This window comes from Paenibacillus gansuensis (assembly GCF_042684925.1).
Lineage (GTDB): Bacteria > Bacillota > Bacilli > Paenibacillales > DY6 > Paenibacillus_N > Paenibacillus_N gansuensis.
In genome coordinates, this window is record NZ_JBHUME010000014.1 from 1 (window position 1) to 114,450 (window position 114,450).

The 114,450-nt window shown below is 47.5% G+C and carries 112 protein-coding genes, 2 pseudogenes and 1 riboswitch (2 of these 115 cut by a window edge); of the genes and pseudogenes, 78 read left to right on the forward strand and 36 right to left on the reverse strand.

The window, feature by feature from the left end; translation table 11 throughout:
• Positions 1-147: 147 nt before the first annotated feature.
• A complete protein-coding gene (locus ACFSUF_RS20325) occupies positions 148-1,056 on the reverse strand; it encodes an aldo/keto reductase (protein ID WP_377606003.1) in 909 nt (302 codons plus the stop codon).
• Positions 1,057-1,175: 119 nt separating this feature from the next.
• Between ACFSUF_RS20325 and ACFSUF_RS20330 the strand changes: the two genes are divergently transcribed.
• The 3 genes from ACFSUF_RS20330 to glsA all read left to right on the forward strand — a co-directional run bounded on the left by ACFSUF_RS20330 (position 1,176) and on the right by glsA (position 3,575).
• Positions 1,176-2,093, forward strand: a complete 918-nt coding sequence (locus ACFSUF_RS20330; protein ID WP_377606005.1) for a hypothetical protein — start codon at positions 1,176-1,178, stop codon at positions 2,091-2,093.
• 86 nt (positions 2,094-2,179) lie between these two features.
• On the forward strand, positions 2,180-2,515 hold the full coding sequence (locus tag ACFSUF_RS20335) for a hypothetical protein (protein WP_377606007.1): 336 nt from the start codon (positions 2,180-2,182) through the stop codon (positions 2,513-2,515).
• A gap of 121 nt (positions 2,516-2,636) precedes the next feature.
• A complete protein-coding gene (gene glsA, locus ACFSUF_RS20340; RefSeq protein WP_377606249.1) occupies positions 2,637-3,575 on the forward strand; it encodes a glutaminase A in 939 nt (312 codons plus the stop codon).
• Between the two features lie 171 nt (positions 3,576-3,746).
• On the opposite strand, the gene ACFSUF_RS20345 is transcribed toward glsA, so the two are convergent.
• Positions 3,747-5,156 (reverse strand): hypothetical protein, encoded by a 1,410-nt coding sequence (locus ACFSUF_RS20345; RefSeq protein ID WP_377606009.1) that lies wholly within the window; start codon positions 5,154-5,156, stop codon positions 3,747-3,749.
• Positions 5,157-5,335: 179 nt separating this feature from the next.
• Here ACFSUF_RS20345 and ACFSUF_RS20350 point away from each other — a divergent pair, with 179 nt between their 5' ends.
• A complete protein-coding gene (locus ACFSUF_RS20350; RefSeq protein WP_377606011.1) occupies positions 5,336-5,971 on the forward strand; it encodes a CBO0543 family protein in 636 nt (211 codons plus the stop codon).
• A gap of 43 nt (positions 5,972-6,014) precedes the next feature.
• Here ACFSUF_RS20350 and ACFSUF_RS20355 read toward each other — a convergent pair whose 3' ends face one another.
• A complete protein-coding gene (locus ACFSUF_RS20355; RefSeq protein WP_377606013.1) occupies positions 6,015-6,476 on the reverse strand; it encodes a hypothetical protein in 462 nt (153 codons plus the stop codon).
• Positions 6,477-6,646: 170 nt separating this feature from the next.
• Positions 6,647-6,788, forward strand: a riboswitch (cyclic di-AMP (ydaO/yuaA leader).
• A gap of 100 nt (positions 6,789-6,888) precedes the next feature.
• Here ACFSUF_RS20355 and ACFSUF_RS20360 point away from each other — a divergent pair.
• Genes ACFSUF_RS20360 through ACFSUF_RS20370 form a run of 3 tightly spaced genes read left to right on the forward strand, consistent with a single transcriptional unit; the run spans position 6,889 to position 8,782 of the window.
• Positions 6,889-8,004 carry a KamA family radical SAM protein gene (locus tag ACFSUF_RS20360; RefSeq protein ID WP_377606015.1) on the forward strand — a complete coding sequence of 372 codons (1,116 nt, stop codon included), beginning with the start codon at positions 6,889-6,891 and terminating at the stop codon, positions 8,002-8,004.
• 19 nt (positions 8,005-8,023) lie between these two features.
• Positions 8,024-8,500: a translation initiation factor IF-3 gene (infC, locus tag ACFSUF_RS20365; protein WP_377606017.1), complete on the forward strand. Its 477-nt coding sequence runs from the start codon at positions 8,024-8,026 to the stop codon at positions 8,498-8,500.
• Positions 8,501-8,545: 45 nt separating this feature from the next.
• Positions 8,546-8,782 carry a DUF6953 family protein gene (locus ACFSUF_RS20370; RefSeq protein ID WP_377606018.1) on the forward strand — a complete coding sequence of 79 codons (237 nt, stop codon included), beginning with the start codon at positions 8,546-8,548 and terminating at the stop codon, positions 8,780-8,782.
• A 55-nt stretch (positions 8,783-8,837) separates the two neighbouring features.
• On the opposite strand, the gene ACFSUF_RS20375 is transcribed toward ACFSUF_RS20370, so the two are convergent.
• A complete protein-coding gene (locus tag ACFSUF_RS20375) occupies positions 8,838-9,551 on the reverse strand; it encodes a GDSL-type esterase/lipase family protein (protein ID WP_377606020.1) in 714 nt (237 codons plus the stop codon).
• A gap of 104 nt (positions 9,552-9,655) precedes the next feature.
• Here ACFSUF_RS20375 and ACFSUF_RS20380 point away from each other — a divergent pair, with 104 nt between their 5' ends.
• From ACFSUF_RS20380 to ACFSUF_RS20390, 3 genes are all read left to right on the forward strand, one after another.
• Positions 9,656-10,465 (forward strand): PPK2 family polyphosphate kinase, encoded by an 810-nt coding sequence (locus tag ACFSUF_RS20380; protein ID WP_377606022.1) that lies wholly within the window; start codon positions 9,656-9,658, stop codon positions 10,463-10,465.
• An 83-nt stretch (positions 10,466-10,548) separates the two neighbouring features.
• On the forward strand, positions 10,549-10,770 hold the full coding sequence (locus ACFSUF_RS20385) for a hypothetical protein (protein ID WP_377606024.1): 222 nt from the start codon (positions 10,549-10,551) through the stop codon (positions 10,768-10,770).
• A gap of 5 nt (positions 10,771-10,775) precedes the next feature.
• Positions 10,776-11,099, forward strand: coding sequence for a hypothetical protein (locus ACFSUF_RS20390; RefSeq protein ID WP_377606025.1), 324 nt, complete (start codon positions 10,776-10,778; stop codon positions 11,097-11,099).
• An 87-nt stretch (positions 11,100-11,186) separates the two neighbouring features.
• Here the strand turns inward: ACFSUF_RS20390 and ACFSUF_RS20395 are convergent, their stop codons facing one another.
• On the reverse strand, positions 11,187-11,402 hold the full coding sequence (locus ACFSUF_RS20395; RefSeq protein ID WP_377606027.1) for a hypothetical protein: 216 nt from the start codon (positions 11,400-11,402) through the stop codon (positions 11,187-11,189).
• A gap of 51 nt (positions 11,403-11,453) precedes the next feature.
• Here ACFSUF_RS20395 and ACFSUF_RS20400 point away from each other — a divergent pair, with 51 nt between their 5' ends.
• Both ACFSUF_RS20400 and ACFSUF_RS20405 read left to right on the forward strand, forming a co-directional pair.
• Complete coding sequence (locus tag ACFSUF_RS20400; RefSeq protein ID WP_377606029.1) at positions 11,454-12,104, forward strand: hypothetical protein; 651 nt, start codon at positions 11,454-11,456, stop codon at positions 12,102-12,104.
• A gap of 158 nt (positions 12,105-12,262) precedes the next feature.
• Positions 12,263-12,898 (forward strand): VanW family protein, encoded by a 636-nt coding sequence (locus ACFSUF_RS20405; protein WP_377606031.1) that lies wholly within the window; start codon positions 12,263-12,265, stop codon positions 12,896-12,898.
• A gap of 162 nt (positions 12,899-13,060) precedes the next feature.
• On the opposite strand, the gene ACFSUF_RS20410 is transcribed toward ACFSUF_RS20405, so the two are convergent.
• Positions 13,061-13,666 carry a hypothetical protein gene (locus ACFSUF_RS20410; RefSeq protein ID WP_377606032.1) on the reverse strand — a complete coding sequence of 202 codons (606 nt, stop codon included), beginning with the start codon at positions 13,664-13,666 and terminating at the stop codon, positions 13,061-13,063.
• 28 nt (positions 13,667-13,694) lie between these two features.
• A complete protein-coding gene (locus ACFSUF_RS20415) occupies positions 13,695-14,012 on the reverse strand; it encodes an alcohol dehydrogenase catalytic domain-containing protein (protein WP_377606034.1) in 318 nt (105 codons plus the stop codon).
• Positions 14,013-14,099: 87 nt separating this feature from the next.
• On the opposite strand from ACFSUF_RS20415, the gene ACFSUF_RS20420 reads away from it, so the two are divergent.
• From ACFSUF_RS20420 to cobA, 5 genes are all read left to right on the forward strand, one after another.
• The gene (locus ACFSUF_RS20420) at positions 14,100-15,050 is read left to right on the forward strand and encodes a carbohydrate kinase family protein (protein ID WP_377606036.1); all 951 of its coding nucleotides are present in this window, start codon (positions 14,100-14,102) and stop codon (positions 15,048-15,050) included.
• A 211-nt stretch (positions 15,051-15,261) separates the two neighbouring features.
• Complete coding sequence (locus tag ACFSUF_RS20425; protein ID WP_377606038.1) at positions 15,262-16,179, forward strand: cation diffusion facilitator family transporter; 918 nt, start codon at positions 15,262-15,264, stop codon at positions 16,177-16,179.
• 246 nt (positions 16,180-16,425) lie between these two features.
• Positions 16,426-18,876 carry a nitrite reductase large subunit NirB gene (gene nirB, locus ACFSUF_RS20430; protein ID WP_377606041.1) on the forward strand — a complete coding sequence of 817 codons (2,451 nt, stop codon included), beginning with the start codon at positions 16,426-16,428 and terminating at the stop codon, positions 18,874-18,876.
• Positions 18,873-19,199: a nitrite reductase small subunit NirD gene (gene nirD, locus ACFSUF_RS20435; RefSeq protein WP_377606043.1), complete on the forward strand. Its 327-nt coding sequence runs from the start codon at positions 18,873-18,875 to the stop codon at positions 19,197-19,199. Before nirB ends, nirD begins: the two co-directional genes overlap by 4 nt.
• Positions 19,196-19,966 carry a uroporphyrinogen-III C-methyltransferase gene (cobA, locus tag ACFSUF_RS20440; RefSeq protein WP_377606045.1) on the forward strand — a complete coding sequence of 257 codons (771 nt, stop codon included), beginning with the start codon at positions 19,196-19,198 and terminating at the stop codon, positions 19,964-19,966. The genes nirD and cobA overlap by 4 nt, the downstream gene beginning before the upstream one ends.
• A gap of 67 nt (positions 19,967-20,033) precedes the next feature.
• Here cobA and ACFSUF_RS20445 read toward each other — a convergent pair whose 3' ends face one another.
• On the reverse strand, positions 20,034-21,254 hold the full coding sequence (locus ACFSUF_RS20445) for a nitrate/nitrite transporter (RefSeq protein ID WP_377606047.1): 1,221 nt from the start codon (positions 21,252-21,254) through the stop codon (positions 20,034-20,036).
• Between the two features lie 417 nt (positions 21,255-21,671).
• Between ACFSUF_RS20445 and ACFSUF_RS20450 the strand changes: the two genes are divergently transcribed.
• From ACFSUF_RS20450 to ACFSUF_RS20480, 7 genes are all read left to right on the forward strand, one after another.
• A complete protein-coding gene (locus tag ACFSUF_RS20450) occupies positions 21,672-22,988 on the forward strand; it encodes a molybdopterin molybdotransferase MoeA (protein WP_377606049.1) in 1,317 nt (438 codons plus the stop codon).
• Positions 22,970-25,006, forward strand: a complete 2,037-nt coding sequence (locus tag ACFSUF_RS20455) for an FAD-dependent oxidoreductase (protein WP_377606051.1) — start codon at positions 22,970-22,972, stop codon at positions 25,004-25,006. The genes ACFSUF_RS20450 and ACFSUF_RS20455 overlap by 19 nt, the downstream gene beginning before the upstream one ends.
• Complete coding sequence (gene nasC, locus ACFSUF_RS20460; RefSeq protein ID WP_377606053.1) at positions 25,003-27,123, forward strand: assimilatory nitrate reductase catalytic subunit NasC; 2,121 nt, start codon at positions 25,003-25,005, stop codon at positions 27,121-27,123. The genes ACFSUF_RS20455 and nasC overlap by 4 nt, the downstream gene beginning before the upstream one ends.
• A 29-nt stretch (positions 27,124-27,152) precedes the next feature.
• A complete protein-coding gene (gene mobA / locus ACFSUF_RS20465; RefSeq protein ID WP_377606055.1) occupies positions 27,153-27,794 on the forward strand; it encodes a molybdenum cofactor guanylyltransferase in 642 nt (213 codons plus the stop codon).
• Between the two features lie 2 nt (positions 27,795-27,796).
• Positions 27,797-28,339 (forward strand): molybdopterin-guanine dinucleotide biosynthesis protein B, encoded by a 543-nt coding sequence (gene mobB / locus ACFSUF_RS20470; RefSeq protein WP_377606057.1) that lies wholly within the window; start codon positions 27,797-27,799, stop codon positions 28,337-28,339.
• Positions 28,340-28,514: 175 nt separating this feature from the next.
• A complete protein-coding gene (locus ACFSUF_RS20475) occupies positions 28,515-29,291 on the forward strand; it encodes a sugar phosphate isomerase/epimerase family protein (RefSeq protein ID WP_377606059.1) in 777 nt (258 codons plus the stop codon).
• Positions 29,288-30,010 carry a class I SAM-dependent methyltransferase gene (locus tag ACFSUF_RS20480; protein ID WP_377606061.1) on the forward strand — a complete coding sequence of 241 codons (723 nt, stop codon included), beginning with the start codon at positions 29,288-29,290 and terminating at the stop codon, positions 30,008-30,010. Before ACFSUF_RS20475 ends, ACFSUF_RS20480 begins: the two co-directional genes overlap by 4 nt.
• 40 nt (positions 30,011-30,050) lie before the next feature.
• Here ACFSUF_RS20480 and ACFSUF_RS20485 read toward each other — a convergent pair whose 3' ends face one another.
• From ACFSUF_RS20485 to ACFSUF_RS20505, 5 genes are read right to left on the reverse strand one after another with little or no spacing between them, the layout of a single operon-like run.
• Positions 30,051-30,233, reverse strand: a complete 183-nt coding sequence (locus tag ACFSUF_RS20485; RefSeq protein ID WP_377606063.1) for a hypothetical protein — start codon at positions 30,231-30,233, stop codon at positions 30,051-30,053.
• Positions 30,234-30,242: 9 nt separating this feature from the next.
• Positions 30,243-30,764, reverse strand: a complete 522-nt coding sequence (locus ACFSUF_RS20490) for a hypothetical protein (protein WP_377606065.1) — start codon at positions 30,762-30,764, stop codon at positions 30,243-30,245.
• A gap of 13 nt (positions 30,765-30,777) precedes the next feature.
• Entirely contained in the window at positions 30,778-31,143 is a 366-nt protein-coding gene (locus ACFSUF_RS20495) for a hypothetical protein (protein WP_377606067.1), read from the reverse strand.
• Entirely contained in the window at positions 31,140-32,531 is a 1,392-nt protein-coding gene (locus tag ACFSUF_RS20500; protein WP_377606069.1) for an Ig-like domain-containing protein, read from the reverse strand. The genes ACFSUF_RS20495 and ACFSUF_RS20500 overlap by 4 nt, the downstream gene beginning before the upstream one ends.
• Before the next feature lie 35 nt (positions 32,532-32,566).
• Positions 32,567-32,794, reverse strand: a complete 228-nt coding sequence (locus ACFSUF_RS20505) for a hypothetical protein (RefSeq protein WP_377606071.1) — start codon at positions 32,792-32,794, stop codon at positions 32,567-32,569.
• Positions 32,795-33,145: 351 nt separating this feature from the next.
• On the opposite strand from ACFSUF_RS20505, the gene ACFSUF_RS20510 reads away from it, so the two are divergent.
• The 5 genes from ACFSUF_RS20510 (at position 33,146) to ACFSUF_RS20530 (ending at position 40,963) form a co-directional block, all read left to right on the forward strand.
• Positions 33,146-33,472, forward strand: a complete 327-nt coding sequence (locus ACFSUF_RS20510) for an ArsR/SmtB family transcription factor (protein ID WP_377606073.1) — start codon at positions 33,146-33,148, stop codon at positions 33,470-33,472.
• 20 nt (positions 33,473-33,492) lie between these two features.
• Positions 33,493-35,619: a heavy metal translocating P-type ATPase gene (locus ACFSUF_RS20515; protein ID WP_377606075.1), complete on the forward strand. Its 2,127-nt coding sequence runs from the start codon at positions 33,493-33,495 to the stop codon at positions 35,617-35,619.
• A 120-nt stretch (positions 35,620-35,739) separates the two neighbouring features.
• Positions 35,740-37,503: a sensor histidine kinase gene (locus ACFSUF_RS20520; protein ID WP_377606077.1), complete on the forward strand. Its 1,764-nt coding sequence runs from the start codon at positions 35,740-35,742 to the stop codon at positions 37,501-37,503.
• Positions 37,503-39,140, forward strand: a complete 1,638-nt coding sequence (locus ACFSUF_RS20525) for a response regulator (RefSeq protein ID WP_377606079.1) — start codon at positions 37,503-37,505, stop codon at positions 39,138-39,140. The genes ACFSUF_RS20520 and ACFSUF_RS20525 overlap by 1 nt, the downstream gene beginning before the upstream one ends.
• A 104-nt stretch (positions 39,141-39,244) precedes the next feature.
• The gene (locus tag ACFSUF_RS20530; protein WP_377606080.1) at positions 39,245-40,963 is read left to right on the forward strand and encodes an extracellular solute-binding protein; all 1,719 of its coding nucleotides are present in this window, start codon (positions 39,245-39,247) and stop codon (positions 40,961-40,963) included.
• Between the two features lie 97 nt (positions 40,964-41,060).
• Here ACFSUF_RS20530 and ACFSUF_RS20535 read toward each other — a convergent pair whose 3' ends face one another.
• Positions 41,061-41,939, reverse strand: a complete 879-nt coding sequence (locus tag ACFSUF_RS20535) for a carbohydrate ABC transporter permease (protein WP_377606082.1) — start codon at positions 41,937-41,939, stop codon at positions 41,061-41,063.
• An 18-nt stretch (positions 41,940-41,957) separates the two neighbouring features.
• The gene (locus ACFSUF_RS20540) at positions 41,958-42,866 is read right to left on the reverse strand and encodes an ABC transporter permease (RefSeq protein ID WP_377606084.1); all 909 of its coding nucleotides are present in this window, start codon (positions 42,864-42,866) and stop codon (positions 41,958-41,960) included.
• A 145-nt stretch (positions 42,867-43,011) separates the two neighbouring features.
• Between ACFSUF_RS20540 and ACFSUF_RS20545 the strand changes: the two genes are divergently transcribed.
• The 3 genes from ACFSUF_RS20545 (at position 43,012) to ACFSUF_RS20555 (ending at position 46,044) form a co-directional block, all read left to right on the forward strand.
• Positions 43,012-43,512: a TVP38/TMEM64 family protein gene (locus tag ACFSUF_RS20545; RefSeq protein WP_377606085.1), complete on the forward strand. Its 501-nt coding sequence runs from the start codon at positions 43,012-43,014 to the stop codon at positions 43,510-43,512.
• Between the two features lie 72 nt (positions 43,513-43,584).
• Positions 43,585-44,415 carry a DUF2935 domain-containing protein gene (locus ACFSUF_RS20550; RefSeq protein WP_377606251.1) on the forward strand — a complete coding sequence of 277 codons (831 nt, stop codon included), beginning with the start codon at positions 43,585-43,587 and terminating at the stop codon, positions 44,413-44,415.
• Between the two features lie 159 nt (positions 44,416-44,574).
• Positions 44,575-46,044 carry a protein adenylyltransferase SelO gene (locus ACFSUF_RS20555; RefSeq protein WP_377606087.1) on the forward strand — a complete coding sequence of 490 codons (1,470 nt, stop codon included), beginning with the start codon at positions 44,575-44,577 and terminating at the stop codon, positions 46,042-46,044.
• Here ACFSUF_RS20555 and ACFSUF_RS20560 read toward each other — a convergent pair.
• Positions 46,020-46,901 carry an AraC family transcriptional regulator gene (locus ACFSUF_RS20560; protein ID WP_377606089.1) on the reverse strand — a complete coding sequence of 294 codons (882 nt, stop codon included), beginning with the start codon at positions 46,899-46,901 and terminating at the stop codon, positions 46,020-46,022. The two genes, ACFSUF_RS20555 and ACFSUF_RS20560, sit on opposite strands and share 25 nt — an antisense overlap.
• Before the next feature lie 135 nt (positions 46,902-47,036).
• On the opposite strand from ACFSUF_RS20560, the gene ACFSUF_RS20565 reads away from it, so the two are divergent.
• The gene (locus ACFSUF_RS20565) at positions 47,037-48,083 is read left to right on the forward strand and encodes an SGNH/GDSL hydrolase family protein (protein WP_377606091.1); all 1,047 of its coding nucleotides are present in this window, start codon (positions 47,037-47,039) and stop codon (positions 48,081-48,083) included.
• 43 nt (positions 48,084-48,126) lie between these two features.
• Here ACFSUF_RS20565 and ACFSUF_RS20570 read toward each other — a convergent pair whose 3' ends face one another.
• Positions 48,127-49,260, reverse strand: a complete 1,134-nt coding sequence (locus tag ACFSUF_RS20570) for a CapA family protein (protein ID WP_377606092.1) — start codon at positions 49,258-49,260, stop codon at positions 48,127-48,129.
• 247 nt (positions 49,261-49,507) lie between these two features.
• Here ACFSUF_RS20570 and ACFSUF_RS20575 point away from each other — a divergent pair, with 247 nt between their 5' ends.
• From ACFSUF_RS20575 to ACFSUF_RS20585, 3 genes are all read left to right on the forward strand, one after another.
• A complete protein-coding gene (locus tag ACFSUF_RS20575; protein ID WP_377606094.1) occupies positions 49,508-50,557 on the forward strand; it encodes a Gfo/Idh/MocA family protein in 1,050 nt (349 codons plus the stop codon).
• 8 nt (positions 50,558-50,565) lie between these two features.
• The gene (locus ACFSUF_RS20580) at positions 50,566-51,330 is read left to right on the forward strand and encodes a sugar phosphate isomerase/epimerase family protein (RefSeq protein ID WP_377606096.1); all 765 of its coding nucleotides are present in this window, start codon (positions 50,566-50,568) and stop codon (positions 51,328-51,330) included.
• Positions 51,331-51,403: 73 nt separating this feature from the next.
• Entirely contained in the window at positions 51,404-52,153 is a 750-nt protein-coding gene (locus ACFSUF_RS20585) for an ankyrin repeat domain-containing protein (RefSeq protein WP_377606098.1), read from the forward strand.
• On the opposite strand, the gene ACFSUF_RS20590 is transcribed toward ACFSUF_RS20585, so the two are convergent.
• Genes ACFSUF_RS20590 through ACFSUF_RS20600 form a run of 3 tightly spaced genes read right to left on the reverse strand, consistent with a single transcriptional unit; the run spans position 52,150 to position 55,927 of the window.
• Complete coding sequence (locus tag ACFSUF_RS20590; RefSeq protein ID WP_377606100.1) at positions 52,150-53,256, reverse strand: GerAB/ArcD/ProY family transporter; 1,107 nt, start codon at positions 53,254-53,256, stop codon at positions 52,150-52,152. The two genes, ACFSUF_RS20585 and ACFSUF_RS20590, sit on opposite strands and share 4 nt — an antisense overlap.
• 33 nt (positions 53,257-53,289) lie before the next feature.
• Complete coding sequence (locus ACFSUF_RS20595; protein ID WP_377606102.1) at positions 53,290-54,390, reverse strand: Ger(x)C family spore germination protein; 1,101 nt, start codon at positions 54,388-54,390, stop codon at positions 53,290-53,292.
• A 1-nt stretch (position 54,391) separates the two neighbouring features.
• Positions 54,392-55,927 carry a spore germination protein gene (locus ACFSUF_RS20600; RefSeq protein WP_377606104.1) on the reverse strand — a complete coding sequence of 512 codons (1,536 nt, stop codon included), beginning with the start codon at positions 55,925-55,927 and terminating at the stop codon, positions 54,392-54,394.
• Between the two features lie 185 nt (positions 55,928-56,112).
• On the opposite strand from ACFSUF_RS20600, the gene ACFSUF_RS20605 reads away from it, so the two are divergent.
• Together ACFSUF_RS20605 and ACFSUF_RS20610 are read left to right on the forward strand one after the other, a co-directional pair.
• Entirely contained in the window at positions 56,113-57,546 is a 1,434-nt protein-coding gene (locus tag ACFSUF_RS20605; RefSeq protein WP_377606106.1) for an aldehyde dehydrogenase family protein, read from the forward strand.
• 63 nt (positions 57,547-57,609) lie between these two features.
• Positions 57,610-58,797: an MFS transporter gene (locus ACFSUF_RS20610; RefSeq protein ID WP_377606108.1), complete on the forward strand. Its 1,188-nt coding sequence runs from the start codon at positions 57,610-57,612 to the stop codon at positions 58,795-58,797.
• A gap of 75 nt (positions 58,798-58,872) precedes the next feature.
• On the opposite strand, the gene ACFSUF_RS20615 is transcribed toward ACFSUF_RS20610, so the two are convergent.
• Positions 58,873-59,271: a MerR family transcriptional regulator gene (locus ACFSUF_RS20615; RefSeq protein ID WP_377606110.1), complete on the reverse strand. Its 399-nt coding sequence runs from the start codon at positions 59,269-59,271 to the stop codon at positions 58,873-58,875.
• 350 nt (positions 59,272-59,621) lie between these two features.
• On the opposite strand from ACFSUF_RS20615, the gene ACFSUF_RS20620 reads away from it, so the two are divergent.
• Genes ACFSUF_RS20620 through ACFSUF_RS20630 form a run of 3 tightly spaced genes read left to right on the forward strand, consistent with a single transcriptional unit; the run spans position 59,622 to position 62,641 of the window.
• On the forward strand, positions 59,622-61,199 hold the full coding sequence (locus ACFSUF_RS20620; protein ID WP_377606254.1) for a spore germination protein: 1,578 nt from the start codon (positions 59,622-59,624) through the stop codon (positions 61,197-61,199).
• Between the two features lie 33 nt (positions 61,200-61,232).
• On the forward strand, positions 61,233-62,414 hold the full coding sequence (locus ACFSUF_RS20625) for a Ger(x)C family spore germination protein (RefSeq protein WP_377606112.1): 1,182 nt from the start codon (positions 61,233-61,235) through the stop codon (positions 62,412-62,414).
• Positions 62,411-62,641: a hypothetical protein gene (locus tag ACFSUF_RS20630; RefSeq protein WP_377606114.1), complete on the forward strand. Its 231-nt coding sequence runs from the start codon at positions 62,411-62,413 to the stop codon at positions 62,639-62,641. The genes ACFSUF_RS20625 and ACFSUF_RS20630 overlap by 4 nt, the downstream gene beginning before the upstream one ends.
• On the opposite strand, the gene ACFSUF_RS20635 is transcribed toward ACFSUF_RS20630, so the two are convergent.
• Positions 62,630-63,757 carry a GerAB/ArcD/ProY family transporter gene (locus ACFSUF_RS20635; protein WP_377606116.1) on the reverse strand — a complete coding sequence of 376 codons (1,128 nt, stop codon included), beginning with the start codon at positions 63,755-63,757 and terminating at the stop codon, positions 62,630-62,632. The genes ACFSUF_RS20630 and ACFSUF_RS20635 overlap by 12 nt on opposite strands.
• Before the next feature lie 595 nt (positions 63,758-64,352).
• Here ACFSUF_RS20635 and ACFSUF_RS20640 point away from each other — a divergent pair.
• Positions 64,353-65,585, forward strand: a complete 1,233-nt coding sequence (locus ACFSUF_RS20640; protein WP_377606118.1) for a hypothetical protein — start codon at positions 64,353-64,355, stop codon at positions 65,583-65,585.
• A 130-nt stretch (positions 65,586-65,715) separates the two neighbouring features.
• Here the strand turns inward: ACFSUF_RS20640 and ACFSUF_RS20645 are convergent, their stop codons facing one another.
• Together ACFSUF_RS20645 and ACFSUF_RS20650 are read right to left on the reverse strand one after the other, a co-directional pair.
• Positions 65,716-65,970 (reverse strand): GerAB/ArcD/ProY family transporter, encoded by a 255-nt coding sequence (locus ACFSUF_RS20645; RefSeq protein WP_377606256.1) that lies wholly within the window; start codon positions 65,968-65,970, stop codon positions 65,716-65,718.
• A 165-nt stretch (positions 65,971-66,135) separates the two neighbouring features.
• Positions 66,136-67,179: an alpha/beta hydrolase gene (locus ACFSUF_RS20650; RefSeq protein ID WP_377606120.1), complete on the reverse strand. Its 1,044-nt coding sequence runs from the start codon at positions 67,177-67,179 to the stop codon at positions 66,136-66,138.
• Between the two features lie 190 nt (positions 67,180-67,369).
• On the opposite strand from ACFSUF_RS20650, the gene ACFSUF_RS20655 reads away from it, so the two are divergent.
• The 3 genes from ACFSUF_RS20655 to ACFSUF_RS20665 all read left to right on the forward strand — a co-directional run bounded on the left by ACFSUF_RS20655 (position 67,370) and on the right by ACFSUF_RS20665 (position 69,743).
• The gene (locus ACFSUF_RS20655) at positions 67,370-68,041 is read left to right on the forward strand and encodes a Crp/Fnr family transcriptional regulator (RefSeq protein WP_377606122.1); all 672 of its coding nucleotides are present in this window, start codon (positions 67,370-67,372) and stop codon (positions 68,039-68,041) included.
• A 262-nt stretch (positions 68,042-68,303) separates the two neighbouring features.
• On the forward strand, positions 68,304-69,437 hold the full coding sequence (locus ACFSUF_RS20660; protein ID WP_377606125.1) for a YbfB/YjiJ family MFS transporter: 1,134 nt from the start codon (positions 68,304-68,306) through the stop codon (positions 69,435-69,437).
• Between the two features lie 114 nt (positions 69,438-69,551).
• Complete coding sequence (locus ACFSUF_RS20665; protein ID WP_377606258.1) at positions 69,552-69,743, forward strand: NIPSNAP family protein; 192 nt, start codon at positions 69,552-69,554, stop codon at positions 69,741-69,743.
• Here ACFSUF_RS20665 and ACFSUF_RS20670 read toward each other — a convergent pair.
• Positions 69,695-70,600 carry a LysR substrate-binding domain-containing protein gene (locus tag ACFSUF_RS20670; protein ID WP_377606127.1) on the reverse strand — a complete coding sequence of 302 codons (906 nt, stop codon included), beginning with the start codon at positions 70,598-70,600 and terminating at the stop codon, positions 69,695-69,697. The two genes, ACFSUF_RS20665 and ACFSUF_RS20670, sit on opposite strands and share 49 nt — an antisense overlap.
• A gap of 228 nt (positions 70,601-70,828) precedes the next feature.
• On the opposite strand from ACFSUF_RS20670, the gene ACFSUF_RS20675 reads away from it, so the two are divergent.
• From ACFSUF_RS20675 to ACFSUF_RS20700, 6 genes are all read left to right on the forward strand, one after another.
• Positions 70,829-71,593 carry an SDR family NAD(P)-dependent oxidoreductase gene (locus ACFSUF_RS20675; protein ID WP_377606130.1) on the forward strand — a complete coding sequence of 255 codons (765 nt, stop codon included), beginning with the start codon at positions 70,829-70,831 and terminating at the stop codon, positions 71,591-71,593.
• A gap of 647 nt (positions 71,594-72,240) precedes the next feature.
• A complete protein-coding gene (locus ACFSUF_RS20680; RefSeq protein WP_377606133.1) occupies positions 72,241-73,014 on the forward strand; it encodes an SDR family NAD(P)-dependent oxidoreductase in 774 nt (257 codons plus the stop codon).
• A gap of 77 nt (positions 73,015-73,091) precedes the next feature.
• Positions 73,092-73,913: an enoyl-CoA hydratase/isomerase family protein gene (locus tag ACFSUF_RS20685; protein WP_377606136.1), complete on the forward strand. Its 822-nt coding sequence runs from the start codon at positions 73,092-73,094 to the stop codon at positions 73,911-73,913.
• A 195-nt stretch (positions 73,914-74,108) separates the two neighbouring features.
• Complete coding sequence (locus ACFSUF_RS20690; protein ID WP_377606138.1) at positions 74,109-74,567, forward strand: GerAB/ArcD/ProY family transporter; 459 nt, start codon at positions 74,109-74,111, stop codon at positions 74,565-74,567.
• Positions 74,567-74,776, forward strand: a complete 210-nt coding sequence (locus ACFSUF_RS20695; protein ID WP_377606140.1) for a GerAB/ArcD/ProY family transporter — start codon at positions 74,567-74,569, stop codon at positions 74,774-74,776. The genes ACFSUF_RS20690 and ACFSUF_RS20695 overlap by 1 nt, the downstream gene beginning before the upstream one ends.
• A complete protein-coding gene (locus ACFSUF_RS20700; RefSeq protein WP_377606264.1) occupies positions 74,698-74,877 on the forward strand; it encodes a hypothetical protein in 180 nt (59 codons plus the stop codon). Before ACFSUF_RS20695 ends, ACFSUF_RS20700 begins: the two co-directional genes overlap by 79 nt.
• Before the next feature lie 224 nt (positions 74,878-75,101).
• Here the strand turns inward: ACFSUF_RS20700 and ACFSUF_RS20705 are convergent, their stop codons facing one another.
• The gene (locus ACFSUF_RS20705; RefSeq protein WP_377606260.1) at positions 75,102-75,314 is read right to left on the reverse strand and encodes an SDR family oxidoreductase; all 213 of its coding nucleotides are present in this window, start codon (positions 75,312-75,314) and stop codon (positions 75,102-75,104) included.
• A gap of 141 nt (positions 75,315-75,455) precedes the next feature.
• Here ACFSUF_RS20705 and ACFSUF_RS20710 point away from each other — a divergent pair, with 141 nt between their 5' ends.
• The 3 genes from ACFSUF_RS20710 to ACFSUF_RS20720 all read left to right on the forward strand — a co-directional run bounded on the left by ACFSUF_RS20710 (position 75,456) and on the right by ACFSUF_RS20720 (position 78,082).
• Positions 75,456-75,815: a winged helix-turn-helix transcriptional regulator gene (locus ACFSUF_RS20710; protein ID WP_377606142.1), complete on the forward strand. Its 360-nt coding sequence runs from the start codon at positions 75,456-75,458 to the stop codon at positions 75,813-75,815.
• A gap of 222 nt (positions 75,816-76,037) precedes the next feature.
• Positions 76,038-76,712 (forward strand): FMN-dependent NADH-azoreductase, encoded by a 675-nt coding sequence (locus tag ACFSUF_RS20715; RefSeq protein ID WP_377606144.1) that lies wholly within the window; start codon positions 76,038-76,040, stop codon positions 76,710-76,712.
• A 281-nt stretch (positions 76,713-76,993) separates the two neighbouring features.
• Positions 76,994-78,082, forward strand: a complete 1,089-nt coding sequence (locus ACFSUF_RS20720; RefSeq protein WP_377606146.1) for a PdaC/SigV domain-containing protein — start codon at positions 76,994-76,996, stop codon at positions 78,080-78,082.
• A gap of 58 nt (positions 78,083-78,140) precedes the next feature.
• Here ACFSUF_RS20720 and ACFSUF_RS20725 read toward each other — a convergent pair whose 3' ends face one another.
• The 4 genes from ACFSUF_RS20725 to ACFSUF_RS20740 all read right to left on the reverse strand — a co-directional run bounded on the left by ACFSUF_RS20725 (position 78,141) and on the right by ACFSUF_RS20740 (position 81,865).
• Positions 78,141-79,223, reverse strand: coding sequence for a lactonase family protein (locus tag ACFSUF_RS20725; RefSeq protein WP_377606148.1), 1,083 nt, complete (start codon positions 79,221-79,223; stop codon positions 78,141-78,143).
• A 193-nt stretch (positions 79,224-79,416) separates the two neighbouring features.
• Positions 79,417-80,388, reverse strand: coding sequence for a stalk domain-containing protein (locus tag ACFSUF_RS20730; RefSeq protein WP_377606150.1), 972 nt, complete (start codon positions 80,386-80,388; stop codon positions 79,417-79,419).
• Positions 80,389-80,478: 90 nt separating this feature from the next.
• Positions 80,479-81,357, reverse strand: coding sequence for an RsiV family protein (locus ACFSUF_RS20735; RefSeq protein ID WP_377606152.1), 879 nt, complete (start codon positions 81,355-81,357; stop codon positions 80,479-80,481).
• Complete coding sequence (locus ACFSUF_RS20740) at positions 81,350-81,865, reverse strand: RNA polymerase sigma factor (RefSeq protein WP_377606155.1); 516 nt, start codon at positions 81,863-81,865, stop codon at positions 81,350-81,352. The genes ACFSUF_RS20735 and ACFSUF_RS20740 overlap by 8 nt, the downstream gene beginning before the upstream one ends.
• 156 nt (positions 81,866-82,021) lie before the next feature.
• On the opposite strand from ACFSUF_RS20740, the pseudogene ACFSUF_RS20745 reads away from it, so the two are divergent.
• The 6 genes and pseudogenes from ACFSUF_RS20745 to ACFSUF_RS20770 all read left to right on the forward strand — a co-directional run.
• Positions 82,022-82,405: pseudogene (locus ACFSUF_RS20745) on the forward strand (cyclase family protein); the annotation flags it as partial.
• 280 nt (positions 82,406-82,685) lie between these two features.
• The gene (locus ACFSUF_RS20750; protein ID WP_377606157.1) at positions 82,686-83,504 is read left to right on the forward strand and encodes a GNAT family N-acetyltransferase; all 819 of its coding nucleotides are present in this window, start codon (positions 82,686-82,688) and stop codon (positions 83,502-83,504) included.
• A 193-nt stretch (positions 83,505-83,697) separates the two neighbouring features.
• Positions 83,698-84,465, forward strand: a complete 768-nt coding sequence (locus tag ACFSUF_RS20755; protein WP_377606262.1) for an N-acetyltransferase — start codon at positions 83,698-83,700, stop codon at positions 84,463-84,465.
• Complete coding sequence (locus ACFSUF_RS20760; protein ID WP_377606159.1) at positions 84,462-85,598, forward strand: DegT/DnrJ/EryC1/StrS family aminotransferase; 1,137 nt, start codon at positions 84,462-84,464, stop codon at positions 85,596-85,598. Before ACFSUF_RS20755 ends, ACFSUF_RS20760 begins: the two co-directional genes overlap by 4 nt.
• Positions 85,595-86,821, forward strand: coding sequence for a glycosyltransferase (locus ACFSUF_RS20765; RefSeq protein ID WP_377606161.1), 1,227 nt, complete (start codon positions 85,595-85,597; stop codon positions 86,819-86,821). Before ACFSUF_RS20760 ends, ACFSUF_RS20765 begins: the two co-directional genes overlap by 4 nt.
• A 90-nt stretch (positions 86,822-86,911) precedes the next feature.
• Positions 86,912-87,376, forward strand: a complete 465-nt coding sequence (locus ACFSUF_RS20770) for a hypothetical protein (RefSeq protein WP_377606163.1) — start codon at positions 86,912-86,914, stop codon at positions 87,374-87,376.
• A gap of 49 nt (positions 87,377-87,425) precedes the next feature.
• Here the strand turns inward: ACFSUF_RS20770 and wecB are convergent, their stop codons facing one another.
• Complete coding sequence (gene wecB / locus ACFSUF_RS20775; protein ID WP_377606165.1) at positions 87,426-88,496, reverse strand: non-hydrolyzing UDP-N-acetylglucosamine 2-epimerase; 1,071 nt, start codon at positions 88,494-88,496, stop codon at positions 87,426-87,428.
• Between the two features lie 171 nt (positions 88,497-88,667).
• Here wecB and ACFSUF_RS20780 point away from each other — a divergent pair, with 171 nt between their 5' ends.
• From ACFSUF_RS20780 to ACFSUF_RS20790, 3 genes are read left to right on the forward strand one after another with little or no spacing between them, the layout of a single operon-like run.
• The gene (locus tag ACFSUF_RS20780) at positions 88,668-90,506 is read left to right on the forward strand and encodes a polysaccharide biosynthesis protein (RefSeq protein WP_377606167.1); all 1,839 of its coding nucleotides are present in this window, start codon (positions 88,668-88,670) and stop codon (positions 90,504-90,506) included.
• Positions 90,507-90,510: 4 nt separating this feature from the next.
• Entirely contained in the window at positions 90,511-91,656 is a 1,146-nt protein-coding gene (locus ACFSUF_RS20785) for a DegT/DnrJ/EryC1/StrS family aminotransferase (RefSeq protein WP_377606169.1), read from the forward strand.
• Between the two features lie 30 nt (positions 91,657-91,686).
• Entirely contained in the window at positions 91,687-92,466 is a 780-nt protein-coding gene (locus ACFSUF_RS20790) for a GNAT family N-acetyltransferase (RefSeq protein WP_377606171.1), read from the forward strand.
• 35 nt (positions 92,467-92,501) lie between these two features.
• Here the strand turns inward: ACFSUF_RS20790 and ACFSUF_RS20795 are convergent, their stop codons facing one another.
• From ACFSUF_RS20795 to ACFSUF_RS20805, 3 genes are read right to left on the reverse strand one after another with little or no spacing between them, the layout of a single operon-like run.
• Positions 92,502-93,455, reverse strand: coding sequence for a D-glucuronyl C5-epimerase family protein (locus ACFSUF_RS20795; protein ID WP_377606173.1), 954 nt, complete (start codon positions 93,453-93,455; stop codon positions 92,502-92,504).
• A complete protein-coding gene (locus tag ACFSUF_RS20800) occupies positions 93,455-94,672 on the reverse strand; it encodes a glycosyltransferase (protein ID WP_377606175.1) in 1,218 nt (405 codons plus the stop codon). The genes ACFSUF_RS20795 and ACFSUF_RS20800 overlap by 1 nt, the downstream gene beginning before the upstream one ends.
• A gap of 60 nt (positions 94,673-94,732) precedes the next feature.
• Positions 94,733-96,121 carry a glycosyltransferase family 4 protein gene (locus tag ACFSUF_RS20805; protein WP_377606177.1) on the reverse strand — a complete coding sequence of 463 codons (1,389 nt, stop codon included), beginning with the start codon at positions 96,119-96,121 and terminating at the stop codon, positions 94,733-94,735.
• A 187-nt stretch (positions 96,122-96,308) separates the two neighbouring features.
• On the opposite strand from ACFSUF_RS20805, the gene ACFSUF_RS20810 reads away from it, so the two are divergent.
• The 3 genes from ACFSUF_RS20810 to ACFSUF_RS20820 are packed head-to-tail and all read left to right on the forward strand — an operon-like array spanning position 96,309 to position 99,595.
• Positions 96,309-97,322 (forward strand): glycosyltransferase family 4 protein, encoded by a 1,014-nt coding sequence (locus ACFSUF_RS20810; RefSeq protein ID WP_377606179.1) that lies wholly within the window; start codon positions 96,309-96,311, stop codon positions 97,320-97,322.
• A gap of 24 nt (positions 97,323-97,346) precedes the next feature.
• The gene (locus ACFSUF_RS20815; protein ID WP_377606181.1) at positions 97,347-98,294 is read left to right on the forward strand and encodes a Gfo/Idh/MocA family oxidoreductase; all 948 of its coding nucleotides are present in this window, start codon (positions 97,347-97,349) and stop codon (positions 98,292-98,294) included.
• A 20-nt stretch (positions 98,295-98,314) separates the two neighbouring features.
• Complete coding sequence (locus tag ACFSUF_RS20820; protein ID WP_377606183.1) at positions 98,315-99,595, forward strand: nucleotide sugar dehydrogenase; 1,281 nt, start codon at positions 98,315-98,317, stop codon at positions 99,593-99,595.
• Between the two features lie 54 nt (positions 99,596-99,649).
• Here the strand turns inward: ACFSUF_RS20820 and ACFSUF_RS20825 are convergent, their stop codons facing one another.
• A complete protein-coding gene (locus ACFSUF_RS20825; RefSeq protein WP_377606185.1) occupies positions 99,650-100,681 on the reverse strand; it encodes an alpha/beta fold hydrolase in 1,032 nt (343 codons plus the stop codon).
• A 434-nt stretch (positions 100,682-101,115) separates the two neighbouring features.
• On the opposite strand from ACFSUF_RS20825, the gene ACFSUF_RS20830 reads away from it, so the two are divergent.
• From ACFSUF_RS20830 to ACFSUF_RS20840, 3 genes are all read left to right on the forward strand, one after another.
• The gene (locus ACFSUF_RS20830; protein WP_377606187.1) at positions 101,116-101,610 is read left to right on the forward strand and encodes a hypothetical protein; all 495 of its coding nucleotides are present in this window, start codon (positions 101,116-101,118) and stop codon (positions 101,608-101,610) included.
• A gap of 164 nt (positions 101,611-101,774) precedes the next feature.
• A complete protein-coding gene (locus ACFSUF_RS20835) occupies positions 101,775-102,197 on the forward strand; it encodes a VOC family protein (RefSeq protein WP_377606189.1) in 423 nt (140 codons plus the stop codon).
• A 278-nt stretch (positions 102,198-102,475) separates the two neighbouring features.
• On the forward strand, positions 102,476-102,946 hold the full coding sequence (locus tag ACFSUF_RS20840; protein WP_377606191.1) for a pentapeptide repeat-containing protein: 471 nt from the start codon (positions 102,476-102,478) through the stop codon (positions 102,944-102,946).
• Positions 102,947-103,371: 425 nt separating this feature from the next.
• Here ACFSUF_RS20840 and ACFSUF_RS20845 read toward each other — a convergent pair whose 3' ends face one another.
• Positions 103,372-105,732, reverse strand: coding sequence for a glycoside hydrolase family 9 protein (locus ACFSUF_RS20845; RefSeq protein ID WP_377606194.1), 2,361 nt, complete (start codon positions 105,730-105,732; stop codon positions 103,372-103,374).
• Between the two features lie 414 nt (positions 105,733-106,146).
• Between ACFSUF_RS20845 and ACFSUF_RS20850 the strand changes: the two genes are divergently transcribed.
• Complete coding sequence (locus tag ACFSUF_RS20850) at positions 106,147-107,058, forward strand: pentapeptide repeat-containing protein (RefSeq protein WP_377606196.1); 912 nt, start codon at positions 106,147-106,149, stop codon at positions 107,056-107,058.
• A 408-nt stretch (positions 107,059-107,466) separates the two neighbouring features.
• Positions 107,467-107,619 (forward strand): annotated as a pseudogene (locus tag ACFSUF_RS20855) (S-layer homology domain-containing protein); the annotation flags it as partial.
• Between the two features lie 18 nt (positions 107,620-107,637).
• The gene (locus tag ACFSUF_RS20860; RefSeq protein ID WP_377606265.1) at positions 107,638-108,558 is read left to right on the forward strand and encodes a hypothetical protein; all 921 of its coding nucleotides are present in this window, start codon (positions 107,638-107,640) and stop codon (positions 108,556-108,558) included.
• A 292-nt stretch (positions 108,559-108,850) separates the two neighbouring features.
• Entirely contained in the window at positions 108,851-109,021 is a 171-nt protein-coding gene (locus ACFSUF_RS20865; protein WP_377606198.1) for a hypothetical protein, read from the forward strand.
• A gap of 447 nt (positions 109,022-109,468) precedes the next feature.
• Positions 109,469-110,812: an ABC transporter substrate-binding protein gene (locus ACFSUF_RS20870; protein WP_377606200.1), complete on the forward strand. Its 1,344-nt coding sequence runs from the start codon at positions 109,469-109,471 to the stop codon at positions 110,810-110,812.
• Positions 110,813-110,904: 92 nt separating this feature from the next.
• A complete protein-coding gene (locus ACFSUF_RS20875) occupies positions 110,905-111,846 on the forward strand; it encodes a carbohydrate ABC transporter permease (RefSeq protein WP_377606202.1) in 942 nt (313 codons plus the stop codon).
• Positions 111,843-112,673 (forward strand): carbohydrate ABC transporter permease, encoded by an 831-nt coding sequence (locus tag ACFSUF_RS20880; RefSeq protein WP_377606205.1) that lies wholly within the window; start codon positions 111,843-111,845, stop codon positions 112,671-112,673. Before ACFSUF_RS20875 ends, ACFSUF_RS20880 begins: the two co-directional genes overlap by 4 nt.
• Positions 112,674-112,715: 42 nt before the next feature.
• Positions 112,716-114,450, forward strand: partial view of a cache domain-containing sensor histidine kinase gene (locus ACFSUF_RS20885; RefSeq protein ID WP_377606207.1) — the 5' portion only. Its footprint extends 2 nt past the window's final position; 1,735 of the gene's 1,737 nt are visible here — the first part of the coding sequence; it begins with the start codon at positions 112,716-112,718; the stop codon is cut by the window's right edge — 1 of its three bases falls inside, at position 114,450.
• Positions 114,449-114,450, forward strand: partial view of a response regulator gene (locus ACFSUF_RS20890; protein WP_377606209.1) — a 2-nt sliver only. 1,489 nt of this gene lie beyond the right edge of the window; just 2 of its 1,491 coding nucleotides fall inside the window; its start codon straddles the right edge of the window (only 2 of its three bases are visible, at positions 114,449-114,450); the stop codon falls past the right edge of the window. The genes ACFSUF_RS20885 and ACFSUF_RS20890 overlap by 4 nt, the downstream gene beginning before the upstream one ends.

The following is a 114,450-nucleotide window of genomic DNA, read 5'->3' on the forward strand; positions in this document are numbered from 1 at the left end:
GGTACTTGGACCGCAGGGTCCTGGGAGAGTAGGACGTTGCCAAGCACGAGGAAGAGACCTTAGATTCTAAGGTCTCTTTTTGCGTTAGTACCGACTCAGCGCAGCATATACCACTGTGCACGAACTCACTTGAACTCATCACAGTCACTATCTATGCAGCGTATATCGGTTGGGTTTGCTCCAACTCCGAATGATTTCAAGTTCCTGAGCAGTAAGAGTCTCGGCTTCGGCAGCAGCAGCATTTCTAACGACCTGTTCCAACTTGCTTGCTCCGGGGATGATTGCGGCTACCGACGGATGACCTAATGGATAACGGAGGGCTGTATGTGTCAAAGTACGGGAGCAGTCCAGACCATTCGTCAGCTTCTCCTGGATCAAGGCTAACTCCGCCGGACTGTAATCTAAATAAGGCCGTTCCGCTTTAGCACAGCTATCCTCTGTCAATATGCCGCCGGCAAGCGGTCCTCTGGCAATCAGACTGATCTGGTGCTCCCCAAGGAGCGGAAGTACACTTTCCTCCGGCCGCCGGTCAAGAATACTGTATTGGCTCATGACGCTTACAATTGACGAGCGTTTCGTATATTCCCGGATTACATTCGGACGAATGGAGGAAATGCCGTAATATCGGATCACGCCTTCCTGTTTCAATTCCTCGAACGCCTCAATCGTTTCATCAATAGGATCCTCGATGGTTCCTCCATGCAGCTGATATAAGTCTATATAATCCGTCTTCAACCTTGCCAGGCTTTCTTTAACAGCCGTCTTTATGTACTTTTTCGAAGGGTCCCACTGCCAGCCTTCTTTGCCGGGAATACGGCGGTTTCCAACTTTTGTGGCTAAGATTACATCCTGCCTTTTATGGCGGATCGCTTCCCCGACAATTTCTTCGTTCCGGCCGGAGTCATATAAATCTGCTGTATCCAAAAAATTGACACCGAGTTCTAACGCCTTATGGATAATGGAGGATGCTTTTTCCTGATCGGTTCCTAACGACATGCAGCCTAACCCGATTTCACTTATCAATAAATCCGATGTGCCTAAGCGGTTTTTTTTCATCATTTTCCCTCCAAACAAACGCTAATCCTAGTATAACCAATTCCCCAGTGCCTTGAGATGACTTGCCCGCCGTTTTTCTATAAAATGAGAGTAAGAATGAGAAATTAGGGAGGGCTTAAATGAACAGTTTACGAACCCCATTCGAAGCGATAGTACAGGTGGACGCCATCGCAAAGCACAATGCTTTTAGCCTTAATGAGATTGTAGAGGCCGCCCGAACAGAACAATTGCCACCTGCAAAAGAGGATCAGAATCAAACCCTGCTGCTAATCATCGATCCCCAATACGATTTTATGGAAACAGGAGCACTACCCGTACCCGGATCCATTGGAGACGTGGAACGCTTAACCCGGTTTCTCTACCGCAATCTTCACAAAGTGACTCAAGTAGCTCTTACTAAAGATGTACATACGTTGGTTCAGATTTTTCATCCGGCATGGTGGAAAGACGCTCAAGGGAAAAGCCCCGAGCCTGTAACTACAGTAATTCATTTGGACGATGTGCGTCAAGGAAAATGGATTCCTCAATTTGAGCAAGAACAAAGTATAAGGTACTTGGAGACATTAGAGAAATATGGCAAGAAGGAACTTCGAATTTGGCCATATCACTGCATTGAGGGAACCAGGGGAGCGGAACTTGAACAACAGCTGATGAATCTCGTTATGTTCCATGCTGCAGCCAGAGGGACAAACCCGGTAATTCTTGAAAAAGGCAAGGAAGCCGCAAGTGAAATGTATGGAGCTTTTTATCAGGAGGACGGAACGGTACATGACAAGAATCAAATCTTTTTGGAGCAATTGGCCATGTATGACAAGATCTATATTGCCGGCGAGGCGAAATCCCATTGTGTGTTGGAGTCTGTAGAGCAAATTGTACGCCACTATGCAAATGACCGAAGTGTAACGGAGAAACTTTATGTTCTCGACGATTGCATGAGTCCGATTCCAGGCAGCGAGCAGGCTGTGGAAACTGCTCTCCAACAGCTTTCACAAAGCTATGGGATTCATATCATAGACTCAACAGATATCCATCTATAGAAAGATTCAATGAATGCTTCTGACTAAAAATAGATAAATGCGGTTATATTATGGCATGTCTATTATTAGCAGGGGAGGAAATGGATATGAACGAAGCATGGGAACCTGTTGTTGCCTGGTTCGACGGAAACGTGAATCGTCAGATTACGATCCGGAAAGAAGAAGATGGTGATATCGATGAAGTCCAGCTTTATTTGGATCGTATACAGCAGGTTCATGCCGATACAATCGATGGCTATACAGCTAAGGACCGGTTACTACTTATTGGTTCAGGGACGATCAGCGCAGCTTCCAGTCAGGAGCCGATTCCAGGCGGAGTCTATGAAGTGCCGTTAACCGGTTCGGAAATAACCCAGCAATCGGAATCGGGACTGGTGCTTTCATCAGACCGATGCAAGTATACCGTCCACCTGCATTCATAAACATACGCAAGCGCGACAGCCGCATACTTATGCGGCTTTTTGCTGTTCGGGAAGCAACAAATTCAGACCGTTATGGTAGAATAGAAACATCTAGTAACCATCAGGAAGAGGGTTGTGTAAACTGACTTTACCTTTAGAAAAAATTCAAATCTTGTTGCCGGACGCTGTGGAGAGCAGCAGGAAACTAGCCGTACAGGGTGAGGTCGCATCCTATATTCCGGAGCTGTCCCGAGCCCCGCAACATGCCCTTGGTGTATGTATTATGGACCGGACGGGCAAACAAGCGTCGGCAGGAGATACTGAGCTCAAGTTCACTTTACAAAGCATATCGAAGGTTTTCACACTTTTGCTGGCATTACTTGATAGGGGAGAAGAGGCAGTTTTCACCAAAGTGGGGAAAGAACCGACCGGAGACGACTTTAACTCCATGCTAAAGCTTGAGCTGGTGGAACCGGGCATTCCTTTCAATCCGCTTATTAACGCGGGGGCGATCGCGATATCTTCATTAATAGAAGGGAAAAACCCGAAGGAGAAATCCCAGCGGATACTCGACTTTTTCCGGAAGTCAGCGGGGAATTCGTCCATAGATGTTGAGGAAAGTGTGTTTCGTTCTGAGGCAGACTCTGCTCACCGCAACCGTTCCCTGGCCTATTTCCTGAAAGATAACGGGGTACTTACCGGGGATGTGGAAGAAATACTTGAGGTATATTTCAGGCATTGTTCCATTGAGGTGACCTGCAGCGATGTCGCCAGGATGGCGTTGTTGTTGGCATGCAACGGGACGGACCCGCTTACCGGCGAAACACTCATTCCTCGAAGGTATGTTCAAATTGCCAAAACATTTATGGTTACCTGCGGGATGTATAATGCTTCGGGAGAATTCGCCATCGGTGTCGGGCTCCCTGCCAAAAGCGGTGTCTCGGGAGGTATTTTAACGATGGTGCCTGGTACGTATGGAATCGGGTTGGTTGGACCGGCTTTAAACGACAAAGGGAACAGCGTGGCAGGTGTTCATTTGTTGGAACAGTTGTCGTCAAAGCTGGATTGGAGCATGTTTTAGCAAAAAAAGGAACAGAGTCAGCATAAGCTGATTCTGTTCCTTTAGTTTTACCGCATAAGAAAGCATAAGTTTTCGCAATCGAAACCGGGCTTTCTTATTGGAGAATAAGCCTTCATTCGAACGCGGTCGCTCCTCTTCGAAAGATTACATTAGCGGTTATCTCACGCAGGGCTAAATAAGAAACATAGCCGCTATCGTTGTAACTACAAGTCCGATTAAGACAGGAAGCAAGTTTTTGCGCGCAACGTCGAACGGATTCACTCCGCAGATCGCGGCGGCAGGTATCAAGGCCCAGGGAATCAGCGTCCCGCCGCCAACCCAGATGGCTGCGATTTGACCAAGCGCAGTCAGGGTAGCAATACCGTGGCCTATAGCTGCCGAGAACAAATGCGCAATCGAACCGACCAAGGAGATGCCGGAAAATCCGGACCCGTCCAATCCGGTAATCGCTCCGGCAGCTGTAAGCGTGATGGCTCCTGTCGGCGCGTTGACTGGAACTGTATGGGCCAAAGCTACACCCAAGTCGTTAACGATACCATTTGAACCTTCAGGAAGGACTTTTCCGAAAATCTCGAAAATTGCCGAATCACCCAAGTAAAAGAAAGCCGCAATCGGGATTACGGGTCCGAACACCTTAAATCCGAAATGAAATCCCTGGATCAAATAGTCCGTAATTTTTTCTAGACCTTGATTGCGGTGGATAAGCAATGTAACGGCAACAAGGATGAGGATCGATGTCCCTCCTAGCAAAGCTGTCGCATCTCCGCCCTGCAAATCCAAGGTATACATTGCTGCAACATCCGCGGCAAGGAGGAGAACTATCAGAGCTGCCATCCATTTCCGGGCCCGTAAGGATAGAGAAGTAAAGGTTTCATTAGACTCCGGGCCTTCCTCGCTGTTCCATTTCGTCAAGTTGAAGGTAGCAGCTTGTGCGCCGCTCATTTTCATGTCTTTCTTCATGAACCAGAATGCCGCAACCGTAGTAACTGCTCCCATGATGATCACCAGAGGAATGCTTGCTGAAATGACATCGCCGACAGGAATACCGGCTGCATCCGCGGTCAATTTGGGAGCGGCTTGTATGACGTAATCCCCCGAAAGCGCGATGCCATGCCCGAACAGGTTCATAGCAACCGCAACAGCAATAGGCGACAGCCCCACCCGCATGGCAGCCGGCAAGAGCACTACACCAATCAAGGCTACTGCAGGCGAAGGCCAGAAAAACCACGAGATGACCATCATGACCAGCCCGATTGTCCAATACGCTAAGGCAGGTGTACGCATAAAGCGGGTAAATGGTGAAATCATAACCTCGTTGATTCCGCTTTTCGTTAATACGCTGCTCATGGCAACGATTACAGAAATAATGAATATTGTACTCATTAATTCCTTAATGGCATAAATAAAGCTGGTGAAAATACCGCTAACTGAATCAGCAAGCGAGTCCGTTGCTAAAAATCCTACAAGAAAAATGCCTCCGATACATAACAGCGTTGTGTCTCTTCTGGCTATCATGCAGCCAATCAGCAGCATTACGACAGCGAGATAGACCCAGTGCAATGAGATCAGCTCTATTCCCATACCGCACCTCCGTCAAGGAGTAATAGAATTCTGCTATAACATATGCGGCGGCGTGCAGGGATGTTTGCCCCCTGAATACGGCGGGATCATATCTTTTTTAGAACAGTAAGGCTAGGTTCATTCCGAGTATTCCTGGATAGAATTGGGGACCCTACGGGTAAAACCAAAGGGGGAATACCATGAATCCGAAGCAAACGGAAACACTGGAGAAAATCAATGCTCTACATGAACAAGCTACTGTAAAGACAATGCATTATTGGTGGTCTTATTCAAATATGAGCACTTGGCAGTTCTGGGTACTCTTACTGTTAATTGTGGTACCGTTAGTATGCTTGTATTATTATTTGGACCGTAAAAAAGCGTTATGGATGGGCTTCTTTGGCTTGAATGTGCATGTATGGTTCCAATACGCAGATACGTACGGCGTAACGCATGGACTTTGGAATTATCCGTATAAAGTGCTGCCTTTCTTGCCTATCAACGTCGCTTTGGATATTTCCTTGATCCCTGTCAGCGCTATGCTGCTCTATCAGTGGACACTGAATCACCATAAAAATTTTTACAAATACATGATCTTCTACTCATTGTTTAACTCCTTTTTGCTAAAACCTGCTTTGGTTAATTTTAATCTGTTCCGCTTGTATAATGGAATGAATTATTTCTATCTGTTCCTTTCCTATCTTGCTGTCCTTTTCATATCCAAATGGATTACGGACTTGTTTGTTCACCTCCAGACCGAGGGGGACAAGGAAACGTTCGTGCGCAGGGGAGTCCATTTAAGCCGCCTGTTCACATCTAAGGAGAAAGCCAGATAGCAAAAATGCGCCAATGATTAGATGAATAAAAAAAAGGGCTGCTTTAGCAGCCCGCCGTAATCCCGGTCGGAAGATAGGTTAAGTCCGGGCAATTATATATTTCCGCCAAGTTGCGCAGGCGTTCATCTACCGTTCTAAGAATTACGGTGTCCATCTGGTCAAGCATCCTTTCATGAGCCGTATAATCTGTGACGCTTGCTTTTATCAGGTAGGCTGAATCCATAAGAGGGACAATCAGCGTTTTGGTTTCGAAAACGTAAAAAGCTTGCTGCACAGCCCTTTGATATAATTCCACGCATTTACGGCTTACTTGAAGGCACCGTTTCCGTCCGGTTGCATCCGTTACCGTCAGCATCCCGGTCATTGGATTCAGCGAGTTTTTCTTTAAATAAATGACTTCGTGGATTTCAACGCCCTCTAGAAATAAGCGGATTAAAATGGCATCCTGAGGGTTGAGGCATTCTGTTTCAATTTGCAGCAGCTTATTTGTAAATCTATCAATCATCGGATGAAAACTTCCTTTCATAGAGGATCATGTTTGTCGTAACGTAAATTATATCGGAACCGTCTTGAAAATGTTGTCAATTACTGGGATCTGATTCAGAAACTTTTCGACGGATTCCGGCAAAAACCTTAGGCCTTCCGGCAATTGACAATGATCGCCAATGCCTTTATCATGTAGATACGCTTAGTTTCCGGTTTCGGTCGGAAAGCGGGGGAACCAATGTTTCTGGGGCGAATCATTCATTAGCGAATGTAGGGTACCATCTTACCCGAGTCCGTCAGCTAACCTCGTCAGCGTTAGGTGGGTCGTGTATGCATCAGGCATTCAATCAACAGACCCTTTGAACGGAAGGGTCTTTTTTGTTGTTTCCTTGACCCATTCCTTACTCCAGCTTAAGAAGGAGGCTTATGCCATGACGACATCCAAATATTATACTGATGTGGGACAGTTAACGATGATAACTGAGCCGGAACGGGCTCGGTTGAAGCAGATGACGGATACGTTTCCTTTCCGGATGAATGACTATTACATGAAGCTGGCGAATTGGAACGATCCCGGTGACCCTATCCGTAGGCTGGTCATACCAGGAAGAGCAGAGCTGTTGGAGCATGAATTGCAAGCTGCCGGCGATGCGAACCGGTACAGCGTAGTCCCGGGCGTGCGCCATAAGTATGAAACTACTGCGCAACTGATGGTTGCCGAAGTATGCAATCCTTACTGCCGATATTGTTTCCGGAAGCATTTGCTTCGCAAAAACCCTAACGACGGGCTTTCCGATGTAGAGCCGGGACTTCGTTATATTTCAGAGCATCCCGAAATCGATACGGTCTGGCTGACCGGAGGGGACGGTCTTGCATTGCCGGCAGAACGGCTGCGTTACATTCTTGGCAAACTGCGCGATATGGAGCATGTTAATATTATCCGTCTCGGTACCAAGCTTCCAATATTTGATCCGCTTCGCATATGCGAAGCTATGGAACTGCTGGATGCAATCCATGATTATTCCACGCCGGATAAACGAATCTATATTATGGCACATATCCACCATCCTAAAGAGATTACCCCGGAATCGAAACGGGCTTTTCGGGCTTTGCATGATGCGGGCGCCATTCTGGTGAATCATACGACCCTGTTACAGGGAATCAATGATCGTGCAGAAGTGTTATCGGAACTGCTAGACAAGTTAACATGGGCGGGACTATCACCTGATTATTTCTCCGTTAACAGGCCGGTTCCGGCTCATTCGGAAGGCGGCCTAACCTTACAGAAGATCTATCGTATCGTGGAAAAGGCGAAATCACGGACTTCCGGTTTAGGGAAGCGTGTACGGTTATCCATGAGCCATGCGACCGGAAAAATTGAAATTTTGGCTATAGAAAACGGTAAAGCCTACCTGAAATATTATGAATCACACCAGGGGGATCCCGGCCGTTTTATGATCATGGAATGCCCCGAACATGCTGAATGGTTTGACGACTTAATCCCCGAAGGAAAAGCGAAACTCAAACAGGAGAACGCGATAGGGTAAGGAAGGAACTTAACAGTACATGATAATGATGAACGAAAAGATTAAAGCCAGTGAAGTGCTTCTGACCGGCCTGAATGGCGAGGTCCTCGGCATTATGCCTACGTCGGAAGCGCTGGCTCTGGCTAGGATAGAGAAAGCGGATTTGGTATGCACTTCTTTGATGTCAAGCCCTCCTCCTTGTAAGCTGATGGGGAGGGGGCAGGCCAAAGCGGAAGCTCAACAGGAGCGAAAGAAGCAAGTTGCTCCTAAAGTGAAAGAGATCCGGCTTACACCTGCGATTGAAGAGCATGATTATGATACGAAGAAAGGACAAGCTGAACGTCTTCTTACATCGGGTGATCAGGTATTGCTAGTCGTGAAACTACAGGGTAAACAGCAGGATCGGGCGAAACAGCTGTTGGAAACCATGATAAAAGACTTGCGGCAGTTCGGAAAACCCCAGACAGGATTGCAGATCAGCGGAAAGCAGGCATCTGCCCAACTGGAGCCTAACTAAGTAAACTTCGGAACAGAATAAGGTATAAGGAATAAGGAGAGTAACATGGAAAGTGTGCAACAGGAAATTGCCGAGTGGATGTACCGAAAGGTCGAATACGCAGGTATATTAAGGCAGGAAGAGGTATTGGAGCATATTCTTATATCGTACGGCGAGTCATTTATTTACGTAAATGAGAACGGCAACCGCTCCATTGATAAAGAAGTAAAGAAACGGTTTAAGAAGCTGCATAAAGGACGTGTCGCATGGGACCGCGACGGTTTCTTTTGGGCATGGACATAAGGATACCCCCTTTCCGGAAAACGGAACAGGGGGTCTTTTGCTGTTATCATATATTCTATTGTGCAAGGCGGAGAAGATCCTGCATCAGCCTTGGCCGGATTACGGAGGTCCAAACCCTGTATCCACCCGCATTCGGATGCAATCCATCGGGTTTATACAATGACGCATCAGGTATCCCGGAAGTGGCCATCATTTTGCCGGCCAGGTCAATATAGTTTAGCCCTTTATGCATGAAACAGTAGTTTTGAGTCATATGATTAGCCTGCTTAATATCGTTCCAAACATGCCAGCGTAAGGGAGTGGGTGTGATGGAAATATAATAAACAGGAACGCCCGGCAAATCGGTTTGCAAAACCGAAAAAAGGGCAACCGTATCCATATATACTTGTGGCGCAGTCCGCGTTTTTCCCGGAACTCCGTTCAAATCGTTAGAACCGGCAAATAAAACTACAGCCGAAGGCTCAAACGGAGTAATTAGACGGTGAGCATAGGCAGTGATATCGTGAACTTTAGTTCCTCCGAATCCGTGATTGATTACACGAATCGGAAGCATATCCCGTTCCAGCGTCTTCCATCCTTTGATGCTGGAACTGCCGCAAAATATTACGTTTTGTTTCGGCAAAGAATTTCCGTATTTCGACAACAGGCTGGAAACCTCCGGTTCCCATCCCCCTCTATGCTTAGGGTGCGCCCCCAAACTGTCTTGTGAAGTGACTACCAGCAATCCGACGAAACAGATGGCACATAGAAAACGAAAGTAGTTCATCATAACCCTAGTTTTCCTCACTGTTGTCGTTCTATGTAAGTTCAATGTTCGATTTGTTCATATCAGGTTAAGAGGTATGGTAACCAAGAAGCAGGGAGGAAACACTGATGAAAAGAACCAAATTGGACCTGCCCGTCGGCGGACGAACGGCGCTTAGCAGCATTGATCCTAAAGATACAGGCGGCATCGGATCCAAAACGGATGTTGCAGAAGAAGTGAAAAAGCTCGAAGAGGAACTGGAGGAGCTTCAGGATAAATTGTATGCCGGTAAGAAGAAGGCCGTTCTCTTTCTGTTTCAAGGGATGGACTGCAGCGGGAAAGACGGGGTAATCCACCATGTGTTTTCCGCGTTGAATCCTGCAGGACTTGTGATGCATAGCTTTAAGGCTCCGACAGAGGAGGAACGGAGCCATGATTTCTTATGGCGCGCGCACCAGAAGCTGCCGGCATACGGCTATGTGGGCGCTTTTAACCGATCATATTATGAGGAGGTTTTGATTCGCAGAGTGCATAAAGAAGTTTCAGACAAACAGGCGAAATCTTTATTTAAGCATATTAACCATTTTGAAAAGCTCATAACAGACAATGGAATCGTACTGGTGAAAATCTTTTTGCACATTTCCAAGCAGTTTCAACTGGAGAAGCTGAAGGACAGGGTTGACCGTCCGGAGAAAAATTGGAAGTTTGATCCTAACGACCTTGTGGAGAGGGAGGCATGGGATGAATATCAAAGGTATTATGAGGATGTGTTTACAAACTGCGGCAAACATGCCCCTTGGTATATTGTCCCATCCGATCAGCGCTGGTACAGGGATTATGCGGTGCTCAAACTGGCAGTACAGACCTTGCGTGCTATGGACTTGCAATATCCAGAGCCGAATCCGGAATTTAAGGTATTGTTTTTAACGGACAAATAAATGTGTATGAAACGCTCCCCTTTAACAAACCTTACTTATAAAGAAGGTGCAAGCCCGAAATACCGGGTAAGGGAGCTGACTTTGTGAGTGGAACGATTTTGTTGATTGTTGGCATTATAGCGGCCGGTGTCGTCATCGCGATGAACATCTACCTGCATACGAGACAAGGGAAGTTCGACAAGAGTGTGGATAAAATGGTCAGCCGTCATAAAATCATCGCGAATCCCGTATTGTTAACAACTGTTTTACCGCTGATTGTGATTTTCATTGTGGCATTCCTCTTAATTTATGTCTTCGGGGGCTGAGGAGAATGGATAAAAAGACGTATTATGTATCGGTACAAGCATCCACGGTACTTGAGAACCAAGGTGCAGGTGCCTATGAATTCGAAATCCAGGCAACTCCCGAAGATCTAGAGATGCTTTATGAGCTGTTCGAAATCAAAAGGGAGTACGATGACGGCACCTTCTTTCGGACGCATATCCCTGCCGTTCCTTACCATCTAGACGAAGATAATGACGGATATGACGCTGCACTGAAGGAAATCTACAATTTGATCGGTAAGTTGGGTACACCGGAAACCAGCAAGCACATTTCTCAAATGCAATTGGACGGCTTAGGTACACCTTATTAATGGACCGCGCTAATGCGCGGTTTTTCATATTTCACATATTTGACACATATGCTGATACTACCCTACTCGTAAGGCGGTGTCGGCATGTTATCTTTCATTGGCTGTACTCTTGCGTTGTTTGCTATTGTTTATATTTTCAGTTATTTGTTGTACCGCGGCATTGTAACCGATACGTTTTCTTACGATCGGGCTTACCTTTGGAAGGATATTGACCCTAAGCTGTACGTAAGGAAATAAAGACAGTAAATCAACCGCATTGTAATGCGAAACCGCAAAATGCGGTTTTTTCATTTCGGATTCCATGTTGAATCTCCATCTTTTTGGTTATGATTTAATAAAAGAGGAGGTCTGCATATGGCGAGGGATGTAGAGAGGGTTACAAAACTTGTTCGTGAGGTGTTATTACATACCTTCAATACCGAACCGCAGGTTCTGGAAATAAAGGATGATGGGGACTATTTACTGGTCTATATGAGAAATTTCATGCTTCCGTACACGATGGTTGGAGATGAGTATACCGAAATCAGGGTACCCATGTTCACATCGGTTGTCCCTAAGGTAGCAGAATATGTTACAGAAGTAACGAATCTGAAGAATACGCCTATCTTTTTTGACTGGTACCCGGAGAACCGCTCTGCCTGCCTGACCGTTCTATTGAAGGATCCTGTTTCGCTCGATAACATGTACCCTAAGAAAGCAGAAGTGCATTTGGAGACCAATATCATCACCAAGGATGTAGAGAAACTGCCGGAAAAGGTATTTTCGTTTTGGGCGGACCCTTCCCATTTCATTATCATTAGACAAGGGTTTTTAATCCAGATTGAGAAAGAGCTGATAAAGCTGGGTTTTCAAGATACGTTAAGAATCTCCAAGCGATCCTTGGAAAAAGCTTACTTCGACAACCATTTGATGATTGCCAAGTTGTTGGGAAAGCATCCATCCGGTGTTTATCTGGATTGGGATTTTCAACTGGATTGGAGTGTTCTAGTGTATCATTTTGATTAGAGTGATCTAAATACGGGGAAGAAGGCTCTTGTCCTGCGGGATAAGAGCCTTTCATGTTTTACAAGTTGGAAACAACTCCGATATCATCCCGATACAGCGGCTGAATAAGATAAAGATATCAACTAGAACTTATTCAGATCCGAAAAGGGGATACTTACATGAAAAAACCAATGATTCTGCTTACTCTGGCGGCCGCCTTAACCTGGAGCGGCGGCATTCCGCACGCCGAGGCAGCGTCAACTACGGCTTCCGCTTCCATCGCAAGTGCAAGCCAGCAGTACAAGGCCTTCTTGAAGAAAAGCACTGGTACGAACATTTCCAAATTTACAGTACAAACACCGTATTACAAGGGAGACGGCGGGTATCATAACATCCAGCTGGCTGTCGCGAAGCTGAACGGAACGATCGTAGAAGCGTCCAAATCGTTCTCCTTCAATCAAACCGTAGGCAATTCCAATTTAGCCAAGGATGGATGGAAGAAGGCCAAAGTGATTGTGAACGGAAAGTTCAGCACGGGTTACGGGGGAGGCATATGCCAAGTATCCACTACTTTGTATAACTCGGCGGCAAAAGCGGGGATGGTAACACTGGAGCGCCATCATCACAGCAAGACCGTCGGCTATGTGCCTGCAGGCAAAGATGCCACGATCGCATACGGTTCCTTGGATTTCCGGTTCCAGAATCCATATCAACGGCCAGTGAAGATCAAAGCAAGCTTGTCCGGCCGCAATATTGTGGTCGAATTTCAATCAATGAATACGTACCAGGAATTCCTATACAAATATATGAAATAAATAATTAATGAGATTAATAAATAAGAACATAAATTAAATAGTTAATGACATGAATCATTTGTTTAATTGTGTTAATTATAGGGTCGAACCATGTCATGTTACTAAAAAAGCTACAGTGCAACCGGGAAGGTTACCTGTAGCTTTTTAAACTTGTAACAAAAATCACCCAGACGCAGGGCGTTTCCCGATGAACGGCTCAATCGCCTTATTGCGAAGCCTGAGTAGTTCCTCGTTTTCATTTAGGGCTTTGTTTACCGCGGCTTCCCCCAGTTCTTTATGTTCTTCCATGATTGAAAGCAGTTTTTCGTTATACCGTTCCCTATCCGACTGTTCTATCATCGGGCGAATATATTCTTTCACGGACAGACCTTCTTGTTCTTTATGAGTCCAATAATGGTGTATCCATTCCAATAATGCGATAGATTGGCCTGTGCCCAATTTTGAAACCTTGTTATCAAAAACGTTGCTGTCTACACTAAAGTCTGCTTCAAGTTGTTCCAAATCAAGCATACCGTCCATAGCAATGGAAGTAATATAATTATCAAGTACTGTATCGTAGTACATTCCGGATTCTTTCACGATTTCAAAAAGAAAGTACCATTCATTTTCGTCAAAATACCATTTTAATTCGTATACCGAACGCCTGATCGCAGACCATGCTGTAACAGATTTCCAAATTCCCCGTTGAAGATCCGTATCCAGTTCATGAATCTTTTCAACCGCACTTTTAGGCAATTCTATTGTAATCTTTACAAGTTCCTCGGTCATAGCAGCTCCTTTATGATGTTAAGCAAGCTTATAGTTCAGCCACGATTTTTCCCCGGACATGTCTTTGCGAAAGGGCTGTCAGGGCTTGGGGGACTTCATGTAACGGGATCACTTGAGTGACCATCGATGTTAGTTTTCCGTTGAGCATCATTTCCACATCAACGCCCAGCACAAATGGATAAGTCCATTTCGGATGTCCGCCCGCAGCCACTTTATAATCCACAGGATTTAAAGATGCTGCGCGCACCTTAATTCTTACCTCTCCGGGTCCGGGTTCCGGAACCGGAAGTTCGGACATGAACAGCGTATCCGGCTTCCCTGGTGCAGGCAATACTAAAGCTTTCATAAAAATGTACCTCCTCAACTTGACTAATGTAGCTTATGATACCTAAAGTAAGACTACAAACGCAAATTAACAATAGAAGGAGTCCATATGAAACACAACATCATCGTAATCGGCACAGTTCTTATAGATTGTAAAGGTTTTGCTGAAACCCGTTATATACCCGAAGGAAAAAATATCGGTTCCGTCCGGCTTATACATGGCGGAGTCGGGAGGAACGTAACAGAGAATTTATCCCGTATCGGGCTCACAGCCGGTATGGCTACAACTGTGAATTCCGACGGTACCGGAAGGGACGTTGTAGAACATCTTCAAAACTGCGGTGCCTCGACGGAACATATTGTGTATATGAAAGAACGCGGAATGGGATTGTGGATGGCCATATTGGATGAGACCGGCCGTTTGATAGGCTCTATATCGGACATGCCCGATTTATCCGGGTTGGAGCAGCTGATTGACGAACGAGGGGAAGCAATCATCTCCGATTCGACTCATGTCGTATTAGTCATGGATTTAAACGAAACATTGACCCGAAATATACGCAAAATCGCACATAAACTAAACAAGCCCGTCTATGGGCTTCCCAGTAATTTCAGCGTGATTCAGGCGCATCCTGATGTGCTGGATGGACTCGAATGCTTTATCTGCAATGAGTTGGAGGCTGAACGGCTTATTGGGGTGTCCGACCTCAAAGGTTTGGAGCAAGGAGCCCTTGAATGTTTATTGTTAGATTTTGCAAAGAAACACGCGATCCGTTATATGGTCGTTACACTCGGTGAGGCCGGTTCCGTTTATTGCAATACAGAAACCGGCGTAAGCGGCTTTCAGCCTGCGGAAAGGGTTAAGCTCGTCGACAGCAGCGGAGCGGGGGATGCCTTTTTCTCGGGAACAGTAGCGGGTCTGCTCTGGGGCGCACCTTTATCGGACGCTGTCCGGATCGGAACCCGCATGGCCGGGTGGACGATCGGGCAGAAGGAAAGCTGCTGCAGCGACCTCGGATCCTTATGCCGGAGGGACCAACTGATCTCCGCTTATCTTTAGGGCAGAAGGCATAAGAACTTTCTCAATGTTGCGCGCAGACTCTGTTTACTAATTGAACTGCATATGCTACCATTATGGAACTGTCTTAAAAGGTGTGGTGGTGGAGAACATGAGGAATTGGAAGCAGCGCTTTGATTATAGATCGTATTCATATGGAACCTTGACCCTAACCGGTCGAGGTTTTTTTGTTTCCTAAACGCAACAAACATGGATGGAGGAACAAAAATTGAAAGACAGCTACAAAAGTTCAATTTACGCCGCATGGATCAGTCTGATCAGCAATATTCTTTTGACCGGGATTAAGATCGTAACCGGATTTCTGTTTAACAGCCCCGTGCTTTTGGCGGACGGGATTCATAATGCAGGGGATGTCATCGCATCGGCCGCATCCTTAAGCTCCATGCGTATTTCAAAACTTCCACCCGATGAAGATCACCCCTATGGGCACGGGAAAGCCGAAGTTGTAGGAGCTGCCATTGTAGCAGGGATTTTAGCGTTGGCTGCTGTCTATATCGGATATGAAGCGGTTGCCGCGTTATTCGAACCTTTTGGCGAGCCGCACTGGATTGCGTTTATTGCAGCTGTTGTATCACTGGTATGGAAACAAACTTTATATATTTATACGATGCGTATCGGCAGGGAAGCGAACAGCAAAGGTCTCATAGCTACTGCTAAAGATCATTTGGCTGACGTTTACGCCTCCGGAGCCGCCGTAGTGGGGATTGGGCTCGGCCTGATCGCACAAGTGTACGATATCCGTATCCTCCAGTACGGGGATCCCGTTGCCGGTATTATTGTAGCGCTGCTGGTGCTTAAGCTTTCCTATGAGATGGCGAAGGAAGCGCTGGACGTGCTGATGGAAAAGAGCGTACCGCTGGAAACCATTCAAGCCTATACTCAGAGGATCGAGGCCATTCCTGAAATCAAACGGATTGACCGCATTCGCGCCCGGGAGCACGGCCACTATGTCATTGTTGATGTTCGGGTGGGAATTGACGCCACTTTAACGATTCAAGAAGGCCACGATATATCGCGAAAACTAAAAACCGCTTTAAAAGAGCAATTTTCGGATATTGAAGAAGTGCTGGTTCACATTAACCCATGGTACGAGAATGAGAAAGAAGATTGAAGTAAACTTATGTAACATCAATTTGAAGAATCCATCGAATTTGCGCCTAATTCACTTCATTTTATGTAAACTATGTTGACAACAACTGAAGTCCATTGTATATTTTCAATATAACTGAATCGGATACAATGGCGTATCCAACTAAGCGGCAATGAAGCCTGCTTACCTTCCTTAGGGACGACTGTTCTCTAGGGTAAGGTAAGCGGGCTTTTATTATTTTCTTGATTAAGAGAGGAGAGGTCTCGGATGAGTGAGCGCAAACAGCTGGTGTTAATCGGGAATGGTATGGCGGGTGTCAGGGCGGTCGAACATCTGCTCAAGCTGGCTCCTGACAAGTATGAAATCACCATTTTCGGATCGGAACCGCATCCGAATTACAACCGCATTATGCTTTCTTCGGTATTGGCCGGAGGGGCGGATATGAAGGAAATTGTGATTAATGATTGGAATTGGTATCAAGAGAATGGCATCCGTTTATTTACCGGAGAGACGGTAACTCAGATCGATACGACAGGGCGAACGGTTCGCTCCGATAAGGGTACGGAAGTGCCATATGATAAGCTGATTCTTGCTACCGGATCGAATCCGTTCATTCTGCCGCTGCCAGGTGCGGATAAAGAAGGGGTAATTGCGTTCCGGGATATGAAGGATTGCGAAACGATGATATCCGCCTCCCAAAAGTACAAGAAAGCGGCCGTGATTGGCGGGGGGCTGCTCGGAATTGAAGCGGCCAGAGGCCTGCTTCACTTGGGTATGGAAGTTTCGGTAATCCATGTCCAGAATTATCTTATGGAACGCCAGCTTGATGAACCGGCATCAAAGCTCCTTCAAAAAGAGCTGGAAGCACAAGGAATGAAATTTTTGCTGAACAAACATACGACCTCTATTACCGGCAGAAAACGGGTAAAATCACTCGCTTTTACAGACGGTACTGAACTTGAAGCTGATCTGGTGGTCATGGCGGTTGGAATTCGGCCTAATGTGCAGCTGGCTAAAATATCGGGAATTGAGGTCAACCGCGGTATTGTAGTCAACGATTACCTGGAAACGAGTATTCCGGATGTTTATGCTGTCGGTGAATGCGCAGAACACAGGGGAATCGCCTATGGATTGGTTGCCCCGTTATACGAACAAGGCGATGTGCTTGCCAAACAGCTTGCGGGAATTGGAACAGAAGGGTACCAGGGATCCGTGACTTCAACTAAACTCAAGGTTTCAGGTGTGAATGTATTCTCAGCCGGTGATTTTCATGATTCCCCTGAAGCGAAGTCGCTGCGACTGCAGGATGACGTCGAGGGGATATACAAAAAAATCGTCATCAAAGAAGGCAAGCTAGTTGGAGCGGTTCTGTTCGGCGACACCTCGGCAGGAGCATCTCTGTTTTCGATGATGCGCAAAGGGGAATCCGTTGAGGGCAGAGAGAAGGAAGTACTGCTTGGCTTCACACCAGGCGGAGCGCCGGCCTCCCCGGATGCCAAAATGGAAACGATGCCGGAGGATGAAATCGTCTGCGGATGCAACGGCGTGTCCAAAGCGGTTATTCTGGATGCGATCCGAAATAAGGGCTGCTCTACTGTATCCTCTGTGAAAGCTTGTACGAAAGCATCGGGTTCCTGTGGAGGATGTAAACCGGATGTGGAAAGTCTGGTGCGGCTCTATGCGGAAAATAGCGCTGCTGAAGCGGTCAGGGAAGGAATCTGCGGATGTACGCCTCTTTCCAGGGACGAGATTGTCGCAGAAATGAAGCGTATGGGATTAAAGAGCGTCCGAGAGGTCATGAATGTTCTGGAGTGGAGGGAGCCGGAAGGCTGTTCCAAATGCAGGCCCTCATTAAATTATTATCTGGGCATGCTCTGGCCTGAAGAGTATACAGACGAAAAGGAATCCCGATTTACGAATGAGCGCTATCACGCCAATATCCAGAAAGACGGAACCTATTCGGTCGTACCTCGGATTTATGGAGGAGTTACCTCTCCTGGCGAATTGAAAAAAATCGCTGCGATTGCAGAAAAATATGATGTTCCGATGGTGAAGATTACAGGAGGCCAACGCCTTGATCTCCTCGGTGTCAAGAAGGAAGACCTTCCGGCCATGTGGGAGGACTTGGATATGCCGTCCGGCCATGCCTATGGAAAAGCGCTACGCACCGTGAAAACCTGTGTCGGCTCGACATTCTGCCGGTTCGGCACGCAGGATTCCATTGGGATGGGAATCCGGCTTGAGAAAGCGTTCGAACGTTTAAATACCCCGGCAAAGGTGAAGCTTGCCGTCTCAGGCTGTCCCCGCAATTGCGCGGAAGCTACGATTAAAGACTTTGGCGTAGTCGCCATTGACGGTGGTTGGGAGCTGCATGTCGGAGGAAACGGCGGCGTCCATGTTAGAGCTACAGAACTGCTGTGCGTCGTAAAGACCGAAGACGAAGTACTTGAATGGAGCAGCGCTTTCCTGCAATACTATCGTGAACATGCGGCATGGAACGAGAGAACATCGGTATGGATTGAGCGGGTAGGCTTAGACAGCGTCAAGAAAGCGCTCGAGAAGAGGGAGGACCGACTGGCACTTGTGGAACGTATAGAAACGACTCTTAAGCACACAACGGACCCTTGGAGAGAAATTATTGAAAACGATGATTTGCGTAAAAATTTCACCCCTCTCGCAAAGGATCAGCTTGTATCACAAGGAGGTTCCCCAAAATGACTAGACTGCTCGTTGGAAAATTGGAGGATATCGATGTAAAAGGGGCCCGTACTCTTACGGTCGATCAACTGGAAATAGCCGTGTTCCGCCTTACGGGCGGAGAGGTGCTTGCTGTGGAGAACCGCTGCCCGCACAAGAATGGAAAGTTATCTGAAGGGATGGTGTGCGGATCCAGGGTTCATTGCCCGCTGCACGACTGGAGAATTGACCTGGCCTCAGGAAAAGTAGAGGAGCCTGATGACGGCTGTGTGACCACCTACACAACGGAAGTCGACAGTGAAACCGGACTGCTGTATGTTTACATTGGAGAGAAAGCGTCATGAGCGGCGGATGGGTATCGATTGTAGGCGCTGGTCCCGGTGATCCTGATCTCATTACAGTAAAGGCGCTGAAACGGATTCAATCCGCAGATGTCATTCTGTATGACCGCCTTGTGAACAGAGCGCTTCTGGAGAATGCAAGGAAAGAAACGGAACTCATATATGTCGGCAAAGCCCCGGGGCTTCACTCTGTGCCCCAGGAACAAATTGAAGATATGATCATCCACTATGCTGCACGTGGAAACAAGGTCGTTCGCCTCAAAGGCGGCGACCCTTTCATTTTCGGCAGAGGCGGGGAAGAGCTCTTATCACTTGCAGCTCAGGGGATCGCATGTGAAGTCATACCCGGTATTACTTCGGCATCAGGGGCTGCAGCAGCAGCTGGAATACCACTGACGCACAGGGGTGTTTCGGCATCCTTCGCATGTGTAACCGGAAGCCGCTGCCATGGAGATCAACCGCCGGTCCGTTGGGATATTCTAAGCCATAGCGTTGATACACTGATTATTTATATGGGAGTCAGCCAGCTATCTTTCATACGCGAACAGTTACTGAAGTCCGGCAAAGACGGCGAGACACCTATTGCTCTCATAGAGAACGGTACTACGTCAAGACAGCGGGTCATTACAGGCGTGCTTCAGGAAATGGATAAAGTGGCTATGAATGCAAACCTAATGAATCCGGCTCTCATCATCATCGGCGAAGCAGTCCGGGTTCGGGATCAGATCGCGGGATGGGCTGCGGCTGCAGAGTATATGACTGTTTCATAAATAAGTTTTCTCTAATCCATGAAAAGAGGCCAACCAGTTATTCTGGTTGGCCTGATTTGGGCTGCTCTTATGTTTCCGCCTGGATACGGGCTTTACCTCCCTGCCCAAGCCACTTATTCTTCCATTGACTCTGCAGAAACCACATGAGTGCGGAACAGAAGAGGGCGACGAGGCTGAGAATCAGGAATCCCGGCATATAGGAACCAGAGCTTTGATACAATCCTCCCAGGATGACGGGGAGCATATACCCCCCTATACCGCCGGCCGCACCTACAATACCGGTCATCAAACCGATTTCGTTTCCGAAGCGCTGAGGTACAAGCTGAAAGACGGATCCATTGCCCATCCCAAGACACATCATCCCCACAAACAATAAGGATAACACTACATACTGAGGGGGGATGGACGCAACAAACGCGAACAGGATGCCGGCAGAACCATACAGCATCAGCAGCATCAGCAGGCCTCCGAACCGGTCCGCCAGATAGCCTCCGAGGGGGCGGAAGAAGCTGCCCGCAATGACGCAAAAGGTTGTAAAGTCGGCCGCTTGAACAGCGGATAACCCGTATTGCGCGTTAAAGAAAATCGTGAGGTAGTTAGACAATCCTACAAATCCGCCAAAGGTGACGCTGTACATGAGACAGAACAACCAGGCATCCTTTTGCTTCAGCAGAGCAGCATATTCGGAAAGACGCTTGGGAGCGGGACGGTTTGGACTCTCTTTAGCAAAGATTGTAAAAATTAGAAAGGCGGCGGCGATCGGTATGACCGCTAATCCAAACACCGTTTCCCAGCTGTTGTAATGCTGTGCCAGACGGTTTGCAAAAAGGGTTGCCAATACGGTTCCGCTGTTGCCTGCTCCTGCAATGCCCATTGCAAGCCCTTGATATTGCGGCGGATACCAGCGGCTCGCCAGAGGCAGCGCCGCAGCGAACGACGCACCTGCAACCCCTAACAGCAGTGCAACGATGTAAAGATCACCCAGCGAATCCACGAACTTCCATCCCCATATTAACGGAATCATCGTAATCAGCATGCCGGCCTGCCCGGTTCTTTTGGGCCCGATATAGTCCGTCAGAAACCCGAAAACCAGCCTGAGAATCGAGCCTCCGAGGATAGGCAGTGCTACCAGATTGGCCTTTTGTGCTGCATCCATTGGATAATCTCCCGCGATGATGACGCTTAAAGGACCGATCAGAACCCATACCATAAAACTAAAATCGAAATAAAGAAATGCGCTGAACAATGATGGTTTGTGTCCGCTTTGCCAAAAGCTTTTTTGCAGCATGTGTAACCGTCTCCCTCCATAATCTAATTTTTCTCTAAACGCCAATAGACCGCACCTCGCCCTGTGTTAAAGAGCGGTTTGCGGCCTCATTGCCATGGCGCCACATCATTGTAGCGCCGGTCGTTCACAAAGTTGTGAACCCAAGCAGATTATAAAGTCTGTGCAAGTTGTATGTCAATAAATATAACACAAACTTATAGAATATTGTTACGCGATCAAAAAATAATGTAAATAATCCATTTTTGATGTCAAGTATATTGACGTATCAGTGAAAAGAGCATATATTTTTAGTAAGAGAATTCACATATGGACACAATGGCGTGTCCTTACCCGGCAAAGAAGCCCGATTCCTGATCGTACAGGGACGGGCTTTTATTGTTTTTTAACCGAAATATAAGCAAAGAAAGGGGAGCCCTTATGAACGTATTTCGTGTAGCACCGCAGTCCCAAGGGTTCACTGTGGAGGAAGCGGCGGAAATCCTGTGCAGCACCATCGGGATTCCGTCCGTAGAATCGATTTCCCTGGATGACGCCGGAGGCAGGACATTGGCGGAAACGTTTGTTACACCGTTTCCGCTTCCGCCGTTCCGCAGGGCTGCGATGGACGGTTATGCGATCCGGTCGGAAGCGACCTGCCATGCTTCACCGAGCACTCCCGTCTCGTTTCAGGTTAAAGGAAGGATTCTGCCAGGGTCAATTGGCCTTACTATAGGGGAAAAGGATCAAGCCGTGCGAATTTTCACAGGTTCCCCGGTACCCGCAGGGATGGATTCGGTCGTGATGCAGGAAAGAGTAGAGCAGGAGGAAGTGCGCGGCGCAGCGTCTTTCATTCGGATTCAACATCCGTGCAAACGGGGAGAACATGTAGCTGAAGCTGGGGAGGATTTGGAGGAGGGGGTAGCGGCTGTCGCCAAAGGTACGAAGCTGGGCGCTAAAGAAGCAGCAATTCTGGCATCGTTCGGAATGCAGAGAGTAACGGTTTATTCCAGACCCAAAGTCGCTGTTATCCCCATCGGCAATGAACTGATTTTACCTAAAGAGGCTAGAGGGCCGCATCAAATCTACGACGCTAACGGACTGATGACGGAAATGCGGTTGAGGGAGTTGGGGGCATCGGTGATCCGCTTCCCGCCGGTTCAGGATGATCCCGAAGCGATTGTAAGAAATCTGACCAAGGCTTATGAACTAACCGGCCTTGTCATTACAATAGGCGGTATTTCGGTAGGGGATTGCGACTTTGCCGCCGAAGCGGCCGAAAGAAGCGGCGCAGTTCCCTTATTCCGTAAGGTGAAAATGAGGCCCGGAAAGCCAACGTCTGGTTTTCGCCATCGGCAGCATACCGTTATTTGTCTCTCCGGGAACCCGTCGGCCTGTTATGCAGGCTTGGAATTACTGGTGCGGCCTGTTGTACTGAAAGCATGCGGGCATACCGGCTATCAATATCAGGTAAGCAAAGGAGTGTTGGCCGCCGATGTCATTCGGCCGTCTCCTTATACACGTTATCTGCGTTCCTTCGCGAATATGCAAGACGGGCGCCTTGTAATATATCCGTTAGGCCGCGACCGTGCAGGCAATATAGGCGCTTTCTCACAGACCAATGCGTTTGCGGTTATACCGCCGGGAGGGAAAGGAAGCGCCGCCGGTGAGCAAATTCAAGTCATACTGCTTGATCATTGGCGGCAGCAGGATGGAAATGGCAAGGAGGATTTCTCTTCATGGATAGAATCAAATTAGTTATGGTCGGCAACGGGATGGCCGGGGTCAAGTGTATTGAGGAAATTATTGCATTAGCTCCGGAACGCTTTGAGATTACCGTGATCGGAAATGAGCCGCATCCGAACTATAATCGCATTCTGCTTTCGAAAGTGCTGCAGGGCGGTACTTCGATGCAAGAGATCATTACCCACCCATGGGAGTGGTATGAGGCACGAGGCATCCGCCTTATGGCCGGCATGACAGCAGTACGAATCGATACCGTTTCCAAATCCGTGGAGTTATCGGACGGCAATTGTATCCCATATGACAATTTGATTCTGGCAACCGGTTCCCGTGCCTTTATACCACCGATTCCAGGTGTACAAAAACAAGGCGTATCCGTATTTCGAAATCTCAATGATTGCACGAAGCTCATGGATGCTGCGGTTACAAGCCGCTCGGCGGCGGTGATTGGCGGAGGCTTGCTTGGTTTGGAGGCAGCACGGGGACTGCTTCACCTTGGAATGGAAACTACGGTTGTGCATAACGCGCCTTACCTGATGAACCGCCAACTGGACAGGGCTCCGGCGGAAATGCTGAAGACGGAATTGGAAAAGCAGGGTATGCGTTTTCTGCTGGATAAAAGAACTGAGAAAATTATGGGCAACCGCAGAGTAAAAGGACTCTTGTTCACCGACGGTACTGTGCATCAGGCAGATATTATCGTGTTAGCCGTCGGTATTAAGCCCCGTATTGATTTGGCTGCGGGAACCGGGCTCCTGACGAATCATGCTTTTATTGTTGACGACTATATGCGAACAAATATCCAGGATATCTATGCGGTAGGGGAGTGCGCTGAGCACCGCGGGATTGCTTATGGCCTTGTAGCCCCGTTATTTGAACAGGGAAAGGTGCTTGCCAAAGTGGTTTGCGGACTGGAAACGGGTCCATATACGGGAACAGTGCCGTCCGCACAATTGAAAATATCCGGGATCGATGTATTCTCAGCGGGGGTGATCAACCGTCCGGATACCGAAACCGCCTTGCTTTCCGTGGACTATGTAAGGAAGACATATAAACGGATTTTTATGACACAGGGCAAAGTGTCGGGTGCTGTTCTATACGGGGATATATCGGATTCTGCCTCCTGGCTTGCGGATGTAAAGAGAAACACCGACTTTGCTCTGCTGGGGCATAGGATCGAAAAGAGAGCCCGGGCCGATGACCCTGAGGAAATGCCAGGAGCCAGTATCGTATGCTCCTGCAACAATGTCACTAAGTCCGTTATCATGCAATCTGTACAGGAAACAGGAAATGTTACCCTGGAGCAAGTAAGGGGACACACGAAAGCTTCCGGATCATGCGGAGGATGCAGCACGGCAGTGGAACTAATCATTCGTCATGCATTACAGCAAGGAAGCACCGCTATGCAAGAGCAGCAGGCGGTTTGCGGGTGCGGCAAGCTTACCCATACCCAATTGAAAGCAGCCGTGGAGCGTGTCGGTGCTCAGCTGCAGCTTACTTGCGAGACATGCAGAAACGCGGCTTACTATTATTCAACTCTGCTGCCTGCACGTTACCCGTTAAGTACTGCTTTCCCCGCCAGCCTTCTTAACCAGCCTGCTTTTCGTCTGGCAGCAAAACCTGAGAGCGGGAGGGAAATGGACCGGAACGCTGTTATGCTGATGGAGAGAATTTCAGCTTTTATTCAAGGGCTTTCCTTTCCCCATGCATTCACTTTTACAATTTCTGCTTCACCGGATTGTCCGGCTGGAGTGCATGTCAGCAGTTTTGGCATAGCAGGGGTCCCTTACGGTTGGGAATTATATGCAGGCGGCCACGCGGAGCTTCCCCTGAAACAAGCTGAACTGGTTGCTTGTGAACCTTCTTTTCAACGAATGTTAGAAGCGGCGGAAGCCTGTTTGCAGTTGTACCGGGAAACCGCCTATTGGTCGGAGCCTGTTTGGAAATGGATAGAACGGTTCGGTTTCGTACAGATACGGGAGCAGCTTCAAATGGGGCTCTATGCTGTGAATTCAAGGGGGAAGGCAACATGATACTTGAAGAAACAGATCGGATGGAGATGAAATCTCGGACGGAAGGAAATACACAATGCCCGTTTTGCAGCGTCCAATGCAAAATGAGGATTCAAAATCAGCAAAACCCGGACGAGGCGAACTCCTTATGGGTAACGGAAGGAGTAATGAATGCCGCGTCTGAAGGAAGATTGTGCGTGAAAGGAAAAAACGCATTTCAGCATTCCTTTAACAGAGAACGGCTCGTGAAGCCATTATTGCGGAAAGACGGCATTCTTGTTCAGGCTACCTGGGAAGAAGCGCTGAATCACATTGCCCAACGGATTCTGGACATTCAGCATCAATTCAGCAAGGATGCCGTTTCCGTATACGGCGGAGGGTCTTTAACCAACGAATCGGCGTATTTGTTGGGTAAATTTGCCAGAGTGGCGCTCGGGACGAAATATATCGACTATAACGGCAGGTTTTGTATGTCCGCGGCCGCTTCTGCCGGCATCAAAACCTTCGGACTGGATAGGGGACTGACCAATCCGTTGAGTGATATTCCGCTGGCGGGCTGTATTATTCTGGCCGGAACGAATATTGCTGAATGCCAGCCTACACTGATGCCGTATTTTACCCGCGCTAAGGATCAAGGGAGCCTGATCGTTGTCATCGATCCGCGTGAAACGGCAACAGCCCAAATGGCGGATCTGCATTTGAAGGTAAAGCCGGGCACCGACGCTGTCTTGGCCGGTGCTATGCTGAAAGTCATTTTGGAAGAAAATCTTCAAAATGACTCCTTTATACGTAACCGGACCAAGGGCTTTGATCAAATCGTACGGTCGGTTCAAGGGATTGACCTGAACGAAGCGTCCGGGATTACCGGAGTGGACGAGAACCTGATTCGTCTAGCAGCAACCGCCTTTGGGAAGGCCGAGACAGGCATGATTTTTACTGCCAGAGGGGTGGAACAGCATGCTGACGGACATATGGCGGTCAGGAACTTTCTGAACCTGACTTTAGTCACAGGGAAAGTCGGGAGGCCGGGATGCGGATACGGCGCCGTGACAGGCCAAGGCAACGGCCAAGGCGGAAGGGAGCACGGGCAGAAAGCGGATCAGCTGCCCGGCTACCGACTTATTGAAAACGAGACGGACCGAGCCTATATCGCCGGCGTTTGGGGGATTTCTCCGCATGAACTTCCGGGAAAAGGCGTTTCCGCTTTTGAAATGATGGAACTGGTTCACGAAGATACGATTAAAGCGATGTTGATTATGGGATCAAATCCAGTTATGTCCAACCCGAACGCCGGGTTCGTAGAAGAAGCGCTAAGGAAACTGGATTTCTTGGTAGTTGCCGATATGTTCTTATCCGAAACGGCAGAGATAGCGGATGTCGTCCTACCGGTTACATCGTATTTGGAGAATGAAGGGACGTTAACCAATCTGGAAGGAAGGGTTCTCTTAAGAGAAGCAGCCCTGCCTGTATCGGCTTCTGTCCGACATGATTGGCAGATCCTTTGTGAACTGGCAGTGAAGTTAGGGAAGGGGACTTATTTTCCATTCAGTACCGCCGAATCGATATTTGAGGAGCTGCGGCTGGCGACCAAGGGAGGTGCGGCAGACTATTATGGAATCACATACAGCAGATTGCGCAAAGAGGAGGGGGTGTACTGGCCCTGCCCTTCACCGGATCATCCGGGTACGCCCCGTTTGTTTCAGGAGGAATTCGGTCATGAAGACGGCCTTGCTCATTTTTCCGATATCGTCGAACAGCCCTCCTCGGAGGAAACGTGCGGCATCTATCCGTTGATCCTGACCACGGGACGAGTGTTATCCCATTACCTCACCGGTGTCCAGACGAGAAGGAGTCCTGTTTTAACCTCAAGGGATATCAGTAATGCCCTGGAGATTCATCCGGCCACCGCAAGCAGATATGGAATCGAAGAAGGAATGCTGGTCGAAGTGCAATCGCGCAGAGGCTCCTTTGTAACCCGCAGCCGCTATCGTCCGGACCTCCGTGAAGATACCGTATTCTCTGCCATGCATTGGGGCGGGTTACAGAACGTAAATCTTGCTACCAACCCGAAATTGGATCCCTACTGCCGTATGCCCGACTTCAAATCCTGCGCGGTGTACGTAAAGCCTTTGCAATAATCCTCAATCTGAAAAAGGGAGTGTGCTTCATGAATCGTACGGAGCAGCATGCATTCCAAGCGGAAAACGGGATGGAAGGACTTATCCTGGCAGGCGGTAAAGGGCGGAGGCTGGGCGGACTGGTGAAAGGACTGCTTCCTGTTGCGGGTATCCCTCTTATTCAAATCATTGCAAATGAAATGCAGCGCGTTTGTGATTCGACCGGAATTGCGGTGGCGGATCCAGAGCAGGCGACTCGTCTTCACTCCTTTGCTAATGAGATATATATGGATCGGATCCCCGGCCGAGGCCCTCTGGCAGCAGTCAGCGATGCATTTATCCGAGCAAGGCAGCCGGCTGTTTGGATATCCGCTTGCGACATGCCCCTAGTTTCCTCTTGCGCAGCGCTATATATGAACGACAGAAGAACGGCATCCGGAGTTCAAGCTGCAGTCCCCTGGATCGGCGGAAAGCTTCATCCCCTGCAGGCGGTTTATAGTCCGGAATGCCAATACGCAGCCAAACATTGCCTTCAGCAAGAGGAATTTCGGATGATGAGCTTCTTGCAGCGCATCCGGTTTGTCTCGGTTACGGAAGAAGAGTTTGCCGCTAAGGGCATCGATATCCGTTTCGTGACAAACATCAATACATCGGAAGACTATGCATGCTGGGAACCCATGAAAGGAGAATGAAGATGGATTATCCGCTCATATATCAGATTACAGGCTATAAAAATACGGGGAAAACAACCCTATTATGCCGAATCGTTGCTTTATGGAAGGCAAAAGGAATCCCGGCCGCCACGATCAAACATGACGCTCATGAGTTCCAGATGGATCGGAATGGCAGCGATACGTCGCAGCATCAAGAGGCGGGTGCGGTTTGGACCGCCATCACGTCTCCACGGCAGACGGTGATCCTCCAGAGCGGTATGGCGGATTTAGCGCAATTGATCCTGCTCGCTCCGCCGGAAACCGTGATTCTTGCGGAAGGGTTTAAGCATGCTCCGTATCCTAAACTGGTGATGGCATGCTCGGAAACAGACATCCGGCTTGCTAATCAGCTTACCGGCGTGACCGCCATTGTGGCCGAAGCGTCTTTTTACAGGCAGCAAATAGCGGTTCCAACTACTACGCCGATATTCTGCCGTGACCAGGTAGAGGAGATCTCAGACCATATGCTGGCAGAACTTCGATTCCTTGGGGCCGGAGCATGGTTAGAAACTACACTGATATGATCAACTGCCGCAGACAAGCGGCGGTTTTTTTTGTATACTTTGGATCAGTGCACATACAATGGAAAAAAGCGTTAAGGGTGATTCAGTATTACATTTCGTTGACTTGCTGTCTTTTCTTCAGCTGGCTGCAAAGGTAAGGTGGGTAGGAATACGTTACGGTGAGGGAGTGCTATTGATGATCCAATTGGGTTGGTGCGGGAAGGTAGAAGAGGCTGGAGAACTGAAGCGGATGGGATTCGACTATATCGAGTGCCCGTTAGCTTCCATGTCTTTGGAAAATGAGTCTGAGTTTAAGGAAAATTTGAAGCGGTTTCAACAGAGTTCGCTTGCTGTCCGGGCATTTAACATTTTCTGTCCTCCAGGCATGAAAGTGGTCGGCCCCGAAGCGGATCCGTCCAGAATTCGCGCATATATTCTTAAAGCTGCAGATGTAATGAATGCGCTGGGAGCCGAAAAAGTTGTGTTTGGCAGCGGACATGCCCGGACTGTACCTGACGGGTGGGAGCACAAAAGAGCCGAAGAACAATTTTTGAATCTTCTGACTTGGATTGGCGACGCTTTTGCCGGAACCCGTTTGACGCTAGTGATTGAACCGTTAAACCGCAAAGAATCGAACTTTATTAACAATCTCACGGAAGCCGTTTCTTATGCCAAGCAGATACAGCATCCCAACATAAAGGTGCTAGCCGATTTCTATCATATGGAGGAAGAACAAGAGCCGCTGCAAGCGCTTATCGACTATAAAGAATGGATTGCACACATTCATGTTGCGGATACGTTCAGGTTGTCACCGGGTACAGGCCAATATCCATATGCCGAATTCATGGGAAATTTAAAAGCGGCAGGCTACACAGGGATGATTTCAGCGGAATGCAGCGTAAGCGATTACAGCATTGATTTGCCTGCGAGCCTTACGTTTCTTAGATCCTGGAATGAGGAAGTGGTTACATGACTTATAATGATACTTTTTTTCGTACACAAGCTACAGGCTCCAAGCGTTCTTCTATCGAAATCGTCCCGTTCGTGATGAATTTGCTTCCCGTCAAGACGGTGTTGGATATAGGGTGCGGGACAGGGACCTGGCTGTCGACATTTACCGAGGAAGGCGTTCTCGAGGTTACCGGGGTTGACGGAGATTATGTGGATACTTCCTTGCTTGCCATTCCGGAAGAGCGGTTTATCCGGTATGATCTGACGCACAGCCTGGAGTTAGGCACAACCTTTGATCTTGTGGTGTCGTTAGAGGTGGCGGAACATCTGAGTGAGGAGTATGCTTCCGCTTTTGTTCAGACTCTGGTTCGCCACGGAGATGTCATTCTGTTTTCGGCTGCCATTCCGTTTCAGGGAGGGCGGCATCATGTGAACGAGCAATGGCAAGGATATTGGGCGAAGCTTTTTGCCGAACACGATTATATCCCTGTGGACTGTATTCGCAAACCGATGTGGGAGAACGAGAATGTACAATGGTGGTACGCACAAAACACATTTGTATATGTAAAGCGTTCCCGCTTGCATGAACTGCCCCTGTTAGAACAGCAGCATCTGCTAAATCCTCAGCCGATCTTGAATATGGTACATCCTAAATTATATCTTATGCTATCCGGCGATTTTTACGGGAAAGACGGTTACCAAGACGGATCCATTCTTAAAGAGTTTACGCCCAGAATTTGAAAAGAAGCCTCCCGGTTTGCTCTCCCGGGCGGCTTTACTGTTACCGTTGCTGAATCCGATCCATCTGCATAGCGTCCGAGGCTAAAGGCTGCACCCAGGCAAGTGCTTCTTCAGCCCGTACCCGCGTTTGTTGAATACGGCGGGCGAGGTCGAGCTGAATAAATTGTACTTTTGTTTTGGCCCGCTCGATCAGTACCCGATCGAAGGCACCCGACGCAGTCATCGCCGATAGCTATTCCAAAAGCTGCGCAGTCATGATCCTGGTGTCCTGTTCCATAGACCGGCCTTGCTCGACGCAGTTGGAAACAGCGGTCAATGCGGCTTTGGTCAGCTCCACATATTGGTCGATAACTTGATCATACTGCCGGGCGAAAACCGGATCTTTGGAATTCACCATAATATCCATAGGGTTCATATTATCCAAAGGGGTACGCGGAATCTGCTTTAGTGAATCCAGCACTTCTTGCGTCTGTCTGACATACTCGTCTAGATTTTTCGTCATAGCCTCGATTTCCGTCTCGATGGGTTCCATGTTTTCCACATCAGCCATGATAGTCACTAAATATTGAAAATGAATTTTGTGAAATTTCAGGATTTCCTTGGCGATGGGAATTTCGACGAGCTTCAGTGTGGCCTTAAACAATGCCTTGTAAATGGTAATCAAATGATCCTTGCTGATCGATGCTTTATTTCCCCTGTCTAATGCCCGTTCTTTAAGGAGCGTGTTTTCCCGTTTCTGCGCGTTATGATCCATATGGTCTCCTTCGTCAACGGACAAGTGCTGCCGGTTTCTCTTGTGCTTCAGCTTCAGTATCCTTAGGTTTCGGCTGCGGATTCAAGAGAGCAAACAGCTGGGCAGCGGCCTGATCTTTATTTTCCAGAATTTCAAGGGCCAGTTTCTTCATTTTGATTTCCATTTCCAGAAGATCGTTCTTTAATTCTTTCTCTCGCACCGATTCGTTTTGCAGGTTCCGGGAATAGTCATCCAGAGCTTCTCCCTGGCCAAGTAAAGCTTCAACTACAATTCCTTCGGTACGGAGCACATGACGGTTCGCTGCCAGTATAATGCCCGGCACTTCCACAACGGTATCCGTTGCTTCATCCGTGTAGCTGGAAGTGTAATCTTTTTTCACACGCAAATAATTGGATAAAGGGATGACATTCCCGTTCTCGTCTTAATGGTAGCGGCGCTCTTCATCGTTTTCTCGTCCTGCGAGTAGGAACGTACGCTGATTTTACTTTTTTCGCCGGGCAGGAGGGAGAAGGTCTTGATGGTGCGTCCCGCTCCGTAATTCGCCAAATAAGAGGATAAACGGTAAGATTCAACGAGAATAATGCGCTTCAGCCTTGAATTCACTTCGGGCATAATGGAGACATTGATTTCCAGGATCGTTTCCACCGAATTCTTTGCACGGTCTACGACCCGCGCCGTAACGAAATGCTTGCCTGTCGTGTTGAACGTTAACGTTGCTTTCCATTTAGTCCAATCCCCGGGAGCCTGGGCAGACCCTCGTGTAAATAGTTCGGAATGATCCGTTGAAATCTCTACATAATCGATCCCGCCTGCATCTTCAGCTGTTCCGGAGATTTCAACTACAGCGCCTTGAGAGAAGGTTCCTGCAACTTGTGCGCCGTTGAGAGGGGAGAGGATACCGATTTTAGGCAGAGTAGTATCCGCATAAAGGGATATACTTGTCGTGCCGAAGTTATTCGCTGCATCGTAAGCACGGACCTGTATCGAATTCGCGCCTTGTTGAAGCGTGATCGTTTTCTTCCAGGTCCGGTAGCCGTCTCCGCTCTCAGTCAGGACAGGCGCACCGTTGTTTTGAATGAGCTCGACTCTGGTAACACCGCGGTCGTCCCCGGCTGTGCCTTGGATGGTAACCGCACCGGAAGAGAGGACAGCGCCCGAAGAAGGCGAAGTAACAGCGACCGTGGGCAGAATCAGATCCGGCGCCTGAGCCAGCTGTACGGTGACCGTGATTTTCCTGATGGAGGTCGCCTTATTATTTGTATGAAGCGCTTTGGCCGTGATCTGCACCTGACCCGGCGTGCTCAAAATGACACTGGGCAGGACCCATGTTCCGTCCCCATTCAGCGTCGCTGACTGGTATGCGCCCGAACCGATTTGAACGGAAACCTGTTTGACCGCACCGTCGCCGCTGTCAACCCAGGCCGTACCCCTGAAATCTACGACTGCACCGGTAGGGATGCCGCTGATAATGGCATTCGCTGCCGGAGAAGAAATATCAACAGTAACGATAATCGGGTCTGGATCTGGTAACGGATCGCGGTCAATCGGGTCTTTCGGTATCATCATAGCGATGCCGCCGTCATCCATTTGCGGAATGGCGCGCAGCTCTTCATAGCCTGCTGCATATACAGGTTGAGCAGGAATTGACGATTCCAAAAACTGGTATGATAATACCCCTGTCATGTTGCGGTAAATGTTTAACTTCTTGCCTTCTTCCTCTTTTCTCAGCACTTCTTCTTCCGTTAGCTCCGAAAGTTTGGTCGTCATACGGTCACCTGATTGCTGTGCATTCCGGAGTGTCTCTACGGCTGTAGGCTGACTGAAGGAAGATTTGCCGCCGCATTTGAAGCAAGATGCTGAGCTCCCGATGGTCCTGCTTGCATAAAGTAATCGTCGGAAAACTGCAGATCGATAAAATTCCTTCCGCTGTATGTGGTAGGCTCCGGCACGTTATAACTTAAGACGGGTGCAGATCCTCCCGGTTGAAGCTTGATCATCGGTTCCTGATTCCGGTTGGTACGGTTTGACATGAACTGTTCACGATCCTTCCTTATCTAGTTTAATTCCTCCGCACATTCTGGCTGACGAGACGTAATTTCCCTTAAACCATGATGATCCGCCAGTGAATGAGGACCTCTCTTTACACGTTTCACCCTAGTTCTCTCTTCGCAATGAATGTGTCGAAAGTTATCGGGATAGTGAATTCCATAGACATATGGTCGCGAATACGTATCATAGCTGCTGCTTGTCTTGTCACATAAGAGTAGGCATGACGCATAACATGACGTAGCGGATGACGAAATGCAGCGGATTGACTTCGTCCATCTTTTGGATTAATATATGAACACATACTCATATATGCATGATTCGAGGTGGCCGATTTGGAAAATAATAACGAAGCTTTACACGCTCCATATCAATCATTGGATGAAGAGACTTTATTTATCGTGTCGCAGACTTTTAAAGCTTTATCTGACAGCACCAGGATCCGAATCCTGCATTTATTGTCTCAAAGGGAATGCTCGGTTACGGAGATTGCGGAACAGCTGTCCCTGCTGCAGTCCACCGTTTCCCATCAGCTTCGTTTCCTGAAGAACTTACGGCTTGTGAAATTCAGGCGTGCAGGCCAGACGATTTATTATTCCCATGATGACCGGCATGTTGTTGATCTATTGGAGCAAGCGATTGATCATGCAAGCCACGATTAGCATTTGTGAGGTGAAGCAGAATGAAGGAATACAGGGTAAAGGGATTGACCTGTGCCAACTGCACCATGGAACTTCAGGAAGAAATTCAGAAGCTTGAACATGGAGCAACGGCAACGCTAAGCTATAATACAGGGAAAATGACTCTCGACCCAAATGTGCCCTTGAACAAAGTAAAAGCGATCTTGAAAAGTGACGGAGCCTTCATTGAAGAAGAATACGTACATGGCCACCCGCATAACCATGCACACGGTCACGATGCTTTTGGCCACGACCATCATCATGACACGGGTTCCCGGATGAAACGGCTGCTGCTCATTTTGGCCGCATTATTCGCTATCGCTGTGTTTGCAGAAGGAACCGCAGCTGATAGTGCAGCCATAGCGCTGTATCTGACTTCCATGGCGCTGAGCGGATACACGACTTTCCTTAAAGGCGTCCGGAATCTGGTACGGCTTAAATTCAACATCGATACATTGATGACGATTGCTCTGATCGGAGCCGTAGGGATCGGAGAATGGAAAGAAGCGACATTGGTAGCTTTGCTGTTCGGTGTAAATGAGCTGCTGGAAGGCTTAGGAATGGAGAAAGCGCGTAAATCGATGGAAGCCTTACTTCAAGCCGCACCCAAGGAAGCTGTTGTGCTTCGCGGCGGTCAAGAAGCTGTCGTGCCGATTGCAAGTTTGAAAACAGGCGACATCGTGCTGGTTCGCTCCGGAGAGAAAATCCCTTCTGACGGCACGGTAATCGAAGGCGGGAGCTCCGTCAACGAAGCTCCCATTACAGGGGAATCCCTTCCGGTTGACAAGCGGGAGAAGGATTCCGTTTTTGGGGGGAGTATCGCAAATGAGGGTGTTCTGAAAATCAGAATCGAGAAAGCGTACAAGGATTCGTCACTTGCCAAAATTCTTCATCTCGTAGAAGAAGCGCAGGAAACGAAGACGCCGACCGAGTTATTCATTAACCGGTTTGCCAGGTATTATACTCCTGCCATTATCCTCATCAGCCTGTTGGTGCTGCTGGTTCCGACATTACTGCTTGGCGGAAACTGGGACGCTTGGCTGTATCAGGCACTTGCCGTACTCATTGTGGGCTGCCCCTGTGCACTCATACTTTCCTCACCGATTGCCATCGTCTCGGGAATTACCCGGAATGCCAGAAACGGCATCCTGATTAAAGGCGGCGTGTACCTGGAACAGTTGGGCCGCATCGATACGATTGCCTTTGACAAAACGGGGACGTTGACGAGAGGGGAACCGCATGTAGAGCGGGCGGTATGTTATGAGGAAATCTTTTTCCAGGCGGCTTATTCTTTGGAGAAATCCTCTACACACCCGCTTGCGAAGGCAATCACCCGATATTTGCAAGCAACAGGCGTAACTGCAGCAGAACCGGATGAAATTCAGACGCTGCCCGGACACGGAATTACCGCCAGGATGAATGGCGCTTCCTATTATCTCGGAAATGAACATAGCATTCGGCATATCCCTGTTACCGGGCAGGTCCGCGCAGATATAGAGTCTTTAAAAGCAGCAGGATTTACCTTAGTCCTGGTCGCTGACGAAGAGAAGGTCCTTGGGATGTTCGGCTTGTCAGACAAAGTTAGGGAAGAGAGCGCATCGGTGATTCAGAAACTCAGAGAAGCGGGCGTCCGCCGAACCGTTATGTTAACGGGAGATCATGAAGCTACCGCAAAGAAAGTGGCTGGAGAAGTGGGTGTGACGGAGTACCGGGCAAACCTGCTTCCCGAAGATAAAGTATCCTCCATCCGGGAGCTTGCCCGCAGCGGCAGTATAGCAATGGTCGGTGACGGGATGAATGATGCTCCCGCGTTGGCAGCTGCCCGGCTCGGTATTGCGATGGGCAAAGGAACGGACAGTGCTATCGAAACTGCGGATATCGTATTGATGCAGGATCATTTAGGAAAATTGCCCGAAGCCATCTCAGTCGCGAAGAAGGTAAACCGGATCATCCGGTTTAATATCGCCTTCTCCTTAGCATTGAAGATCATCGCGTTGCTGTTGACCATTCCCGGCTGGCTTACGCTCTGGTTCGCTATTTTATCCGATATGGGTGCCACCGTCTTCGTGACTTTAGTAAGCTTAACCGTGTTGGCGGGCTCAACCCGCAGCAAGGAAACGATAGTATAAACGCAAGAACCTGCAGCCCGTGAATGGCTCAGGTTCTTTTTTTCGTTCAAGAAAGGGTTTACATTCTTCAGGGATGAAGTTATAGGGAGGTGTTTATTTTGTGAAACGGGGGACTTCGAAATGGGATTCAAAATTACCATTTTTACAAAAGTAATCGTGATGATCCTCGTTCTGCTTGTTCCGATCTTATGCCTGTACGGCTATTCTCACAAGGTCAGCGTGGAGGTCGTCCAGGAGGAAATTGAAACGTCCAGCGTCAACAAACTCATGTTCCTCGTCAAACAGGTGGAGAACTCGATGGATCAGTTGTCCAGCTCCTCACTCCTCTTAATAGAGGACCCTGATGTCAGAGTATTCCAAACGATGTACCTCAACAACAAACTGCTTGATCTCGACACGATTACGGTAATGAACCGGCTGAAAGATAAATTAAGCATGGTGAGCTCCTCCAGTAACTGGAGCAATACGATGTCAGTCTATTCCACTTCCGTTAAGCAGGTCATCTCGACCGACTCTAGAGTGAAATTTGATCCTGACTACATCCGAAAATATACGAAACCGGACTGGGAGCTGCAGACCGAGAAACGAAACGGCGCAAGCAAGTACGCCTTTGCCTGGCATACGGCAGAACCGGTATCTTCCTTTACCCGGCCGGAGCAGACCAAGTTTGTGTTCGAAGTAAAATTCCCGGAAGAGAATCTTGTCCGTATACTGGACCAGTTTAAGGAGGGAGGAAACGGCGACCCGTTCTTCTTTCATCCTCAAGCAGGCGTCATTTCCAACAGTGCCGCCAAAGCAGGTTTAATCCGCAAGGTAAGCAGCAAGTGGAAGGAAGATCATAATCAAACTTCCGGTAAACAAGTGATGACATTAGATGGGCGGCAGTATCTTGTGTCCTTTGTAATGTCCGAGAAGCTGGGGTGGTATTTAGTCGATTATGTGCCGCTGCAGGAAATTTTGACCCCGATTACGAAATCCAAGAATTTGTTCATTTACTCCACCATTCTGCTGCTTACGTTGAGCGTGCTTGCTTCGTTCCTGTTATACAGCCAGGTGCAGGTTCCGATCCGCTCGCTGATGAGAGGCGTCCAGCAGCTGAAGAAAGGAAATTACGCCATCCGGATCCGGACAAGGCACGGGAATGAATTCGGCTTTTTAGTGGAGCGGTTTAATGAACTGGCCGAACAAATCCAGGAGCTCATCGAGAAAGTCTATGAAGAAAAAATCAGGTCCAGAGAGGCAGTTCTCAAGCAGCTTCAATCGCAGATTAATCCGCACTTTCTGTACAATTGTCTAGCCTATATCAACAGCATGGCAAAGTTAAACCAGAATTCGGCGATTTCTGCAATGGCGCACCATTTGGGCAAGTATTACCGTTATACGACACGCTTGGAGAAAGAGGAAGCCCATCTGGACGAGGAACTCCAGCTTGTTCTTAATTATCTCGAAATCCAAAAACTCAGGATGCCGAGGATTCAATATACGCTCGAACTTCCGGATGATATGCGTTCTCTCCTCATACCGCGGCTGCTGATCCAGCCTCTGGTTGAAAATGCGGTAATTCATGGTATCGAACCTAACCCTGCCGGGGGCCGCATTCGTATTTTGGGCAGCTCGGATGCTCATGAGTATACTCTTATTGTGGAAGACGACGGGATCGGCTTATCCCCTGAGCAGTTGTACCGGTTGAAAAGCAAGTTGAACCGCCCGCTTGATGACCATATGGGATGCGGAGTCTGGAACGTACACCAACGCCTTTTATACCGCTATGGCGCGCCTTCCGGATTAGAGTTTGAGCATTCCTCTTTAGGCGGACTGAAAACGACGATTCGCTGGAACCGAGATCCCGCATGCGAAATGATTCGAATGGAGGAGGTTGTTTAATGTACACCTTGCTGATTGTAGACGACGAAGCCCACTTGGTGGACAGTTTGGCCGATACCATCCCTTGGCAGGAGCTAGGCGTGACGAATGTTTATAAAGCATATTCTGCTTATGAAGCAATGGAACGTTTACAACGGCAAACGATCGACGTCGTACTGACCGACATCCGTATGCCCGGCATGAACGGATTGGAGCTTGCAGAACAAATCCATCACAGGTGGAACAAAACCAAATGCATTCTGCTGACGGGTCACGCTGATTTTGAATATGCCCAAAAGGCGGTGCAGCATCAGGCTGCGGATTATCTGCTGAAGCCGGTGAGCGATGAGGAAGCGATGGCTTCCGTTCACAAAGCGCTGCACCGTTTAAAGCAGCAATGGGAGGAGATATCCTCCTATAAGAATGCAATGCAAACGTTACAAGAACATCTCCCGGTTCTGCGGGCCGGACTGCTAAATGAACTGGTTCAGGGGAGTAAGGTAAGCCGGGAGCAATTAGCCGGTAAGCTCGGGATGTATGACTTGCCTTTCAAACCGGGGGATGACGCCAGCCTTATGATGGTCCGCCTGGAAGAAGAGTTTTCTTCCTATGACTACTCCAGTGTTTCCTTAGTCCAATACGCAGTAGGGAATATGGCGGAAGAACAGTTCGGAGGCGACTTCCATTTGTGGATGTGCAAGGATCCCCATGATTATCTGCTTTGCCTTTGTAAGCCTGCACATCCTGAATCGGTTACAAGGGAGCAGCTGCAATCCGCTGTGGAAAGTCATGCGGCCGCATTACAGGAGCATATTAAAACGTATTTGAAAGGATCCGCTTCCGTGCATGTAAGCTCTGTATTTCTCTTTCCGGAAGAGCTCAGCCTTACTTATGATCTCTCCGTTTCCGCAATCCGGCGGAAAGCAGGCAGCGCCCGGCACGTCTTTCTGGCGGGGTCCAGCGAGGATGAAGGAGTCCCGTCAACGCTAAAAATCCTTTATGAGCCCCCGACACTACACCATCTGCTGGAGATGGGCCGCTGGAACGATCTGGAGGGGAAATTGAATAAAATTTACGCGGAGCTGGAACAGTGCAGTTCTCATACTCAGGACCATTTGCTGGAGGCGCTATTCTATATCTCCAATAGTTTCGCATACATCGTACATAAGAACGGACGAAGATTATCCGAATACATCGGCCGGGACTTTGAGGCGCTTCTTGACCTGGGTTCCTTTCGTACCATAGCCCGCATGAGGGAATGGTCTGCCCGGGTGCTGGAACAGTTGAAACTGGAAACAGAGGATGAAACGAGATGGAACCGGGTTTCGGTTGTGAAACAGGTGCAGAGGTTCATTGAAGAACAACTGTCCAAGGACGTGTCTTTGCAAACGATCGCGGAACATGTATTTCTTCACCCAGTTTATCTGTCAAAAGTCTACAAGCTCGAAACCGGGGAAAGTTTAAGCGACTATATCTTTAGGGTGAGAATGGAGAAGGCCGCTTATCTCCTGATTCACAGCGACTTGAAAATATATGAGATTACGGCCCAGCTGGGGTACCAGAACCCCCAGTATTTTATCAAGATGTTCCGTAAGCAGTACGGCACCACTCCTCAGGAATACCGGGACAGGCAAGTGCCGCGGCTTCCGTCACAATAAGCTAACAGAATGCCATCCATGTTCAGGAGATGTCATTCCCGCCATAATTGGTATCGCTTACAATTTAGCTGAGGCAATATCATCAAATGATAGGGGGAAAGCCAATGCGGTATCAACGCAGATTATTTATTACTTCGATTGCAGTTATTCTGCTGCTGGTCACGGTGATCGGATGCTCACAATCCAAAGAGGCGAATAGCAGCGGCAATACCGGCAACCAGAAGGAAACGGCTGAAGGAAATCAGACTTCGGGCGGGAAAGAAACGGACACGCTTCCTATGAGCAACGGCAAATACGACCCTCCGGTAACGATCACCACAGTCAGAGGTGTCGGGGGTGATTTGACGTTCAAGAACGGTGAGACGATTGAGAATAATGTACATCTGAAGTGGGCTAAGGAGAAGCTTGGGATCGACATTAAGTACTTATGGACCGTAACCGACACGAATGATGCGTATAAGACAAAGCTCCGGCTGGCTCTTTCTGCTAATCAAAAAATGCCTGATATCGTTGCTCTGCGTTCTGACGTCGATAAGGATCTAATTGACTCGGGAAAATTTATGGACGTCGGCGAGCTCTTTGATAAATACGCTTCTCAAACCTGGAAAGACGCTATGAATGAAGACCCGACTGTGTGGTACCCTTACATGCGCGACGGGAAACGTTATGGTATCCCCATTTTGGATTACGCTTACAATGCAGACCCGGTACTTTGGATACGGGAAGACTGGATGAAGAAGTTGAACCTGCAGGCACCGAAAACGCTGGATGACTTGCAGAACATAATGGATGCTTTTACAAATCAGGATCCGGACGGGAACGGACAGAAGGATACGGTTGGTCTGACAATCGGATTTAAAAACTGGGTGAATACGTGGATGAGTGATGCAGGGTGGGTATTCGGCGGATACGGCAGCATGCCAAACCAGTGGAATGAAAAGCAGGATGGAACGCTGGAATACGGCTCTGTGAGTCCGGAGACCAAAACAGGTTTAGGTAAACTGCGCGAATGGATGGAAAAAGGACTGATTCCGAAAGAAGCGGGCCTGTTTGATGAAACGAAAGCAACCGAGCTGTTTACGGCAGGCAAGGCAGGCATTGTTGCCGGCCCGCACTGGATGCCCTGGTGGCCGCTGGAGGATGTGAAGAAGAATGTAAAAGGTGCGGAATATAAGGCCTATCCGATCCCATCCGGACCTGACGGAAAAGCGGGAAGGCACGATACGGCAAGCAGAAACGGAGTAGTGCTGATCAATAAGGACATGAAGAATCCGGAAGTGTTCTTTACCTATCAAAATTATCTTTTTGACAATTATGCCAACCCTAAGGCCGGCACTGAGTTTGAGAACGGTATGGCGAAGGGATACGACTGGGATGAAGTGAACGGGAAAGTAGTCGTCGGCGGCGAGGTTCCCGGAGGATCCGTTCCGGTGAATAAATACACGCTTACGTTTGACGGTGCCAGAATCCCATCCTTATCGATGAAAACCTTGGCGAAGCTTGCAAATGGGGAGGAAGCAGTTACCCCTTATGAAAAGACAGCTAAGGCAGCTACACCGGTTACCGTTCTGGAAGCTGCGAAAATTGTGCTGGAACAAAAGGACATTGTCATGCCGCAGAAGTTCGTAGGTGCGCCTACGGAAACAATGAAAGCGAAGAACGAGCTGCTGCAAAAGATGGAAAAAGAAACGTTCAGCAAAATTATTTACGGCAAGGTGCCGTTAGATGCGTTCGATAAGTTCGTGAAAGAGTGGAACTCCGCAGGCGGCGAGAAAATGACGAAGGAAGTTAATGAGTGGTACCAATCGGTTAGCGGAAAGTAAACAATGAACCGGGCAGCCGGGGGTTCGTAGATACGTTGGATCATGACACAAACAAAAGGTAAGCAGCCGGGCTGCTTACCTTTTGTTGTGTAACAGGCTATTCTTTTACCGCGCCCAGGACCATCCCTTTGACGAAGTACTTTTGCAGAAACGGATACACGAGCAGCACGGGCAGGGCCCCGATAAAAATTTGAGCCGCTTTCACTGTCCTCTGCGCAATGTTCTCCAAATCGGAAGGATCCACGTTTACTTTGCTGAAATCCTGCTGCACGATAATGGTTTGCAGGAACGTCGCCAACGGATAATTTTGATAGTCGGTCATATACAGCATTCCGGAGAACCAATCATTCCAGTGGCCTACCATCGTAAATAACGACAAGGTAGCAATCGCCGGCATGGAAATGGGCAGATAGATCATAAACAAGGTGCGGAAGTGAGTGGCTCCGTCGATAAGCGCCGCTTCCTCAAGTTCTTTAGGGACATTGCGGAAGAAATTGAGCATGAGGATCATATTCCATACATTCACCAGGCCCGGCAAAATCAATGCCCATAAAGAGTTCATCAAGCCCAGCTTTTGAATGAGAATATAAGAAGGAACCATACCGCCGGCAAACAGCATCGTAAAAACGAAATACCACGAATACATGCTGCGTCCCCGGAACACCGATTCGTCTTTAGAGAGCGGATATGCAGCCAGAAAAATGACAACCATCCCTAGCGCTGTGCCGAGTACCGTACGTTTTACAGAGATCCATAAAGCATTGATGAAGTTATCGTTGCCCAGTGTTTTAGCGTAGGCTTCAAAAGTGAAATTTACGGGCCATAAACTTACCAGATTCGCACTGGCTGCCGCTTTTCCGCTTAAAGAGACTGCAAGCACGTGAATCAGGGGCAGGATGCATAGCAGAGCAAGACCTCCGAGAAAGAGATAATTGAACACGCTGAAGATACGGTAAGGCAGTGTTTTGTGGTACATGGCCTGATTCCTCCCCAGTTAGAAAATACGGTAATTCGCTAATTTATAAGCCAGCCTGTATGAAAGTACGATCAGTCCCATACCGATGATGGACTTGAATAATCCGACTGCCGCCCCAAAACTCATTTCCCCGTTTAAAATAGCCATGCGGTACACATACGTGTCGATAATATCTCCCTTGTCATAGACCAGCGAATTATATAAATTGAAAATCTGATCGAATCCGGCATTCAAAATGTTTCCGAGCGAAAGTGTTCCCACCACCACGATAATCGGTAAAAGGGACGGTAAAGTAATATGAAACGTTTGTTTCAGCCTTGCCGCCCCGTCCACTTCCGCCGCTTCATACAGGGAGGGATTGATGCCTGCCAGCGAGGCCAGAAAAATGATGGTGGAAAAACCGAACTCCTTCCAGACGTCGCTCACTACAACGGTGATCCGGAACCAATTGCCGTCGCCTAGAAAAAAGATAGGCTGTATGCCGAACATAGAGACAAGCGCTTTATTCACGATACCGCCATCCGGCGAAAGCATGTCAAGGAGAATCCCTCCCAGAATGACCCAGGACAGAAAATGAGGCAGATACACCAATGTTTGAAGCACTTTTTTGTAGGCCAGCTTACGAACCTCGTTTAGAAGAATGGCAAATACCAATGGAACAATTAACCCTGCGGCAATTTTCAGAGCGGCAATGATCACCGTGTTCAAAATCACCTGTTTGCTGTCAGGCCTTTCAAACATATATTGAAAATGATCAAGGCCTACCCAAGGTGAGTTCGAAAAACCGGTCCAGGGCTTGTACTCCTGAAATGCCATCAAGATACCGCCCATAGGCAAATAGGCAAAAATCAGCGTTAAGAGGACTGCCGGCAGCAGCATCAGGTGGAACGGCCAAGTCTTCTTCAAATTCCAAGCGGGTTTATTCATGATTGGAGACCCTCCCGATTTCGTTGATGCTTCATTATAGAACGCAGAAGAAGCCTGCGGGTATGGCGGGTTAGAAAGGACGATGGCATTTTGTTAGCTTTCTAATTTATAATCAAGTATCAGGAAATAAGATGGAGGAACACCTTTGGATTCAGTATTTTCTGCGGATGCCACAGCAGCTTGGCTGAGCAGGTTTGGAGTTTGGGCGGTTTTATTGAGCACTTTGCTTAGTGTTGTGATCAGTATCGCAGGGGTCATTCCTTCCGTGTTTCTTTCAGGCGCCAACGCCGTTGTATTCGGTCTGCCTTTAGGCTTTGCCATTTCCATGATTGGTGAAGTGACAGGCGCTTATGTATCTTACCGGCTTTACGGCAAAGGAATCATGAAGTGGAAAAAGAAACAGGGCATGAAAGGAAGATGGAGCCGGGCCTTCACGAATGCCTCTCCGATAAGGCAATTCTGGCTGCTATTGGCTGCAAGAATGGCACCTTTCCTGCCCTCAGGCGGCGTTACTTTACTTGCGGTCTGGACACAAATGAGAACCGTCCCCTTTATGCTGGCTACTGTGATCGGAAAAGCGCCCTCCGTCGCTGCGGAAGTGTGGGTGGGACAGGGGATATTTGAAGTACTTTGGAATTGGATGTAGTCAGGGATAGGGACAGACATAATAATTCATTTCCGTAATAAGGTAGGTTAGGTAACCATACTTGTGGAGGTGATGACTTTGTCCGACATGTTTGTTACCCGCTCCCTGGATGAAGTTCGTTTCTGGTCAAGGATTATGAAAGAGCACTCTTTTTTTCTGAGACTGGGCTTTAGAGCGGAGGACACGCAGCTGATCCAGGAAGCCAATTATTTTTATGCCCTCTTCGAGAATATCGAACAACGGGCATCTTCGTTCGGCACCGATACCGATCCAAACACCATTATGCAATTTAACAACGAAGTTCATACAGCTGTAAGCTACATATGGGCTTTTAAGAGAAAGGTTTTAGGGCTTATCTTAACCTGCCAGCTGCCGGGACAAAACAATTTCCCTTTGCTTGTCGACCATGTCAGCCGCGAAGCCAATTACTTCAGAAACAGGTTAACGGAACTTAACCAGGGGACATTAGAACCGCTGCCGGATGCCATTATTGATGAGAATGTGTTTTTCCTGAAAATTATGGCCGATCACGCCAAATTTATCAGTCATTTACTGGATCCGTCCGAACGGAAATTGGTGGACCAAGCCAATGATTTCAGCCATGATTTTGATCAATTATTATTTCAAGCGCAGGATTTGGATTCTATGCGGCCGCAATCGCAAACGGAACCTTTGTTAAGCCAGTTTTTGGATCAGAACAGGGTTTCGGTTTCTTCCCTTCGAGATTTCAAGCGAACGGCTCGTGAATTAATCGAAGCATGCAGAATAAAAAGCACTATTCATCCTTTGCTGGCGGACCATGTATTCCGTGAAGCATCTCGGTTTTTGGAAATTATCGATGTGTTTGAAGCTGCGCTCACAGGGAAGCAGCCGGCAGAGAATATGAGAACGCTGGAGCACTAGCAGGAATGACCCGGCACACCGTATTGCGGTGTGTCTTTTTATTTTTTAACCGCATAAGGCACGCTGTAATGTTTCAGGCATAGTAGGGAGGATTATCAAGTGAAAGTGGTATAATAAATGGCAGTAAGTTGTGATTTGAAAGGAGACAAGGCATATCTAATGGACAAAGGAAACAAACAAACAGGATGGAATTTCAATAATAGTTATGCGAATCTCCCGGAAACCTTTTATACCCGGCAGCTGCCAACCCCGGTACGCGCACCGAAGGCGGTTCTCTTGAACGAATCGTTAGCCCAATCGTTAGGTTTGAATATCCAGGAGCTGCAAAGCGACGAGGGATCCGGCGTGTTGGGAGGCAACGCGATTCCTGAAGGCGCTTTGCCTCTGGCTCAAGCATACGCCGGTCATCAGTTCGGATATTTCACTATGTTAGGTGACGGCCGCGCCGTGCTGCTTGGAGAACAAGTGACTCCCCAAGGAGAAAGATTTGATATCCAGTTGAAAGGCTCTGGAAGGACACCTTATTCCCGCGGAGGAGACGGACGGGCTGCACTCGGGCCGATGCTTCGGGAGTATATCATCAGCGAAGCGATGCATGCGCTTGGGATTCCTACTACACGAAGTTTGGCAGTGACAGCAACCGGTGAGGCTGTCATCCGTGAGCAAGACTTGCCCGGCGCGGTACTTACCCGCGTGGCAGCAAGCCATATCCGTGTCGGTACATTTCAATACGCCGCCAATTATGGCACAGCTGAAGATCTTAAAGCTCTTGCGGATTACACCATTCACAGGCATTACCCTGACATTAAACATGAGGATAATAAATATGTATCCCTGTTGAAAGAGGTCATCGGACGGCAGGCTGCTCTCATTGCGAAATGGATGCAAACCGGCTTCATTCACGGGGTAATGAACACCGATAACATGACACTAAGCGGGGAAACCATTGATTATGGACCTTGTGCCTTTATGGATGTGTACGATCCCGCAACGGTGTTCAGTTCCATCGATTCGCAAGGACGATATGCTTACGGGAATCAGCCGAAAATTGCAGCCTGGAATCTGGCCAGATTAGCGGAATCTCTGCTGCCGCTGCTGAACGAACAGGAGGATCAGGCTGTGAAAACGGCGGAAGAGGTACTCTCGGGGTTTGCTGAGCAGTATCACAAGAATTATCTGGATGGAATGAGAAAGAAGCTGGGCCTTTTCGATGAAGAACCGGAGGACGAAGCGTTGATAGGCGACCTGCTCAGCACGATGCATCAATTTAAGGCTGACTATACCAATACGTTCCGTATCCTGACATTAGGTACAACACAGGAATCGATGTTGTCCGGTACACCCGAATTCACAGGATGGCTGGAACGATGGCAGGCACGACTGAGCCGGCAGGCACAATCAAAGACAGAATCGCTGGAGTTGATGCGAAACAGCAATCCTTCCGTCATTCCCCGGAACTATAAGGTTGAGGAAGCACTGGAAGCGGCAACCGTACAAGGCGACTTTAGTGTCTTACATAGACTGCTGAAAGCTCTTTCCTCCCCTTATGATTATTCTTGTGCGGATGACGAATATACCGCTCTGCCTGAACCCACAGCCCGGCCTTACCGCACTTTCTGCGGGACGTAGCCTTTCGAGACAGGGATCCAAACTTCGCATCTGTAGTCTTCAGCAGAAGGATCCCCCGGCAGATATACCTCTATTTCGGGTCCACCGGTATGTTCGTATCCGGTGGCCGGAAACCATTCTTGATAAATCTGCTGAAACAGCCCGGTGATTGCATCCGGCAAAGGGCCTTGAGAAAGAAATACAGCCCAGGTCGACCCAGGTACAACGTAAGTAGAAAACAATACAGCCTCCGTGTTTACAGCGGGGACCGGCATGCGTTTTGCGATCAAATAAGTAAAATAGCTGCCCTCTATATCCATAGTAATCCCCAGCAAATTCTCGTCAGAACCCCATGAATCAAGCAAGGCAAGAGAACCATCTTGACGGCATGTTCTCCAAAATGTCCGCCGCGATGGTTCCTCTTCTTCACAATGCAGTTGGATCGTTCTTCCGATTACCGTATAAGGCTCTTTCTCGACAATCCTGTAATCTATTTCTTTATCCCCTTTTATAGTTAGCTGCAAAGACAGCCGCGGAAATGCTTTTAGATTCATTCCTGAACGGCGGGCCTCCGAAGGGGTGATGCCGTGAAGTTTCCGGAAAGCTTTGGAGAATGACTCAGGAGAGTCATAACCGTACTTCAACGCTACATCGATAACTCTCACTGACCCCGTCATAGACAATTCCTGTGCAGCTAATGTTAACCTCCGTCTTCGTGTATACTCTGCTATGGTCATCCCTGTCACCATATGAAACATCCGCTGAAAGTGAAAAGGGGAAGAACAGGCCGTTTTGGCAATCTGTTCGATATCCAAGGAATTGTCTAAGTTCGATTCGATCAGATCCACCGCGTCATTCATTCGCTGCAGCCATTCCATACCGGACCACCTCGATCGCTTTTTCCCTATAGTATAACAGGAATCTGTTTTCCCTTCGCACAAAAAGACAGGACTGAACATTTTCTTTGTGGTACCCTTGGTTCAAACTTGACTTTAGAGGGTGGGGAACCGACGATGAATCAACATGTTCTAAGGAAATGGGCAGGCACCTTAATCACTCTATGGATCCTATTGCTGGTATCTGGCTGCGGTATGACCGATCTCCCGGGAGGTAAGCAGTTCATTAACCCGGCTGACGAGTCATGGAGTTATACGAACGGGAGGTGGTCTTCCGCTGAGGAAGGGGAAGGCTGGGGCAAAGTTATGAAAGGGAATCAGGCCGGCACAAGAGCAAGCATTGAAACGGACAGCCCTTATGCAGCACTGAAACAGCGCGGAACCGGCGGTACGATTACGGTATTCGTAGACGGAAAGGCAGCCGTTACCCATGAGGTACCGCAGGATGGAAAGAAACATATATTGCCCATTTATAACAAAAACGAAGGCTGGCATCAAATTGAAGTAGCCTTTTCAGGATTAAACAGCGAAATTGACGGCCTCTACGTAAGCAAGCAGGCCCGCGTGAAAAAACCGGGGCTTCCTCGCAAAAAGATAGTGGTCATCGGCCACAGTTATGCAGAGGGCTGCTGTCTCCAAGAGCGCGGAACGAAATCGTTTGCTGCTCTGGTAGGAGACTTGCTTGGAATGGAAAGCGTTAACGCAGGGATAGGCAGGACTGATGTAAATGCGGGCGGAGCCAACAGCGGATTAAGCAGAGTCCAAAAAGATGTCATCGATCTTAAACCGGATTATGTACTCGCCGTTTACGGCATTAATGTGCTGGGAAGTATCAACAAAAAAGAATTGACGCATGACAAGTATGAAGCCGATTACCGGTCTTTCATCACCCAAATAACCGACGCTCTCCCTGATACCCGCGTATTTGCAAGCGGACTCATTGCGGCGAGAGGAATGAAGGACAAGACACTAGCACCGATAAGCCGGGATATAGAACGCGCTTGTGCCAGTAATTCGAATTGTACCTATATCGATCTTGCGGGGAAATGGAATGAAGGTAATTTCGACAAGTATCTCTCTGCGGATGGCATGCATCCAAGCGAAGAGGGCCATGTCTTTCTTGCGGAGGAATATGCAAAAGCTATTTCAGCAGTAATGAAATAAGCGCTTGTTGTAGAAGAGGTAACAAAGGGGCTATGACCCTTTGTTACCTCTTCTTTGGCACGATTAAATTGGATTTCCAGCTCACCTGAGGCGATAAACTTTTCAGGTACAATAACTGTTCCTTCTCATAAACATTTCCCCGATGGATAATCCTGTTGTCCCGTATGTATAGAGGATGGAAGCTCATACGAATGCTGCCGGTTTGCAATGACAACTTCAGCAGGCCTGTATTTGCTGTATCATCTTTCACGTAATCAGGAAACAGAAAGTTCCCGATGGAATAAGCAATCGGAGCCGACCGGTAGTACTCGAATCCTTGCAGAACATGAGGGTGGCTGCCGATAACCGCGTCTGCCCCTGCATCAATCATATCCCTGGCGAACTGTTTCTGCCATGGTTCGGGATGATTGCTCTTTTCAACCCCCCAATGGATATACACAATCAAATAATCTGCATCCTGACTTTGCTTTCTGATCGCCTGCAGTACCTTCTCTTGATCATAAGCTCCCGCCACGCCAGGCTGATCCCCGGAAGCATTCCAATTCAGGACCGGCATAAACCTGGTGAATGCAGCAACTTTCACGACTTGCCCATGCAGTGTAACTGTTGCCGCTTGAAAGGCATCCTGTTCATTCATCCCCGCACCGGCTGCATGTAAACCATGGGATTTCACATATCGCAATGTGTCTTTCAGCCCGCTTATCCCGTAATCCAGCACATGATTATTCGCCAGCGAAACCATGTCGAAACCGGCCTCTTTCAATCCTTTAAGCGAAGACGGGTCGGACTTGAAGTTGTATCTTTGATTCGGATCTTTGCGGGTGGCTGTGGTTACGGATGTTTCGAGGTTGGCAACGGCCCAATCCGCGCGGGTAATCTCTTCTTTCACCTGCCGGAACGGGTCGAGCGCACCCCGCTTCCGGATTGCATCCCGCAGCGATCCGTCCATCATGGTATCTCCGGCGAAGATGAGTTCAATTGGAGAGTGTTGTTTCACCTGCTGCTTAGGAGTACCCATTGGATTAGCTGCTTTGGGAACGGAAGGAGAAGGGGAAGTCTCGGGCGGTTTGGAAAGGTCCGATCTTGGCGGTTTTGGCGGTTCAACTGCAAAGTTAAGTGAAAGTGCATATGCGGCGCCTAGGACCAGGATGATGATTAGAATTGCTCTTTTCAACATAGGTATTCCCCTTGTATGTATTGTGGTGTAAGTGTATGAAGTATATGTTGCTCTAATATTTCTGAAATGTATCGTAGTTGTAAATATGCATTTGTATTCCGCTAGCCGCATAAAAATCAGAGGGACTTTTCCAATATAAGTATTGAAAGCGCTGTACCATCTGATGTATTCTTTTATTTAGAAACGTTTCGATCAAGTAAGCCTTATTTATCTCAACTCAATCGAAAGATAAAAGGAGAGGTTCCTAGTGAAAAGGTACCGGGTGGCTTTTATCGGCTGCGGCAAACGTGCACATGAGCATGCAATCGGAGTACAGGAAGACAGCAGGTGCGAAGTTGTGGCTTTGTCCGACATTTCCTCCGCCTCGGCAGAAACCTTGAACTCTGAATTCGGATTTCAAGCTAACATTTATATGGACCATAAGGAAATGCTTGCTAAGGAGAAGCCGGATCTCGTGCTCATCTGTTTGTGGACCCCGCTTCATTTACCGGTATTTCGTGATTGTGCGGAAGCAGGGGCAAAAGCGGTTCTCTGTGAAAAACCGATGTCCGCAACTTGGGGAGAATGCCAGGAAATGGGCCGCATTGCGGAAGAGACGGGCTGTCAGCTAACCTTTTCGCTGCAGCGGCGGTTTGCTAAAGGGAATCAAACGGCAAGGCGCTTCATTAAGGAAGGCAGAATCGGACAAGTGGTACGTATGGACTTATATTCACCGCCAAATCTGCTGGATTGCGGCATCCATACGTTTGATCAGGCCATAAGCTATATGGACGAGGAACCGGCAAAATGGGTACTGGGGGCGGTAGATACCTCCGAAATTTTCAACTGGTTCAATGTGCCTTCCGAATGTGGAGCGTCCGGCCAAATTATGTTCACAAACGGGGTTTTGGCCAGCTTTTATTCAGGTTCCATCGATACATGGGAACCTCAACAGGATATGATGAAGCTATGGGCGGGTGTAAGAGTAACCGGCACCAAGGGCTTTATTGAAATTATGTGGGACGGGCAAATCGTCAATGCTGTCAATTATGAAGACCCCTCTTGGAAACCGGAACTTGAACTATCCTCCATGTCCGAGCAGATGATAGGCTATGTGCGGCATGCCGTCGATTGTTTGGAAACTGGCGAAGAACCGGAGGTTTCGTATCAGAAGGCGCTCCGCTCTTCCGAAATTATTTTTGCATTCTATGAGTCGGTACGTCGGAATGCGCGTGTAGAGCTTCCGTTAACCGGTGTAATGGACAGTCCGTTCATCACCATGCTTGAACAAGGCCAATTCACAAAACAAGGAGCGTGAAGCTGCCCATGTCAATTCCTAAGCTTGGTTTAATTGGTATCGTTCAGGAGGAAGCAAAACAGGATTTCTGGGGTACGATGCAGCGAGTGGCTGAAATCGGCTATGAGGGAATCGAAGGGGGCGCTGAGCTGCTCCAAGGAAACGTTGAAGAAAACATCGCCCGGTTCCATGGATTAGGACTTCAGATTGCAACACACAGCACGAATAAGGAACAGCTTCAGGACGAAAAGAAGCTGGATGCTGTGATCAGGGACGCTCATCGTTTACATACGAAGGATGTTACCTACTGGTGGGACACTGCCGATACAAGGGAGCAGCTGCTGCGGGATGCAGAACTGTACAATGCAGCAGGATCCCGGCTGGCTTCAGAGGGACTGCGCTTATGTTACCATAACCACGCACATGAGTTCCAAAGAACATATCACGGCCTTTATGCTCTAGATCTCCTCGCCGAGTATACAGATCCCAAACATCTGTATTTCCGGCTTGATGTTGCCTGGATTACCCTTGGCGGTGCGGATCCCGCGCACATCCTGCGCAAGATGGCCGGCCGCGTACCTGCAATCCACCTGAAAGATGTTTACGGTACAGATGAAATTGGAAAGTGGACGGCAGTGGGAACCGGTATCGTTGACATCAAAGGCTCTATTGAAGCTGCAAAAGAGATTGGTGTGGAGTGGATGACCGTAGAACAGGATCAGCTCCGGAATCTGTCAGGGATGCAGACGGCTGCAGTAAGTTATCTGAACTTAAAGGAAAAAGGGCTGTTATAGATTCCAACCGCACGGCCAAGCTTTGGTTGTGCGGTTATTTCATTGGATGAGTCCGGTACAAAGGAGAAATAGAATGCCCTTACTCTTATATGAGGATTCACCCCTTGCCGCGGCCGTAGTCGGGGCAATCCGTTCGGGTGATATCATGAAACTTAAGCAGCTTTTGGCTGATCACCCTGGTTTGGCATCGGCGAGAATTGAAGAGAGCAGTGCTGCACAAAAACGCGGAACCCGCAGTATGTCGCGTACACTTTTGCATGTGACGGCAGACTGGCCCGGCCATGTTCCGAATGGAGCCGCTGCGGTTGCGGCACTAGCGGAAGCCGGCGGGGATGTAAACGCGCGTTTCATCGGTCCGCATGAAGAGACGGCGCTGCATTGGGCTGCCAGCAGCAATGATACCGACGTGCTGGATGCCCTGCTGGATGCCGGCGCCGATATCAATTCTCCCGGGGCTGTCATCGGCGGCGGAACACCGTTGGATGATGCGGTGGCTTTCGGCCAATGGCAGGCGGCACGCCGTTTAGTCCAACGGGGAGCGCAGCTGAAGCTGTGGAATGCCGCTGCACTGGGCTTGATGGATTATGTCAAAGCTTGTTATAAGAGCAATAAGCCCCCGGGAGCCGATGAAACCACCCAAGCCTTCTGGTTGGCGTGTCACGGAGGACAACTGAAAGCAGCTCAGTTTCTGGCGGAGCGCGGTGCCGACTTGAATTGGATCGGCTATGACGCGCTAACCCCCTTAGATGCGGCTAGTCGCAGCAATGCGATGGAGCTGGTGGAGTGGCTGTTGAAAAGGGGGGCACGCCCGGGATCAACTTAGCGCAGCTGACCGCGCATTTTTTTGACTTTCATCAAAATAAAGAGCAGAGGGATATACATATATAGGAAGAAGCATCCAATCGTTTCATAAATTTTATCAACAGTCCTCAAGCCGTCATAATCTTTAATAAAGAAACTGAAAGTATATAGAGCAAGCAAGAAGAGCAGCAGACTAGGCCATTGCTTCACCTTCAGGCTTCTTTTTGCAGTCCTGCAAGCCATCCATAAGTGAAGAGAAATATTGGCCGTGATAGAGATCAGAAAAATAGGAACAATCATGTACTCAAGCCTTTGAATCAAAGGAATTTGAAGAACCATGTACATATGAAGTGTCGGCCAAACAATCAGCTTTAACTGCTCTTCGCTATAAAACATGTAGGTAATCAAAATGATAATCAAATAAATCGCTGTAGCTGTGAGAACGGCCAGATGGGACCATTTCTTGGACTTAACAGGCGATTGGATGAAGGGGTAGATCATTAATATAGAACTGATTCCTGTATATTGCGAGATCATGCTTTTGGAGGACATAAGCAGCTCTATTGGAGAGTGGTCAAGCAGCGGCAGCAAATTTAAAGGATGCAAGTACTTCCATAGCAAAAACAGCAGCGGGATCAAATAAATAACGGAAGCGGCGGTTCCCCAAAAACTCAATCCTGTAATGGAACGAAGGCCGCCTGTAATCGTGTAATAAAGTAAAGTAATAAAGGTAATCCCGACAAACCAAATGGGCATTTCAGGAAAAAACCAAACCTGGATGATAATAATGTATCCTCTGAATGAGAGAAAAGCCCCTAGAAGGAAATACAACAATACAGCTATATCTGCCAATTTGCCGGCTGCCCGTCCGAAGCAGACACGGTTTACAGAGACAAGATCAGAATTGGAACTGTCCTTACTATATTGAAACAGTTTGTAGATGATCCAGACGATCGCATGGATGCTTAGTCCACTAAGTATAACTGATATCCATGCATTAAAGCCTGCGTGTGTCACCAACGTTCGTTGATAATTCAGAAATCCTAAATCCAGCAAATTTGCAAACAACAGAAAAAACACTAGTATGGGTGAAATTTGGAATTTATCTTTTATTGAAATATTCACTGCAAATTCACCCCTGCCCAAAGAAGTTTTCTGTTATTGTTTGAATCCCGTTCGAATGATGTTTACGTCCACGGTAACGTCCGTTTGAAAAGCGGAAGGATTTTCCTTCTTGGTTCCTGCATGAGCTTTTAATACTTTCCGGTTGTATTGATCTTCTAAACCTACAGGATCCACCTTATGCTCACGGCATTTTTTCAGTATTTTACCAATTTCATCCTCAAAATAGACTGCCAGCTTTTTTTCTAAATCCGAAATAAGTCCGCTGCTGCGGTATTCTGTATGCTTCGGGATCTCCTCAATTCTTACTTGCAAGCTCAGGTGAATGGAAATCGCTTCCTTAGGCTCACGCACTGCATCGTATCGGGTTTTGGACGAGACAACCTGGATCAGCAGGGGAATTTTTTTGGAGCCCGTCAACTTAAGCGAAACTGCATAAGTGCCGTTTCTTGCATTCTCGGTAAGCATCTTTATCAGAAGGGATTCATTCATATTGATTTTCGTTACATACTTATCGCCTCTAAATAGAGCCAAGCCATCTACCATAGGTTCCTTTTCGTCCAAGACGATATGTGGAAGAAACATATCGCGCCCCGGACCGTAATATTGAAATAGGGAGAGATGCAGGTTTTGATAAGGCAAATTTCCATGTGTCATATTCTGATTGATCATGTCGGACAGTAAGTAAGCATCTTGAAAGGATTTGGCCGCCTTCATAAGATCAAAGGCCTCATGTTCTGCGACGGCAAGCTTCATATTAGTCGATATTCTTGTATCTCTGCATAGATTCTTCATTGTTGTAGATACGCCGTGGCTGCGGGAAAATTCGCTCCCGAATACGATCACGCCTAACTGCCCAATTTCAATCGGACTTTTGGTTTTGGCATTCAGCTTAGGCAGGATTTCAAACTCAGATTCGGCTTCGGTTTGTAATAAAGTGGCATCAACCTCTCCTTTTTTTCTATAATCCCCAAGCAAAACGCTTCCCTTTACTTTCGAACCGGTAACATCATATCCCAGGGTGTGTACAAGCATTACTTTATTGATAGTCCTCTCAGTCCCGCACGAAGTCACTACTAAACATAAAGCCGCAGCAGCGGCCAGCCTTAACATATGTTGCCTGAACTTTCCTTCCATGCTAGCCCTCGTCCCATTCCCGTTTTTTCTTGTTCTTTCTCTTGTCATTGGAGGTGTATCGTGTCTTTTCTTTGGTACGCAAGTAATCGGGCCTTACGTCGATCACCGGATAAGGCGGCCGGATAAAGCTGTCTTTTAAATCTTTGAGCCTGAATGGGAACAGCGGAACAGTATACGGAAATCCCAAAGATTTCAGCCGGGTGAGATGAACCAGAAGAAAGCAAATTCCAATCAAAATACCTAATCCGCCCCAAATGGACGCCAGTATGATAATGGGAAACCTGAGAAAACGAATCGTATTGGACATTTTGAAAATGGGGGTAGTAAAGGAAGCTAAAGCCGACAAGGAGACGACAATAATCAAAATATTGCTTGTTAAGGCAGCCTCAACAGCAGCTTGTCCTACAATAATACCGCCTACAATGCCTAGCGTTTGCCCGATTTTGGTCGGCAGCCTGGCCCCTGCTTCACGGAGAAATTCTATGGTGAGTTCAAGAAAAAGCACTTCGAGGATCGGTGGAAAAGGAACATTGATTCTCGAATAAATCAGCGGGCCCAGCAGGTTATGCGGCACGACTTCGAAATGAAACGTCAAGGTAGCTATATACAATGAACTTGCAAATAAGGAAAAAACAACTCCGAAAATCCGGATGAGCCGAAAAAAGGAACCTAATACCCATGGCAAATAATAATCTTCAGGAGAGATGAAAAAATCGAACAGGGTGGACGGTCCAGTGACGAAATACGGCGAGCCGTCGCTAATAACAGCTATTTGTCCGCTGACGAGAGCATAGACGACCCGGTCACGCCGTTCCGTAGTTAGAAACAAAGGAAACGGAGAGTTGGAATTATCGGAAAGCATCTGATCCAACTGGCTGGTATCAAACACAACTTCAAAGTCAATGTCTTCTATCCTTTGTTTCACAGTCTGAATAACCTGCTCATTGGTCACACCGTCAATATACATAATAGCTACCCGGGAATTCGAAATATTGCCTATCATAAATTCTTTAACTACCAGGTTGGGTATGTTGATCTTCAGGCGAAGCAAATGGATATTTGTGTCCAAATCCTCAATAAACCCTACTTTGGGTCCGACTACACTGAACTCATTTTCGGTGTCGTTGCTTTTGCGAAGCCCTAGTTTACTAGCTATATGTACTACTGCACAGGTATGATCTGCATCACTCATCCGCAGGATAAGACACCCCTGAAGAAGTTTCCTATGTATGGTTTCGACATGGTCCGTAATTTCAATATTGTCTAAGGGGAGAAGAGGGACAATATCCTTAACGCTTTTGATTTGAGTTTTAGGTTCATGCTGCTGAAGAGGACGGAATAAATCATGGTGAAGCTTCTCCTCGTCCACTAAAGTGTTAAAGAAAGAGGCTACGATTTGTTGACTTGCGGATAAATGAACGGGACGTGTTTTAAAATCACTTGATTTACTGAAAACGGTTAGCAGTTCCTGGACGGTACCTAGATTCTTATCTAACCCGTATGTAGTTTTATCCCCCGGCTTGCGACTGGTCTTCACTACATATTCACCCCATGATTGCCTTAGTTATAGACAGTATGTTGCAGAATGTAAGGGAATATGCAATTGGCAGGTAGTGAACAATCGACTTTAAAAATAATGCTTGCCTTAAAGTTTACTTTAAGGTTTATGCTTCTTTTGCAACACAAAATATGAAAATACAGTGCAGAGGAGATAGAAAGCATATGAAAATCATCGATAAGATTTATATCAACGGAAAGTTTGTCACGCCTCACGGTACAGAGATTCAAGAACTGGTGAATCCGGCAACGAAAGAAGTCATTGGCCAAGTGACTCTTGGAGATGAAAAGGATGCCCAGGCTGCGATCGCTGCGGCAAAGGCAGCTTATCGAACATTCTCGAAGACAACGATTCAGGAACGCAGCCAAATGCTGCAGCGCCTGCATGATGTCATGGTGCTGAAATCGGACGAACTGAATAAAGCTGCGGTGGAGGAGTACGGCGCTCCCCTAAAAGCAACTGCGGCCCGTACACAATATGCTGCTAACAATTTTCTGGCGAATAAGGAAGTTTTACAGGAAGTTCAATTTGAGAAGCAGATCGGCCAAGCTAAAGTTGTTCTTGAACCGCTTGGTGTGATCGGTCTGATTACACCATGGAATGCGAATTACACGCATATTTCCACCAAGTTAGCCCCAGCCATCTCTGCCGGCTGTACTGTAGTCATTAAGGCAAGCGAGCTTAGTGCCATTCAGACACAACTCATTGCAGAATGTTTCGATGAAGCAGGCATTCCTGCTGGCGTCATTAACTTTGTAAACGGGCGCGGTGATGTCGTAGGCGCCGAATTGACACGCCATCCGGACGTAGCGATGATTTCCTTCACGGGTTCCACTCAGGTAGGCAGAATCATAGCCCGTGACGGAGCTGCGACCATGAAACGTATGGTTCTGGAGCTCGGCGGCAAATCACCGAATGTCATCTTGGATGATGCGGATCTGACAAAAGCCATTCCCTTAGCAGTCATGACTGCCTTCAGTAACAGCGGGCAAGCCTGCCATGTCGGTTCACGCTTGATTGTTCCTGAAACCCGTTTGGAAGAAGTTAAGGAACTGGTCAAAAAAACGGTTGAAAGCATCAAAGTGGGTAGCCCTTGGGAAGAGGGAACGTTTATTGGACCATTGGTTAACCAAAAGCAGTACGACACCGTTCAACGATATATCAAGAAGGGTATAGAAGAGGGTGCCGAGCTTGTGATCGGCGGTGAAGGACATCCCGCCGGGTTGGAGCAAGGTTACTATGTTAAGCCCACTGTATTCAGCAATGTGAAGTCGGGGATGACTATTGCACAGGAAGAGATCTTTGGACCTGTTCTGGCGATCTTGGCCTATAAAACAGAGGAAGAGGCGGTTGAAATCGCCAACGATACGATTTATGGATTATCAGCGTACGTCAGCTCCTCCGACTTGGAAAGAGCCAATCGGGTGGCCTCGCAAATTGTCGCTGGACGAGTGTTGATTAACGGTTTGTACGATGAACCCAAAGCCCCGTTCGGCGGATTTAAACAGTCCGGAATTGGAAGAGAATTCGGATCGTATGGAATCGAGGAATATCTGGAGCCTAAAACCATCATGGGCCATGAAGTGAAACCGAACTAATCAATTGTAAGGCAATGCGCTCTGCCGGAGTGCATTGCCTTTATGCTAGGAGGTATCAAACTAATGAAATGGACTTTTAAATTCACCCTGCTCGCACTGGCTGTCACATCAACACTGGCACCCATGCTTGCAGCTCCGGCAGTTAAGCTGCTTCTGAATGATTTTCCTCGGACAAATCCGCTTCTGATTCAGCTTGTCGTAACCTTTTCTTCCTTTTTTTTTTTGTCCAGCTTATGGGCTGGAAGTTACTTGTCTCGACGATTCTCGAAGAAAAGCATTCTGTGTTTGGGTCTAATTCTGTATGTCATAGGAGGAGTAGGGCCGGCATTTGCGAATTCCATCGGCACCATCCTTATACTCAGGGCTGTGCTTGGGTTAGGGATCGGGTTAATTACACCGTTGATGAATGCTCTTGTTGCGGAACACTTTGAGGGTGAAGAAAGAACCCGAATGAACGGACTTACCGTCGGGGTCAACGGACTGGGGGGTGCCTTCTTTTTGCTCATAGGGGGTACGCTTAGTTCACTTGGATGGAGAGGCGTGTTCTGGACCTATTCCTTTGGAGCCATCCTGCTCATTCTCGTCTTGAGTTTCGTTCCGCATCAAAAGCCTGAGCGTGTATCCCAGGTGTCAGATTCGGCAGGGAATCATCATACGTCATCGAAACAGAAACTTCCAGCCGGCGTATATAAATTAGGATTGTTCACGATGCTCCTGATGGTTGTTTACTACGTAATACCGACTAATCTGGCTTCGTTTCTAGAAGATCATCAGCTCGGAAACTCTACAGTGACCGGTTATGTTACCGCGGTATCGTTTTTCCTGGTTTTTCTTGCGGGAGTCTTTGGACCCCGGATGACAGCCTTTCTTAGAGGAAGCTCGGCACTGCTTATCCTTGCGTTATTGGGATCGGGATTTTTGCTGTTAGGACTGGCAAATGCGCTGTGGATTGTTATCATCGGTGTCGGACTGGTAGGCTTTGGCTTCGGACTGTCGTACCCCATCCTGCTCAGCAGAATGGCGGAAGCTGCCCCCATCGAACATAAAGCACTGGCGGTCATGTTGATGACGGGTTTTGCCAATGCGGGTCAGTTCGTTTCTCCATTAGTTTCAAACGGCATTCAAACGATGTTAGGCAGGAACTCTATACAATCTGTGTTTTTGATCCTCATGTCACTCCTATTTATCTCGTTACTCGTTATGGCTGCCATTGGCAGAAGGAGAAGCGAATCTCTGCGAAGAACGGCGTAGAATAGGTAATACATTGATAAAAAGCAAAAACCAAAGCATAAAGAGCTTTGGTTTTTTGCTTTTTATCACAGCTTTTTACGGGTTCATCTCGAACTCGGATGTTACAGGGACTTCTCCTCTTTGAATCGATTGATATTTGGATAATTTATAATTTACTGCTTCGAAGGCGTGGTCCAACTCCTGTTGTTGTCTTTGAAGCTCTTTTTTATGCTCTTCCAGGATCGACTTTCTTTCCTCAATGGTGGATTCGCCTTGCAGCGCCAGGTCAACAATATGCTTTAACGCGGCTACAGGCATACCAGTCACTCGGAAGCAAGTCATTAAGTTAATCCATTCCAGATCCTTGTCTTCGAAAATGCGGTTGCCATTTGCATCCCTTTGAATAAAAGGGAGCAATCCTTCCTTATCATAATAGCGGATCGTATGTGAAGGAATACCTAATGTTTCTGAAGCTTCTTTGATTGAAATTCCCATTTAAATACCTCCTGGAGAAAAAAATCTAATTTTGATATACAGAATATCATTATTCTACATCATAAAGTTCACTTTAAGTCAATGTATCATTCCAGCGCTAAACGCTTGACTTGGAGTGCATTCCAAGGTCTACAAACAGAAACGAAAGGAGACAGGTTAGATGGAACTGACGTTCACCATTTCTGAAGCAGCTCACAAAACAGGACTTAGTAGGGATGCTAATATAAACTCGATTTCTCGAATCATTAACGGCCACGCTTAGATTGGAATACTTAGGATGGAAAAATGGAAACCTATACGCAGTGCTTTCTTTGGAGGTATATTCAGTGAAATTATTATCTCGGAAATGGATGCGTATGAAGCCTGATTATCAAAGTATTCTGAAGGCGCGCCAGCCTGATGAGGAAGAGAACATTGGGTTAGCCTCGGATTTAGAGCAAAATGAGGTCATGTTTAAAAAGATATTCCATAATAGCTCCGACATCGTGTTCCGTAAAGTTCGCGTGGGCAAAGAGAATCATTGGCTTGTGATGTACCTTGCAACTCTGGTCGATGAAAAGTTGATTGATGAACATATTTTAAAACCGTTGCTGACTAAAAGTAAAAAGCAAGAAGAAATGAGAAATGAAATAACGGATACGCTGGATGATCAGTTTATCTCCGCAGGAGAGACACTCCTTTCATTCAACGTAACGGACATTGTTAATCATGTGTTGAATGGTCATGCTGTCGTTTTTACGATCGAGGACAGCCATGCGATGGTTGTCAAGGTGAGCAGCGGTAAAGAACAGCGGGCACTTGAAGAGCCTTCTTCCGAACCGGTCATTCGCGGTCCCAGGGATGGATTCATAGAAAACATTTCAACAAATATGGCCCTAATACGCAAACGTCTCAAAACATCCAAGCTAAAAATGGAAGCACTTAAGCTTGGGGAGCTTTCTCAAACTCAAATCGTCCTTACGTATATCGATGGTATTGTTTCCGAATCTGTAGTCGAGGAAGTTCGAAAAAGAATAAACCGCATTCAAATTGACGGTATCCTCGATTCAGGCTACATTGAAGAATTTATTGAGGATTCTCCATATTCTCCTTTTCCATTAGTACAAAGTACAGAACGGCCTGATGTTGTAGCCGCAGAGCTGTTAGAAGGGAAAGTGGCTATTCTTGTCGATAACACTCCGTTTGTTTTAGTTGTACCCATGACGTTCTGGGCGGGTTTGCAGGCAAGCGAAGACTACTATATACACTGGACCATCGGAACCTTTGTGCGGTGGGTCCGCTTCCTTTTCGCATCTATCGCCATATTTGCGCCTCCTCTCTATGTGGCGGTTACGACCTTCCATCAGGAAATGATTCCGACGAATCTCGTCCTGAGTATTGCTTCGGCCAGGGAGGCGGTTCCTTTCCCGGCCTTCGTCGAAGCCTTATTAATGGAAATAATATTTGAAGCCTTAAGGGAAGCAGGGATTCGTTTACCTAAACAAATAGGCCAAGCGATAAGCATTGTAGGTGCATTGGTCATCGGCCAAGCCGCTGTGCAGGCGGGCATCATATCCGCGCCGGTAGTCATTATCGTATCGATCACCGGGATAGCAACGTTTACGATTCCGCGATATAGTTTTGCGAACGGCATCCGATTACTGCGCTTTCCCATACTCTTATTGGCGGGTACGTTCGGACTTTATGGCATTGTACTTGGCTTTCTGGGCATTTTGCTACATGTCACATCCCTTCGTTCCTTTGGAGTGCCGTACTTTACTCCATTAGCCCCGGTTACAATTACAGATTTAAAGGATGTACTTATCCGGGCCCCTATTTGGGCTAAAACGCGTCGTCCCAAGGCAATAGAAAGTAACAATTCGGTCCGCGAACCGTCGAATCAAAGTCCAAATCCAAGCCATGGGGAGCAATCAACAGAGAACAGTTAGGATTACCGGGTTCAAGAAAGGAGGAGGGAACTCATGATGAAACCATTCTTATTCATCGGATTGCTAATCACACTAGTAACAACAAGCGGTTGTTGGGATCGCAAGGAGGTCAATGATCTTGCGTTTATTTCGGCTACGGCATTTGATTTAACTAAAGATGGAAACTATATATTATCTCATCAGATAGCAATTCCCTCTACCTCTCAGGGAGGACAAGGGAGCGGAGGAGGCAGCCAGCAAGAAAAGTTTTTCGTCACAACCGCTACCGGCAAGGATATCAGTGAAGCGTTTCAAAAGCTTCAGAAAAAAACTTCACGCATGTTGTTTACCTCACATCGAACCGTCATCTATGTGGGTGAATCATTAGCCAAATATGGGATGCAAGATATCCTCGATGTTTACACCCACGATCCCCGTCAGCGGTTAAGGACCTATATTATGGCTGTGAAAGGGGGAGAAGGGCGCGAAATTCTGAAAGTGAAATACCCTTTTGAACAAGTGCCCGCCGAAGCAGTTAAGGAAATGGTAGCTTTAGGAACCGGGATTACATTGCGAGACTTTTTTTTAGCGGCATCAGGCGAAGGGATCCAACCCTGTTTGGGAGTCATAGAGCGTGATGCTTTATCCGAGGGAGGAAGAAGTGAAAGCAAAAACAAACTTTTTAAACTGGGCGGATCCGCTTTGTTTAAAAATTTAAAATTAGTTGGATTTCTAAACGACAATGAAACAAATGGTTATCTTTGGCTTACAAACAGAATGAAGACTGGCGTAGTCAGCGGCGAGTTACCAAATAAAGCTGGATCAATAGGGATGATTCTGGTCAATGCAAGCCGAAAAATCACTTCGAAAGTAAGCGGTGATAAGATCAAGATCAACATTCAGGTGCATGGGGAAGGAAGCCTTTGGGAGAATAATTCCCGTTTGGATGTCAGTTTGCCGGAGAATCTTAAAATTGTACGTAAATCATTAGAGAAATCAGTCGAGAAACAAGCCACAGCTGCGCTTTCCGCCCTCCAGAAGCGGTATAAAGTAGACTGCATTGGTTTGGGCCAAGAAATTTACCGCAATCATCCAAAACAATGGAGAGCGTTGAAAGAACGATGGGATCAGAAGTTTCCTGAAGTAGAAGTTTCAGTTCAAGTAAAGTTAGATATACTTGGAAGCGGGATGGCAGGTGCTCCTCTACAATTAAATGAAAAGGAGATCAAAAAATGATCGTGCAAATCACGGGATATGTGCTTGTATTGGCTGTATGGTCTTTTGTTAGAATCCGATCTTTACTCAGAAAGCAAAAAATCAAAGTAGCGGCAATATACGGTTTGTTAATGGGTACTTCAACTATAATCGGTTCCTTATTACTGGCCGGGGTTGAAGTGCCTAGCCCAGATTACCCGTTCCAAATTTTGTTTGAACCCATTGGAAGAATGCTTTTACGGGAGTGAGTGGACCGCTTTTCTTTTTATTGTGTCAATAATGAGAAGTGCCAATGGAATAAGGGTTTGTGTAATGAATCCACCTACCGGGTAAACGAAAGCAAGATGGATTTGGAGTTCTGCGGCATTTTTAAAAATCCAAATGGATCCTATAATGGACAAAATGGTTAACGGGGCAACAATATCACGATAATTTCGGATTTCTAAAACCTGGCTTACACTGAGACACAAAATAAACAACGATACCGAAACTTTCACAAAATTACCCAATACCCACATGGCAACAGCGATGGCCTCCAGACGTTCAAATGAACCTTCGATACCAATATACTGCATGACACTCAACACGGAATAGGTCAGTTTACCCGTTAATGTTCCGAGGATCATGATCGAGAGTAATACAATGAGAAAAATAAAAACGGAAATGCCGGAATACGCAATCATCGAGACCTTGAGAGCCACTTTCGGCTGGTTTAAATATGGCAGCAGCCATCCCAAAATAAACATTTGAGTCATGAATGCTCCTGCAGGAATGACTGCTCCTTGCAATACAGGAAGTATTCCCTCACCTAAAAATGGTTTTAGAAGGACTGGGTCAGCCTCCAGAATGGCCAAAATCAAGATCGGAATTAAAGAAACCAAGATCATAGGTGTAAGAAACTCATTAGCTCTCCCAATGACCTCAATACCCAAGTAAACCGCTATACCGCATAAGACTAATAACGTCATACTCCCTACAAAGGTAGGGCTTTTGGGCAATAGAAGCGTTTTAATAAAAAAGGTATGCTGTATGACCATAACCGAAATAGAATCATACCAAAAATAAACGTAATAAAGCCCCAAACATCTGCCTAACCATTTTCCAAGGATCTTTGAACTGTATTGTATGATCGACAATCCCGGATAACGTTTGCTGAGTGTAATGAACACCCACAATGTTACTAACCCGGTTGTTGTAGAGGGAATCAAAGACAACCATGCATTTTGTTTAGCAAACATGACCATCCATCCGGGAATGGTTAGAATGATGGTGGAAACGATAAAAGTAAATATTAAAAAGCCGAGCTGGGTTCCCGTGATTTTTTCTGTTGGTTGCATCTTAGCACACTCACTTTCCATACCCATCGAGGTTGTTCCAAGTATTGACTACTCCTTATTCTCTTATACTCAAAATGGGTGTGACTCGTAAGCATACTTGTCGTAATGCAAAGATTGGCAATAAATAAAAAAAGACCCAAATATGATTTGGGTTGATTAGGGAAGTATAAGTTGTCCTGAAACTAAAATATGTAATGATAACTGAAAAAGTGTGGGGTATTGGGGGTATCGATACAGGAAACAACACTCTACTTTCAACCCAATTTTCTAAAAATAGTTTTTAGTCTAGCCAATAGCCGGATATTTGTCCATGCCTAATGCAAACAACTCACGTACACTGAACCATCTATATAGGGAGGTGTCGTTGTTGAGTTGTCCGGATAAAAAGAAACAGTGTAAAAAGAAAACAGTAATTGTTTGTCCATCAAAGGAAGAAAGAAAGAAACGCCGTATTCGAGTTATTAAAAAGGCGCGAGAAACATGCCCCAATGAACACCCGGGATCTCATAGATCAACAGATCAGCATACGGATAAAAAGAAACGGTGTAAGAAGAAAACAGTAATTGTTTGCCCATCAAAAGGAAAAAGAAAGAAACGCTGTATTCGAGTTATTAAAAAAATAGTGCGGGTAACCTCACCTCCAGGACCAACAGGTCAAAAGTTACTTCAAGGACTTGGGGGGGCCATCGCGGAAGCTGGACCTCAAGGACTTGCAGGTGCACTTGGACCCCAAGGACTTGCAGGGCTTGCAGGAGCCATTGGCGAACTGGGCCCCGAAGGACTTGCTGGAGCTCTTGGACCGCAAGGGGGGGCAGGGCTTGCAGGAGCAATTGGTGCACTTGGACCCGAAGGACTCGCAGGTGCACTTGGACCCCAAGGACTTGCAGGGCTTGCGGGAGCCATTGGCGCAATCGGCCCTGAAGGACTTGCTGGAGCTCTTGGACCCCAAGGAGTTGCTGGACTTATAGGTGCAATCGGTCCGCTTGGACCCGAAGGAATTGCGGGAGCCTTGGGACCTCAAGGAATTGCGGGGCTTGCAGGAGCCATTGGCGCAGCAGGGCTTGCAGGACCGGCGGGACCGGCGGGACCGGCAGGACCGGAAGGGCCAGCAGGACCGGAAGGGCCGGCAGGACCGGAAGGGCCGGCAGGGGCGACGGGGGCAGCAGGACCGGCAGGAGAAACAGGGCCGGCAGGACCCGCAGGTCCAGCAGGAGCGACGGGGGCAGCAGGACCGGCAGGGCCAACAGGAGAAACAGGGCCCGCAGGAGAAACAGGGCCCGCAGGACCAACAGGACCTGGAGGTGGAGGATTAATTCCTTTTTCTACGGGCATCATCCTCAGTGGTGCCACTGTAGTATCTGCTGCTCCGATTCTAATGGGTTTTGGCAGTAGCACGGTTGAAGTTATTGACGCTTCCGGAGAATCAACAATGCCCCCCGAGGCAGGTGGTTTTGCTTTCCCAATTCCTTATGATGGTACCATTCAAGATTTACAAATAAGTGCAGATCTATTGGTTGCTTCCGGGGTTTCAATAAATACTCTTGGTCTTCAATATGATTTTACAGTATTCCGCGCACCGTCAAATCCTAACAATGGGATTGATCATGCTTCATCACCTTACGAGACAACTCCGCTGACTAGCTCGGTTAGATTCGGAGCTCCGAATACGGTCATTACACCTGGTAACCCAACCGGTTTCCGTACCGCAACGAATAGAAATGTTGGCGGAACATTAGTAGTATCTGAGGGTGATCGTATTGGCATTCGTGTAAGGACGCTTGCTAGTACTGATCCCTCTGCAGCTGATGTCACCCAACTCTCATTTAGCGCCAGTCTATCCTATACTCCTTCTTAAATAAGTTTTTGCATATAAATTCGAGAATTTGTTTTATGGTAGAGGGTATCTATAGTTTTGACATACGACGACAATCATTCACGGTTGTCGTTGTTTCCATGTTTGGTGAAGTTTTTACGGCGCATACTGCCTACAACGAACATAAGAAGTGGAATCCCCACCATGAAGATCGGAAAAATATAAGGTACCCACAGTTTTTCGGTATATTCCATGGTAATATACCGAGCCATTTTCCGAAAATGATCTCGGAAAACTGAACTAAGGTTTTATCCGGATACATCAAACTGATTTTTGCCATCAGGAGACCCACGCAAACTCCGATCAATCCGCCGGCTAACATGGAAATCCATCTGTCTTGTTTGGCTGCTTTGAGTGCCGGTCCGATCGGGTCTGAACTTGAACGGTCACATTATTCTTACTGTCAACGCAATCCGTATACACGTGGAAGTATAAGGTGAGTATAGTACTAGCAAGTAAGGTAATAGACAACAAAAAAAGATGAGGGAAGCCTCATCTTTTTGTTGTTTCGTTACGTGATTGGTGTGAAATTTTACTCTCTGCCAGCCTGGACGAATTTTTCAGCAATCTCTTCCGGTTCCTTATGGACTGTGGTCATATGGTCGCCACGGCCTTCAATGTAACGGAAGAACCCTAGACGTCCGGATTGTTTTGGATGCCACGAAAAGTCTTCATTTTGAGGAAGTACATTGTCTTCAGTAAGGTAGAGATAACTCTTTGGAATTTGCAGGCTGTAGAACTTTTTCAGATTCAACTTTTGAACCAAGGGACCAGCCGGTTCGGGAGAAATGTTTGCGTACATCGCTTTGGCTTCTTCCAGGCTGGCAGTGTTTGCGAAGGCTTCCCGGAACAACGGGAATGGAAGCATGATCGTCCCGTCTTTGGAATCCTCGGCCAATTTAGCGAACGATTGTTGGACAGGCGCAGGCAGCTGGTCGGCCAAGCTTTCGCCGTCCAAAGGAACGAAGGCGTCAAAGAATACAAGACGGCTGATGCGTTCCGGAATCTGCTCGCTTACTTTCGCAATGATCGTGCCGCCGAAGCTGTGGCCAAGCAATACGATGTTTGTCAAATTCTTTTTCTTAATGTAATCAGCAACGGCATTCGTCATTTGCTCGTGCGTTGCATTCTTCATATCTTTCAAGCTGCCATGGCCCGGATATTCCGGCACGTACACTGTATGACCTTGTTGGCGAAGCTCGGCCGCCGTTTCGTCAAAGAAGCTGGCATCTGCCCATGCACCGTGAACGAGAACAAAGGTTAGTTTCTTTTCCGACTTTTTGATTTTTTCTACCGCTGCCTTGATCGTCTCCGGAGCAACATAGCTATTGCCATTAGCGGATTTTTTCGCTTTAAAGGCATCTTGGCCGTCTATTTGAATATAGCCGGTTTTCGTATTATAGCCGATCCGAGGGGAAATGATCTTATACTTTTTGACCAGTGTTTCATGTACCGGAACCAGGGTTTCCTTCGAGCCTGCACTTGCAATATTCTGGTTGTTGACAAGCGTAGCACCAAGCAGGGTCACCGCGGCTAATCCTAGAACGATCATTTTTTTACCTTTTATTAAGTTCATGCTGTGTACCTCCTGAATGTTTTTGTTGAGCTCACAACTCCGATAGTAGCAAAAAGCAATATCGTTCCACCGTAACTTTGTCACCTATAATCCCGATTACTTATGTGACAACGTCACAGTAAACATGACATTGTAAGACTATGATGGAAAGAACTAATATCAAGAAAAGAGCAGGAGGAAGGATGTCACCATGGAGCAAATCTCACACGAACAAATTCAATACATTGTCTCACGGTTTCCCAGTTTGAAGGATATTTCGACGGAGGACTGGGGAATGGAGGGAATTACGGTCATGTCCATGCCTCCCGCCGAAGTCATTCATGAGGGACAAATTTTGGAACATGCGGCCCTGATTCTAGATGGAACAGTACGGATCTACAAGGTCGGAAAATCGGGCAGGGAAGTCACCTTGTACCGGGTCAATGACGGCGAATGCTGCCCACTAATGATGTCCAGCATATTGGGGGAGAGCGAGTATGAAGCGTCTGCAGCCATCGAAAAGCAAACAACGCTTCTGTTTCTTCCGATCGGGATTTTTCGGATATGGATGGACAAGTACAAGAACTTTCGCCAGTTTATATTCCAAATGTTCGCCAGGAGGATCATCATCATGTCCAACCTGCTGGATAACATCAATTTCAAATCGATTCGTTCGCGCATCGCAGAATATTTGTACGAGAGAACGTCGGAAAACTCGGATGCCATCGCAACGACACACGACACGATGTCCATCGAGCTTGGTACTGCAAGGGAAGTCATAAGCCGAGCCTTAAAGGGGATGGAAAACGAGGGTCTGCTGCAGCTTTCCAGGGGAAAGGTGACTCATATTCAGCGCAGCAGATTGAAACAATTGATCGAGTAACATCGTGATAAAGTTAGCGCAGACCCGGTTCAAATACCATGTTGAAGATTGGGAATGGAATGGGGCTGCGCTTCTTTTGATATGCTGCCTTCCTGCGCCGTTGTTAATAACACTTTGGCAATCAAATATCTATTGTTGAATCTCTTCCCCAAACTTTCCTATCTGAATTATTGATATCGATCATCATGATTCTATATTATACAAGATAACAGAAATCAGTGTATGATCTATAGGCGTCAAGAGCAGAGATAGGAGGTAACGCATGGGGAAGAATAAAGTTATTGTTTTGCTCGGAGGAATAGCCGCGTTAATGGTGGCGATGGGAATCGGAAGGTTCGCTTTTACCCCGATCCTGCCGCTGATGCTGGATCACGATCTGTTCTCCGCCGCGGGTGCCGGATATCTGGCTGCAAGCAATAATTTGGGTTATTTGATCGGGGCACTCGTACTGACGCTGATTCAGATAAAAAACCGATCGCAGCTGCTGCTGATCGGTTTACTCGTAAGCATGGCGACCACCTGGGGAATGGGTGAATCCTTCAACCTCGATGGCTGGCTGTCACTTCGGTTTCTGTCGGGCTTCGCCAGCGCGGTCGTGTTTGTCATCGCTTCCAGCATCGTATTGGAACGTCTATCGCAGCTCCAAGTAGGCGTCTATTATGGAGGTGTAGGCATGGGTATTCTGCTGGCCGGATTATCCGTTCCGCTGTTGGGAGATTGGATTCATGCGTGGAAGGGACTTGGCGTGATGAGTATGATCCTCAGTCTGGCGTCTTGGATGTCGTTGCGGGAGCCGCACACGGACCGGAACACGATAAATGTTCCTCCCAGTCATCATCCTTCGGCGCTGCGGAGGATCCTGATCTGGCTGATGGTTGCGTATGGCTTAGAAGGCTTGGGCTACGTGGTGACCGGTACCTATCTTGTAGACTTTGCCAAAACAATATTCAATATCCCGAATATTGCATCGCTCAGCTGGATCTTAGTCGGCATTGCCGCGGCACCATCGTGCGTTGCCTGGTCCATGCTTGCCTCCAAGTGGGGAAAGAAACGTATGTTGACCGTCGCGATGCTGCTTCAATCCATCGGCATTGTGATTGTACTTATTCCGTTCACCGCGACCCTTGTTGCCGGCGCGCTTCTGTTCGGCGCGACCTTCATGGGAATCACGACACTTTCCGTCGGTTATGCCAAGGGTCTGTATCCGCAAAATAACCGGAAAATCATTGGTCTGCTAACCACTTTCTTTGGCTTGGGGCAAATTTTCGGACCGCTCATTGCGGGTCTGTTAATTTCGGGAAACGGCGGCTACCACACCGCATTAGTCGGAGCTGCTGTCATCGTCTTCCTGGGCGCAGTCAGCTTGCCGCTCGGGATCGGGCGACGCACCGTTTAAGGCCCAGGCGAGATCCCCAGAAGCAGTAACTGACTCGGTGGGGACTTTCACGCCGAATGGGTGAGACAGGCTTTAGCCTGCGGGCAATTATGGAATAACTTCAAAATGGCATCCATGCTATACGAACTGCGCATATACCAAGTAGTGCCCGGCCGCATGCAAGCAATCTTGGATCAGTTTCGGGACGGTACGATCGGCATTTTTGCGAAACACAACATGAAAGTGACAAATTTTGCTTATATGTCCTTGTCTTTTTGTCAGGACAAGAACGGGCCAGCCCTCTGTGAGACCTCCCGCGCAATCTGACGTAGTTCCTGCAGCAACGGCGGTTGCTTTTCCTCCTTCCAAACCACCGCCACCTCAACGGTCAGGGGTGGGTCGATAAGTTGCCGGTAGGCGACTTCATCCGGTCGAACACGGCTGAGGCTGCTGGCAACCACCGTCACCCCTACCCCCGCCGCCACCAGGCCGATTATAGCCGACTCAGTGGCCGCCTCCTGGGTAATTCTGGGACTGAACCCAGCAAGGTGGCAAAGCGCAATAAAATCATCGAACAACTGGCGATTTGCACTGCGCGCAAACATCACAAAAGGTTCGTCAGCCAGTTCGTGTAGTGCAATATTCGCCCGATCGGCCAGGGGATGGCTTTTGGGGAGCGCAATCGCCACTGGTTCATGATCGATCGTTTCATACGCCAATCCAGACACCCTCGCGCCAGTGAACAACAAGATGCCGACGTCAACTTCTTCGCTGAAGATCTTGTGTTCCAATGCAGGCGAGGCAAGCTCATTCAGCACAACCTCGAACTGCGGGAAGCGTTCTCGAAACTGGCGCACGATGGGCGGCATGACGCTGTATAAGCTGTTACTGGTGTATCCAATGTGCAGTTTCCCGCCTTCGCCACGTGCGATTCTCTGTGCTACTTCCACACCACGGTCAATCCGGCCAAGCCCAACCCGCACGTCTGCCAGCAGTGCCTCACCTGCCGGCGTGAGTGCAACCGAACGGGTCGTGCGCTTGAACAATTCAACGCCTATCTCTTCCTCCAGCCGCTTGATCTGAAAGCTCAGTGGCTGCTGGGCAATGTGCAGCTGCTCGGCCGCCCGTCCGAAGTGTAAAGTCTCGGCTACCATTACAAAATAACGCAGTTGTCGCAGCTCCATGAGTTCCCTCCATAGTTCGGATCGTTTCAGTTTTAGAAATTATTATACATGAATTATATGATAATGTGTATTGATTAAGTGTTTAACAAGTGGTAATGGTAGGCGTATAGTACTTAGTACCGGGGCGGAGATTATAGCCACTGAGTAAGTCTCTGCAGGAAAGAATTCCACTTTGGCAGTCGATCAGTAGTCCCCCCGGACAAATTACGGACTGGGAGGATTCACACTATGGGAAAACTTGACAAGAAGATCGTGCTGGTCACAGGTACAGGAGGAGGTCTGGGGCGCGTCGCGGCGCAGGCCTTTGCGCGAGAAGGCGCAATGGTTGTCGGGTCTGACATCAATGTTAATGCCAACAACGAGACGGTTGAACTGGTACGCCGCTATGGCGGTGAGATGACTGGTGTCGCACCGATTGATCTTACGGACCCCGAACAAGCGCGGGAGATGGTTGAGCATGCTGTGGCTTCCTATGGAGGGCTTGATGTCGTCTACAACAACGCGGCTATACAATACTTCGGTCCGATGCCCGATTTCTCTATTGATGACTGGCGGAGGACCATAACTGGCGAACTCGACATTCCCTTCTTTGTATCGAAATTCGCATGGCCTCACCTGGTACAGCGCGGTGGCGGCGTCATCATCAACGTCGCGTCCATGGCAGGTCTGATTGCCGGAGAGACTCCTCCGATGGTCGGGCACAGCGCAGCGAAAGCTGGCGTTATCGCCATGACGCGACAATTCGCGCTTGAAGGTGCGCGCCATGGGATTCGTGCTGTGGCGATAAGTCCCGGGCCTTTCCTTACTCCGGCCAGCGATCGCGATCTCGGTGACAACCAGGAGGCTCGGGACGCGATAACTAAAAAGACGCTTCTCAAGCGTTTCGGTCAACCCGAGGAGCTCGTAGAGCTTGCGGTATTCCTCGCTTCTGACCGGGCGTCGTATATCACAGGTGCCAACTACGTCGTCGACGGCGGCGCGACGGCTTGGTAAAGAATCAGGAGTTGGGCAATTTGGCAATGCCCCATTATGATTCAAATAACTCGTGAGGGTGCACCACACATATCAAGAACGGTTGGTCAAAATAATTATTGACCGATCGTTCTTAATATATCCATTCAGGAGCTGATCGCACATATGGGGATTCATAAAGGGAGCATGTATGATACCTTTGGCGATAAGCAATCCTTGTATGTCAAAGCATTGAAACGCTATAGTGAAATGTTAGAGCAAATAAGCGTAGTATGGCTGAAACCCTTTCTGCCAAGTTTGTAACAGCAATCGGGCAGCGAGAAGAGTTTCCTAACGGCTGCTCCATAGTCAATACCGCGGTTGAGTTGGCCATAACATGATGCTGAGGCCAAAGATTGGGTTCACTTGGACTAGGCACGTACAGAACAGTTACTGCGTGATCTCATTATGGAAGGCCAGCAATCGGGGGAATTTTCCGAGCACCTCAATGCGGAATGGTTGTCTTATTATTTTAATAATGCATTAATCGGCCTGCGCGTTATGGTGAAGACAATAACGGACAAAGAAAAATTACGCCAAATTATTGAATTGAATATGTCGGTCTTGGAATGAATTGTTATTTTTGATTTGTTAATAATAAAATATATTAGGTAAAGGAGTAGGGAAATATGGGAAAACTTGATGGGAAAGTGGCTTTAATTACAGGGGGCAATAGCGGAATCGGTTTGGCAAGCGCAAAATTGTTTGTAATTGAAGGTGCGAAGGTCATTATAACAGGCCGGAATCTGACCACGTTGACATCGGCGGCAGAGGAGCTTGGCTCCGACGTCCTTGCGATTCAGGCGGATGCAGCCGATCCAGCAAGCATGGAAAATGCGGTGTCCGCAGCAATAGCAACCTTCGGAAGCCTTGACGTCGTATTCGCTAATGCCGGCATTGCAGCTCCTACACCTGTAGGGGGTACAGAGCTTTCAGTTTTTGAAGAAGTGCTTAAGGTTAACGTAACAGGAGTTTTTTTCACTGTGCAAGCCGCTCTGCCACACCTGAAGGAAGGAGCTTCGGTTATATTGACCGGCTCAACGCGTGCAACCGATGGCGCGCCGGAAAGATCCGCCTATGCGGCGAGTAAAGGAGCTATCAGCAGCATGGCTAGAGTGTTAGTTTCTGAGTTGTCGCCGCGGGGAATCCGTGTAAACACTCTGGTCCCAGGGGCAACGCATACACCAATTTGGAAACAGTCAACACCTGATGAAATAGCAAAACTGGAGGCTGCACATGCGCGTACGATTCCTCTTAGCCGTATGGGCTTTCCTGAGGAAGTTGCCAAAGTTGCCTTGTTCCTGGCTTCTGATGATTCTTCGTATGTACAGGGAGCAGAAATTGCCGTTGATGGGGGAGCAAGCGCATCTCCGTTGGGAGCACCAATATACCGTCAAGGTTAAGTATGGTTGAAGTTTTTATTCCTATTTTTGGACGATCGTTCTAGAAAAGAATTACACCAGTAAAAAGGAGATTAAACATGAATATGAATACTCAATTTACCGTAAATCGCAAGATGCCTGACTACTGGCGTATTACATTTCATAACCCACCGATCAATCTCGTAGATCCGGATTCCATTTTTGAGCTTCTAACGCTCATGGATCAAATCGAGACGGACCCCGATCTGAAGGTCGTTGTGTTCGACAGTGCAGATCCTGAGTATTTTATAGCGCACTATGACATGGCTCGAGCCGGTGAACAACAAAAAAGCCCGAAAGAAAGTGACCTGCCGCCATGGATTGATTTCACAACTCGTCTTTCCAATACATTGGTTGTAAGCATAGCTGAAATTCGTGGGCGTGCCCGGGGAATCGGCAGCGAGTTTGCACTTGCCTGTGATATGCGTTTCGCCAGTCAAGAAAGGGCAGTCTTCGGACAGCCTGAAGTGGCCGTTGGCGTCGTACCTGGAGGCGACGGCAATGAGATGTTATCCCGCTTGGCGGGTCGAGCGCGAGCCCTTGAGGTTATCCTGAGCGGTAATGACTACGATGCCCAAACGGCTGAACGCTATGGATGGATTAACAGAGCGATTCCTGACGTGGAATTAGATGGATTTGTGGAAGAGTTAGTTCGAAGAATATCGTCGTTTGACAGACAGACTTTAAGAGAAGCCAAGAGGCTCCTTAATCGTACTGGCATCCCGGACGCTTCAGAAATGCTGGAGTCTCGAACAGCCTTTATCTCCGGAGCCATGTCGAATAATACTCAAAAAAGATTGCCAAAGGTGTTTGCGCGAGGCCTTGGTCAACGAGGCGATTTCGAGCTTCATTTAGGCCATCGTGTAGGCAATTTAGAATAATAGCCATTTTCCGATGATCAATTTCATGATTGAGGTTGGTTGCCGCAGACTATGCTCGGTGGGAAAGGTTTGCTTTTAGCATGTTCATAAACGTATGCCGGTAACTGTAAAAGTAAATACCATTCTCCGGACGCCGGGCATATCGAACATCAGCCGAACAGCGGATAAACTGGAAGCAGAAAGGGAGTGAAAGCAATGGCGATTACCTGCAGGCAGCTGCTGTGGATGTTGACCAGCATGCAGGTCGTAATGACTGTTCTTTTGACTACTTCAGGCACTGTGGCCGCTTCCCATCAGGATGCCTGGGTTTCGGTATTGCTGGCAATCCTGCTTGGACTGGCTGTTGTGTATATCAATGTCCGCCTTAGCATGTGCCACCCTGGCCAAACGTTTATCCAGTTCGTCCGGCGTCTGTTAGGCAAGTGGATTGGGGGACTTGTCATTGTTGTCTACCTTCTGTATTGGTTCTGCATCTACATAGCGATAATCCGCCAGTTCAGCACGTTTATTATCGCAACCATCCTTCCGGAAACGCCTATTTCTATGGTCATGTTGCTTATGGCCGCTGGCGTATTATATCTCACTTTGTCGGGATTATCGGTGATAGGACGAATAAGCGAGCTGGTAGGGCCCGTTTTCCCTATCCTGCTCTGATGGTAGTCCGTTCCCTTTCCGTTGCAGGGATTATTGAAAGCCTCGATGCGATCGTCGTTGCACTGTGGATTATGAGTATTTTTATTAAACTCGCCTTGTATTTATTCGTATTGAGCTATGGAACGGCACAATGGACAACTTCGGAAAAGTGGAGACGCAATGCGCTGATTTTTACAGCCATGGCACTGCCACTGGCAATGCTGCGATGAAGGTGGCCGTACCTTACCTGTATCCCATCATTATGACAGGAATTCCCTTGCTTCTTTGGATGTTATCCATGCTGCGCAGCAGGAGGGAGGCTAGTAATTAAGTCTGGCACAAAATTGGGGAGCCCCTCATCCCCGTCAACATGAGAGATATCTTTCTCGGTTACGATGTGGCGTATGATGAATTACTCTGCGTAAACGAGCTTGGAACGGCGAAATGTCTCCGGGATGGAACCGGACAACTTTGTAGTTGTCCCGGTTCATCAGGAGGCACCTTCATTTTGATATTCGATTAGCATATTTCGTGTCTCTCATGTTAAGCCTATATTTAAGGACGTAAGCCGCCGGATACGAGAAGAACCCCGCCTGTCAGCCATCTCACATCGTCCGATGCGAGGAACGTGGCGACGAGACCAATATCCTCCGGTTGACCGAGCCGTCCTAGTGGAGTCCGATTGATAAGGTCAATAATGTACGGAGCCGCGTTCGTGTCCGCCCTCCGTTTCGGTACCGCCCGGATTAACGGAGTTGACGCGAATATGGCGAGGACCTAAATGCTCTTCCTTTCTGAAAAGCATTATTTCGTTACATGTGCTATTATAGGTACGAGTTTTTAGTTTGGGAAGACGACACTTTTAAGTGGCAAAGTCACTTTTTTGATACCAGGGAAGGAGCCACAAGAATGACCGCAAATCATTCACACGAGGACTGCGTAGTAGAGCCGGCGCTGGACGTGCTCTTCGGCAAATGGAAAGTTTCCATTCTCTACCTATTGTTTCAAGGCACCAAGCGATTCAGCGAGCTTCAAAAAAGCATTCCAGGCATTACGAAAAAAATGTTGATCTCGCATTTGCGAGATCTGGAGGAACAAGATGTCATTCTGCGCATCGTTTATCCCAGCGTTCCGCCGCGAGTGGAATATTCGCTTACCGAAACCGGACAAAGTCTGGGGCCGATCCTCGAGTTGATGCATCAATGGGGGATAAAACACGAGGAGCAACTTATGCGCAAACGGAGCAGTGAAGCTGTCACTCAGTCATAAGATAGGATACCTTGTTTCCATATAAGCTGTCTCGGCGCCGTAAAGGCGCATCGAGGCAGTTTTTTTTTGGCAGAGGTTACATAAAAGTAACTTAGTCTATGAAAATGTAACGTCTTCCTGCCGAACAGATTCGAACGTATACTTAACCCAGGCACTCTCTACAGTGTCCGAACAAAAAACTTAGCATGGGCGGAATGCTGGTAAGGCCTGCTTGAAGGCCGAATGCTTCAACCTCCGCCGAAAAACATTACACATCGGAGGCAAAACAACATGGCAAAAGTATTATTTGTAAAATCCAACGACCGCCCGTCTGACGTGGCGATCAGCAACCAAATGTATCATCAGTTTCTGACCGGCTACCAAGCGGCAAACCCTAACGATACGATCACGGAATTGGATCTGTTCGAGAAGAACCTTCCTTACTTCGGAAATGATATGTTATCGGGATTATATAAAGAATCCCAAGGCATCGATGCGACCGACAGAGAGAAAGTCGCCGCGGATACCGCCAACTACTATATGAATCAGTTCCTGGATTCGGATAAAATCGTATTTGCGTTCCCGCTATGGAATTTCACCGTTCCGGCGCCGTTAATCAACTATGTTTCGTATCTTTCACAGGTTGGAAAAACATTTAAATACACGGCGGAAGGCGTAGTCGGCCTGGTAGGCGACAAAAAAGTCGTACTGCTTACGGCGCGCGGCGGCGATTATTCGTCAGAGGCGATGCAAGCGATCGAAATGGCTTTAAACTACATGAAAGCTATCCTTCGATTTTGGGGGATCAACCAGCCTGAGGTCGTCGTCATCGAAGGCCATGCGCAATATCAAGATCGCGCTAAAGACATTATCGAGAACGGCTTGAAGAAAACAGCCGCTGCTGCCGCAACGTTCTAAACGGGACCCCTTCCGGGATTCGCGCAGCGCTAACGAAAATGCAGCCACTTATCAAGACGGATAAGGGGCTGCATTTTTACTTGAGGAGCTTGACCGTCGAAAACAATTTGGCCCGCCACAACGTCATGTATGTAAGAACGATTACGAGTGCTATATTCAAGTGTTGCTATGAAAAATTATGTTTATTTACGACCGCGACATTATTCACATTACAGAGAGTTGGTATATCTACTTCTCAATTTAATGTATGAGTGAACTTATGAAAGGGATGTTAGAGAAAAATGAAAACGAACAAGAAGAAAAATCAGCTGGCTGCGATTGCGATTACAGCAGCTTTACTGGCTTCTCCCAAGGCTTACTCCTTATCCGTCGATCACGCATCCGCAGCTCCTGCCGCAAAATATAAAATTATCGCGCAGCCTTTCGACATCGAAGGAAAGAAAACAAGTATTAATACGATTAATAAAGACGGCTCGACCTATATCGCCCTCCGGAATGTGAATACAGCTCTGCAGCTGTCCAGCAATTTTGATAAGGCTGCCCAACTTGTAATAGTATCGGGAAACGGCCGGACGATGAAAATTAACATGAAAACCAAAGCCATCACCCTTAATGGCCAATCTATTTTTGGACCTGAAGTTATCCTCCAGGACAACACGACGTATTTGCCGTTTCGCTTCCTATTGGAGATGATGGGCTACGAAGTGACGTATACGAATAGTACGAAGCAGGTCGGGGTCCGGGCGATAAAAGAAAACGATTTGCAAATTCAAGCTAGAAAGATCGGAACCGACGGGGACGGCAAGTCGCTTAGTGTCTACTATCCGGTGATTTCAGGATACGCAGTAGCGGACATTCAGAATAAAATTAACGCTTTCCTGAAGCAAGAGGCTGACAAGCACATCGCGGCAGGATCAAAAGAAATGGACCAGGTCGTGAAAGGGAATAATCAGCTATTGGCCGAAAATCCTAAGGCGGACGTTCGGCAGCCAAGATTAGAAGGCAGATTTACAGTTACGTATAACGAGAAAGGAAAACTGAGCATGTACGTCGACTATCATATTTACACGGGAGGAGCGCACGGATTGACGGCGCGGTTTCCATACACGTTTGATCTGTTGACGGGCGATTTGATTTCGCTTAAGAATGCCGCGGGTAATGACGATTATGTCTCCATCATTAATAGACATATCAAAGAACAAATTAAAAGCCGCGGTCTGGAATTGATAACTCCTTTTCACACGATCGAGGCGAACCGCGAATATTTCCTGAGCCATAACGGGGTGACCATCTATTTCACGCAATATGAATACACTAGCTACGCCAATGGCATGCCGGCGTTTATTGTTCCTTATTCGGAGTTCAAATAAAATACAAGGATATGAATTGCCGTGCTAATCGCGGCTGTTTCTTTCCCGACGCAGCTAATCAAAGGACGGCTAGACCTTGTGATCCAAAATACGGAGTAGTGGTCCAGGCAGCAATCTGCAAAATGGCTAGATTGCCTTCGTCCAGAATATGAAATACGGAGATGGTGCCCAGGTTACCGTTAAGGGCGTAGAGAAAACGTCCATCTTTAGAAACGCCTACATCCATAGGAAGGCCTGTTGGTACCCCTTCGGGCGTGCTGGCAACATTACGGAGGAATGTCAGTGCTCCGTTACGATCGATACGGTAAACGGCTATCGTGCCGCTCAAGGTATTGGGCGTGAAAGCGAATCGTTCATCCTTTGTCACGGCAACCCAACAAGTCGCTTTCTGACCGGTCGGCACGGAGCCGCTTATCACATTCAGACGTCCATTACGGTTCATGGAATAAGAAGATAGCGCGTTGGACTCTGCTTCTGTAACCAAAAGAACACCGGAAGATAAAAATAAAGAGCCAAAAGGCTGTATTCCGGAAGATTCGTTTAGGATAGGTCCTCTAACCGTGCCGTCTTGATTGACATGAAATACACTGATAAGATTCGTCGTGATCTCGGATACAAGGATTTTACTGCCGTCCGGATGGAACAGAACCTGCGATGGTACTGCATTAAATTGACTAAGAGAATGGGTGGAACCGGGGATAGCGGTAAGACGTCCGTTTGGATCGATCCGAAACCCTGAGATATTGGATCCATAATTATTCTCAAAATTCCCTGCGTTGGCAATATAGAGAAGATTCCCGAATACTGCAATGCTATTGGGTTGAACCCCTCCTGAAGGCTTAACATCGACGAGCATGGGTAATCCGTTATTAGTTAGGACGAAGCAACTGATACTATGACTGCCCGCATTAGCGGCAAAAAGAAAACGACCGTCGGGTGACAGCGTTAGTGCGCCCTGTGACGATAAGGGATCGATGCCTCCTCTGCTTGCGGCCACAGGGTTGATCCCCTTTATACCGGTCCCTTTTCCATTAGTCGGAAATATACCAGCAAAGGTCAGGGTTCCATTCAAGTTCCTGGAGAAAGCAACGACTTGGTTCATTACTTCCATATTGGTCATCATGTAAACCATGTTCGGCATGTAACAGTTCTCCTCCTCATTCACTAACGATGGCTTTATGTATTTCCCCGCCGCCATCGTTTCATTGTATTCATTCATGCCAGGGTTCATGAGGAAAACCCGCTTTATCTATATTGATTGCAGGGTTATGGTTATAAGTTATAAGAAGGGTACCGATCCCGTTAGGATTGAGTACCCTTCTTGTTATTGTGTTCTATTTTTTTCGAGTGAACGTTTGACCTGCTAACTCAAGGGTATCTCCGTTTACAACGAATTCGACCGTACTGTCAGACCTGTCCGCAATGATACGGATATGGGACGAGTCCATGATCAAGTAGTTCCCAACCGCCTGGCCCGCACGATAGAAAACGCCGTCTGCGGACAACTCCATTACCGTTCCTTTGCGTGATTCGGTCCAAGAGCCTATTACTTTAGATACGATATCCGCGCTTGCCGAAACGGCAGGGGAGAGGACTAACTCATATCCTCTCGCTGTCAAATGATCGATGATTGCCTTATAGCTTGCGTGATCCGGTGTACCTGCTCCAAACGGATTCTTCTTCGCGTCTCGCAGGACGTACACGTATTCACCTTTAGTTCCCAATACCGAGTCTTTGGCATCACGGTTATTCGCATTCCATTTTGCCTGATCAATGACCTCTACAGTAGCGAGAACACGTGCTTCAGGAGATGCTGGATCCTGAGGCAAGTATAGTATGTCGATCGCGCTAAGTGCGCCCGCAGACAATGCTCCGGATTTAATTCCGTCCGCGATCGATTCTGTTGGCCATACGGTCGGGCGGAGCTTGCCGCTAAACGACGATGGGATCTGCAGGGAGTAGCCGTATTTATCCAATATCAATTGCTCATCTGCTCGATACTCGAGAAACTCGCTTTTTGGAGTAAAATATGCCGTCTGAGAAGATCCTTCCCAATATACGTTGTAACCGAGTTGCCCGGCTACGCTGCGGACAGGCAAATAAGTGTGATTGTTATAAACAAGCGGTGTCAATGGCGAGCCGTCCTCATCTTTTAATTCGACTTGACTGCCGCCGACATTGACATGTACGGACGGATGTAAGAATGCCTTCACTTGGGTCCATTGCCCTGATGCGTATACACCAGCTGCGAGCCCTAACGTCATGGTTGCGGTTAACCCTGCAGTGATAACTGTTTTCTTCTTCATGGAAATTACCTCCGTAAGCTTATTGTGATAGGCACGTAGCTATGACGGGCAGCCCCACTTAAAAGTTTGGAAGGTTTCTCCGATAATGAATTATTTTACGTATTCTTGATTGATTAGATGATCAGCTAATATCTCCGTTGGTATTATGAATTCGACGATGCCCATCGATCCGGGAGCAACCGCGTATTTATCGAAGGAGATGACAAGTTGGTTGTCATTAGTAATGTAAAAATTTTGATTCTTGTCAATTGACTTAAAATTCATGTCCGACTCTTGCTTGCCATTTCCGGTAACCCAGAAAAACGAGTTCTTGTCTTGCTTCATTCTCGCTATCATTTGTTCCTTAATGTTGTTACTGATAATCTCAACAAAACGATCGTCTATAAATAGACTTGGCAGTGTAATGAGCACATGGTTCACTTTATCGACCGTATCGTATTTGAACGTGGTGGAGGAAGAGCCTACGGTATTCGTGACATAGCGTCCAATGGACAACAGGCGATCCGTATCGGTTTTGACAACATAACCACTTGCCACGCCAGCTTCTCCACCTCCGGCTTTCTTTAAATCTTCTATTTCCACCATAAATTCATCGTACAGCCGCTTACTCTCCTCAGAATATTTGTTGTTCAACTGTTGCTCTAACGACGTGTCTCCAAGATCGTTTATCGCGGGTACTTGAATGTGGGCTTTATACGTTGGTTCTTCAACCTTGTATTCGCGGATAGTAAGTACTTTAGCAAGGGGGCCGATGACCGGCCATTTTGATGACGCATACGCAAACGTAGGACTTAAGTTTAAAGCGGAAATAAACAAGGTCGCCATTGCAGCCGCAGCAGCGATCCATCGAATACGTCTTGTCTTCTTCTGACCTTGCTTGCGAATTGCTTCATATACAATAAGGTCCAGTTCCCCGGGGACAGGTATTTCACTATATTGTCGCTTCAATTCGGTCAACTTGTTAACCATTGCCATCCACCTTATTCAAGTTTTCATCATTCATGAACAAGCGCAATTTTCGAAGAGCTTCGTATAATCGCGTTTTGATCGTGTTGACATTTTCGTTTAAGACAAGGGCGATTTCTTCAATTTTCATGTCTTCGAAGTAGCGAAGCACGACTACGCTTCGATAAAGGGGAGGGAGCAAATTCATCGCATGCTCCAAATCAAAGTCCCGATAAGTGTCTTTTGAACATAACCCATAGGTTTCTAGCGTCTCTTCATCGAGCGTCATAACATTTTTCTTTTTTCTCAAAAAGTCCAACGCAGTGTTGATAACGATGCGATAAAACCAACTCTTCGCATGCGAAACATCTTTGAGGGATTTTGAGGCGGCTAACGCTTTCTGAATGGCCTCTTGAATGATATCCAGCGCGTCATTGGGATTTCTGACGTATGTATATGCCAAACGATAAGCATTATCTTTGTGTTGCAATATGCATTGCTGCACTTCCTTTGAAGAAGGGGAAGCAAACATGAATGAATAAACTCTCCTTTACAATAAGCCTCGTGAAACTATGACGGCCCAGGAAAGTGAAAAGTTTGGTGCAGAAGTATTTACCTTTTTTTTGCAGCTCGTTACGCAGTGGGATATGTTTGCTTTTAGACAGGAAACCATCGATACCCAGTTACTCTGAAACCTTTCGATATCGTTCTTATTCGTACCGATGCGGATAAACGGCTTTACCACGAACATTATGCTTTCTTACACGCGGGAGTATCCGCCGATGCTACGCTGTGGCTTTTGGACAAAGTCATAAAGGTAGTCGGTACTGACGGCTGGGGATGGGATATTCCACTCAATCTGCAGGCCGAAGATTATAAGAAGCAACCTAGGGAAGGTGTGCTTTGGGCAGCGCATTATGTCGGTAAGGAACGGGAATATTGCCAAATCGAGAAGCTGACCAATTTGGAGCTACTTCCGAAACCGTTCGGATTCAAAATCTACTGCTTTCCGATTAAAGTGGAAAAGGCGAGTGCCGGCTGGGCTCGTCCGGTTGCAATGGTGGAAGAATGAGAGGAAAAAGGCGTAACCGCACGTACCATCGTGTGGTTACGCTTTTTTATCTTCAACTTTTTTCGTCATAAACATTGAAGAGTATTTCAATGAGAGACAGTAACAAACTCTTACAATAAAAGAAGGTGACTAGGATCTTATTAAAGAAATTTATATAGATCCTAAATCATCTATAAAGATTCCGGAAGGTTATGATTTTTTTTACATATGGGATCAAATCAGGCTGCAGGCCTCCCGGGTGCGGGAAGCCGTTCGGCACTTCGAAGGAGAATGAACACCTATGTCCATACCGATTCTAACGTCCGAGTTGGCGGAGCTCATCGAGACCGCCGATTATAAAGTTATGCGTGACCGGATGCTGGCGATTGCCGGCAGGGAGGGAAATCCCTACGGCGTTGAATTGCGCCTGTTCGGAAGTCGCACAGCTGCCCTCCGGGCAAGAGACCTACCGCCCGATTTCAACAAAATTTGGTTATGGAATCCCTCTGATCTCGATCGGATGGACGATATACTTTCGTATTACCGCGAAGTCAATTCTCATGTTGCCGTCGATCTGATTCCATCCCTCACGTCGGAAGAGATGATGCGGGCGCTCCACCGACTCGGGTTCTCCCAGATCGGCTTCCATACCGCGATGTACGGCGTTCCCCTTGGAGACAGCGACGGATTCCCGGCGGGGGTGACAGTGCGAGTTGCGGAGGCCGGGGATGATGCGATCTTCGCGTCCCTCTTCCACCGGTCGCTGGAGCTGCCCGCAGATATTGCTGAGAACGCGGAGAGCTTCTCCCGCCTGCTGCTCCACCCGGATTGGAAACTGTATATCGGCTATGCGGAGGAGGAAGCAGCGGCGTTCGCCATGCTGAGAATCTCGCTGGAAGGAGTCGCGTGCTTCGGCATGGCGGGTACGCTGCCAGCGTACAGGGGAAGAGGGCTCCAAACCGCGCTGCTGCGAAAGCGTATGGAGGATGCTTCTCGCTCCGGTTGCAGACTTGTCGCCGCCCAGACGGAATACGGTACGACTTCATTCCGCAATCTGCAGAAGGCAGGACTGCGGGTCGCTTATACGAAGGCTATCTGGCAGCATGGATTCGATATGTAAGTAAAATCCAAAAACTCCCACCCTATATTTTACGACAATTGGTCCCTTTTACTTCTCATTAATTGCCGCGTTAATCGCGGCTTTTTTGTGTTGCGCTCAACGTAATCCATATTTTTACAAAATGTCCAATACATAATATCCAATGATTCATAAGCTGTTCTAACGACATCAAATAGAAAGGACGATGCATATGATGGGCTCCCATCCTAATTGTACTTTTGGAAATTACGTGATAATTGAAGATGGGGTAACGTTCGGGGAAAACGTGACCATCGGAAATCATGTGATCATTGAAGAAGGGGCAAGGATCGGTCAGAACGTGACCATTGGGCACCATACGGTCATAGCAAGGGAAACGATCCTTATGGATGACGTTATCATAGGATGCGGAGCCACGTTAGGATGCCAACCATATCAAACAGCAAAGGTACAGCAGCGTGTGGCAGCGCAAGGCCCGCTTATCATTGGAAGCGGCAGTCGGATTGGTCACGGAGCAGTGATTTATGCTGGAACACGGTTAGGAAAAGAGGTACTTGTAGGAGATTTGGCAAGCATCCGGGAGAGTACACTAGTTGGAGACGGCACTATCATTGGAAGAAATGCCAAAGTGGAATGCCGTACGGTCGTTGGAAAGAGCTGCGTAATTCAAACTGGCGCTTATATTACGGCAGATATGTTCATCGAAGACGATGTATTTATCGGACCGGAAGTGTCTACTTCTAACGACAAATATATGAGCCGATCCCCCTACCCGTTAAAAGGGCCGCATATTAAACAAGGAGCTAGTATTGGTAATAATGCCACCCTTCTCCCGACAGTTTGTGTCGGCAGGAATGCCGTAGTAGGGGCGGGAGCTGTTGTTACAAGAGACGTGCCGGATCATACAACCGTGGCAGGGGCTCCTGCGAAGCCTATTCGTAATAAACTGGACGGAAAAAGTTCTGAGGTGAGCAAAAAATGATGAAGATTCCCCTGATAGACTTGCAGGCACAACATGATTCCATGAAACAGGAAATACTGGAAACATTCAGGCAGGTTATGGAAAGCGGCGTTTATGTCTCTGGGCCGGAAGTTACCCTTTTTGAGAAGGAGGCAGCTGCCTTTACCCACAGCAAATATGCCATATCTACGGCAAATGGAACAGATTCTTTAATTCTTGCGTTACATGCCTTCGGTATTGGTCCTGGGGATGAAGTGATTACCTCGCCCTATACATTCTTTGCATCGGCAGAAGCGATTGCAAGGGTAGGAGCCACACCGATTTTTGCGGATATTGATCCCCTAACCTATCATTTGTCACCCGAGTTAACCGAATCTAAAATCACTTGCAGAACAAAGGCAATCATACCTGTTCATATTTTTGGGCAACCGGCGGATATGGATGCTTTTATGGAGTTGGGAAGAAATCATGGATTGGTAGTAATAGAAGATGCATGCCAAGCTATGGGAGCCTACTATAAAGGGCGCCCTGTTGGAACGATCGGGCATGCCGGCTGCATTTCCTTCTTCCCAACCAAAAACCTGGGGGGGGTTGGTGACGGGGGCCTAATCCTCACACAGGATGAACAGATCGCCCAACGAATAAGAATGTTAGCCCTTCACGGCAGTTCCCGGAGATACCATCATGACATGATAGGTTACAACAGCAGGTTAGATGAACTCCAGGCCGCTATTCTTCGTTTGAAATTACGAAAATTAGATGCGTGGAACGAATCACGCGGGCATAGGGCCGAAAACTATCACCGCTTGCTCGCCGGGACGGAGCTCAGGCTTCCGTATGTCAGCAGCGGTGTTAGTCATGTATACCATGTTTATGTTACGGAGACAGATCACCGTGCGCTCTTGGCAGCTCATTTGAAAAAGGAGGGTGTTTCTACCGGACATTATTACCCGTGTCCACTTCATCTTCAGAAGGCATTCAGTCATCTAGGTTATAAACCAGGCGATATGCCCGTGGCGGAAGCAATATCAAAAAGGGCACTCGCCCTGCCGATGTACCCTGAATTGACGATTGAGCAACAGGCCTATATAAGCCAGGCAGTTCATGCGTTTTACGGTATTGCCTCAATAGGTTTCAGGGGCGAATCTGGATGAAGCTAAAAGTCTGCATGCTAGTAGCCAATCATCCGTTTTTAGATGCCCGGATTTTTAAAAAAGAAGCCAAAAGCCTGCTGAAACGCGGTTATGACGTGACTTTAGTAGTTCCCAGGAAGAACGGTTACCTTTTTGATATCGACGGCAGTCCTTTTACAGACCGTTTTTTAGAGCCCTCCTTTTTGTATGAAGGCATCAAGATTGTTACTTATCATGAACAAAAAGAGTCATTTGCCCAAAGGTACTCGAATGTTAAATCCAATAAAACGGGTAGCTTTCAGAATGAACTGACTAAAACCGGCCTTGCTCAAAAGGCAGATATTTATCATGCCCACGAGTTCAGCTCCCTTTATTCGGCTGTAGGCATAAAAAGGGCGCTAAGTGCAGAAGGAATGAAAGTGAAGCTGATCTATGACAGTCACGAGATTTCTCCGGATCCATTATCAGTTCAAAATTCAGCAAACAAGAAAAAACTCCTGCGTATGCTCGACCGGATGATCAAGGAAGTAGATTACATTATTACGGTTTCTGACGCCATTAAAAACTGGTATATCATCCGAAATCCTAATATTCCGGTCGAAGTGATATATAATTCTCCGCCATTCGCTCAAGACCATCACATAAAGCTCTTTGATGATAATGGGCTAACCGTTTGTCATGAAGGCAACATTACTAGATACAAAGGTAATGCTGAACTCATTTTTGGCATTGTATTCCAATGTTCTAAATCCATGCCTTTTACTTTTAAGATTATTGGAGGAACACGCCAGGGGAAAACCCTTCCCGTGCCCTCGAGAATAAGCAGATATATAAAGCAAACCGGTTGGGTGGAGTATCATGAGATACCTGAGCATATGAAAGATGCAGATATCGGGTGGCTGCACCTGGATACTTCAAACTCACTTAACCGTACCTTCGCTTTGCCGAATAAATTTTTCAGTTACTTGAACAATGGGATTCCCGTAGTAGTCAATAAATGCTGCGAAATGGAACGTATCATCCGGACACACCATTGCGGCCTGGTGATTAACAAAACAAATCCGACTGTCGAGGATTACGCAGAGGCCTTTGAATATATGAACAGGAATAGAACAAGATTGCAAAAGATGAGTGTTAATGCCAGGAATGCTATGAAAAACTGGTATTGCTGGGAACACATGGAGAAAAGGCTTTTCCTTGTTTATGAGCATCTAAGCATGGCTAGAAAAAAATATTTCATATGATTTTATGTGAATTTACCGGACAATGCGTTTATACCAATCTCTCAATTATGCATAAGATAGAATCAGATACAGAGAGAGGGGGTGAACTCAATGGCGTTCAGACAATTTACAACTGGCCAAGTATTTAATGCAGTTGCCGGACTCGCTGTTGTAGATGAAACTAACCAAAACGAGATTACTGATGTAGCTGGTATAGTGCTGCTATCCAACGCCCTCGTTTTGCAAGCTCAGAACTCCAGCGTCAGTACTTCGACTATCTTTAGAATGCGTGTTTACAGCTACGCACTTGCTACAGGAGTTAGAACGGAAATCTATGATTCCCAAGCGCAAACCCTTGCTCCATTAACTTCAAGAGGTTTCTTGTTTCCGTTCCCATCCGCGGCTGCGGGGGTTGTATTTGAAGTGGTAGCAACGGCTAACGACGATCAATTTACAGACTTCACAGCGCAAGGCGTAGTCTTAACAGTAGGAACTCTTGCCATTGTTGCGGTGAATGCGGTCCACCGTTTTGTTCAAGAGGAATTGTCTCCTCTTAACTTTGCAGATACCCAATAATGGAACAATACAAACCGCCCGGGACATTTGTTCCGGGCGGTTTTGGTATTTAGGTGAGGAAAGAGCAGAGGACTTCAGCAATACGTTCGGATGCGTCTCCCTGTCCGAAAACCGGAGCTGATTGCTCCGGAACAGTGAGGTTTGCTATTGTCTGCCGTACCTGGTCCGAAACCATACCCGTAACATGATTCCAGCCTTCTTGGACGGTCTCAATCCATTCCGTTTCACTTCTCAGCGTGATACAAGGGACCTGCAGCATATAAGCTTCTTTTTGTACCCCGCCGGAGTCAGTCAAGATCAATTTAGCTTGGCATTCTAGCGCCAGCATATCCAAGTACGGCAAGGGTTCGATAATACGCAGAACCGAAGGGTCTATCAGGCTGTCTAAATGGAAGTCTGCTATTAATTTTTTCGTTCTGGGATGCAGCGGCATGACTACAGGGTAACCCAGTGATTGAAGCGTAAGGATCATTTGTTCTAGAGAATTCCGATCGGTTGTATTTTCGGCCCTGTGAATAGTGGCCAAATAATAGGTTTTTGGTATCAGGCGTAACGTTTGAAGAATCTTGCTTTGTTTCCCGGAAACTTCCTTGTAATAAAGCACTGTGTCATACATTACATCTCCCGATAGATAAACCCCGTTGGTAATACTTTCTCGTTTCAAATTAGCCACAGCAGCTTGCGTAGGGCAGAACAAGAGTGTAGATAAATGATCTGTTAAAACACGGTTTATTTCCTCCGGCATTCGCCGGTTAAAGCTCCTTAACCCCGATTCTACATGAGCTATAGGTATATGAAGTTTACTTGCCGCCAGGCTGCCTGCAAGCGTTGAGTTCGTGTCGCCGTAAACCAATACGAGATCCGGCAGTTCCTTAAGACAAAGCTCCTCGATCTGTTCCAACATCCGGGCTGTTTGTCTGCCATGCGTTCCGGATCCAATACCCAAGTAATAATCAGGCTCGGGAAGCCGCAGCTGATCAAAAAAGACAGCTGACATATTCCGGTCGTAATGTTGTCCGGTGTGTACAAGAATTTCTTGCAAATGAGGCCGTAACGCCCTGCTCAGGCTGGCAGCTTTGACAAATTGGGGGCGTGCCCCAATAACAGTCATCACTTTCAAATGAAGCCACCTCTCCTTTTTATGTACATTATAATCGCACAAGGTAGAGAAGGAGAGTGCATTAGACTATTGTATTGCAAAATTTATTTTTACAGTTCATTATCCCAGACGAACCGCTCTCTTTTGAATACTATGATTCAAGAATCAGGAGGATAGGAGGTTAGGGAAAGAATGGTTTTTCCAAAAAGGAGCATAGCTCTGCTTACAATCGATCTGATTCTCCTGCTTGTTTGTTTGCTCATTTCCTTTATGAGCAATATGCACGGAACTCTACCGAGAGAGATGACAGGCAGTTTTATGATCTCCACTATAATATACCTGCTCATTTCTTATGTTAGCCTGTTTTTGTCGGGAAGCTATAAAACGCTGTGGCGTTATGCGGAAATAGGGGGATTGATGCGTATTGGGCGTGCTCTCACCGCTGCTTCTTTGTTCTACTTTCTTGCGAACCTGATCATACTGACCGTGGCTCCGCCTTTGGAGTTCTATCTTATGTTATGGATGTCTTCTTTGGTTACAATTGCAGGATTAAGAGCTTTCTTTATGTCACATGAAGACTTCCGTAAATCATCAGTCCCGGGAAAAAAACGAACATTAATCGTAGGTGCCGGTGAGGCGGGAACCTTGATCGCAAAGCAGCTCTTATATACTGAGAGGGCCAGGTATGCACCTGTTGCCTTCGCAGACGATGACCGCGCAAAGCAAAAGTTCGAAATATTGGGTATACCTGTCGCGGGACAGCGTGCAGACATCCCCGAATTGGTTTGGAAATATAGAATACAGGATATCATTATTGCCCTGCCTTCAGCTCCGAAGAAGGAATTGAACGATATCATTTCGATATGCAGGAAATCGCAAGTGCAGATTCGGATTCTGCCCAAAATGCAGGATTGGATTCAAGGAAAGATTTCAGTGAAAGAAATCCGTGATGTTGACATGAAGGATATTTTAGGGCGAGAGATCATCCAGCCTCCCAAAGAAGATTCGCTGATCTACCTAAAGGACAAGATCATACTGGTTACAGGAGCGGGAGGTTCGATTGGAAACGAAATTGTCTGCCAGGCAGCCAAGGTAAACCCAAAGAAGATCATCTTGTTCGGACACGGAGAGAATAGCATACACACAACCATGATGAATTTGTTCGAGCGGTTTCCCAACGTGAATGTTGACTGCGTTATAGGAGATATACAAGACCGTACATTTATCGCTGATCTATTTGCCAAATACAAACCCGATATTGTGTTTCATGCTGCAGCGCATAAGCACGTTCCTCTTATGGAAACTAACGTTAGTTCAGCTGTGAAAAACAATATTTATGGCACGAAAATTGTAGCGGAAGCGGCTGCAGCATCCGGGACGGACCGGTTCGTTTTTATTTCTACGGATAAAGCAGTTTACCCGGTCAATGTAATGGGGATCACCAAAAGATTCGGTGAATTTATTATAAAAAGCCTGTCTGAAACTTCAGGTACCCGGTATTCCATCGTTCGGTTCGGCAATGTACTTGAAAGCAGGGGAAGTGTTATCCCTATATTTAAGAAGCAGCTAGCTGCAGGGGGACCAATTACGGTTACGCACCCGGAGATGGTACGATATTTTATGACCATACCGGAAGCAGTTCAATTAGTGTTGGAAGCAGGCGTGATGTCCGAAGGCGGCGAGACCTTTGTTCTAGATATGGGGGAGCAGGTCAAAATCGATCACCTCGCTAGAACGTTTCTCCGGTTAGCCGGCTTTGAACCTGATGTAGATATCCCCATTGTCTATACGGGCATACGTCCTGGTGAGAAGTTAAGCGAGTCCTTGTTTTACGACTATGAAACTGTGTTCCCGAGTAACCATCCGTATATCTCAGTTGCCCGATCGGGCCACATAGACCGAAAGCGACTGGAGGGGGTGCTCAATCATCTGAGTACTGTCTTAACGGACCCAAAGGCAAACCTCAATGAAATTTTAGGAATTGCGTTGAATGAACTAAGCAGCACGATTGTAGACGGAGAGAGAGGATAACGGTATGAATATACCTTATGCACTTCCTTATATTGGGGATGAGGAGATCCAACAAGTCATCAACACAATGAAATCATATTGGCTGACAAGAGGTCCGCTTACATCGGAATTCGAAGAGAAGTTTTCTGCGTTTGCCGGAAGTCCGCATGCAATCGGTTTAAACTCATGCACAGCAGGATTACATTTGGCACAATTGGCTGTCGGGATTGGACCTGGGGATGAAGTGATTACTACACCTTATACTTTTGCTGCAACCGCCAACACCATTATTCATACAGGAGCAAAACCTGTGTTCGTAGATATAGATCCCATGACAATGAATATAGATGCTAAACTTGTGGAGCAAGCGATTACACCGAGGACCAAAGCACTCATACCTGTTCATTTTGCAGGCTTTCCTTGTGAAATGGAAGAATTGATAGAGCTGGCGAACCGGTATCGGCTGAAAATCATTGAAGATGCCGCTCATGCTGTGTACAGCCAATATAAGAACAGGCCTGTCGGGAGTATAGGAGACATTACCTGTTTCAGTTTTTATACCACTAAGAATCTGGCAACTGGAGAGGGCGGCATGGTAACTGCTTCCGATGAGGAGGTTGCCGAACGTATTCGAGTTATGAGTCTGCACGGTATGAATAAAAACGCATGGAAACGCTATTCAGAAAAGGGATCATGGTATTATGAAGTGAATTTTGCGGGATATAAATATAATATGACCGATATACAGGCCGCCATAGGCTTAGTGCAGCTGCGGAAACTTGATCAAATGCAAGCCTTGCGGCAAACTTATGCAAGCATTTATCAGAAGGCATTCGCATCATGCGATGCTCTCATAACTCCCTATGATTCGAAGGAACACCGCCATGCCTGGCATTTATACGTAATTCGGCTGCAGGATCATGTGAACATTTCCCGGAATGAGTTCATTGTAAAATTAACGGAAGCGGGGATCGGTACAAGTGTACATTTTATCCCGGTCACTTCACATCCTTACTATCAGCAATTAGGTTATCGTACGGAACTGTACCCGGCCGCCAAAGAGGCTTACGAACGCGCTATATCCCTGCCGCTTTATCCGGGCATGACGGAGGAACAGGTGCACTATGTTGCGGAACAGGTGATTTCTATTGCCAATCAGTACAGAAAGTAAAGGGATCATCGCATACAAGGTGGGGATTTGATGGGGGATTATTCATTCAGACTGAAATATTCACCCTGGGATTCCGCTGTTCTGGGTGTGGAAGCTTATCAGCTGTCGTTTAACAGAGCCTTGGCACCAAAAGGCGAGGAAAATATGCTTATAAAGCAGAGGCTGCTGGAAATTATCCATAAGACCTCAGTCCAGTTTATCAGCTGCAGACTAGCTTCAGCCGAAATCAAACTCATCCAGGAGCTGGAATCCGTTGGCTTTTATACCGTAGACCAGTTGCTCACCTTTACCTATCGTCTTGGTCAAGAATCACCTCAGTTTACGAAGGGATCCGGCGTGAAAGAAGCAAGCAAAACGGATGCACCTTTCATCCGCGAGATGCATCATCAGTTCGTTCAGGGGAGGTTTTATAACGATCCTAGGATATCCAAAGAAACGGCTCACAAAGTTTATAAGAAATGGATCGAAGATACCCTTGAAGGGAAAAGAGCCGACCAAATGTTTGTGCATGAAAGTATGGATGGGAAGGTTACCGGCTTTATCAGCTGTATCCTGTCCCAGGACACTGAACGCAGGCCGTATGGCATCATCGACCTGATTGCGGTTTCTTCCGGTTATCAAGGTCAGGGAATAGGCAGACAGCTGCTGGAAACAGCGGTCCTTTATTTCCGTTCCCACGGCACCTCCCATGTTCAAGTCGGTACACAAAGCAGTAACAGTGCAGCCCTTTCGCTTTACCAGAATAATGGCTTCCGCCTGCATTCTGCGGAAACCTCGCTTCATTATTGGAACCCTTTGCTGCCTAAGTGAAAGAACGAACGATCTTTGAGATCGTTCGTTCTTTTTCAATCGATGTAAGAACGCCACATCCGATAATAATTCTTAAAAACCTTATCGCCTGTGATCGAATATAATGCGTATAGAAGATAAATATGCACGGCGTGATATGTTCTGGCTGATTTGGGTTCAAGGCCGTAAATCAAATGCCTTAGATCATACGCGGTATAACCGCCGATATCGTAATAGCAGAGAATCTGCTTGGCCGTTTCGACACATCTTAGAAAATATTGTCCCGCGAGCGCGGAACTTGACGTTTCTGAGGAGGGGGATAATTTCCACCAATCGTATAATCCGATCATCGTGAATAAAAAACCGTTTAACGTATAAGACGAAGGCTGGACGGGATATTCTTCAAAAATGATATAAGAGGCAAGAGAGGGATGAAGATCGCTAAAGGTAGCCATCGTTCCGCCCTCCTGGATAGGCTTTATTAAAAATTGCAGGGCAGCATTGCCTGCAGCTAAATATCGCTTTTTCCCCGTACAGCGATAAGCGCGGGCGAATACGCTTAAAGCGTGACCTTGGGACATTCCGGAAACCCAACCCGGCGGGTACACCTTGCGAAAATATTCAAAGGAGAACGGGTAGCGAAAAGCTCCTGATGGATGCTGCATCGAGATGAGATGATCAGCTGCAGCCAGGAATTTTTTCAGGTCCTTGGGACGGTTCATATATCTGCCATGCATCGTTAATGCATATTGGCTTACAGTGACAGGATTATAATGATAATCGGTGCCGTACTTAATTTTAGGAATTCCTTGGGAATCAAGCAATAAACGGCCCTCTGCCGGTTGAAACCTCTTGTGCTTTCCCCAGTTCATATAATCCCCGGCAGTTTCATAACTGCCAATGTAAGGTGTGTATTTTACCTGTAATTTACCTGTTCCATAACGGTCGATCTCGATGTTTACCAGTTCTTTATACTCCGGTGCCGGAGTGTAATTCGGCCACAATTCCATCAGGTAGCACCTCCGCGTGAAGTGATTTGGTCAAGAATCACGGCCAGCTTGCCGGTCAGTTTCACTCTGCTGTATTTTTGAATAGCCATCTCGTTCGGTTTGGTTTTAATCGCATCCGCTCTCCATGCTTTATAAAGTGATTTTATTACTTTAATGGATTTGGATGGACATTTGGAATCCACGATGATCCCAGTCCGAGTATGCGCAAGAATAGTGGCAGCTGAACCGACCGGTGGAATTAGTGCAAGAATCGGTTTCCCCAAACGAACCAGCTCATAAATTTTGCTGGTTACGGTTGTATCTTCCCGCGGGTCTATAAAAAGAAGCAGTAAATCTGAAGCTGCAGCATTAGCAAGCGCGGTCTTATGATTCAGGTAACCCGTCGAATGAACGATATGATGTAATGGCCACTCTTCCGGAAATGTAATGCTGTCGAGATAACCGATCAGCTTGAGCTCGATATGGTCAGGGTTAATGATGTTGTTAGAAATGGCACTATTTAACTCGGAAAAAAATTGATTTGCTACGCCTCTTCTTAGCCCATAGATGGATCCCATATAACAAATAGTGAATTTTTTATTCTTTTTTTTAGCGGCAATATTAACAAAGTCCATAGGATCATATCCGTTGTGAATCGTATGGAACTTTCGGTTGGAACCGGTGCCGGAAATTTGATATAAAGTATCGGTAATTTGCTCCGTAACGGAGATAACAGCGTCCGCTTCCTGCAGCGATAATACCTCAAACTTGTGATTGGCTCGGATATCTCTGGCATAACGGGGGCCTTGGATAAATGGGTTTGTCGTCCATTCATCCCTAAGGTCGACAACAAGCGGTTTGCCGGTAAGCCTCTTAAGCGCAACACCTGCAAGAAGCGAGACGTAGGGGGCAGACACACTGTAGATGGCATCAATCTGTTTTGTTCGAATGAGTCTTACTCCTTCTTTAATTACGGCGGGAAACCAACCGTGCATAAAATCCTCCGCCGTAATATAAGGGTTTCCAGGAAAATCCTCGCATGCAGGAAGCCTTATAATCTCGCTCTCCCGGGGGATTTCGGCCAGCATCGTATAATCCAACTTAGGATAGGTTGAGTTGGAAGGAGCCAAAACAAGGGGGGACCAACCGAATTTCGGAAGGTATTTTACAAATTTTAACGCCCTCTGGCTTGCTCCAATGGGGGGGAAATGATAGCTGATAAAAAGCACCTTTTTCACTGTACACCTGTCCTTTCCATAAAATACGCTGCATGGCTGGAGATAAGTTTCGAATAGCGGCTACAATCTGTTATAGATCGAAACTAATTGACGGGCGATCGTTTCAGGATTATGATGCTTTAGCGCGTATTGCCGTCCGCGGATGCCGAGATGATACCGCTTCAGTGGGTTTGTGAGGAGTCCGTGCAACGTATCTTGAATTGTTAACGGATTCGCAGATACAATGGGTAAATCACTGGGATAAGTCTTTCGAAGGTCGTCCCGAATGAATGTGATGACAGGTTTTCCTAGAAGCATGGCCTCAATAGGGAAAATAGAATAGATACCCAGGCACAGCTGATCCACAATGATATCTGCTTTTTGATAAATTTTGACTGCCTCTGCATGAGGCATGTTTTCGACTTGGATGTAATCGAAATCGACAGACTTTTTCAGGCGTTCCACTGCCTGAACCAAATATTCGGTACCTTTAATATAGGTATGACTGGGGGCATGGACGACAAGAGGCCTTTTGGAATCTACCGGGTATAGCGGACTATAGTTCCGCGGTTCGACTGCTTGCCGGACTAAATATACTCTCTTAAAATACCCCCTCAGGTATTCGTACATTTCATAGTCCGGTGCTATGACAGCATTCATATAATGGGATAGGACGTGAAGCCGCTCTAAAATTTCTTTCTCATCGAGGATTCTTGCCCGGGCAAACGGGTTATTCTTCTTTGCAATGGATAGTCTTCGTATTTCCGATCCCCAAAATGACATGACCATCTTCTTCTTGAATAAGTTTAAATACGGTAAATCAGTATAGGCGTAGGAAGTATAAGTGAAGGTCTGGCCGCTATGAAAATGAAAGAGATCGTATTCATGAGCTGCTTCCATTGCATATGTCATCATAGCTGCATCCTGTTCAGAGGAAGTTACGCCATTGAGCGGGGAAGGAAGGTCCACGGGATATCCGTATCGATTACTAGAAGAGTATGTGACAAAAGAGACCGGTACGCCTAATGCACGAAGAGCAAGGGCTTGCGTGCTCATTTGGCCTGCGGGGTTGCTTGGCAAATGCAGCACTTTACCTACTTTAGCCGCTTCCATGTTCGTTGCGGGAGATGGAACCAGAAGTCTGGTCGCAAATGCCGGATGTGGGGTTTGGAATCGGATTGGCGTGAAAGTCGGCGAGGTATGGCCTTCTAAAGCAATACGTTTAGTACCCCTCTCTTCGAGGTTTGTTTGTTGCAATTCAAGCCTTTTTGCTTCTTCTCTCCTAGCTTTCCTCTTAATCTTTCCAACTTTTTTTTCGGCCCGCTCTCCCGTTTTTTTTTCTATGTTTTCTTTTTTCTTTCTTTCTCCTGCATTTCTTCTTTTCAATTTTCCTTTGGCCTTATGGCGCTTTTTTCTTCTCTCAAGTTGTTTTTCTGTTTTTGTATCCTTTCTTTTTTTCCCGGAAGCCATAAATACACCACCTTTACTTCGTTCACTTTATCAGTATGCTGAGTTTCTTTTCCTGTTTGGACAATAGTTGAAATTTCCTAGAAATAAATACATTTTTCATAAATTGGTAATTACATCCAGAACGTATTGAACGGTCTTTCTATAGGATAAATAAAAGCAGAGCAAACACTCGAGAGGAGGGGCATAGATGAAAGTTCTTCATCTATCTTTCGGGGGGCAGCTGGTAGAAATATCAAACGCATTAAAAAGAATAGGTATTGATTCCACGTCGTGTCATTTTCGGGAAAAGAAAAAGCAGCGCAAACCTGATATATGTCTCCATCTGGATAAATACTCTCCTGAAGAAGGAGAAAAGATCCGTTCCGCTTTTTTCGAAGAGGCTCTTAAAACATACGATGTATTTCATTTTCATTTCGGAAAAACTTTTTTTTCCGACAATAGGGATTTGGCCATTTTGAAGGAACTGGGGAAAAAGGTAATCATGCAGCATCGCGGTTCTGATGTCCGGATGCTTTCTATAGCAAAAAAAAGTAATAACCCTTATGTGCGCATTAAGAGAGGGAGATCCCGTAGAGAAGCTTCAATATTGACTAAGTTACAATTATTATCTTCCTACATTCATCATGCGGTTGTGGCGGACTATGAACTTTATCCCTATGTCTCTGATCATTATAAACATGTGCATGTAATCAGGCAGTTCATAGATTCCAGTCGATTCCAGCCGGTTTACCCTGAAATATCGAAAAGAAAACCCTTCATTGTCCACGCCCCTACTAACTTGGAGGTCAAAGGTACAGATTATGTTATGGAAGCGATAGAACGTTTAAGAAGGCAAGGGCATGCCTTCGATTTCATGCTGATTGAAGACATGCCATATGAAGAAGCTTTAAAGTTCTATAAAAAAGCAGATATCTTGATTGACCAATTGCTCATCGGCTCATTCGGTATATTAAGTCTAGAAGGCATGGCACTTGGGAAACCGGTTCTTTGTTATATCAGAGATGATCTACTAGACAAGTATCCGGCACATCTGCCCATTGTGAACGCCAACCCCGAAACAGTATTCAAGAAATTAAAATATTTACTAAACAATCCGCAAATCCGTTTCCAATTAGGAGTCAGAGGGCGAGAGTACGTAGTAAAGCAATATAATCACATTCGAGTTGCGCTTCAGCTCGCAGAAATTTACAAAGGGATTTGATCTATAGGAAAAAGGTGAGGTGCTATGAAAGTAGGGGTCATTGGAACGGGAGCGATGGGCACCAACCATATCCGAGTTTATAACACTTTAAAAGACCGCTGCCAGTTAACGGGTATCTTTGATACGGACTATGAGCGCGCCAGCCAAGTGGCAGCCGACTTTGGGGTAACCGCATTTCGGACGGTGGATGAACTCCTGGAACGGGTAGAGGCAGTAAGTGTTACCGTCCCGACATCGGCTCATTTCGAGGTAGGAGCTCTTTGTGCGGATAGGGGAATCCATGTACTGATCGAAAAGCCAATGACGGAAACCTTGGAGCAAGGAGAGATGCTGATCCATAAAGCGAATAAGTCAGGAGTAGTTCTCCAGGTAGGGCACATCGAATTGTTCAATCCAACCATTAACGTTATGAAGAATATACTGGCCAATGAGGAGATCATTGCCTTCGAGATGAAACGCATGGGTCCTCCCGAAGCAAGAAACCGTCATTCGGATGTCGTAATGGATTTGATGATTCATGACCTTTACATTCTGTTATATTTGCTTGAGGAAGATGTGGAACGCATACATGCACTCGGCCGGATATACTTCCAAGCTCTGAAACATGTAAGTACACTGCTTCAATTTCATAGCGGTATTATCGCTAACCTGACTGCAAGCCAGGTTACGGAAGAGAAGGTCCGCACGCTGAAAGTGGTGACGAAAGACGCTTTCATACAAGCGGATCTGTTGGACCGTAATATCCTAATTTCGCGTTCCACTAATTTTCTCTTGGACAAAGCAAGCACCGGCTACCGCCAGCATAATATTGTCGAGAAAGTTATTATCCCTACCCATGAGCCTTTGCGTATGCAATTAATTCATTTTATAGAAAGTATTCAAAATGGCAAGGCACCGAAAGTTGCAGGATCCGATGGGCTTCGGGCGTTACTTTTGGCTGAACGGATTAGGCGGGAGTTGACACGAGCCTGACAAGAAAGGGTGATAGACTTTTGGATGCGGAAAGTAAGCTCAAGCACATAGGCATTATCGGTTTGGGGTACGTTGGATTGCCGCTTGCGATCATGTTCGTTGAGCATGGTTACCAAGTGACGGGAATCGAACTGGATAAACGTAAAATTGCTTCCTTAAGGGAAGGGAAAAGTTATATTTCTGATATAACGAATAACGCTGTGTTGACTTTAATGAAAAGCGGAGCATTCGAACCGGCTCAACATGTGAAAGATACGCCCCCCATGGATGCTTATATTATCTGTGTGCCTACCCCGTTAAATTCGGAAGGCAAGCCTGATCTGCGTTACGTAGAACAAGCCGCATCGGACATTTCAAACATGGAATTGAACGGGCAGCTTGTTGTGTTGGAAAGCTCCACTTACCCTGGGACGACGGAAGAAGTGCTGGTTCCGATTTTGGAAAGGGGAGGCCGAAAAGCAGGTCGTGATTTTTACGCCGCGTATTCGCCGGAAAGGATTAACCCGGGCGACACTCGCTTTGCGCGGAGTATCATGCCCAAAATCATAAGCGGGATTACACCTGCGTGTACGCAGAAGGTCAGCGAATTATATTCTCCTCTATTTAATAAGATAGTTTCGTTATCCACTACAAGGGCTGCTGAGATGGCCAAAGTGCTTGAGAACAGCCAGCGGTTTATCAATATTTCATTTCTTAATGAAGTGACAAAGCTTTGCGACAAAATGGATATTAACGTGTGGGAAGTCATCGATGCGATCAACACAAAACCTTACGGGAATCTGCATTTTTACCCGGGCTCAGGAGTTGGGGGACATTGTATCCCGGTAGACCCGCTATATTTGGATTGGAAGGCGGACCAAGTCGGCGTCACACTGCCCTTTCTGAAAGTATCCAAACAAGTGAATGATTCCATGCCCGCGTATGTCGTATCGCGGATCAATAAACTGCTGCCCCAGCGGCGGCTAAGCGAAGCCTCCATTTTTTTACTCGGTCTGACTTACAAAAAAGATGTTAACGATTTGAGGGAGTCTAGTGCGTGTGATGTCATGTCACTTCTAGTGGGAGAGGGGGCAAAGGTAAGCTATTATGATCCCTATATTCCGGAACTTAACCTGGACGGTAAAAGATATATGAGGTCGGAATTGACCGATGACGCTGTAGCAAGCGCAGATTGTGTAGTTCTACTTACGGACCACTCCGCACTTCCGATAGAGCGGATTATATCTAATTCGAAATTATTATTCGATACGAGAAATGCAACGAGTATCTTTGGCGGCTTTCCGAATGTAGTGAAGTTATGAGGTAAAACGAAAAAAGCAGTGCATGGTTAGGCTTGCCATGCACTGCTATTGTTATTACTGGAAAAACTCATTAAACAGTTTAATGGTTTCCTGCGGTTTCTGCTCTGCGATCCAGTGTCCGGCTCCTTCAAGTTTCAACGATTTTGCATTAGTCGCATATTTACTCAAATGTGCATCCAGATTACGGAATGTGGAATCAAAGCCTGCAATACCGAGAACTGGCATTGATAATTTTGGATAAGTTTTGAAATCTTCAATGTCTTGCCTGAACGTCTTATACCACCCGTTGCTTGCGCGAATTGCGTCAGCACTTGAATATGCCGCATAGTAGACTTCTTTGACCTCTTTAGTCATAGCAGGCTTGCCATAGGCCAAATAGTCAAAAAGCCAATCTTGATAAATACGCATTCCATTCCCTTGCAGCAATTTCTCAGGCAAGTCTGGAACAGAATTGAATCCGAACCACCAAGGGTATATAGGATGGTCCTTAACGCTCGTATCGTACACTCCCGGCGGCGGTAAGAGAGGGAGTTCCAGATAGCGTTCGGATGGATGAACAACATCCAACACAGCTAATTTTGTCGTAGCTTGAGGGTAATTGGCTGCATAAGCATAAGCAACAAATGCCCCAATGTCATGTCCTGCCATATTAACTTTCTTATAGCCAAGCTCTTTGACCAAGGCATAAATATCCGAAGCCATCGTCTTCTTGTCATAACCGGCAGCAGGTTTGTCAGAGCTGCCCATTCCACGATACTCAACGACGTAAACATGATATTTCTTTGCTAGTTCCGGCATAATTTTGTGATACGCATACCAAGTTTGCGGCCAGCCTGGAAGAAGGAACAATGGTTCACCCTTACCCCCTTCAACATAGTGAAGGGTGATTCCATTTACCTTTTTATATCCGTTTTTGAATCCCGGAAGTGTTTTGACGAGTTCCTTATCAGAATAAGCTTTGTTTGCGGATTCGTCGTTATTCTGGTTGTTGTTTGTTGTGAAAGCTGTAATAAGAGCAGACACAAGCGCTAACAACAGAACCAATGCACTAAATTTGGCATACTTTCTCGTTGTTCCTTTTGACATCACAAGTCCTCCATCAAAATTATATTTGCTGTTAAATTTCCCCATAATCAAGCAAAGTATGCATGAATTGGTTCCCGGAGCGGGACCCTTAATTCCATGGGATTTCACAAGTCAAATTCAAGATTCCCATTGTTTGTTGAAACAATAACTAAATGATTTGCCATATACTAGGTAAGAGCACCTCTGCTTGCCGAATAGTTTCAGAACCACCTACCGGCAAAAATAGCGGTCTCGGAGCAACCTCCTTTTTCTTACACATGGATTTTAACAAGAAACGAACGACTGCAACCCTGTGAGAAGTCATGTTTATATAAAAGAAAAAGCACCACTTTGACCGTTTAAGCATAAAAATCTTCATGCCTTATGCCACAAGTCATGCCTCATAGTGTAAAGGAAATGGCAAACTGACATACAGGGGGTTCTAGATAGTAAACATGAAAGCTAAAAAAATATTTTTCATCACTGCACTTCTTACGGTTCTAATGATTGTGGTTCTCTGGTCATCAGGGTTATTCGGCTTATGGTCTAATGGAATAGCTTTTCTTGCAAACAATACCAAGGAATATACTAATGAAAGTGGTCACCTAGTTGAAGGAAAGTATTCACTTAGAGTTGATTTGTCATGTTTTGATAGTAACAACGGTAAAGAGATTTATAATGATGGAGAACATAAAATATTCGTAGCATCGCTTCAGAGAACACATAATGGAGGATATGAGATCGGATTTAGATCAGGCGGTCGATACTTTTTATCGGGTGCTTCGCTCATTTCGGGTGTCCATCATGAGACCATCAACGATCATTCCTTCATTACATCAACGACTGCCAAAATGACAGCTCAATACGATGGTAAAACATACAACACTAGTGCAACGGGTCAATGTGGGTTGAATTATAAGGATGGAGATTGTTTTTCTTTCTCTTTCTGAATGACGAACCAAATGAAGATCCGATTGAAGGTGCAGGTATAGTCGAACTAACGATTAGTGACCTTTATAAAAATATTTGGCGTAAAAAATAAGGGGCTAAGTTAACTAAGAACAAGCAAATAGGAGAGTATTTAAAATAATAGTTCAATCAAAGGAGACACTACATGTCATCAAAGCTAGTGAGAGTAGGCACTATTTATTTACCAGTAACCAATCCTAGAAGAACTTCTGAATGGTTTTGTACAAATTTAGGTGCTGAATTGATTCACTTGGATGAAGGAAATAACCATGCAATTCTTAATCTGGCTCACCAAAGCTTTATTTTGATTCAAAGTGAGAAAGGTACCCTTGCAAATTTTCATACAATAAATGACGGTCTCATGTTTCCATGTTCGTTTGAGGTAAACGGCATAGAAGCATTAATACAGCTGCAGAAAGAATTGCAAGAAAAGGGAGTGTCTGTTGGGGAAATTGAAGATAGGGGGCATCCTGGGAGGAACTTTATTATTACTGACCCAGACGGAAATAAGTACGATGTTTGGAGTGAGTTATCAGTAGAATTTAAGCAGAAATACAATATAAATTGAGTTGAGTGAAGGGAAACGATAGCGTAAAAACACTGTGTGGGCTGCAGCTCCGATTGACCAGCAGCCTTTTTCAACTAACGAGCAGAAGAGGTTGTATTGAAATTCTGGTGATGAGCGGCATGAATGGCTGACGGGGAGCAGGACTGCGGTAGTCAATGGACCTATGAAGTCGTCGAATATATAAAACGGGAGATTAGCCAACTGGTTAATAAAGGAAGATGTAAGTCCTATGTCGAAGTTTCGAATGCAACTTAATTTATAATCAAAGGGGTATGAGAATGAACTTGAAGGTGGAACCGTTGGATTTGCAACAGGCGGATATATCAGGGTCTAAGTGGCAGGAGGTTAGAGCTGAGGGGCTTGATATAGATAATGTCAGCTTGGCTAAGACGAAAATGAATAATGTAAATATGAGTGAAATGACTTTACATGATGTGAATATGGGTGGAATTAAAATCTCGAACGCAAACTTGTCAGGTTTAGGCATTCATCATGCTAATTTTAGCAACGCAGTTATTGACCATGTCCATCTGTTTGGAACAGAGTTTAATAATGTTGTTCTCCCTATGGAGGGTGACGGAAATTATAATCCCGATGGGCAATATAAACCTGTAAGTTTTCATAACTGTAACCTTTCTAGTGGGCAATTAAGAAATTGCGATTTATCAAATGTTGAGATAACTGATTGTGACATTACTGGATTGAAGATAAACGGTATTTTAATTTCAGATTTAATCAAGCCGCGTTAAACAGGAAGCAAAAACTTGGCATGGAAAAGTGCCATTATAAGCCAGATATCCTGATGTTGAAGATGATGTATAAATGGACGAGGGATTTTGAACAGAGTAGAACCAGTTTTGAAGCCAAGTTGAACATATACAACGAGAAAGTGGTCTGGTTAAAAGATAGTACCATTATTCCAAAAGACATTTTTGAAAAAGAGGCTGGTCGAGCTTGCGGTGAGTTTAATCAATTCTGAGAAACTGCTAAGCTCCCTGTGAATAAATCTGAATTAATGTCTCTTAAGGAACACCACTTAGCTTATAAATCATGAAAAATTCGCTAAGGAATTGGAAAAGCCCACTTAGATGCGATAACATCCCGTGGGCCTAACATAATCCCTAAGAACAGGTACACACGCTCCCCGGCTGTTTGCTGCCCGGAATCTAAAGCGCTATTCGTTCTCTTCCGCCATCTCGGCTGCGAAAGCTGCGACAAATACCAGATTGGACACCCAATAGATGGTCGGCTCGTTCACTGTCCAATCAGAATTGACATCGCGGAACGCTTTGCCGGGAAACCTGGAGTAGTGCCCGGCGTCGTAAGCGTTCGGTCCGCCGGTCAAGATACCCGGGGGAACACGCCTGGTGCCGCCGTAGCTGAACTGATTGCTGAAGACCGCGGACAAGCTGTCTTCTCCGTAACCGGAAACATAGCTGAACCGCAGCGGGTTGATGCCCAGCATGTAGTTCAAGTTATGGCGCGCGGCAAGGAGGGCGTCTTTGCTGCTTTTTCCATATTTCGAGCGGGCCGCTGCCGTAAGAACGATCACCGTATTCAGCACATCTTTGTTATTGCCCCAGTAAAAATCGTGCTCACTGCCGGAACGGCCGTCGTCATGCGTCGTATGCCAAGGCAAATGCTTCGCGCGGTCTACCTGAGCGGCCTCAAACTTGCTGTAATGTCGGTTCCACCACTTGATTACAGCGGGATCCGGGTTACCGGCATGGATATAATGCAGGAAACCGGGGAGCTCCATCCGGGTAATGCCATACCCGTTCTCTGTTGCGGAGAACGAAGGGCCATACCCGTCATAATGGGCTGCAAAATAGCTGCTGTAAGGAGCTTCCCCCGTTGTACGGAATAAAGAAGCCGCGGCGTACAGCCGGTTGTCCTTATCGCTGCCATCGGGATATGCGCCCTCGCTCTCCGTCGCAAACACTTCACCGTTCTCCTCTAGGTAGCCCCATGCCTTTTTGGCGGCGCTAAGGAGCTGAGTAGAATAGGCGGGATCGAATGCGCTGAACAGCTTGGAAGCGTGGGCCAGTGCTCCGGCAGCATCCGCTGTATGGGCTGTCGGCTTGACATCCGTTCTATCACCGTTCACGTCATAAATATAACGGTCTTCCGTAACCTGATCTGCCGCTTTCTCGTAGCTCGGCGCTACCTTCATGTACACGCCGCCGTCCGTATCCTGCAGCTTCAGCAGGAAATCCGTGCCCCACCTGATTTCATCCAGCAAGTCCGGAATCCCGTTCCCGGACTCGGGAATGTTGGACCCGTCACCAAACTGGGAAGGGAACAGCTCATAAGCCCATAGCAGATCATTCACGGTCAGCGCGACCGCATTCGTATATTTACCGTAATCTCCCGCGTCGAACCAGCCACCGGAAGCGTCGAGTGTCCGGGTATCGTCGGATTTAAACTTGGCGGCGCTGTCAGCCGGCGTTCCGTTGCCCCGGGCAAACATCCCCGCATGCTGAGGTTCGAGCGGAATTCCTTGTCGCTGATAATAGAAATAACGGGCGGAATCCACCAACAGGCGATCGTAGATGTCATTGCCGATGTGGAACCGGGGCGAAGCTTCGATGCCTTCTGCTTCGACCTTGACATAGTACTGACCGGGCTTCCTGATACGGGAGAAATCAGCTTTTAACACTTTTTCACCTGACACGTACCGGTCGTACTCTGTGATGAGCTTTAGCTTTCCCGAGTACACCTTATCTCCCGATAAAGCGTCCACTAGTTGGAACGTTGTCTCTTTGCCCGCCTTAAGCGCATCAGGAAAGCCTGTAACAAGAGCATATTTTTCCGCACCTACCGTGTAGCCGACCTGATTTACTTTCACTGCCGGATACGAGACCTCCGGATCAGGGGACGTAAACCGGATCTGATTCACCCAGAACTGAAGTCCTTCCGAACCGTCCGGGCCTAAGGTGACCAACCGGTTTTGCAGCAGCGAGAACTTCTCCGGATCGGGTACGAGGTCCTTAAGAGGTATTTTTACATGCTGCCAATTGGTGGTAACGTTTACATAATGGTCAATAGAGATTTGCGTTTCCTGTTCTTCAGGATGTCGGCCGTAAACCTTGTCGCGCAAACCGACTTTGAACGATTCCCCGCCGGCTGCGCCTTTTACATAAAATTCCAGGTACCCGTTCTTCCAATACGGGTTCAGGTCATAGGTAGCCCAGTTGTTGTGAGCCAGGAGTACGGTCCACCAGCCGCCGGCGCCAGACACGTTCACTTTGTAGGAGGGAAGCCCTTCGTAAGCGGCGTCGGGGTCAAAGGGAAGCCACCCGTTACCATCCTTCTCGTCATACTCGATCTCGAAACCGTCCCCGGCCCCAGACCACTGCCCGCCTTTTTTGTCGTACAAAATCTGCAAATCTTGTAATCGGTTCCAATCGGGTGCCGGACCCTCTTCCCGGGCCGATACAGGCAGAGGTCCCGCCGCCGCCCCGAAAGGGCTCATTACGGAAACCAGCATGGCCGCCATGATCAGCCGCAGGACGGTCCATTTTGTATACTTCATCCTTATTCCTCCTCATCTTAGTAATGGATTTCCTCACCACTATAGGACAGATTAAGGATCACCGAAATGCTAATGTTTCCACATTCATGAAACTTTCTTAGTCACATAGATTTTGAATGGAGCGGGAGGGCGGTCTCATGTTTCAGCCGTAAATCTCCTGCAGATAAAAGGCTTTGGCCGGGCGTGTGGCCGAAACCAACTATTGAGAACAATAGGCATCTTCTTGTAAGGGATCACCCTAACTTTCTTTTCTTCTTGTTATCCACATTATCGCAAATATTACGGGATCAATGTCCCAACCAGCCCCAAGAGGAGAAGTGAAAAATAATTTTGGCGACCAGAGGGAATAGGTTGGTTCACATAGAAATAATTAAATACGAATATATATTCGCATAGTAAAACTGTTGTAAGCCTATGAGCTCACGAATTATTGAAGGAGGAGAAGAAATGGAGATTATCGATCAGCGGGAGAACACGCAAAAAGTCTTGGTACGGAATTCCAATCTAGCAGGAGCTGAGTTCGAAAATTGCCGTGCGGAAGAAATATCGTTCCGAAATGCTTCGCTGCCCAATTTCCGCGTCGAATTCGCAGATTTGAGCGAAGCGAATTTTAAGGATGTCAATATGTCGAGGATGTTCATCACCGATGCCAATCTGTCGGACCTTGAAATCGACGGTGCTCAGCTAGGTGGAGCTTTTATTCACAATATCGGACTGCCGCCGAAAGGGCACCCAGCCTACCGGGAAGACCAAGGGCGCCAGCGCCCGTTGCGATTCGAAATGTGCGAGTTGGCGGGCAGCACGATAACCTCCTCTGATCTTAGCGGCGTTCACATTGAAGGGTGTAACATCGAAGGGCTTACGATTGATGGCATCAACGTTTCGGAATTGCTCAAGCGCTATCAATTAGAGGGACAACCGGAAGGCAAGTCACTTCAGGAGGGGCCACCCCGGCTGACACCGCTTTTGAAACGGACGGGCGCGGCATTCGTTCCGGTCCGCGATATTGAGAAGGCTAGAGATTGGTATTGCCGGATTATGGGGATACCTGTCGAGTCCGTTCCTATTATGAATGGTCATCTGTGTTCGCTTCCTGTTGAAGGTTCCGGAATCATTTTGGATACGATGCCGATGTGGGGCGGCGAAGAGCCCGGCGGTCCGCCGACATTCAATACCCCAGCCTTCATGCTGCTGACGGACGATCTTGCCGCCTCATACGCGTTTATGAAGGAGCAGGGCGCAGAGGTCGTCACCGCGATCGAGTTCGACCACTGGTTCGCCTTCCGCGATCCGGATGGTAACCTGTTGATGGTCTGCAGGGCTTAGCTCAAATATCAATATACAGAGGGGGGACTCCCTCGGAGTGATGTTGTTCCGGGCGGGAATCTCCTTTCTTGTTTAATTTGGATTGGTTGTTAATGATTCATTTTTCTCACGGCACACCATTGAACTTACGGGACACGATAGTTCAATTACGATTTGCCGTCAGCAACTCAACCATTGGCTGTCGTTTTCCATTGAAGTAACGTGGCAGAGGAGTAGAACATTTATGTCGATTATATTGGAGAGTGTACTCGAATGACCCTTTTGAAAATCAAAAGGATGATTGCAATTTTTCTGTTTCTTGCCATAATCTCATTCGCCGAGGCATCATCGGCAGAGGCGCTTGAGCAGGCAGAGATGAAATATAACCCCTATCTCGCGCTGCGTGAAGCCCAATCACCAGAGATATTGATGGATCCGATCAAGCTGGAGTGGCTCGTGCTCAACCGGAAGTCGACTGACTTAGCAGGGCACTGGGCCGAAAGGGTTTTCCAATGGGGCGTGCGCAACCGTCTCATCGATGGGTACCCAGACGGTACCTTTAAACCAAATCAAACGGTGACCGAAGCTGAATTTCTCAAGATGCTGTATCGCGCTTACGGAGCAGTTCTGCCGGTGCAGTCTGGCGAAAACTGGACGGAAGGACCTTACCGGCTTGCGGCGATGTGGAACCACCCGGCCCTCGGGAGCGTCGACCGCGAAGCACGCATGAAGCCAATTACGCGAACGAAGGTGGCCGAGCTCACGGCGTCTGTAGCCGGTTACCACTATAATGGCAAGCAGGCTATTCGCTTCGCATTGGGGCGTTCCATCTCTTCCGGCCGTACGTCCGCAACGATCGAAGGCTTCGTGGGCGAGGCTCAACTGACGAGGGCCGAAGCGGTCCAATGGATCCGCAAGATGAAACTGCAAGGGATCCTTTCGATCAAGCAGCGCCAAAAAGCGCCTTCGGACGAAAGCCTGCTGCCCGAACTTCCGATGAATGCCGAGCAAGCCGTACAAGACTTTGTCTTAAAACCGATCAGCGACGGCGGATTGTCATTCATCGATACGGCACGTGGGAACGGTTTTGAAATCGGCGATTCGCGCTCCGACCTCGAACGGATTTATGGCACGGCCGACGACTACGATATGTTTGGCCGCCAACACTACGGAGCGCTGTCCATCCACTATGATGAACAAGGCGCAGTCGATGCTTGGGGCGTCAACTTGGGGGAAGGAGAGGTGACTTCCATCCGTACTGCGCAAGGAATCGAACCCGGCAAAAGCCTGTTGCCGGAATTGCTAGCGGTATACGGCTCGGCGGGTTATGAAGGCAACGAATTCGCGACCTACCTGTATGAGAAGAAGGACGACCGCTTTGTGCCGCGCTCTTCCCCCTACGAAGTCGAGAATACCGATCAAGCCTATGTACTCTCGTTTATCGTCGATTCGTTATCGTTGAAGGTTTGGTACGTCTCCGTCTCCACCTTCCGCTTTGCGTACCTTATGAAGTTCGAATGATCAGTTATAAAGATTGAACTAGACCGCTATAATTAAGAAGTTACTCCGATAGTAGATGTGTATCCAATTGAGAATTTGATTAAAGGACATAGTAAAACCAATCAGATCAAAATCGCAGCAGCTCTGGATTTAGCGAACAACGATATGGAATAGGATTAAGCTAAACAATGGCAGCCGGACAGCGTGATCGGCTGCCTCTTTCATTGAAGGTAATGAATGAGAATATTAAATAATAAATTCGATGCCAGAGCATAATACTCCCATATCTAATTAAAGGGAGGTTAAAGGTTACATGAGCAACAGCATCGATGCCATACGCGCTGATCAACAAAATTTCCTTGATAAGACGGAAGACGAGGTAAAGGAGGTTCCCTCCAGTACCCAGGGAGGAGAAGCGGTTGAGGCAATAGTGGCGCATATCAACAAGTACGACGAGCCTGAGGAGAAGGAACAACAGAAATAACGGAGTCGAAACCGGCCGTGTTAGATTTACTCATGTAGCGCTGGATATTGAACAAAAGAGGAACGATAGCTTAATATCACAGTGAAGGCTGCAGATCAGATTGATCGGCAGCCTTTATTCAAAGTGAAGTGACCGGCGATCCGAAATACTGCGAAGCGGTACTATTCAATTACAACAGGGAAACTCAGAAGAAAGCAGCTGTCACATAATGCTGACGGGACTTGCTGGAAGACCATTCTCCCATGACGAATTAATGGCAAGCCGGTGCGAGCGCCGCTCGTGGCCGGCTTTTTGCTGCGTGTTGCAATCGACCCAAAGGCATCGTTCACCTGAATAAAATGAGCGCTTGGAGTGTAGATTTTGAACACTGTGTAAGCGCTGTCAGTAGGTGTATAATAGGGTCATGGAGCAAGGTATCCATAATTTCACAAAAGGGAGGATCTTTCTATGCGTAAAACTTGGTTAAGCGTTTTGGCAATGGTGCTTATCGTCTCGCTTGTGCTGATGGGGTGCTCCCAGCGGTCGGGAGGAAGCTCAGAACCGACATCGAACGCTGGCAGCAATGCATCGGCCGGTAATGACGGAACCGAGAACGCTGACACCGGCGGCGATACCGCGGCAAGCGGCGAGAAAATCCGGCTTACCGTCTACAGCACGATCGGAGAACTCAAGAATCAGGATATGATGAAATCGATCGCAGCCGACTTCACCAAAGAGAATCCGAATATCCAGGTGGAATTTCAATTCCCGGGGGCGGAATACGAGAACATCCTGAAAGTCAAAATGGCGGCGAACGACCTTCCGGACGTCTTCGACACGCACGGTTGGGCCGTCATCCGGTATGGCAATTACCTGGCCGATCTGAAGGATGAGCCTTGGGCGGGAAATCTGACGGATACGATAAAACCGGTGGTAACCGATAAGGACGGCAAAGTCGAAGCGCTTGTATTAAGCGAAGCCAAAGACGGCATCTCATACAACGCCGAGATTCTGGAGCAATACGGCATCCAGCCGCCGACCACGTTCGAAGAGCTTATGGCGGCTGCCGAGAAAATCAAAACGGACAGCAATGGGCAAATTACGCCGTTCTTCATGTCCGGCATCGACAACGGCATGATCGGCGGCTTCCTCGATCTCTACGCGACTTCAATGTACATCAGTCCTGCCAGCAACCAGGGAGACCAGCTGCTTGACGGCTCGTTTGATTGGAAGAACTGGACGCCTCTTGCACAGAAGCTGCTGGATATGCAGAAGAAGGGATACATCAACAAGGACGTACTGACCGCCAAATATACGGATATGCCGCAGCGGTTCGCGCAGGGTAAAGTAGCGTTCGTTTATGGTGCGCCTTCATTCGCCGACGAAGTTTACAAGGTTAACCCGAAAGCGAAGATCGGTATAATGCCGCTAACGACGATGGTGGACGGCGATACCCCAACCTTCTCCGGCGGAGAACGTTATACGATGGGGGCATGGAAGGACGGCAAGCATCTGGAAGAGTCGAAGAAATTGATCGCGTTCTTCGCGAAACCCGAGAATATGTCCAAGATCGCCAACGCGACCAAGCTTCCTCCGGGGCTAAAAGACATTCCATCCCAGCACGAATTCTCAGAGTACTATGAGAAGTTCAAGGATATTCGGGTATTCCCTTATTTCGACCGCGTCTACCTGCCGAACGGCATGTGGGACGTTATGTGCAAGACCGGTACGGCTCTGGTCGCGGGCCAGACTTCGCCCGAGCAATTCTCCGATAAAATGAAGCAGGAATATGAGCGTCTACGCAAACAGTAGCAGCCCGGGCAGGGGGGCGTCCCGCCTTCCTGCCTCCAATTATCGTCCTGACCTGATCAACGATCTGTCACATGGACATTGGGAGGAGAATTATGGCCAAACCGGATATGACGGCTCTGAATAACGACTCGAAACATCGGCTAAATGCCGGCTACTTCCATCGTTTGGCACAGCGGGGAACCTTCCTCAACCTGCTGTATGTGCCGGCGCTTCTGCTCTTTATCGTCTTCATCTTCTATCCGTTCCTTCGCGGCATCCAGATTTCATTCACCAACTGGGACGGCTATAATCAAGGCTTCAAGTGGATCGGTTTCGAGAACTACAGACGCATCTTCAGCGATCCCGACATGGGTAAGATCATTCGCAACACCGCCGTATACGGCATCGGAAGCGCGCTCTTCCAGAATCTGATCGGCCTGCTGTACGCTTTATTCCTGAACCAGAGCATCCGGACGCGCGGTATTGTCCGCACCGTCATTTATTTGCCCGTTATTATAAGCGGTCTCATTATGGGCTATATTTGGTACTTCTTCTTCCAGTATGACGGCGGTGCGATCAACGACATTATTCTGATGTTCACGGACGAGCCATCCAATCTGCTCGGCGATCCGAACGCCAATGTCTGGATTATTACCTTCGTTAATACGTATCAATATCTCGGGATTGCTATGGTTCTCTTTCTTGCTGGCCTGCAGTCGATCTCGAAAGAGTACTACGAAGCGGCGACGATCGACGGAGCGGGCGCCATGTCCCGGTTCATGCATATCACATGGCCGCTCCTCGCCCCGTCATTCACTGTAAGCATGGTGCTCAATCTGACAGGCGGACTCAAGCTGTTCGAAGTCATCGTGGCCATGACGAATAGCGGACCGGGCTATGCTTCAGCATCCATGTCATCCTTCATGTATTTGCTCTATTTCGGACGGGAGGATGCCGGTTACGCCGCAACTGTCGGGATCCTGATGTTCGTCATGATTTCGATCATTAGTATTGCAGCGCTTGTCTGGCTGCGCAGAAGGGAGGTTCAGGCATGAATTATGCCATGAGCAAGAAAAGGCGCTTCTGGATGACGACAATCTCGCTGCTCATCTGCATCATCCATATTCTTCCTTTCTATATTCTGCTGACTACGACCTTCAAGGCGGCAGACGATCTTAGTTCCAAGTGGATCTTTCCCGGATATCTGTATCTCGAGAACTTTGCCAACGCCTGGAGGGAGGCAAATCTGGCCTCAGCCTTCCGGAGCAATCTGATTGTTACGGTGTTCTCCGTGTTCCTGATCATCGCCGTCGGCTCGATTGCGGCTTACCCTCTGTCCCGGCATCAGACACGATGGAATAAATTCATATACACTGTGTTTGTGTCGGCGCTTATTGTTCCGGCGCTTACCATCCTGGTGCCCTTGTATAAATTTATGGTCGACATTGGCGGCATGAACGAATATTGGGGTATCATCCTGCTTCACGTCACGTTCAACCTGCCGATGACCATATTTCTCTATACGGGATTCATCAGTACGATCCCAAGGGAGCTCGACGAGGCGGCGATGATCGACGGAGCCGGACGCTTCAGCCTGTTCTATAGAATCCTGCTGCCCTTGCTCAAGCCCATTACCGCGACGGTCATCATTCTGTCCGGAGTGGCGGTATGGAATGATTACACGTTCTCCGTCTTCTTCCTCCAGCGTGTCGAAACGAGAACGATTACCGTCGCTCTCGCCAGCTTTTTCTCCCAGTTCTCCAGCAATATCGGCTGGGTTGCCGCGGGGTCGCTGTTGGCCGCATTGCCCGTTATTGTCGTCTATCTTTTGTTGCAGCGTTATTTCATTGAGGGGCTTGCATCCGGAGCCGTAAAGGGGTGACAATGGGGGGAGACGAAGCCGGGAAGACAGGAGATCACATACATGAGGCAATCGATACGCATCAAATTAACGCTGCTGTTTCTGTTCACGATTGTTTGTCCCGTTGTCATCATCGTCCTGGCGCTTCCCTCTTATTATCTGCAATTGATCAGGAATCAGCAGTCCACTCTGATGGAGGGCACGCTCGCCGCGCTTACATCCAATATCGAGACGTATCTCGACGATCTGGAACGAATAACCGTAACACCTTATTATCACTCGGACATGATGGACGCACTCAAGATGAAGGCTGCGTTCAACTGGGAGGGGCTCAAGCCGTTCGAACGATTCCAAGCGGAGCAGGCACTTTCGACCGCGCTGCCGAACGCGCTGAAGAATCTGCGTCAGGACATCTTGGGTACGATCCTGCTGCCGATGGACGGATCGGTCTATATCACTTCTCCAAGCTTCTACACCGCCCCGGTCAAGGGGTATCAGTTCCAGTCTCAGCCATGGTACGTTCAAGCCGTGAAGGCGGACGGCCGAGTCGCATTCATCAGCGTTCATGAGCAGGACTATCTCGACGGTGCCAGGGCAAAGGTGTTTTCGGTCGCGCGGCTGATTAAAGACCCCGATTCGAAGAAACCGCTCGGCGTTATTATGGCGGACGCCGATACCGTCGCTATAGAGCGAATCATGAGCGGCCTCCGGCTTACCTCCGGATCAATTGCCGTTATACTGGACGACAAAGGTGAGCTGATCTACGCCAGCCGTCCGCTGGATGACGGCGTACGCCGTCGTCTCGCCGAAGGAAGCCCCAGTGTGGGCGGCGAACACGATTCCTATTCCGTTGTCAGCCGCAAGGTAAGCCGATCCAATTGGACAATCGATGTGCTGTTCCCTGAATCCGTCATCAAAGTGCAGCAAAAACGCGTATACATCTTAGGAATCGCTCTAGCATCCGGCGGCTTCGTCGTTGCTCTTGTCTTATATGCGACCGTGTCCCGCTGGATGGTGACTCCGTTCAAGGAAATGGTGCAGACGATGAAAAGAGTGCAGCGAGGAGATCTCCAAACATTTTATCCGGTGCGGGGGAAGGACGAGATCGCGCAGCTTGGAAGCAACCTGAACACAATGATCGAGCGGCTCGGCGAGTTGATCGACAGGGAGTTCCGGGCGGTACTCGGCCAGCGGAATGCGGAATACCGGGCGCTTCAATCGCAAATTCAGCCGCATTTTCTGTACAACACGCTTAATGGCTTTATCGGGCTCAATCGTTCGGGCCAACGCATGCTGCTGGAACGGGCCATTCTGTCATTAAGCGGCATGCTGAGATACACACTCGATTCGCGGGATCTCGTCAGGTTGAAGGAAGAGATGGAGTTCGTCTCCCAATATTGCGAACTTCAACATATGCGATTCGCCGAGAAATTCAACTTCGAAATCCGGTGCAGCCAAGACATCGAGACGGTACTTGTGCCCAAGCTTCTGCTGCAGCCCATTGTGGAGAACGCGGTGCTGCATGGGATCGAGCCATGTGACAGACAGTGCACCCTCGTCGTCGAAGCGTTCAGAATGGAAAGCGAAGATGGCACCAGGCCCGCTGTCGAGATTGTCGTACGCGATGACGGAGCCGGATTCGAGCCCGGATCGGGCCGCAGCGGCGGCGTCGGTTTCCCCAATGTAAGCGAACGCCTGCATCTGGCTTGCGAAGGCTCGTCCATTCGGGTAACCAGTCAAGCAGGAGAAGGAACACTTGTTCTCATTCATATTCCGATCAAGGAGGCGGACTTGCGAT

Coding starts and splice junctions, on each gene's coding strand:
- ACFSUF_RS20380 (WP_377606022.1), top strand. CDS start 9,656: ATGAAAAGAACCAAATTGGACCTGCCCGTCGGCGGACGAACGGCGCTT.
- ACFSUF_RS20530 (WP_377606080.1), top strand. CDS start 39,245: ATGCGGTATCAACGCAGATTATTTATTACTTCGATTGCAGTTATTCTG.
- ACFSUF_RS20565 (WP_377606091.1), top strand. CDS start 47,037: ATGAATCAACATGTTCTAAGGAAATGGGCAGGCACCTTAATCACTCTA.
- ACFSUF_RS20375 (WP_377606020.1), bottom strand. CDS start 9,551: ATGATGAACTACTTTCGTTTTCTATGTGCCATCTGTTTCGTCGGATTG.
- nirD (WP_377606043.1), top strand. CDS start 18,873: ATGACTAGACTGCTCGTTGGAAAATTGGAGGATATCGATGTAAAAGGG.
- ACFSUF_RS20835 (WP_377606189.1), top strand. CDS start 101,775: ATGTCATCAAAGCTAGTGAGAGTAGGCACTATTTATTTACCAGTAACC.
- ACFSUF_RS20805 (WP_377606177.1), bottom strand. CDS start 96,121: ATGGCTTCCGGGAAAAAAAGAAAGGATACAAAAACAGAAAAACAACTT.
- ACFSUF_RS20715 (WP_377606144.1), top strand. CDS start 76,038: ATGCTTCAACCTCCGCCGAAAAACATTACACATCGGAGGCAAAACAAC.
- ACFSUF_RS20425 (WP_377606038.1), top strand. CDS start 15,262: ATGGAGGAACAAAAATTGAAAGACAGCTACAAAAGTTCAATTTACGCC.
- ACFSUF_RS20830 (WP_377606187.1), top strand. CDS start 101,116: ATGAAAGCTAAAAAAATATTTTTCATCACTGCACTTCTTACGGTTCTA.
- ACFSUF_RS20560 (WP_377606089.1), bottom strand. CDS start 46,901: ATGGAATGGCTGCAGCGAATGAATGACGCGGTGGATCTGATCGAATCG.
- ACFSUF_RS20605 (WP_377606106.1), top strand. CDS start 56,113: ATGAAAATCATCGATAAGATTTATATCAACGGAAAGTTTGTCACGCCT.
- ACFSUF_RS20655 (WP_377606122.1), top strand. CDS start 67,370: ATGGAGCAAATCTCACACGAACAAATTCAATACATTGTCTCACGGTTT.
- ACFSUF_RS20865 (WP_377606198.1), top strand. CDS start 108,851: ATGAGCAACAGCATCGATGCCATACGCGCTGATCAACAAAATTTCCTT.
- ACFSUF_RS20880 (WP_377606205.1), top strand. CDS start 111,843: ATGAATTATGCCATGAGCAAGAAAAGGCGCTTCTGGATGACGACAATC.
- ACFSUF_RS20625 (WP_377606112.1), top strand. CDS start 61,233: ATGATGAAACCATTCTTATTCATCGGATTGCTAATCACACTAGTAACA.
- ACFSUF_RS20760 (WP_377606159.1), top strand. CDS start 84,462: ATGATGAAGATTCCCCTGATAGACTTGCAGGCACAACATGATTCCATG.
- ACFSUF_RS20330 (WP_377606005.1), top strand. CDS start 1,176: ATGAACAGTTTACGAACCCCATTCGAAGCGATAGTACAGGTGGACGCC.
- ACFSUF_RS20400 (WP_377606029.1), top strand. CDS start 11,454: ATGGCGAGGGATGTAGAGAGGGTTACAAAACTTGTTCGTGAGGTGTTA.
- ACFSUF_RS20595 (WP_377606102.1), bottom strand. CDS start 54,390: ATGGAAGGAAAGTTCAGGCAACATATGTTAAGGCTGGCCGCTGCTGCG.
- ACFSUF_RS20690 (WP_377606138.1), top strand. CDS start 74,109: ATGGCGATTACCTGCAGGCAGCTGCTGTGGATGTTGACCAGCATGCAG.
- ACFSUF_RS20785 (WP_377606169.1), top strand. CDS start 90,511: ATGAATATACCTTATGCACTTCCTTATATTGGGGATGAGGAGATCCAA.
- cobA (WP_377606045.1), top strand. CDS start 19,196: ATGAGCGGCGGATGGGTATCGATTGTAGGCGCTGGTCCCGGTGATCCT.
- ACFSUF_RS20620 (WP_377606254.1), top strand. CDS start 59,622: ATGCGTATGAAGCCTGATTATCAAAGTATTCTGAAGGCGCGCCAGCCT.
- ACFSUF_RS20345 (WP_377606009.1), bottom strand. CDS start 5,156: ATGGGAATAGAGCTGATCTCATTGCACTGGGTCTATCTCGCTGTCGTA.
- ACFSUF_RS20700 (WP_377606264.1), top strand. CDS start 74,698: ATGGACAACTTCGGAAAAGTGGAGACGCAATGCGCTGATTTTTACAGC.
- ACFSUF_RS20475 (WP_377606059.1), top strand. CDS start 28,515: ATGATCCAATTGGGTTGGTGCGGGAAGGTAGAAGAGGCTGGAGAACTG.
- ACFSUF_RS20325 (WP_377606003.1), bottom strand. CDS start 1,056: ATGAAAAAAAACCGCTTAGGCACATCGGATTTATTGATAAGTGAAATC.
- ACFSUF_RS20505 (WP_377606071.1), bottom strand. CDS start 32,794: ATGTCAAACCGTACCAACCGGAATCAGGAACCGATGATCAAGCTTCAA.
- ACFSUF_RS20485 (WP_377606063.1), bottom strand. CDS start 30,233: ATGACTGCGTCGGGTGCCTTCGATCGGGTACTGATCGAGCGGGCCAAA.
- ACFSUF_RS20780 (WP_377606167.1), top strand. CDS start 88,668: ATGGTTTTTCCAAAAAGGAGCATAGCTCTGCTTACAATCGATCTGATT.
- ACFSUF_RS20525 (WP_377606079.1), top strand. CDS start 37,503: ATGTACACCTTGCTGATTGTAGACGACGAAGCCCACTTGGTGGACAGT.
- ACFSUF_RS20360 (WP_377606015.1), top strand. CDS start 6,889: ATGACGACATCCAAATATTATACTGATGTGGGACAGTTAACGATGATA.
- nirB (WP_377606041.1), top strand. CDS start 16,426: ATGAGTGAGCGCAAACAGCTGGTGTTAATCGGGAATGGTATGGCGGGT.
- ACFSUF_RS20740 (WP_377606155.1), bottom strand. CDS start 81,865: ATGTTTGCTTCCCCTTCTTCAAAGGAAGTGCAGCAATGCATATTGCAA.
- ACFSUF_RS20755 (WP_377606262.1), top strand. CDS start 83,698: ATGGGCTCCCATCCTAATTGTACTTTTGGAAATTACGTGATAATTGAA.
- ACFSUF_RS20540 (WP_377606084.1), bottom strand. CDS start 42,866: ATGAATAAACCCGCTTGGAATTTGAAGAAGACTTGGCCGTTCCACCTG.
- ACFSUF_RS20535 (WP_377606082.1), bottom strand. CDS start 41,939: ATGTACCACAAAACACTGCCTTACCGTATCTTCAGCGTGTTCAATTAT.
- ACFSUF_RS20405 (WP_377606031.1), top strand. CDS start 12,263: ATGAAAAAACCAATGATTCTGCTTACTCTGGCGGCCGCCTTAACCTGG.
- ACFSUF_RS20710 (WP_377606142.1), top strand. CDS start 75,456: ATGACCGCAAATCATTCACACGAGGACTGCGTAGTAGAGCCGGCGCTG.
- ACFSUF_RS20815 (WP_377606181.1), top strand. CDS start 97,347: ATGAAAGTAGGGGTCATTGGAACGGGAGCGATGGGCACCAACCATATC.
- ACFSUF_RS20480 (WP_377606061.1), top strand. CDS start 29,288: ATGACTTATAATGATACTTTTTTTCGTACACAAGCTACAGGCTCCAAG.
- ACFSUF_RS20765 (WP_377606161.1), top strand. CDS start 85,595: ATGAAGCTAAAAGTCTGCATGCTAGTAGCCAATCATCCGTTTTTAGAT.
- ACFSUF_RS20665 (WP_377606258.1), top strand. CDS start 69,552: ATGCTATACGAACTGCGCATATACCAAGTAGTGCCCGGCCGCATGCAA.
- ACFSUF_RS20720 (WP_377606146.1), top strand. CDS start 76,994: ATGAAAACGAACAAGAAGAAAAATCAGCTGGCTGCGATTGCGATTACA.
- ACFSUF_RS20730 (WP_377606150.1), bottom strand. CDS start 80,388: ATGAAGAAGAAAACAGTTATCACTGCAGGGTTAACCGCAACCATGACG.
- ACFSUF_RS20390 (WP_377606025.1), top strand. CDS start 10,776: ATGGATAAAAAGACGTATTATGTATCGGTACAAGCATCCACGGTACTT.
- ACFSUF_RS20825 (WP_377606185.1), bottom strand. CDS start 100,681: ATGTCAAAAGGAACAACGAGAAAGTATGCCAAATTTAGTGCATTGGTT.
- ACFSUF_RS20515 (WP_377606075.1), top strand. CDS start 33,493: ATGAAGGAATACAGGGTAAAGGGATTGACCTGTGCCAACTGCACCATG.
- ACFSUF_RS20685 (WP_377606136.1), top strand. CDS start 73,092: ATGAATATGAATACTCAATTTACCGTAAATCGCAAGATGCCTGACTAC.
- ACFSUF_RS20735 (WP_377606152.1), bottom strand. CDS start 81,357: ATGGTTAACAAGTTGACCGAATTGAAGCGACAATATAGTGAAATACCT.
- ACFSUF_RS20335 (WP_377606007.1), top strand. CDS start 2,180: ATGAACGAAGCATGGGAACCTGTTGTTGCCTGGTTCGACGGAAACGTG.
- ACFSUF_RS20770 (WP_377606163.1), top strand. CDS start 86,912: ATGGCGTTCAGACAATTTACAACTGGCCAAGTATTTAATGCAGTTGCC.
- ACFSUF_RS20635 (WP_377606116.1), bottom strand. CDS start 63,757: ATGGGTATGGAAAGTGAGTGTGCTAAGATGCAACCAACAGAAAAAATC.
- ACFSUF_RS20725 (WP_377606148.1), bottom strand. CDS start 79,223: ATGCCGAACATGGTTTACATGATGACCAATATGGAAGTAATGAACCAA.
- ACFSUF_RS20555 (WP_377606087.1), top strand. CDS start 44,575: ATGGACAAAGGAAACAAACAAACAGGATGGAATTTCAATAATAGTTAT.
- ACFSUF_RS20350 (WP_377606011.1), top strand. CDS start 5,336: ATGAATCCGAAGCAAACGGAAACACTGGAGAAAATCAATGCTCTACAT.
- ACFSUF_RS20870 (WP_377606200.1), top strand. CDS start 109,469: ATGCGTAAAACTTGGTTAAGCGTTTTGGCAATGGTGCTTATCGTCTCG.
- ACFSUF_RS20490 (WP_377606065.1), bottom strand. CDS start 30,764: ATGGATCATAACGCGCAGAAACGGGAAAACACGCTCCTTAAAGAACGG.
- ACFSUF_RS20680 (WP_377606133.1), top strand. CDS start 72,241: ATGGGAAAACTTGATGGGAAAGTGGCTTTAATTACAGGGGGCAATAGC.
- ACFSUF_RS20370 (WP_377606018.1), top strand. CDS start 8,546: ATGGAAAGTGTGCAACAGGAAATTGCCGAGTGGATGTACCGAAAGGTC.
- ACFSUF_RS20695 (WP_377606140.1), top strand. CDS start 74,567: ATGGTAGTCCGTTCCCTTTCCGTTGCAGGGATTATTGAAAGCCTCGAT.
- ACFSUF_RS20860 (WP_377606265.1), top strand. CDS start 107,638: ATGCTGTATCGCGCTTACGGAGCAGTTCTGCCGGTGCAGTCTGGCGAA.
- mobA (WP_377606055.1), top strand. CDS start 27,153: ATGAATCGTACGGAGCAGCATGCATTCCAAGCGGAAAACGGGATGGAA.
- ACFSUF_RS20790 (WP_377606171.1), top strand. CDS start 91,687: ATGGGGGATTATTCATTCAGACTGAAATATTCACCCTGGGATTCCGCT.
- ACFSUF_RS20840 (WP_377606191.1), top strand. CDS start 102,476: ATGAACTTGAAGGTGGAACCGTTGGATTTGCAACAGGCGGATATATCA.
- ACFSUF_RS20660 (WP_377606125.1), top strand. CDS start 68,304: ATGGGGAAGAATAAAGTTATTGTTTTGCTCGGAGGAATAGCCGCGTTA.
- ACFSUF_RS20615 (WP_377606110.1), bottom strand. CDS start 59,271: ATGGGAATTTCAATCAAAGAAGCTTCAGAAACATTAGGTATTCCTTCA.
- ACFSUF_RS20415 (WP_377606034.1), bottom strand. CDS start 14,012: ATGAAAGCTTTAGTATTGCCTGCACCAGGGAAGCCGGATACGCTGTTC.
- ACFSUF_RS20410 (WP_377606032.1), bottom strand. CDS start 13,666: ATGACCGAGGAACTTGTAAAGATTACAATAGAATTGCCTAAAAGTGCG.
- ACFSUF_RS20810 (WP_377606179.1), top strand. CDS start 96,309: ATGAAAGTTCTTCATCTATCTTTCGGGGGGCAGCTGGTAGAAATATCA.
- ACFSUF_RS20420 (WP_377606036.1), top strand. CDS start 14,100: ATGAAACACAACATCATCGTAATCGGCACAGTTCTTATAGATTGTAAA.
- ACFSUF_RS20795 (WP_377606173.1), bottom strand. CDS start 93,455: ATGGAATTGTGGCCGAATTACACTCCGGCACCGGAGTATAAAGAACTG.
- ACFSUF_RS20610 (WP_377606108.1), top strand. CDS start 57,610: ATGAAATGGACTTTTAAATTCACCCTGCTCGCACTGGCTGTCACATCA.
- ACFSUF_RS20550 (WP_377606251.1), top strand. CDS start 43,585: ATGACTTTGTCCGACATGTTTGTTACCCGCTCCCTGGATGAAGTTCGT.
- ACFSUF_RS20670 (WP_377606127.1), bottom strand. CDS start 70,600: ATGGAGCTGCGACAACTGCGTTATTTTGTAATGGTAGCCGAGACTTTA.
- ACFSUF_RS20630 (WP_377606114.1), top strand. CDS start 62,411: ATGATCGTGCAAATCACGGGATATGTGCTTGTATTGGCTGTATGGTCT.
- ACFSUF_RS20570 (WP_377606092.1), bottom strand. CDS start 49,260: ATGTTGAAAAGAGCAATTCTAATCATCATCCTGGTCCTAGGCGCCGCA.
- ACFSUF_RS20675 (WP_377606130.1), top strand. CDS start 70,829: ATGGGAAAACTTGACAAGAAGATCGTGCTGGTCACAGGTACAGGAGGA.
- ACFSUF_RS20450 (WP_377606049.1), top strand. CDS start 21,672: ATGAACGTATTTCGTGTAGCACCGCAGTCCCAAGGGTTCACTGTGGAG.
- ACFSUF_RS20585 (WP_377606098.1), top strand. CDS start 51,404: ATGCCCTTACTCTTATATGAGGATTCACCCCTTGCCGCGGCCGTAGTC.
- ACFSUF_RS20355 (WP_377606013.1), bottom strand. CDS start 6,476: ATGATTGATAGATTTACAAATAAGCTGCTGCAAATTGAAACAGAATGC.
- ACFSUF_RS20875 (WP_377606202.1), top strand. CDS start 110,905: ATGGCCAAACCGGATATGACGGCTCTGAATAACGACTCGAAACATCGG.
- ACFSUF_RS20455 (WP_377606051.1), top strand. CDS start 22,970: ATGGATAGAATCAAATTAGTTATGGTCGGCAACGGGATGGCCGGGGTC.
- infC (WP_377606017.1), top strand. CDS start 8,024: ATGATAATGATGAACGAAAAGATTAAAGCCAGTGAAGTGCTTCTGACC.
- ACFSUF_RS20500 (WP_377606069.1), bottom strand. CDS start 32,531: ATGACGACCAAACTTTCGGAGCTAACGGAAGAAGAAGTGCTGAGAAAA.
- ACFSUF_RS20845 (WP_377606194.1), bottom strand. CDS start 105,732: ATGAAGTATACAAAATGGACCGTCCTGCGGCTGATCATGGCGGCCATG.
- ACFSUF_RS20850 (WP_377606196.1), top strand. CDS start 106,147: ATGAGCTCACGAATTATTGAAGGAGGAGAAGAAATGGAGATTATCGAT.
- ACFSUF_RS20750 (WP_377606157.1), top strand. CDS start 82,686: ATGTCCATACCGATTCTAACGTCCGAGTTGGCGGAGCTCATCGAGACC.
- mobB (WP_377606057.1), top strand. CDS start 27,797: ATGGATTATCCGCTCATATATCAGATTACAGGCTATAAAAATACGGGG.
- nasC (WP_377606053.1), top strand. CDS start 25,003: ATGATACTTGAAGAAACAGATCGGATGGAGATGAAATCTCGGACGGAA.
- ACFSUF_RS20580 (WP_377606096.1), top strand. CDS start 50,566: ATGTCAATTCCTAAGCTTGGTTTAATTGGTATCGTTCAGGAGGAAGCA.
- ACFSUF_RS20445 (WP_377606047.1), bottom strand. CDS start 21,254: ATGCTGCAAAAAAGCTTTTGGCAAAGCGGACACAAACCATCATTGTTC.
- ACFSUF_RS20520 (WP_377606077.1), top strand. CDS start 35,740: ATGGGATTCAAAATTACCATTTTTACAAAAGTAATCGTGATGATCCTC.
- ACFSUF_RS20650 (WP_377606120.1), bottom strand. CDS start 67,179: ATGAACTTAATAAAAGGTAAAAAAATGATCGTTCTAGGATTAGCCGCG.
- ACFSUF_RS20395 (WP_377606027.1), bottom strand. CDS start 11,402: ATGGAATCCGAAATGAAAAAACCGCATTTTGCGGTTTCGCATTACAAT.